The 110,409-nt window shown below is 62.8% G+C and carries 117 protein-coding genes (1 of these 117 running past the window's edge); 50 read left to right on the top strand and 67 right to left on the bottom strand.

From position 1 onward, the window contains the following. Nucleotides 1-171, top strand: the final stretch of a protein-coding gene (locus tag NKK50_RS13605) for an MDR family MFS transporter (RefSeq protein WP_023834144.1). The gene continues 1,314 nt to the left of window position 1, outside the view; the window shows 171 of its 1,485 coding nt (coding positions 1,315-1,485); its start codon lies off the left edge, out of view; the stop codon is at nt 169-171. A 20-nt stretch (nt 172-191) separates the two neighbouring features. Here the strand turns inward: NKK50_RS13605 and NKK50_RS13600 are convergent, their stop codons facing one another. The 3 genes from NKK50_RS13600 to NKK50_RS13590 all read right to left on the bottom strand — a co-directional run bounded on the left by NKK50_RS13600 (nt 192) and on the right by NKK50_RS13590 (nt 2,144). Beyond that, nucleotides 192-1,223, bottom strand: coding sequence for an NAD(P)/FAD-dependent oxidoreductase (locus tag NKK50_RS13600; RefSeq protein WP_023673506.1), 1,032 nt, complete (start codon nt 1,221-1,223; stop codon nt 192-194). Nucleotides 1,224-1,327: 104 nt separating this feature from the next. Further along, nucleotides 1,328-1,648 (bottom strand): 2Fe-2S iron-sulfur cluster-binding protein, encoded by a 321-nt coding sequence (locus tag NKK50_RS13595; RefSeq protein WP_023673507.1) that lies wholly within the window; start codon nt 1,646-1,648, stop codon nt 1,328-1,330. A 157-nt stretch (nt 1,649-1,805) separates the two neighbouring features. Continuing rightward, the gene (locus NKK50_RS13590; protein ID WP_023688665.1) at nt 1,806-2,144 is read right to left on the bottom strand and encodes an Hpt domain-containing protein; all 339 of its coding nucleotides are present in this window, start codon (nt 2,142-2,144) and stop codon (nt 1,806-1,808) included. A gap of 313 nt (nt 2,145-2,457) precedes the next feature. Here NKK50_RS13590 and NKK50_RS13585 point away from each other — a divergent pair, with 313 nt between their 5' ends. Both NKK50_RS13585 and NKK50_RS13580 read left to right on the top strand, forming a co-directional pair. After that, nucleotides 2,458-8,667, top strand: coding sequence for a kinesin (locus NKK50_RS13585; protein ID WP_352543546.1), 6,210 nt, complete (start codon nt 2,458-2,460; stop codon nt 8,665-8,667). Nucleotides 8,668-8,673: 6 nt separating this feature from the next. Next, nucleotides 8,674-9,426, top strand: a complete 753-nt coding sequence (locus NKK50_RS13580; RefSeq protein WP_245265713.1) for an RNA ligase family protein — start codon at nt 8,674-8,676, stop codon at nt 9,424-9,426. 34 nt (nt 9,427-9,460) lie between these two features. On the opposite strand, the gene NKK50_RS13575 is transcribed toward NKK50_RS13580, so the two are convergent. The 4 genes from NKK50_RS13575 to NKK50_RS13560 are packed head-to-tail and all read right to left on the bottom strand — an operon-like array spanning nt 9,461 to nt 13,535. Next, a complete protein-coding gene (locus NKK50_RS13575) occupies nt 9,461-10,102 on the bottom strand; it encodes an ABC-type transport auxiliary lipoprotein family protein (protein ID WP_444849013.1) in 642 nt (213 codons plus the stop codon). Nucleotides 10,103-10,139: 37 nt separating this feature from the next. Then, entirely contained in the window at nt 10,140-11,513 is a 1,374-nt protein-coding gene (locus tag NKK50_RS13570; protein ID WP_023699351.1) for an MlaD family protein, read from the bottom strand. A 14-nt stretch (nt 11,514-11,527) separates the two neighbouring features. After that, complete coding sequence (locus NKK50_RS13565; RefSeq protein WP_023684944.1) at nt 11,528-12,346, bottom strand: ABC transporter ATP-binding protein; 819 nt, start codon at nt 12,344-12,346, stop codon at nt 11,528-11,530. A gap of 1 nt (nt 12,347) precedes the next feature. Then, on the bottom strand, nt 12,348-13,535 hold the full coding sequence (locus tag NKK50_RS13560; RefSeq protein ID WP_023708615.1) for an MlaE family ABC transporter permease: 1,188 nt from the start codon (nt 13,533-13,535) through the stop codon (nt 12,348-12,350). A gap of 77 nt (nt 13,536-13,612) precedes the next feature. Between NKK50_RS13560 and dgcA the strand changes: the two genes are divergently transcribed. Beyond that, on the top strand, nt 13,613-14,596 hold the full coding sequence (gene dgcA, locus NKK50_RS13555; RefSeq protein ID WP_023711447.1) for an N-acetyl-D-Glu racemase DgcA: 984 nt from the start codon (nt 13,613-13,615) through the stop codon (nt 14,594-14,596). Here dgcA and NKK50_RS13550 read toward each other — a convergent pair. Together NKK50_RS13550 and NKK50_RS13545 are read right to left on the bottom strand one after the other, a co-directional pair. Further along, nucleotides 14,567-15,781 carry an MFS transporter gene (locus NKK50_RS13550; protein ID WP_023711448.1) on the bottom strand — a complete coding sequence of 405 codons (1,215 nt, stop codon included), beginning with the start codon at nt 15,779-15,781 and terminating at the stop codon, nt 14,567-14,569. The two genes, dgcA and NKK50_RS13550, sit on opposite strands and share 30 nt — an antisense overlap. Nucleotides 15,782-15,885: 104 nt before the next feature. Beyond that, the gene (locus NKK50_RS13545; RefSeq protein WP_023694171.1) at nt 15,886-16,701 is read right to left on the bottom strand and encodes a UDP-2,3-diacylglucosamine diphosphatase; all 816 of its coding nucleotides are present in this window, start codon (nt 16,699-16,701) and stop codon (nt 15,886-15,888) included. A 120-nt stretch (nt 16,702-16,821) separates the two neighbouring features. Here NKK50_RS13545 and NKK50_RS13540 point away from each other — a divergent pair, with 120 nt between their 5' ends. Together NKK50_RS13540 and NKK50_RS13535 are read left to right on the top strand one after the other, a co-directional pair. Further along, on the top strand, nt 16,822-17,601 hold the full coding sequence (locus NKK50_RS13540) for an SDR family oxidoreductase (RefSeq protein WP_023694170.1): 780 nt from the start codon (nt 16,822-16,824) through the stop codon (nt 17,599-17,601). A 159-nt stretch (nt 17,602-17,760) separates the two neighbouring features. Further along, nucleotides 17,761-20,085, top strand: coding sequence for an NADP-dependent malic enzyme (locus tag NKK50_RS13535; protein ID WP_023684938.1), 2,325 nt, complete (start codon nt 17,761-17,763; stop codon nt 20,083-20,085). A 5-nt stretch (nt 20,086-20,090) separates the two neighbouring features. On the opposite strand, the gene NKK50_RS13530 is transcribed toward NKK50_RS13535, so the two are convergent. Further along, nucleotides 20,091-20,711 (bottom strand): DUF1287 domain-containing protein, encoded by a 621-nt coding sequence (locus NKK50_RS13530; RefSeq protein WP_352543545.1) that lies wholly within the window; start codon nt 20,709-20,711, stop codon nt 20,091-20,093. 204 nt (nt 20,712-20,915) lie between these two features. Between NKK50_RS13530 and NKK50_RS13525 the strand changes: the two genes are divergently transcribed. Further along, on the top strand, nt 20,916-22,112 hold the full coding sequence (locus NKK50_RS13525) for a DUF2865 domain-containing protein (protein WP_023694166.1): 1,197 nt from the start codon (nt 20,916-20,918) through the stop codon (nt 22,110-22,112). Here the strand turns inward: NKK50_RS13525 and gltX are convergent. Next, a complete protein-coding gene (gene gltX / locus NKK50_RS13520; RefSeq protein ID WP_023715973.1) occupies nt 22,030-23,403 on the bottom strand; it encodes a glutamate--tRNA ligase in 1,374 nt (457 codons plus the stop codon). The genes NKK50_RS13525 and gltX overlap by 83 nt on opposite strands. A gap of 732 nt (nt 23,404-24,135) precedes the next feature. Here gltX and NKK50_RS13515 point away from each other — a divergent pair. The 4 genes from NKK50_RS13515 (at nt 24,136) to NKK50_RS13500 (ending at nt 29,104) form a co-directional block, all read left to right on the top strand. Continuing rightward, nucleotides 24,136-27,900 (top strand): vitamin B12-dependent ribonucleotide reductase, encoded by a 3,765-nt coding sequence (locus NKK50_RS13515; RefSeq protein WP_352543544.1) that lies wholly within the window; start codon nt 24,136-24,138, stop codon nt 27,898-27,900. Between the two features lie 38 nt (nt 27,901-27,938). After that, a complete protein-coding gene (locus NKK50_RS13510) occupies nt 27,939-28,202 on the top strand; it encodes a helix-turn-helix domain-containing protein (RefSeq protein WP_023684932.1) in 264 nt (87 codons plus the stop codon). A gap of 26 nt (nt 28,203-28,228) precedes the next feature. Next, nucleotides 28,229-28,819 (top strand): ImmA/IrrE family metallo-endopeptidase, encoded by a 591-nt coding sequence (locus NKK50_RS13505; protein ID WP_023684931.1) that lies wholly within the window; start codon nt 28,229-28,231, stop codon nt 28,817-28,819. A gap of 78 nt (nt 28,820-28,897) precedes the next feature. Next, nucleotides 28,898-29,104, top strand: coding sequence for a type II toxin-antitoxin system HicB family antitoxin (locus NKK50_RS13500; protein ID WP_023684930.1), 207 nt, complete (start codon nt 28,898-28,900; stop codon nt 29,102-29,104). A gap of 33 nt (nt 29,105-29,137) precedes the next feature. Here the strand turns inward: NKK50_RS13500 and NKK50_RS13495 are convergent, their stop codons facing one another. Together NKK50_RS13495 and NKK50_RS13490 are read right to left on the bottom strand one after the other, a co-directional pair. Continuing rightward, complete coding sequence (locus NKK50_RS13495) at nt 29,138-29,743, bottom strand: hypothetical protein (protein WP_245263141.1); 606 nt, start codon at nt 29,741-29,743, stop codon at nt 29,138-29,140. 4 nt (nt 29,744-29,747) lie between these two features. Beyond that, nucleotides 29,748-31,268: a DUF3592 domain-containing protein gene (locus NKK50_RS13490; RefSeq protein ID WP_352543543.1), complete on the bottom strand. Its 1,521-nt coding sequence runs from the start codon at nt 31,266-31,268 to the stop codon at nt 29,748-29,750. Nucleotides 31,269-31,431: 163 nt separating this feature from the next. Between NKK50_RS13490 and NKK50_RS13485 the strand changes: the two genes are divergently transcribed. Next, nucleotides 31,432-32,373, top strand: a complete 942-nt coding sequence (locus NKK50_RS13485; protein ID WP_023669051.1) for a phosphoribosylaminoimidazolesuccinocarboxamide synthase — start codon at nt 31,432-31,434, stop codon at nt 32,371-32,373. A gap of 20 nt (nt 32,374-32,393) precedes the next feature. On the opposite strand, the gene NKK50_RS13480 is transcribed toward NKK50_RS13485, so the two are convergent. Genes NKK50_RS13480 through NKK50_RS13470 form a run of 3 tightly spaced genes read right to left on the bottom strand, consistent with a single transcriptional unit; the run spans nt 32,394 to nt 34,085 of the window. Continuing rightward, a complete protein-coding gene (locus NKK50_RS13480) occupies nt 32,394-33,278 on the bottom strand; it encodes a DMT family transporter (RefSeq protein ID WP_023669052.1) in 885 nt (294 codons plus the stop codon). Beyond that, complete coding sequence (locus tag NKK50_RS13475; protein ID WP_023669053.1) at nt 33,275-33,883, bottom strand: class I SAM-dependent DNA methyltransferase; 609 nt, start codon at nt 33,881-33,883, stop codon at nt 33,275-33,277. Before NKK50_RS13475 ends, NKK50_RS13480 begins: the two co-directional genes overlap by 4 nt. Before the next feature lie 28 nt (nt 33,884-33,911). Next, nucleotides 33,912-34,085, bottom strand: coding sequence for a hypothetical protein (locus NKK50_RS13470; protein ID WP_023669054.1), 174 nt, complete (start codon nt 34,083-34,085; stop codon nt 33,912-33,914). A gap of 103 nt (nt 34,086-34,188) precedes the next feature. Between NKK50_RS13470 and NKK50_RS13465 the strand changes: the two genes are divergently transcribed. Further along, nucleotides 34,189-35,148, top strand: coding sequence for a LysR family transcriptional regulator (locus NKK50_RS13465; protein WP_023669055.1), 960 nt, complete (start codon nt 34,189-34,191; stop codon nt 35,146-35,148). Here NKK50_RS13465 and NKK50_RS13460 read toward each other — a convergent pair. The 6 genes from NKK50_RS13460 to NKK50_RS13435 all read right to left on the bottom strand — a co-directional run bounded on the left by NKK50_RS13460 (nt 35,138) and on the right by NKK50_RS13435 (nt 39,357). Next, nucleotides 35,138-35,644, bottom strand: coding sequence for a DUF2314 domain-containing protein (locus NKK50_RS13460; RefSeq protein WP_023684921.1), 507 nt, complete (start codon nt 35,642-35,644; stop codon nt 35,138-35,140). The two genes, NKK50_RS13465 and NKK50_RS13460, sit on opposite strands and share 11 nt — an antisense overlap. 152 nt (nt 35,645-35,796) lie before the next feature. Beyond that, nucleotides 35,797-36,861 (bottom strand): glycoside hydrolase family 25 protein, encoded by a 1,065-nt coding sequence (locus tag NKK50_RS13455; RefSeq protein WP_023690159.1) that lies wholly within the window; start codon nt 36,859-36,861, stop codon nt 35,797-35,799. 281 nt (nt 36,862-37,142) lie between these two features. Next, nucleotides 37,143-37,334 (bottom strand): hypothetical protein, encoded by a 192-nt coding sequence (locus NKK50_RS13450; RefSeq protein ID WP_023669058.1) that lies wholly within the window; start codon nt 37,332-37,334, stop codon nt 37,143-37,145. Nucleotides 37,335-37,450: 116 nt separating this feature from the next. After that, nucleotides 37,451-37,849, bottom strand: a complete 399-nt coding sequence (locus NKK50_RS13445; protein WP_023697596.1) for a GFA family protein — start codon at nt 37,847-37,849, stop codon at nt 37,451-37,453. Between the two features lie 187 nt (nt 37,850-38,036). Beyond that, nucleotides 38,037-38,993: an alpha/beta fold hydrolase gene (locus tag NKK50_RS13440; RefSeq protein WP_023834154.1), complete on the bottom strand. Its 957-nt coding sequence runs from the start codon at nt 38,991-38,993 to the stop codon at nt 38,037-38,039. A 115-nt stretch (nt 38,994-39,108) separates the two neighbouring features. Further along, nucleotides 39,109-39,357 carry a ParB N-terminal domain-containing protein gene (locus NKK50_RS13435; RefSeq protein WP_008875526.1) on the bottom strand — a complete coding sequence of 83 codons (249 nt, stop codon included), beginning with the start codon at nt 39,355-39,357 and terminating at the stop codon, nt 39,109-39,111. Nucleotides 39,358-39,526: 169 nt separating this feature from the next. On the opposite strand from NKK50_RS13435, the gene NKK50_RS13430 reads away from it, so the two are divergent. From NKK50_RS13430 to NKK50_RS13410, 5 genes are all read left to right on the top strand, one after another. Next, nucleotides 39,527-41,158, top strand: a complete 1,632-nt coding sequence (locus NKK50_RS13430; protein WP_023834155.1) for a N,N-dimethylformamidase beta subunit family domain-containing protein — start codon at nt 39,527-39,529, stop codon at nt 41,156-41,158. A 1-nt stretch (nt 41,159) separates the two neighbouring features. Continuing rightward, complete coding sequence (locus NKK50_RS13425; RefSeq protein WP_023834156.1) at nt 41,160-42,533, top strand: aminotransferase family protein; 1,374 nt, start codon at nt 41,160-41,162, stop codon at nt 42,531-42,533. Between the two features lie 10 nt (nt 42,534-42,543). After that, nucleotides 42,544-43,473: a 3,5-dioxohexanoate:acetyl-CoA acetone transferase gene (kce, locus tag NKK50_RS13420; protein WP_023739367.1), complete on the top strand. Its 930-nt coding sequence runs from the start codon at nt 42,544-42,546 to the stop codon at nt 43,471-43,473. Nucleotides 43,474-43,677: 204 nt separating this feature from the next. After that, a complete protein-coding gene (locus tag NKK50_RS13415) occupies nt 43,678-44,190 on the top strand; it encodes a GNAT family N-acetyltransferase (RefSeq protein ID WP_023834157.1) in 513 nt (170 codons plus the stop codon). After that, entirely contained in the window at nt 44,187-45,215 is a 1,029-nt protein-coding gene (locus NKK50_RS13410; protein ID WP_023739369.1) for a histone deacetylase family protein, read from the top strand. The genes NKK50_RS13415 and NKK50_RS13410 overlap by 4 nt, the downstream gene beginning before the upstream one ends. Nucleotides 45,216-45,219: 4 nt before the next feature. On the opposite strand, the gene NKK50_RS13405 is transcribed toward NKK50_RS13410, so the two are convergent. The 3 genes from NKK50_RS13405 to NKK50_RS13395 all read right to left on the bottom strand — a co-directional run bounded on the left by NKK50_RS13405 (nt 45,220) and on the right by NKK50_RS13395 (nt 48,564). Continuing rightward, entirely contained in the window at nt 45,220-46,482 is a 1,263-nt protein-coding gene (locus NKK50_RS13405; RefSeq protein ID WP_023834158.1) for a cysteine desulfurase-like protein, read from the bottom strand. A 51-nt stretch (nt 46,483-46,533) separates the two neighbouring features. After that, nucleotides 46,534-47,601, bottom strand: coding sequence for an aldo/keto reductase (locus tag NKK50_RS13400; RefSeq protein WP_023834159.1), 1,068 nt, complete (start codon nt 47,599-47,601; stop codon nt 46,534-46,536). A gap of 495 nt (nt 47,602-48,096) precedes the next feature. Continuing rightward, nucleotides 48,097-48,564: a hypothetical protein gene (locus tag NKK50_RS13395; protein ID WP_023745985.1), complete on the bottom strand. Its 468-nt coding sequence runs from the start codon at nt 48,562-48,564 to the stop codon at nt 48,097-48,099. 400 nt (nt 48,565-48,964) lie between these two features. Here NKK50_RS13395 and NKK50_RS13390 point away from each other — a divergent pair, with 400 nt between their 5' ends. Next, nucleotides 48,965-49,129, top strand: coding sequence for a hypothetical protein (locus NKK50_RS13390; protein ID WP_023706483.1), 165 nt, complete (start codon nt 48,965-48,967; stop codon nt 49,127-49,129). 58 nt (nt 49,130-49,187) lie between these two features. Here the strand turns inward: NKK50_RS13390 and NKK50_RS13385 are convergent, their stop codons facing one another. After that, nucleotides 49,188-49,694 (bottom strand): DUF1993 domain-containing protein, encoded by a 507-nt coding sequence (locus NKK50_RS13385; RefSeq protein WP_023690171.1) that lies wholly within the window; start codon nt 49,692-49,694, stop codon nt 49,188-49,190. 125 nt (nt 49,695-49,819) lie between these two features. On the opposite strand from NKK50_RS13385, the gene NKK50_RS13380 reads away from it, so the two are divergent. Continuing rightward, nucleotides 49,820-50,878, top strand: a complete 1,059-nt coding sequence (locus NKK50_RS13380) for a DUF1176 domain-containing protein (RefSeq protein WP_023690172.1) — start codon at nt 49,820-49,822, stop codon at nt 50,876-50,878. Nucleotides 50,879-50,914: 36 nt separating this feature from the next. On the opposite strand, the gene NKK50_RS13375 is transcribed toward NKK50_RS13380, so the two are convergent. The 9 genes from NKK50_RS13375 to NKK50_RS13335 form a co-directional block, all read right to left on the bottom strand. Then, entirely contained in the window at nt 50,915-51,466 is a 552-nt protein-coding gene (locus NKK50_RS13375; protein WP_245274158.1) for a hypothetical protein, read from the bottom strand. A gap of 123 nt (nt 51,467-51,589) precedes the next feature. Then, nucleotides 51,590-52,120 (bottom strand): epoxide hydrolase family protein, encoded by a 531-nt coding sequence (locus tag NKK50_RS13370; RefSeq protein WP_245265829.1) that lies wholly within the window; start codon nt 52,118-52,120, stop codon nt 51,590-51,592. Nucleotides 52,121-52,194: 74 nt separating this feature from the next. Continuing rightward, on the bottom strand, nt 52,195-53,106 hold the full coding sequence (locus NKK50_RS13365; protein ID WP_352543542.1) for an alpha/beta hydrolase family protein: 912 nt from the start codon (nt 53,104-53,106) through the stop codon (nt 52,195-52,197). A 185-nt stretch (nt 53,107-53,291) separates the two neighbouring features. Beyond that, nucleotides 53,292-54,902: an NTP transferase domain-containing protein gene (locus NKK50_RS13360; RefSeq protein WP_023736529.1), complete on the bottom strand. Its 1,611-nt coding sequence runs from the start codon at nt 54,900-54,902 to the stop codon at nt 53,292-53,294. After that, nucleotides 54,899-55,603, bottom strand: coding sequence for an XdhC family protein (locus NKK50_RS13355; RefSeq protein ID WP_023745984.1), 705 nt, complete (start codon nt 55,601-55,603; stop codon nt 54,899-54,901). The genes NKK50_RS13360 and NKK50_RS13355 overlap by 4 nt, the downstream gene beginning before the upstream one ends. A 2-nt stretch (nt 55,604-55,605) precedes the next feature. Beyond that, nucleotides 55,606-55,944 (bottom strand): XdhC family protein, encoded by a 339-nt coding sequence (locus NKK50_RS13350; protein WP_023734542.1) that lies wholly within the window; start codon nt 55,942-55,944, stop codon nt 55,606-55,608. 58 nt (nt 55,945-56,002) lie between these two features. After that, on the bottom strand, nt 56,003-57,268 hold the full coding sequence (locus NKK50_RS13345) for a vWA domain-containing protein (protein WP_023834160.1): 1,266 nt from the start codon (nt 57,266-57,268) through the stop codon (nt 56,003-56,005). Nucleotides 57,269-57,272: 4 nt separating this feature from the next. Beyond that, a complete protein-coding gene (locus tag NKK50_RS13340; protein WP_023711480.1) occupies nt 57,273-58,202 on the bottom strand; it encodes an AAA family ATPase in 930 nt (309 codons plus the stop codon). Beyond that, entirely contained in the window at nt 58,199-58,726 is a 528-nt protein-coding gene (locus NKK50_RS13335) for a flavin reductase (RefSeq protein WP_023834161.1), read from the bottom strand. The genes NKK50_RS13340 and NKK50_RS13335 overlap by 4 nt, the downstream gene beginning before the upstream one ends. A gap of 180 nt (nt 58,727-58,906) precedes the next feature. Between NKK50_RS13335 and NKK50_RS13330 the strand changes: the two genes are divergently transcribed. Beyond that, the gene (locus NKK50_RS13330) at nt 58,907-59,977 is read left to right on the top strand and encodes a branched-chain amino acid ABC transporter substrate-binding protein (protein ID WP_023745982.1); all 1,071 of its coding nucleotides are present in this window, start codon (nt 58,907-58,909) and stop codon (nt 59,975-59,977) included. Further along, nucleotides 59,977-60,996 carry a P1 family peptidase gene (locus NKK50_RS13325; protein ID WP_023745981.1) on the top strand — a complete coding sequence of 340 codons (1,020 nt, stop codon included), beginning with the start codon at nt 59,977-59,979 and terminating at the stop codon, nt 60,994-60,996. Before NKK50_RS13330 ends, NKK50_RS13325 begins: the two co-directional genes overlap by 1 nt. 7 nt (nt 60,997-61,003) lie before the next feature. Here the strand turns inward: NKK50_RS13325 and NKK50_RS13320 are convergent, their stop codons facing one another. Next, entirely contained in the window at nt 61,004-61,258 is a 255-nt protein-coding gene (locus tag NKK50_RS13320; RefSeq protein WP_023669083.1) for a DUF2171 domain-containing protein, read from the bottom strand. Nucleotides 61,259-61,394: 136 nt separating this feature from the next. On the opposite strand from NKK50_RS13320, the gene NKK50_RS13315 reads away from it, so the two are divergent. The 4 genes from NKK50_RS13315 (at nt 61,395) to NKK50_RS13300 (ending at nt 64,739) form a co-directional block, all read left to right on the top strand. Next, nucleotides 61,395-62,120, top strand: coding sequence for a DUF2259 domain-containing protein (locus NKK50_RS13315; RefSeq protein ID WP_023745980.1), 726 nt, complete (start codon nt 61,395-61,397; stop codon nt 62,118-62,120). Nucleotides 62,121-62,221: 101 nt separating this feature from the next. Next, nucleotides 62,222-62,641, top strand: coding sequence for a hypothetical protein (locus NKK50_RS13310; protein ID WP_245261990.1), 420 nt, complete (start codon nt 62,222-62,224; stop codon nt 62,639-62,641). A gap of 59 nt (nt 62,642-62,700) precedes the next feature. Next, entirely contained in the window at nt 62,701-64,002 is a 1,302-nt protein-coding gene (gene purB / locus NKK50_RS13305) for an adenylosuccinate lyase (protein ID WP_023834162.1), read from the top strand. 8 nt (nt 64,003-64,010) lie between these two features. After that, nucleotides 64,011-64,739, top strand: coding sequence for a metallophosphoesterase family protein (locus tag NKK50_RS13300; RefSeq protein WP_023834163.1), 729 nt, complete (start codon nt 64,011-64,013; stop codon nt 64,737-64,739). A gap of 15 nt (nt 64,740-64,754) precedes the next feature. Here the strand turns inward: NKK50_RS13300 and NKK50_RS13295 are convergent, their stop codons facing one another. Next, on the bottom strand, nt 64,755-65,567 hold the full coding sequence (locus NKK50_RS13295; RefSeq protein ID WP_352543541.1) for a VOC family protein: 813 nt from the start codon (nt 65,565-65,567) through the stop codon (nt 64,755-64,757). Nucleotides 65,568-65,761: 194 nt separating this feature from the next. Between NKK50_RS13295 and NKK50_RS13290 the strand changes: the two genes are divergently transcribed. Then, nucleotides 65,762-66,316, top strand: coding sequence for an RBBP9/YdeN family alpha/beta hydrolase (locus NKK50_RS13290; protein ID WP_023694132.1), 555 nt, complete (start codon nt 65,762-65,764; stop codon nt 66,314-66,316). A gap of 19 nt (nt 66,317-66,335) precedes the next feature. Here NKK50_RS13290 and NKK50_RS13285 read toward each other — a convergent pair whose 3' ends face one another. Both NKK50_RS13285 and NKK50_RS13280 read right to left on the bottom strand, forming a co-directional pair. Beyond that, nucleotides 66,336-67,109: an HpcH/HpaI aldolase family protein gene (locus NKK50_RS13285; RefSeq protein ID WP_023669090.1), complete on the bottom strand. Its 774-nt coding sequence runs from the start codon at nt 67,107-67,109 to the stop codon at nt 66,336-66,338. Between the two features lie 127 nt (nt 67,110-67,236). After that, nucleotides 67,237-67,557, bottom strand: coding sequence for a DUF1476 domain-containing protein (locus tag NKK50_RS13280; protein ID WP_023669091.1), 321 nt, complete (start codon nt 67,555-67,557; stop codon nt 67,237-67,239). 47 nt (nt 67,558-67,604) lie between these two features. Here NKK50_RS13280 and NKK50_RS13275 point away from each other — a divergent pair, with 47 nt between their 5' ends. From NKK50_RS13275 to NKK50_RS13250, 6 genes are all read left to right on the top strand, one after another. After that, entirely contained in the window at nt 67,605-67,727 is a 123-nt protein-coding gene (locus tag NKK50_RS13275; protein ID WP_280790911.1) for a hypothetical protein, read from the top strand. Between the two features lie 105 nt (nt 67,728-67,832). Beyond that, on the top strand, nt 67,833-68,627 hold the full coding sequence (gene purC / locus NKK50_RS13270) for a phosphoribosylaminoimidazolesuccinocarboxamide synthase (protein WP_013532127.1): 795 nt from the start codon (nt 67,833-67,835) through the stop codon (nt 68,625-68,627). 88 nt (nt 68,628-68,715) lie between these two features. Further along, nucleotides 68,716-68,958 carry a phosphoribosylformylglycinamidine synthase subunit PurS gene (gene purS, locus NKK50_RS13265; RefSeq protein WP_023669092.1) on the top strand — a complete coding sequence of 81 codons (243 nt, stop codon included), beginning with the start codon at nt 68,716-68,718 and terminating at the stop codon, nt 68,956-68,958. Nucleotide 68,959: 1 nt separating this feature from the next. Next, nucleotides 68,960-69,628: a phosphoribosylformylglycinamidine synthase subunit PurQ gene (gene purQ / locus NKK50_RS13260; RefSeq protein ID WP_352543540.1), complete on the top strand. Its 669-nt coding sequence runs from the start codon at nt 68,960-68,962 to the stop codon at nt 69,626-69,628. A gap of 41 nt (nt 69,629-69,669) precedes the next feature. Continuing rightward, complete coding sequence (locus NKK50_RS13255) at nt 69,670-70,080, top strand: hypothetical protein (protein ID WP_023669094.1); 411 nt, start codon at nt 69,670-69,672, stop codon at nt 70,078-70,080. 4 nt (nt 70,081-70,084) lie between these two features. Beyond that, a complete protein-coding gene (locus tag NKK50_RS13250) occupies nt 70,085-70,729 on the top strand; it encodes a Pr6Pr family membrane protein (protein WP_023684887.1) in 645 nt (214 codons plus the stop codon). Between the two features lie 12 nt (nt 70,730-70,741). Here NKK50_RS13250 and NKK50_RS13245 read toward each other — a convergent pair whose 3' ends face one another. Further along, on the bottom strand, nt 70,742-70,987 hold the full coding sequence (locus NKK50_RS13245) for a DUF1127 domain-containing protein (RefSeq protein WP_023739389.1): 246 nt from the start codon (nt 70,985-70,987) through the stop codon (nt 70,742-70,744). A gap of 93 nt (nt 70,988-71,080) precedes the next feature. Here NKK50_RS13245 and NKK50_RS13240 point away from each other — a divergent pair, with 93 nt between their 5' ends. Further along, nucleotides 71,081-72,490, top strand: coding sequence for an aminotransferase-like domain-containing protein (locus tag NKK50_RS13240; RefSeq protein ID WP_023736517.1), 1,410 nt, complete (start codon nt 71,081-71,083; stop codon nt 72,488-72,490). 30 nt (nt 72,491-72,520) lie between these two features. Here the strand turns inward: NKK50_RS13240 and NKK50_RS13235 are convergent, their stop codons facing one another. Then, the gene (locus NKK50_RS13235; protein ID WP_023669098.1) at nt 72,521-72,685 is read right to left on the bottom strand and encodes a hypothetical protein; all 165 of its coding nucleotides are present in this window, start codon (nt 72,683-72,685) and stop codon (nt 72,521-72,523) included. 188 nt (nt 72,686-72,873) lie between these two features. On the opposite strand from NKK50_RS13235, the gene purL reads away from it, so the two are divergent. The 3 genes from purL (at nt 72,874) to NKK50_RS13220 (ending at nt 75,958) form a co-directional block, all read left to right on the top strand. Continuing rightward, on the top strand, nt 72,874-75,105 hold the full coding sequence (gene purL, locus NKK50_RS13230; protein ID WP_352543539.1) for a phosphoribosylformylglycinamidine synthase subunit PurL: 2,232 nt from the start codon (nt 72,874-72,876) through the stop codon (nt 75,103-75,105). Next, complete coding sequence (locus NKK50_RS13225; protein ID WP_352543538.1) at nt 75,102-75,626, top strand: hypothetical protein; 525 nt, start codon at nt 75,102-75,104, stop codon at nt 75,624-75,626. The genes purL and NKK50_RS13225 overlap by 4 nt, the downstream gene beginning before the upstream one ends. 98 nt (nt 75,627-75,724) lie before the next feature. Then, nucleotides 75,725-75,958, top strand: coding sequence for a BolA/IbaG family iron-sulfur metabolism protein (locus tag NKK50_RS13220; RefSeq protein WP_010909092.1), 234 nt, complete (start codon nt 75,725-75,727; stop codon nt 75,956-75,958). Nucleotides 75,959-75,970: 12 nt separating this feature from the next. Here NKK50_RS13220 and NKK50_RS13215 read toward each other — a convergent pair whose 3' ends face one another. Next, complete coding sequence (locus NKK50_RS13215; protein WP_352543537.1) at nt 75,971-76,330, bottom strand: phosphodiester glycosidase family protein; 360 nt, start codon at nt 76,328-76,330, stop codon at nt 75,971-75,973. 47 nt (nt 76,331-76,377) lie between these two features. Continuing rightward, nucleotides 76,378-76,779: a hypothetical protein gene (locus NKK50_RS13210; RefSeq protein ID WP_352543536.1), complete on the bottom strand. Its 402-nt coding sequence runs from the start codon at nt 76,777-76,779 to the stop codon at nt 76,378-76,380. A 160-nt stretch (nt 76,780-76,939) separates the two neighbouring features. On the opposite strand from NKK50_RS13210, the gene grxD reads away from it, so the two are divergent. Together grxD and NKK50_RS13200 are read left to right on the top strand one after the other, a co-directional pair. Continuing rightward, the gene (gene grxD / locus NKK50_RS13205; RefSeq protein ID WP_023669102.1) at nt 76,940-77,275 is read left to right on the top strand and encodes a Grx4 family monothiol glutaredoxin; all 336 of its coding nucleotides are present in this window, start codon (nt 76,940-76,942) and stop codon (nt 77,273-77,275) included. Between the two features lie 118 nt (nt 77,276-77,393). Continuing rightward, nucleotides 77,394-78,662, top strand: a complete 1,269-nt coding sequence (locus NKK50_RS13200; RefSeq protein WP_023684881.1) for a multidrug effflux MFS transporter — start codon at nt 77,394-77,396, stop codon at nt 78,660-78,662. A 63-nt stretch (nt 78,663-78,725) separates the two neighbouring features. Here NKK50_RS13200 and NKK50_RS13195 read toward each other — a convergent pair whose 3' ends face one another. From NKK50_RS13195 to rpsD, 4 genes are all read right to left on the bottom strand, one after another. Continuing rightward, nucleotides 78,726-79,136 carry a UCP034077 family protein gene (locus NKK50_RS13195; RefSeq protein ID WP_352543535.1) on the bottom strand — a complete coding sequence of 137 codons (411 nt, stop codon included), beginning with the start codon at nt 79,134-79,136 and terminating at the stop codon, nt 78,726-78,728. 85 nt (nt 79,137-79,221) lie between these two features. Next, a complete protein-coding gene (locus NKK50_RS13190; RefSeq protein ID WP_023726924.1) occupies nt 79,222-80,049 on the bottom strand; it encodes an inositol monophosphatase family protein in 828 nt (275 codons plus the stop codon). After that, complete coding sequence (ttcA, locus tag NKK50_RS13185; protein WP_023739392.1) at nt 80,039-80,926, bottom strand: tRNA 2-thiocytidine(32) synthetase TtcA; 888 nt, start codon at nt 80,924-80,926, stop codon at nt 80,039-80,041. The genes NKK50_RS13190 and ttcA overlap by 11 nt, the downstream gene beginning before the upstream one ends. Nucleotides 80,927-81,033: 107 nt before the next feature. Next, on the bottom strand, nt 81,034-81,651 hold the full coding sequence (gene rpsD, locus NKK50_RS13180) for a 30S ribosomal protein S4 (protein ID WP_023669107.1): 618 nt from the start codon (nt 81,649-81,651) through the stop codon (nt 81,034-81,036). A 387-nt stretch (nt 81,652-82,038) separates the two neighbouring features. Between rpsD and NKK50_RS13175 the strand changes: the two genes are divergently transcribed. Then, complete coding sequence (locus NKK50_RS13175) at nt 82,039-82,239, top strand: hypothetical protein (protein WP_023684877.1); 201 nt, start codon at nt 82,039-82,041, stop codon at nt 82,237-82,239. An 83-nt stretch (nt 82,240-82,322) separates the two neighbouring features. On the opposite strand, the gene NKK50_RS13170 is transcribed toward NKK50_RS13175, so the two are convergent. Then, on the bottom strand, nt 82,323-82,511 hold the full coding sequence (locus NKK50_RS13170; RefSeq protein ID WP_023684876.1) for a DUF3008 family protein: 189 nt from the start codon (nt 82,509-82,511) through the stop codon (nt 82,323-82,325). Nucleotides 82,512-82,670: 159 nt separating this feature from the next. Here NKK50_RS13170 and NKK50_RS13165 point away from each other — a divergent pair, with 159 nt between their 5' ends. Then, on the top strand, nt 82,671-84,053 hold the full coding sequence (locus tag NKK50_RS13165) for an RNB domain-containing ribonuclease (RefSeq protein ID WP_023834171.1): 1,383 nt from the start codon (nt 82,671-82,673) through the stop codon (nt 84,051-84,053). An 82-nt stretch (nt 84,054-84,135) separates the two neighbouring features. On the opposite strand, the gene murI is transcribed toward NKK50_RS13165, so the two are convergent. From murI to NKK50_RS13150, 3 genes are all read right to left on the bottom strand, one after another. Beyond that, nucleotides 84,136-84,924, bottom strand: a complete 789-nt coding sequence (gene murI / locus NKK50_RS13160; RefSeq protein WP_352500032.1) for a glutamate racemase — start codon at nt 84,922-84,924, stop codon at nt 84,136-84,138. A 145-nt stretch (nt 84,925-85,069) separates the two neighbouring features. Beyond that, entirely contained in the window at nt 85,070-85,678 is a 609-nt protein-coding gene (locus tag NKK50_RS13155) for a DUF805 domain-containing protein (protein WP_023834172.1), read from the bottom strand. Nucleotides 85,679-85,759: 81 nt separating this feature from the next. Then, nucleotides 85,760-86,608 (bottom strand): RNA methyltransferase, encoded by an 849-nt coding sequence (locus NKK50_RS13150; protein ID WP_023716001.1) that lies wholly within the window; start codon nt 86,606-86,608, stop codon nt 85,760-85,762. Between NKK50_RS13150 and NKK50_RS13145 the strand changes: the two genes are divergently transcribed. The 4 genes from NKK50_RS13145 (at nt 86,591) to NKK50_RS13130 (ending at nt 89,278) form a co-directional block, all read left to right on the top strand. Next, complete coding sequence (locus tag NKK50_RS13145; RefSeq protein ID WP_023756448.1) at nt 86,591-86,743, top strand: hypothetical protein; 153 nt, start codon at nt 86,591-86,593, stop codon at nt 86,741-86,743. The genes NKK50_RS13150 and NKK50_RS13145 overlap by 18 nt on opposite strands. An 81-nt stretch (nt 86,744-86,824) precedes the next feature. Continuing rightward, complete coding sequence (locus NKK50_RS13140; RefSeq protein ID WP_023669114.1) at nt 86,825-88,036, top strand: NADP-dependent isocitrate dehydrogenase; 1,212 nt, start codon at nt 86,825-86,827, stop codon at nt 88,034-88,036. Between the two features lie 10 nt (nt 88,037-88,046). Beyond that, the gene (locus tag NKK50_RS13135) at nt 88,047-88,661 is read left to right on the top strand and encodes a glutathione S-transferase family protein (RefSeq protein WP_023684871.1); all 615 of its coding nucleotides are present in this window, start codon (nt 88,047-88,049) and stop codon (nt 88,659-88,661) included. Nucleotides 88,662-88,675: 14 nt separating this feature from the next. Then, nucleotides 88,676-89,278, top strand: coding sequence for a demethoxyubiquinone hydroxylase family protein (locus NKK50_RS13130; RefSeq protein ID WP_023684870.1), 603 nt, complete (start codon nt 88,676-88,678; stop codon nt 89,276-89,278). Nucleotides 89,279-89,377: 99 nt separating this feature from the next. Here NKK50_RS13130 and alaS read toward each other — a convergent pair whose 3' ends face one another. Continuing rightward, the gene (gene alaS, locus NKK50_RS13125) at nt 89,378-92,044 is read right to left on the bottom strand and encodes an alanine--tRNA ligase (protein ID WP_286461055.1); all 2,667 of its coding nucleotides are present in this window, start codon (nt 92,042-92,044) and stop codon (nt 89,378-89,380) included. Between the two features lie 271 nt (nt 92,045-92,315). After that, the gene (recA, locus tag NKK50_RS13120) at nt 92,316-93,419 is read right to left on the bottom strand and encodes a recombinase RecA (protein ID WP_023684868.1); all 1,104 of its coding nucleotides are present in this window, start codon (nt 93,417-93,419) and stop codon (nt 92,316-92,318) included. A 283-nt stretch (nt 93,420-93,702) separates the two neighbouring features. Between recA and NKK50_RS13115 the strand changes: the two genes are divergently transcribed. Then, entirely contained in the window at nt 93,703-94,647 is a 945-nt protein-coding gene (locus NKK50_RS13115) for a carbohydrate kinase family protein (protein ID WP_023834173.1), read from the top strand. Nucleotides 94,648-94,717: 70 nt separating this feature from the next. Further along, nucleotides 94,718-95,635 carry a pseudouridine-5'-phosphate glycosidase gene (locus NKK50_RS13110; protein WP_023834174.1) on the top strand — a complete coding sequence of 306 codons (918 nt, stop codon included), beginning with the start codon at nt 94,718-94,720 and terminating at the stop codon, nt 95,633-95,635. A 202-nt stretch (nt 95,636-95,837) separates the two neighbouring features. On the opposite strand, the gene NKK50_RS13105 is transcribed toward NKK50_RS13110, so the two are convergent. After that, nucleotides 95,838-96,161 carry a TfoX/Sxy family protein gene (locus NKK50_RS13105; protein WP_023669120.1) on the bottom strand — a complete coding sequence of 108 codons (324 nt, stop codon included), beginning with the start codon at nt 96,159-96,161 and terminating at the stop codon, nt 95,838-95,840. Nucleotides 96,162-96,244: 83 nt separating this feature from the next. Here NKK50_RS13105 and NKK50_RS13100 point away from each other — a divergent pair, with 83 nt between their 5' ends. Further along, nucleotides 96,245-96,742, top strand: coding sequence for a GFA family protein (locus tag NKK50_RS13100; protein WP_352543534.1), 498 nt, complete (start codon nt 96,245-96,247; stop codon nt 96,740-96,742). 148 nt (nt 96,743-96,890) lie between these two features. Here the strand turns inward: NKK50_RS13100 and sufA are convergent, their stop codons facing one another. From sufA to NKK50_RS13055, 9 genes are all read right to left on the bottom strand, one after another. Next, nucleotides 96,891-97,271: a Fe-S cluster assembly scaffold SufA gene (sufA, locus tag NKK50_RS13095; protein ID WP_013532156.1), complete on the bottom strand. Its 381-nt coding sequence runs from the start codon at nt 97,269-97,271 to the stop codon at nt 96,891-96,893. A gap of 105 nt (nt 97,272-97,376) precedes the next feature. Continuing rightward, a complete protein-coding gene (locus tag NKK50_RS13090; protein ID WP_023669122.1) occupies nt 97,377-97,763 on the bottom strand; it encodes an SUF system Fe-S cluster assembly protein in 387 nt (128 codons plus the stop codon). 21 nt (nt 97,764-97,784) lie between these two features. Beyond that, on the bottom strand, nt 97,785-99,026 hold the full coding sequence (locus NKK50_RS13085; RefSeq protein WP_023748560.1) for a cysteine desulfurase: 1,242 nt from the start codon (nt 99,024-99,026) through the stop codon (nt 97,785-97,787). 137 nt (nt 99,027-99,163) lie between these two features. After that, on the bottom strand, nt 99,164-100,432 hold the full coding sequence (gene sufD, locus NKK50_RS13080; protein ID WP_023700862.1) for a Fe-S cluster assembly protein SufD: 1,269 nt from the start codon (nt 100,430-100,432) through the stop codon (nt 99,164-99,166). 43 nt (nt 100,433-100,475) lie between these two features. After that, complete coding sequence (gene sufC / locus NKK50_RS13075) at nt 100,476-101,231, bottom strand: Fe-S cluster assembly ATPase SufC (RefSeq protein ID WP_023684862.1); 756 nt, start codon at nt 101,229-101,231, stop codon at nt 100,476-100,478. Continuing rightward, on the bottom strand, nt 101,224-101,511 hold the full coding sequence (locus NKK50_RS13070; RefSeq protein WP_155923560.1) for a hypothetical protein: 288 nt from the start codon (nt 101,509-101,511) through the stop codon (nt 101,224-101,226). Before NKK50_RS13070 ends, sufC begins: the two co-directional genes overlap by 8 nt. Before the next feature lie 4 nt (nt 101,512-101,515). After that, nucleotides 101,516-101,680, bottom strand: a complete 165-nt coding sequence (locus NKK50_RS13065) for a hypothetical protein (protein ID WP_156033695.1) — start codon at nt 101,678-101,680, stop codon at nt 101,516-101,518. A gap of 306 nt (nt 101,681-101,986) precedes the next feature. Continuing rightward, a complete protein-coding gene (gene sufB, locus NKK50_RS13060; RefSeq protein ID WP_023706434.1) occupies nt 101,987-103,504 on the bottom strand; it encodes a Fe-S cluster assembly protein SufB in 1,518 nt (505 codons plus the stop codon). Nucleotides 103,505-103,691: 187 nt separating this feature from the next. Then, entirely contained in the window at nt 103,692-104,855 is a 1,164-nt protein-coding gene (locus tag NKK50_RS13055; RefSeq protein ID WP_023745964.1) for a cysteine desulfurase family protein, read from the bottom strand. Nucleotides 104,856-105,110: 255 nt separating this feature from the next. Here NKK50_RS13055 and NKK50_RS13050 point away from each other — a divergent pair, with 255 nt between their 5' ends. Then, nucleotides 105,111-105,785: an alpha/beta hydrolase gene (locus NKK50_RS13050; protein ID WP_023669128.1), complete on the top strand. Its 675-nt coding sequence runs from the start codon at nt 105,111-105,113 to the stop codon at nt 105,783-105,785. Between the two features lie 212 nt (nt 105,786-105,997). Continuing rightward, the gene (locus tag NKK50_RS13045; RefSeq protein ID WP_352543533.1) at nt 105,998-106,645 is read left to right on the top strand and encodes an FMN-binding negative transcriptional regulator; all 648 of its coding nucleotides are present in this window, start codon (nt 105,998-106,000) and stop codon (nt 106,643-106,645) included. A gap of 30 nt (nt 106,646-106,675) precedes the next feature. Here the strand turns inward: NKK50_RS13045 and NKK50_RS13040 are convergent, their stop codons facing one another. Genes NKK50_RS13040 through NKK50_RS13025 form a run of 4 tightly spaced genes read right to left on the bottom strand, consistent with a single transcriptional unit; the run spans nt 106,676 to nt 110,354 of the window. Then, nucleotides 106,676-107,581: a phosphatase PAP2 family protein gene (locus NKK50_RS13040; RefSeq protein WP_352543532.1), complete on the bottom strand. Its 906-nt coding sequence runs from the start codon at nt 107,579-107,581 to the stop codon at nt 106,676-106,678. 30 nt (nt 107,582-107,611) lie between these two features. Continuing rightward, nucleotides 107,612-109,255 (bottom strand): ArnT family glycosyltransferase, encoded by a 1,644-nt coding sequence (locus NKK50_RS13035; protein ID WP_352543531.1) that lies wholly within the window; start codon nt 109,253-109,255, stop codon nt 107,612-107,614. Between the two features lie 39 nt (nt 109,256-109,294). Beyond that, on the bottom strand, nt 109,295-109,627 hold the full coding sequence (locus NKK50_RS13030) for a lipid-A-disaccharide synthase N-terminal domain-containing protein (RefSeq protein WP_023669132.1): 333 nt from the start codon (nt 109,625-109,627) through the stop codon (nt 109,295-109,297). Next, a complete protein-coding gene (locus tag NKK50_RS13025; protein WP_023694104.1) occupies nt 109,620-110,354 on the bottom strand; it encodes a glycosyltransferase family 2 protein in 735 nt (244 codons plus the stop codon). The genes NKK50_RS13030 and NKK50_RS13025 overlap by 8 nt, the downstream gene beginning before the upstream one ends. Nucleotides 110,355-110,409 lie beyond the last annotated feature (55 nt).

Here is a 110,409-nt window from a genome sequence, read left to right as displayed (position 1 = left end):
GGCGAAGGCGCGCCGGCTGCCGGACAGATCGTCTCGGCGACGCCCTTCATGATGATCTTCCTTGCCGCGGCCGTCACGCTCGTGCTGGCGCTGATGACGCTGGCGCTGATGCCGGAGAAGTCACTGCGCGGCCGCGACGAGGCCGAGGCGCCGGTCGTTCTGGTGGAGTGATCCGGAAAGCGCTGTAGGACCTACTCCACGACGCCGAGCTTCTTCTGCAGGCTGGTCGACGACGTCGTGTACTGGAAGACGATGCGCTCACCGGGGCTGATGATGCGCTTGGCGGCCTGCGCCATCAGCGCCACCTCGTGAAAACCCGACAGGATCAGCTTCAGCTTGCCTGGGTACCAGTTGATGTCGCCGACGGCAAAGATGCCTGGCACCGAAGTCTGGAATTTCTCGGTATCGACCGGGATGAGGTTCTCATGAAGGTTGAGCCCCCATTCGGCGATCGGGCCGAGCTTCATGGTCAGGCCGAAGAACGGCAGCATGCGCGTGCACGGCACCTCGATGTCGCCGTCAGGCCCGCCCTTGATGGTAGCAGAGGCCAGCTCGCCGTCGGCGCCGGTCAGGCCGCTCACCTGGCCGACCCGGAACTCCAGCTGCTTCATCTCCTGCATGGCATACATCTTGTTGACGCTGTCGGGCGCCGCCCTGAATTCCGCGCGCCGGTGGACCAGTGTCACGCTTTTTGCCACCGGCTGCAGGTTCAGCGTCCAGTCGAGTGCGGAATCGCCGCCGCCGACGATGACGAGGTCGTGGCCGCGGAATTCCTCCATACGGCGCACCGAATAGAAGACGCTCCTGCCCTCATAGGCCTCGATGCCGGGAATGGGCGGCCGTTTGGGCTGGAACGAGCCGCCACCGGCGGCGATCACCACCACCTTGGCTTCGAACACCTCGTTCTCGTCGGTGGTGACCCGAAATGAGCCGTCGTCAAGCTTTTCCAGGCTGGAGACCATGCGGTTGAAGGTAAAATCCGGCTTGAACGGGTGAATCTGCTCGAGCAGTCTGTCGACCAGGCCTTGCGCCGAGATCGATGGCCAGCCTGGAATGTCGTAGATCGGCTTTTCCGGATAGAGTTCGGCGCATTGGCCGCCCGGTCGGTCGAGGATGTCGATCAGATGGCACTTCATGTCGAAGAGGCCAAGTTCGAACACGGCGAACAGGCCGACCGGACCCGCCCCGACGATGAGTGCGTCCGTCTTGATTACATCGGTCATGCCAGGCGAGCCTCATTGTCAGACTGGGGCGAAACTGGCGCGAGACTGCATGAGCATTGGCCCGCTGCCAAGCGGCGGCGGGAAAAATCAGATGGTACGGGAGATCAACCCTGGCGAGCCGGCACGCGCACGACCAGGCCGTCAAGCGCGTCGCGCACCTTGATCTGGCAGGACAGCCGCGAGTTCGGCTGGACGTCATAGGCGAAGTCCAGCATGTCCTCTTCCATCGCCTCCGGCTCGCCGACCTCGGCCGTCCAGGCTTCGTCGACATAGACATGGCAGGTCGCGCAGGCGCAGGCGCCGCCGCATTCTGCCTCGATGCCCGGCACCGCGCTACGGATCGCATTCTCCATGACGGTCGAGCCGTTTTCGGCCTCGACATCGAAAGGAGTGCCGTCATGGGCAATGAAGGTCAGCTTGGTCATTTATCACCTGAAGGGAGTCCCAGCCGAGATAATCACTCCACCGGACAAGTCAACTGCGGCGCGAAAGCGCCGCTTTGTGACGTTTTTTCGGAAAGCTGGCCAAAGCACGCCCTGGCCCCGTCGATTCATCCCGGTGGCCGCTGCCGAGCGGCAGCCATTACCGGCTGATGGCGGCGATGAAATCGCGCACTTCCTCGATCAGGGTGCCGAGGCGCTTGAGGATGCGCGCATCTTCCGGCTGCTGTTCGATCGAGGTGGCGCAGTCGGCGATGGCAAAGGCGCCGACCCCGCGCGCCGAACCTTTCAGCCCATGCGCCAGAAGCAGTCGCTCCCTGACGTCGGCATCGACAATTCTGTCGCGGACGGAAAGCGCCTGCTGTACGAACAGTGCCAATACCTCCTGTTCGAGGGCGCGATCGCCCATTGTCTGACGGGCCAGATGGGCCAGATCCACTGGGCGCGAACGGGCCGGTCCCGACGCATCGCCGCCCGGCATTGAGAAGGCAATGCCGCTTTCACCGCGTACCAATTTGAAACTCCTTGTGCCGATCGCCGAAAAAACTAGGCGATTTCCGTCGCCAACGCGTTAATGAATGGGCTGGAAAATTGTTGCCGTTGAGGCGGTTAGATCACGTTGTCGTTAACCTTATATTTAAAGTTTTACGTATCTCGCGGAATGCATGTTTTCTTTACCCCTGTGTGTCATTACGATACGAAGGTCCATTTTCAGCCTCCTGCGTGGGATAAGACGAGCCAGAATCAGGCAAAAATAAGAAGTCCCTCGGCAGCTAGTACAGGGTAGCGAAGGCATGGCGAAGAAACCAACGACGACCAGAACTCTCGACAGCGACGTAGCCAGGGAACTCGAAAAGGCACTAGACCTCGATCTCAGCGGAGACGGCAGCGGCGATCTCGATATCGCGGCGTCGATGGAAGATCTGGAAGCGCAGATATCGCAGGCCGCGGACGAACTGGCGCGCGAAGGCCGCCCCCAGAAGCCCGCCCCCGCTCAAAACGCGCCCGTCCAACAAAACCAGAGTGCGAAGCCGGCAGCCAAGCCCGCCGAGTTGCGCCCGGTCGAATCGCGCAACAGCGCGCAGCCAGCCGGCTTCAAGCCGGCAAACGATGACCGCCAGAAAGATTACAAGACGCTGCTACACAGCCTCAACCGGCGCGCGTCTAGCACGATCTATTGGGTCGTGGCGTTCGTGTCGCTGGCCTGGATCGCCGGCGCCGGCGGCCTCGCCAATCTGCTGTTTGGCCCCAGCATCTGGAAAATTCGTACGTTCGATCAAATCCTGGCCCGCCCTGAACTGATCGGCCTAGCGATCGCGGCAATCATACCGGTCGTCCTGTTTTGGGCCTTCGCGGCGATGATCCGCCGCGCGCAGGAAATGCGCATTGCCGCGCAATCGATGACGGAGGTGGCTTTCCGCTTGGCGGAGCCGGAAAACCTCGCCCAAGACCGCGTGATGATGATCGGCCAGGCCGTTCGCCGTGAAGTGGCGGCGATGGGCGAAGGCATTGAGCGCACGCTGGCGCGCGCCGTCGAGCTCGAAACTCTGGTCCACAGCGAGGTCAACCAGATCGAACGCTCCTATTCGGAGAATGAATCGCGCATCCGGTCGCTGGTCGACGGGCTGGGCAGCGAGCGCGAAGCCGTCGTCACTCATGCCGAGCGTGTGCGCGCCTCGATCACCGGCGCGCATGAAACGCTGAAGGACGAGATCGGCGCCGCCTCCGACATTATTCGCGACTCTATCCTCAACGCGTCGACCAAGCTGTCGATGACGATCACGAATTCCGGCGACACACTGATCGACCGCATCAATGAAAGCTCGATGTCGATCTTCGATTCCGTCGAAACCCGGCTGGATTCAATCACCGACAGGCTGTCGACGTCGGGCGAAGCCTTTGCTTCGCTGCTCGACACCCGCATCGCCAAGCTGACGGACACCACAGACGGCCTGACCCGGTCGCTGACCGACCTGCTCGACGACCGCACCACCGGTATGGTGTCGCTGCTCGGCGGCGCCGCCCGCACCCTGAGCTCGGAATTCGAGTCCAGCCTGAACGGCATCGAGCGGACGCTGGCCGAGCGCGGCCAGGCGCTGATCAGCGAATTTCAGACCCGCGCCGAAGCACTCGATACCGGCACGCAGAAGCTCAACGCCGCGCTCGAGGCGCGCGCCCGCCAGATCAACGAAACGCTGGTCGAGCGCGCCCGCGAGATCGCCCACACCTTTGCCGAGAGCAAGGATCATTTGTCGGCCATGATCGATCAGGGCAAGACCCAGATCGGCGCCGACATGGCCGACATCGTCTCGTCGACCTCGTCGATGCTCGAAGCCCGCGCCAGCGATTTCGCCGGCCGGATGGAAGCCGCCCGCCATGTCGTGTCGCGCTCATTCGACACCGACATCCAGCGTCTTGCCGATGCCCGTGTCGGCATCGAGGACGCCGTCGAAAACCACAGCCGCAAGCTGTCCGAAAGCCGCGAACGCATGGCGGCTGCCATGCAGGCGGACCTGGCGAAGTTCGCCGAGGGCCGCGCCGGCATCGATGCGGCCGTAACGAACCAGGTGCAGAAGCTGGCCGAAGGCCGCAACCTGATCTCGCGCGCCCTGGAAGAGGATCTGCGCAAGGTCAACGAGTCGCGCGCCGCCATCGACGCGTCGCTGGGCAGCCATCTCGAGCGGCTTGAAGAAGGCCGCAACCGGCTCAACCAGGCTTTGCATGAAGACTCCGGAAAACTTGTGCAAGCCCGTACGATCATTGACGAAATGGTCGCCGGGCATGTCGGTAAGCTGGCCGAAGGCCGCAACATTCTGTCGCGCGCCCTGGAAGCCGATCTCGGCAAGCTCGCCGACAGCCGCGCCTCGATTGACGGGCTGGTCGCCGGCCAGGTTGAAAAGATCGCCGAAGGCCGCGCCATCCTGACCAAGGCGCTCGAAAACGACATTATCGGCATCAAGGGCGTGATCGAGAACCACTCGGCGAAACTGGCCGAGGACCGAACCGAACTCAGCAAGGCGCTGGAGAACGACCTATCCGGCATCAGAGGCCTGCTCTCCGACCATTCGAGCCGGCTTGCCGACGATCGTGGCCTGTTGTCACAGACGCTCGAGGCCGACCTCGCCAAGCTCGCCGAGAGCCGGTCGAGCATCGACGGGCTGGTCGCCGGCCAGGTCGAGAAGCTGGCCGAGGGGCGCGATATCCTCAAGCGCGCGCTCGAAGCCGACCTCAACACCATCAAGGGTGCCATCGCGGGTCATTCCGACAAGGTGGCGGAAGAGCGCGGTCAGCTTTCCAAGGCATTGGAGGCCGACCTGCAAAATGTGAACAGCCTGATCGCCGACCACTCGAACCGGCTTGTCCAGGATCGTTCGACGCTATCCCGGGCGCTTAAGGATGACCTTCAGAATGTTAACAGCCTGATCACCGACCACTCGAGCCGGCTTGTCCAGGATCGTTCGACGCTATCCCAGGCGCTTCAGGACGATTTGCACAATGTCAGCGGCATCATGGCCGATCATCAAAACAGGCTCGTCCAGGACCGTTCGGCGCTCTCAAAGGCACTGGAAGACGACATCGCCAAGCTGGCGGAGAGCCGCTCCAACATCGATGGGCTGGTCGCCGGGCAGGTCGAGAAGCTCGCCGAGGGCCGCGACATCCTCACACGGGCGCTCGAAGCCGATCTCAATGCGATCAGGAGCGCCATTGCCGACCAGTCGCAGAAGCTGAGCGAAAACCGTGGCGAGTTCGCACGGGTGCTGGAAGCGGATTTGGAAAATGTCAACAGCCTGATCGAGGGTCACAGCGACAAGCTCGTCCGGGATCGCGCGACGCTGTCGAAGGCTCTCGAGGACGACCTCGCCAAGCTGGCCGAGAGCCGGTCGAGCATCGACGGACTGGTCGCAGGCCAGGTCGAGAAGCTGGCCGAGGGCCGAGACATCTTGAAGCGTGCGCTGGAAGCCGACCTGCAGAAGCTGTCGGCAAGCCGCGGTGAGGTTGACGACATCATCGCCGGCCATGTCGGCAAGCTGGCCGAAGGCCGCAACATGTTGACCCAGGCGCTGGAAGACGATCTGGCAAAGCTCGCCGACATACGTAAGGATGTCGACCGCTCGCTGTCGGGCCATATCGACCAGATTGCCGGCAGAAGCACCGATATCTCGGCGGCAATCGCTGCCGATGTCGAGAAGATCGAGCAGGCCTTCAGCAAGCAGACCGGCATCATCGAAGAGCGCGCCGGAACCATGGAGCGCGCGTTGTCGGTGGGTGTCGACAATGTCCGCAGCGTGCTCGAAAAGAGCGCCGTCTTCGTTGCCGGCGCGCTGCGCGAGAAGGTGATGGAAGTCACCAGCGCGCTGCACGAACAGGCCGGTGCTGCCTTCAGTGACGCCGACCGCAAGATCGCCGAGCGTGCCGAGCAGACTTCGGCCGCCCTTTTGGCCCGGGCCGAGGACATCGCCCGCACCTTCGAGGACGCGGATCGCCGTCTGCACGCACGTGCCGAGGACACATCGAGCGCCCTGCTTGCTCGCGCCGAGGATACGACGAATGCCTTGCTTGCTCGCGCCGAAGACACAACGAGCGTGCTGCTTGCCCGGCATGACGAGACGTCGAACTCGCTGCTCGCCCGCGCCGAAGAAACGGCCGGACGGCTGGCTGCCCGCGCCGGCGAGATCGCCGGCACGTTCGACGCCGCCGACCAGAAGCTGGTCGCCCGCGCGGTCGAGACGGCGCAGTCGCTGGCCGACCGCGCCGGCGACATCCTGCGTAACTTCGAGGGCGCCGACCAGCGGCTGAGCATGCGCATCGGCGAATCCGCCGAAGCGCTGGCCGCCCGCGCCTCGGACCTTGGCCGCATCTTCGACGCCGCCGACCAGCAACTGATCTCGCGCATTGCCGAGGGTTCGGACGCGCTGTCGGCACGCGCCACCGAGATCAGCCGCATCTTCGACGAGGCCGATCACCGCCTGGTGTCGCGCATCGCCGACTCCACGTCGACAATCGGCGAGCATGCCGACAACATCGTCGGTGCCTTCGCCAGCACCGAGCAGCGTGTTGCCGAACGCGCACGCCAGACCGGCCAGGAACTTGCCGTCCACGCCCGCGAGATGGAGCAGGCTCTTGCCGGCGCCGACGAGCGGCTGGCCGCGAGCGTTGCGTCCGCAGCTTCGCGCGTCGAGGAACAGGTCGCCAGCGTCGAGAACCGCCTTCTTTATACGACGGAGACGATGGGCCAGAAGCTCAACGAGCAGGTTTCCAGCGCAGAAGCTCAGCTGATCTCGCGCGCCAACACGATTGCGGAGACTTTTACCGCGGTCGGCCAGCACATCGGCCAAAGCACCAACGACGCTGCCAAGACAATCGGCACCAATACCCGCGAGCTCAACACGATGCTGGCGGCGCGTTCGGCCGAGATGGCGAAGATCCTGGACGAAACCGCGCGGCCGCTGGTCGAGCGCTTCGCCCAGGGCGGCTCGGAACTGCAAAAGAGCATGGAAGAGGTCACCGAACGCGCGACCGAGAAGCTGCGCAGCGAAAATGCCGCCCTCGTCAACGCGCTCGCCAGCCGCACCGCCGAAACGCTGTCGGCCGTCGAAGGCGCACGCTCGTCGCTCGCCGATAGCGTCGCCGACCTCATCGGCCGCATGAGCGTCTCCAGCTCGCAGCTTGGTGAGCTGATCGAACAGGCGGCGATCAACCTCGGCCAGGTTGACGAACGTCTGAGCGGCAGCACGCAAAGCTTCGCGGCAACCACCGAAAAGGCCGCGCAGACCTTCGCCAGCTCGGCACGCCTGGTCGATTCGAACACGACGCGGCTTACCGAACTGTCGTCGTCGACCCTGCGCGAAGTGGCCTCGATCGCCACCAAGTTCGACGAGCACAGCCGCTTGCTGTCCTCGGCTTCGGATCTGTTGAGCTCGGCGCAGAGCAATCTGGAGCACACGCTTGAGCGGCAATCGTCGCTCGAAGATCTCGCCGTCGGCCTGGTCAAGAAGTCGGAAGACCTCGAGAAGGTGATGCGTTCGTTCGAAAACCTTGTCGGCCAGACGATGCAGAATGCCGAAGGCAAGACGCTGGCATCAGCCGACAAGATCCGCATCGCCATAACGGAAGTGGTCGATTCGGCAACCAGCCGGTTCGCCGATGCGACCGAGGAGATGCGGCGCACCGCAAGCTCGATCAAGACCGAGCTCGACCTCACCCGCGCCGAGCTCAAGAAGGGCGTCATCGAGATGCCGGAAGAGGCCAAGGAATCGACCTCGGCGATCCGCCGTGCCGTTGCCGAGCAGATCAACGCGCTCAAGGAACTTTCGGATATCGTTGCGAAATCGGGACGCGGCGGCGACAATGCCGAACCGCGCGCCCTGCGCCCGGCGCCGCAGGCGCCAGTGCAGCGCCCGGCCGAGCCGGTACGCCGCCCGCCGCCGGCGCCACAGCCGGAGCGCCCTGCTCCGCAGGCGCCGCTCGGCGGCCTGCGTGGCACGCTCGATATCGAACGCCCTGCCGAAGCACCGCGCCAGCGCGACGCCAACGCCCGCACGCCGCAAGGCGGCTGGGTGCGCGATCTCCTGACCGGGGCATCGCGCGAGGAGGAAGTCGCCAGGCCGGCAGCGCCCGCGGAAGCACCGCGTGCAACTCCCGCCCAGCGCTCGCCGCTGCATGTCATGGAGTCGCTCAACTCGCTCTCGGTCGATATTGCCCGGGCGATCGACCACGACGCCTCGATCGAGCTGTGGAACCGCTACCGGCGCGGCGAGCGTGACGTGTTCACGCGCCGCCTCTACACGCTCAAGGGCCAGCAGACCTTTGACGAAATCCGCCGCAAATATCAGGCTGAGGCGGAGTTCCGCGCCGCCGTCGACCGCTACTGCGACGATTTCGAGAAGCTGCTCAAGGACGTCTCGCGCAACGACCGCGACAACATCATGGCGCAGACCTACCTGACGTCGGACACCGGCAAGGTCTACACCATGCTGGCCCATGCGAGCGGCCGTTTGCACTAGCTACGATTGCTGCATCAAAATGAAAAAGGCGGGAAATTTCCCGCCTTTTTCGTTTGTCATGGATCGAACAATGACGAGCGCAAAGAACTCAGGCTGCCCTTGCTGGCGCGATGGACTGCAAGCTATGCCTCCAGCATGAGGAAATACGGTCGCACCTTTCATCTGCCGATATCGGTCGGAGCCACCAGCGACGACAAGGTCATGGCGTCGCTTGAAGGACTAAGGGTGGCTGATCTTGTGGTCACCGAGAAGATGGATGGAGAGAACACAACCCTTCATCGCGATGGCTCTCACGCGCGCAGTCCCGATAGCCGTTATCATCCATCCCGAGACTGGCTGAAGGCATTTGCAGCAAATGTTTCACCGCAACTTGCTGACGATGAACGGATTGTCGGCGAGAACCTCTATGCCCGACATTCGGTTGCGTATGATGCGCTGCCGTCATTTTTTCTTGGCTTTGCATGGATCATCGGGACCGAGATTCAACCGTGGGATTTGACCCTGGCCCGGTTTGAGGAACTGGGCATCACTCCTGTTCCCACGCTCTATCGTGGGCCTTTCAGCCCCAACCTCTTCGATGATCTGGCTGCGTCCCTGGATAAGGCCAAGCAAGAAGGCTTTGTGGCTAGGGTTGCCAAAGCATTTGCTGAGGCAGACATGCCCATTCGCATGGGCAAATATGTACGGGCAGGACATGTCCAGAGTGAAACCCACTGGATGAAGGCAGAACTGGTCACCAACCGTCTGGCAGGCGGCTAAGATTCCTGGGTCTCAAGCGCCTCGCCGGGTTCGGTCAGATCACCGAATCCGTCCAGCCCACAACATCCTTCGCCGCCTCGCCGAAGGCGCTGTCGAGCGCGTTGACATAGGCCGGATTGCCGCTGCCCGAGACGGGAGCGGATGCGGTGAAGCTCTTCGAGGCGCGCACCTCGCCGTTGCGGTCGTTCAGGATGCGCACGAAGAGATTGACCTCGGCATGCTCGCCACCATTGACGCGGACTTCGAAGGAGCGGATCTCGACGATCACCTGGTAGTCGATCGCCAGCCCCTCGCCCGGCTTGCCGACGCCGGCAAAGCTTCCGGAGCGCTGGAAGGTTTCGGCGAGCCTCGCCTGCACGATCAGCGGCAGCCGGTCGGCCCATTGCGCGCCCTTAAGATACTGGATCGAGCGATCTGACGGCTTGATGACGATGTTCTGGCTGTCCAGCGCCTTGAGCGCGGATGGCTGGGCGATCAGGATCTGGCGGCGGCTGTGGCCATGCGCGTCGATCGACGGGGCGGACAGCTCGAACGTATCGAGTGGCGCCGGCTTGCCTCCCAATGCCGCGCAACCAGCCAGCGTCAGGCCAAGCAAAACGACTGCCGATCTATACCCACCCAACCCGAACGTCACGCGTGATCCCCACTGTCCCCGGATCGTATGATGAATCCGCATCCGCGGTCCATGTAATTGCTGCGGGCGGGCACGGAAGTCAACGCCGTGCCCTGCCATCGAACTGCCGGACCTCGCCGTCGCCGCCCGACAGGATGCGCTGCGGGTTGCGGCTGAGATCGGTCACCGCCTCTTCGATGCGGCTGATCGAACGCCGGCTGTCCTGGACCAGCGCCTCGACATTCGACAGGCCCTGGCCCGAGAAGCGCGCAATATTGTCGGTGATCGTGCCAAGCCGGGCGTTCAGCGTGTCGGCGACCTGCTTGAACGACTTCAGCGTGTCCCTGGCATCGGCCATGACGCCGTCGGCTTGGCCCGAACCGAGCAGCGTATCGACCCTTTTCAGGATGCCGTCGACGCGCACCGAGGCATCGTTGAGGCGCGACGCAAGCTGTTTGGCGTCCTTGATCGTCTCGTCGATGTCGTCGGCCCGGTCGGCGAACTTGTCGGTCACCTTGGCGATGTCGGCGGCGGCCTTGTTGGCATTTTCGCTGGCCTTCTGAATGTTGGCGAGCGCCACGCGCACCTGCGCCGGATCGATGCCGTCGAGCACATTGTCGACCTTGGCCAGCGTGCCTTGCGTGCGCGTGGCGAAATCGTTGACCGAGCCGACCGCGGTATCGACGTTCTTGATCACGCCGTCGAGCTGTTCGCTGGTCTCCTTCAGATTGGCGGTGACGGCGTCCACATTGGCGACGATGCTCTTGATCTTGTCCTTGTCGACGGCATTGAGCAGGCTTTCGGCAGCCTTCAGCGTGCCGTCGAGCTTGCCGGAAACACCCTTCAGCTCATCCGACAGCGCGCTGACGGCGGTCAGGAACTTGTCGATGCCGTCGGCATTCCTGGCCAGCGCATCGGAAAATGTCTGGGCGTTCTTGACGGTCTGGGTCAGCGGCCCGCGCACATCCCTGGTGAAACCTTCGAGTTCGGAAAGCACCTTGTCGGCACGGGTGAAGATATTCTGCGCCGTCTGCAGCAGGTTGGTGACCGCCGATGGATTGGCGACGATCTCGGCGGTCCTGCCTTCCTTTGCCGCCTCTTCCAGGAGATTTGGTTCCTTTGGATCGGCGCCCTTCAATTCGATGTTGACCTGGCCGGCAAGGCTGGCGATGCCGATATCGGCCTGCGTCGATTTGGTGAGCGGCGTTGTCTGGTCGATCTCGGTCGTAGCAATGGCGGCATTGGGGTCATTGCGGTCGAAATAGACGCGCTTGACCACCCCGACCTTGACGCCGTTGAACAGCACCAGACTGCCGGGGCCGAGGCCGGAGGCCGAACCCTGAATGCGCACGCGCAGCTCCGCCGTCTCGCCGCGATCACCGATCTGGGCGGTCCAATAGACGAACCCGAACGCCGCCAGGATTGCAGCCAGGGTGAAAATGCCGACAATTACGTAGTTGGCTCTGGTTTCCATTGCCCCACTTATGTCTATGCGCGCGCGGCAAGATCAAGTTGCCGAGCGCGTTTTCCGCGGAAATAGGATTTGACCCACGGTTCTTCGCTTTTCAGCATGTCGTCGATCGTGCCTTCGACCAGGATTTTCTTGTTGCCGAGCACCGCCACGCGGTCGCAAGCGGTAAACAGCGTGTCGAGATCGTGCGTCACCATATAGACCGTCAGATCCATCGTATCGCGCAGCTTGACCACTAGTTCGTCGAATTCGGACGCGCTGATCGGGTCGAGGCCGGAAGTCGGCTCGTCGAGGAAGACGATGTCGGGGTCGAGCGCCAGCGCCCGCGCCAGGGCGGCGCGCTTGATCATGCCGCCCGAAAGCTCCGAGGGAAATTTTTGCGCGGCGTCCGGCGGCAGGCCGACCAGTTCGATCTTGAGCAAGGCCAGCTCGTCCATCAGTTTCTTCGGCAGATCGAGATATTCGCGCATCGGCACCTGCACGTTTTCCTGCACGGTCAACGCCGAAAACAGGGCGCCGTGCTGGAAAAGCACGCCAAGCCGCATATCGATGCGCAACCGTTCGATGTCGCTGGCCTTTTCGAGGTCGAGGCCAAACAGCTTGATCGTGCCGGACTGCTTGTGCAGCAGGCCGAGAATCGTGCGCAGCAGCACCGATTTGCCGGCGCCCGAGGCGCCGACGAAACCGAGGATTTCGCCGCGCTTGATGTCGAGCGCCAGTTTGTCGAGGATCAGCTTGTCGTCCAGGGCAACGGTGATGTCGCGCACCGACAGCACGATATCGTCTTCTTCCATTCCCTGCACAGCCTTGGTCGCCTTTGAGTTTCTGCGCATCATGTCAGAACTCGATCGATGCGTAGAAGATGGCAAAAAGGCCATCGAGGATGATGACAACGAAGATCGATTTCACAACCGAGGCGGTGACGTGCAGACCCAGCGATTCGGCGCTGCCGCCGACCTTCATGCCTTCTACGGAAGCAATGGTGCCGATGATCATGGCCATGAACGGCGCCTTGATCAGCCCGGCGAAGATGGTGCTGATATCGATCGCGCCGCGCAGCCGGTCGATGAAGGCCGTCGGCGCAATACCGGAATAAAGCCAGGCGGCTAGGATGCCGCCGCCAAGAGCGGCAAAATTGGCGACGATGGTGAGACAGGGCAGCGCGATCACCAGCGCCACCAGGCGCGGAAACACCAGCACGCCGATCGGGTTGAGGCCGATGACCTTCAGCGCGTCGACCTCCTCGCGCATCTTCATCGAGCCGATCTCGGCGGTGATGGCGCTGCCGGAACGGCCGGCGATCATGATGGCGGTCATCAGCACGCCGAGCTCGCGCAGGATCAGCACGCCGACCAGATCGACAACGAAAATGTTGGCGCCGAAATAGTTGAGCTGGTAGGCGCCCTGCTGGGCGACGATGGCGCCGACGATCGCCGACATCAGCACCACCACGGGGATGGCGCCGACACCCATGCGATCGATCTGGTTGAAGATCGCCGCCGGATTGATGGCATGGCCGCGCCCGAGCTTCATCTGGGCGCCGCCGATGGTGGCGCCGAGGATGTTCATCGAGGCGAGGAAATCGTCGCGCATCTCATAGATGCGGCGGCCGACCGCCTCCAGCCCGCGGAGGATGATGTTGGGGCGCCGGACGCCGCGCGATTCGGGCTCGCGCCGGACAGCTTCGCCAACGGCGCCGAGCAGGATCGAGGCGACATCGCTTTGCCCCTGCATCTTGATCTCGACACCCTTCTTTTCGAAGACACTGACCAGGCGATCGATCAGCCAGGCTCCGGCGGTGTCCATCTTCTCGATGTGGGAAAGATCCAAAGCGAGCGTCTGGAAGCCTTTGCGCTGCTCGATCTTGCGCATCTCGGCGTCGATCAGCGCCACTGTCGTCGTCGTCCAGATGCCGGAGAAAGCGCAGCCGAGGACGCCGCCCTCCTCGCCGACCGCAACGCGGGGCTGGTGGTCGGCCTCCTTGGCGGCGTTGCCGCTTGCGTCGCGTTTGCCGATGGTCAACATGGCGTCCTGTTTAGCCTGACGGGTCGTACCTGTCGATTTGCCGACGACGCGTTGTCGCATAGCCGGAGCAGAAAATTATGGCGCGTGTCATTTCGGTTGAGGCCGAGCGTTTTCCCATTGCCGGCACCTTCACCATCTCGCGCGGGTCGAAGACCGAAGCCGAAGTCATTAGCTGCACGATCAGTGATGGGGACAATCGCGGATGGGGCGAATGCGTCCCCTACAAGCGCTATGGCGAGACCATGGAGGGGGTGCGCGACGCCATCGAGGCCATGCGCCGGCAGATAGAAGGCGGCATCAGCCACAAGGACCTGCTCGATGCGATGCCGGCGGGTGCTGCCCGCAACGCCATCGATTGCGCCTTGTGGGACCTGGAGGCGAAGATCAGCGGCGTTGCGGTCGCGGACGCCATCCACGCTGTGCCCTTGTCGGCGCTGGAGACGGCCTACACGCTGTCGCTAGGCGAGCCGGAGGCAATGGCGGCGCAAGCCCGCGCCAATGCCGGGCGGCCGCTGCTCAAGGTCAAGATCGGCGGCGACAACGACATGGCCCGCATCCGCGCCGTGACCGAAGCGGCGCCCGACAGCCGCATCATCCTCGACGCCAATGAAGGCTGGACCGATGCCAACATCATCGAGAATCTCGCTTTCGCCGCCGAACATGGCATAGCCCTGATCGAACAGCCGCTTCCCGCCGGCCATGATGCCATCCTGCGCCACATCGCGCATCCGGTGCCGATCTGCGCAGACGAAAGCGTCCACGAGGCGAAGGACCTCGAAGCGCTTGTCGGCCTCTATGACGCCGTCAACATCAAGCTCGACAAATCCGGCGGCCTGACCGCCGCCCTTACCCTTCGCAACCGCGCCCGGGAGCTGGGATTCGGCGTGATGGTCGGCTGCATGGTTGGCACGTCGCTGGCGATGGCGCCGGCAGTGCTTTTGGCGCAAGGCGCCGACTTCGTCGACCTCGACGGTCCGCTGCTGCTTGCCCGCGACCGCCAGCCCGGCCTCGTGTACCAGGGGTCGCTGGTGTCACCGCCTGACAGGATGCTGTGGGGCTGAACGCGCGGCGAGCCCGATCAGCGCCAGGCCGACGATGGCGATCGGGATCATCGCCAGGAAGCCGTCGACGCCGTAGCGCTCATAAAGCGGGCCGGACGCCAGCGTCACCGCCGCCATGAAGAAGCCGTTGAAGAAATAAGCAATGCCTTGCGCGGCACCAGTGCGCTCTTCCGAAACCGTTTCGCCGATCATCTTCTGCAGGCCGATCAACACCATCGCCACCGACACCGAATGCAGGGTCTGGACGCCGAAGAAGCCGGCGACGCCAAGCCCGAGTGGCCAGATCAACGGAAAGGCGATCCAGCGCACGATGGAGCCGACGCCGGCGATCAGCATCACCTTGACGACTGAGACGGAGGCAAAAATACGGTTGAAAAACACGAACATGCAGACCTCGGCCACTACGCCCCAGGCCCACAGCAGGCCAACGACGGAATCGCTGATGCCGACCGATTTCCAGTAGATGGAGACAAAGCCGTAAAGGAAGGCATGGCTGGCGGTGATGATGCCGACGCCGAGGGTGAAATACAGGAAATACGGATTGAGAAGGCTCGGCGCCTGATGCTGGATATCGGCGGCAGATAGCGGCGAAGCGCGGCGCGGGCGGCCAAGCCGCGGCGCCAGCAATCCGGCGACGAGCGCGGCACACAATGCCGCAAAGATGATTACCGGCACGGCCTGCGGGCTCGTCCAGGCGAGGATAAAGCCGCCTGCGACATTGGCGCAGAGATAGGATATCGAGCCCCATTTGCGCATCGCGGTGTAGTTCGAGCCGAAGCGGCGCACACCCGACAGCGCGAGCGAATCGGCGATCGGCGAATGCGGCGTCCACACCACCGTCAGCGCCAGCGATACGGCAAGCACCATGGCGTAGGTCGGGTTGAGGAAATAGCCGGCGGAAAGCACCATCGTCGCGGCCACCAGCGCGATATAGACATCCGCCCTGTCCTTCGCCCGGTCGGCCAGCGCGGTCAGCAGGGGTGTTGTCACCACGCGCAGGAACATCGGCGCCGCCAGGATGATGGCGATCTGCTCGGCGTGGAAACCCTGGGCATGCAGCCACAGCGGGAAATAAGGCACATGCGTTCCCAGCGACACGAATAATGTCGCGAAGATCAGACTCATGCGCAGTTCGAAATGGCGCGGCTTGACGAGTTGTTCGGGCGAGAGCGGCGGCAGCGACATGAATCGATCCAATTACGCTGCACAAAGGGCTGCAACGCAGATCGATCCCTTAACATGCGCGAAAGCGGTCCGAAACTGCCTGGACCAGTCGATTAACAGGAGGGTTATGCCGCTTCGACGACCCTGTCTTCGATCAGCAAGGGGATGAACGGCTCGTCCGGTACTTCGGGCAGCACCAGCGCCCAGTGGATGATCTCCATCTTGCCGTCGAAATGTTCGACCACCGCCGTGCAGCTCTCTACCCAGTCGCCGGTGTTGATGTACTGCACATCCTCATAAGTCTCGATGGCGGCGTGATGGATGTGGCCGCAGATGACGCCGTCGACATGCGAGCGGCGGGCCTCCTCGGTCAGCACCGTCTGGAACGAGCCGATGAAGTTGACCGCGTTCTTGACCTTGACCTTGGCCCAGGACGAGAACGACCAGTAAGGGAGACCCAGCAAATGGCGGAGCTTCGTCACCACGCGGTTGACCATCATCGCGGCGTCATAGGCGTAGTCGCCGAGGTAGGCCAGCCAGCGTGCATTGTGGACGACGGTGTCGAACTGGTCGCCGTGGATGACCAGCAGGCGCCTGCCATCGGCGGTTTCGTGGATGGCGCGGTCGGCAACGACGATGCCGCCGAAATGCACGCCTTGGAACTGGCGCGCGAATTCGTCGTGATTACCGGCGATATAGGTGATCGAGGTGCCCTTTCGCGCCTTGCGCAGCAGTTTCTGGACGACGTCATTGTGGCTCTGCGGCCAATGCCAGCTGCGCCGCAGCCGCCAGCCGTCGACGATGTCTCCGACGAGATAGATGATATCGGCGTCGTGATACCGCAGGAAATCGATCAGGAACTCGGCCTTGGCCGCCTTCGATCCGAGATGCAGGTCGGATATGAACATGCTGCGGAAAGTGCGGGTTTCTGTACCGGACATCAGATCGTCACCGTTGCTTTCGCGCAGGCTATGCCCCGATTCATGCAACAACCGTATGACGGTTGCGATTGGGCCAGCCAAAGGGCTAGCGTGCCGCGCCATTCACAGGAGAAAATCGTCATGGATCTTGGCATCAAGGGCAAGAAGGCCATCGTCTGCGCATCGAGCAAAGGGCTTGGCCGCGGCTGCGCCACGGCGCTGGCCGAGGCCGGTTGCGATCTCGTTGTCAACGGCCGCAATGCCGAGCTGCTGGCAAAAACCGCAGCCGAACTGCGCGAACGCTACGGCGTGAAGGTGACCGAGATCGTCGGCGACGTCTCGAAACCCGACGTGCAGCACGCGCTCCTTGCCGCCTGCCCCGACCCGGATATCCTGGTCAACAACAATGGCGGCCCGCCCTTGCGCGATTTCCGCGAGCTCGACCGCGCAAAGATCCTCGAAGGCGTGACGCAGAACATGGTGACGCCGATCGAACTGGTGCAGGCCGTGATCGACGGCATGGCCAAGCGCGGCTTCGGCCGCATCGTCAACATCACCTCGCTGTCGGTCTACGTCCCGATTCCCGGCCTCGATCTGTCGTCCGGCGCGCGAGCCGGGCTGACTTCGTTCCTCGCCGGCGTGGCACGAACGGTGATCGACCGCAACGTCACCATCAACAGCCTGCTGCCGGGCAAGCTCGACACCGACCGGCTGCGCGGCCCGCATGAGGCCGGCACGATGGAAGACCCGGCAGCGGCCGCAGCGCGCAAGACCCGCATCAGCGCCGACGTTCCGGCCAAGCGGCTCGGCACGCCGGAAGAGTTCGGCCAGATCTGCGCCTTTCTGTGCTCGGTCCATGCCGGTTATCTCACCGGCCAGAACATCCCGGTCGATGGCGGCCTCTATGTCAGCGCGTTCTGAAGGGCTCGATGGATAATCGGCAGGATTTCAGCGCAATCATCTGAAATAGTTCGATCTTTCCGGACCGGGTTGTTTTAGCCGCCCTTGCGTCATTTGGCGTCGCGAAAAACCATTTTTGCGTGCTAAAAGGCTGCAAAGCAGGTTTGAGGGAGCGGCCGCATGGAAGGCGAGAACAAGAAAACGGCACGTTCGGACCTCGACGAAGCCGCCCTCTACTTCCACAAGCATCCAAGGCCGGGAAAGCTCGAGATTCAGGCAACCAAGCCGCTCGGCAACCAGCGCGATCTGGCGCTGGCCTATTCGCCGGGTGTTGCCGCGCCCTGCCTCGAAATCCGCGACAATCCGGCAACCGCGGCCGATTATACAGCGCGCGCCAATCTGGTCGGCGTCGTCTCCAACGGCTCGGCCGTGCTCGGGCTCGGCAATATCGGCCCGCTCGCCTCCAAGCCGGTGATGGAAGGCAAGGCGGTGCTGTTCAAGAAATTCGCCGGCATCGACGTCTTCGACATCGAGATCGACGCGCCGGGCATAGAGCGCATGGTCGAGACGATCTCGGCGCTGGAGCCGACTTTCGGCGGCATCAATCTCGAGGACATCAAGGCGCCCGAATGCTTCGAGGTCGAGGCGCAGTTGAAGGCCCGCATGGGCATTCCCGTCTTCCATGACGACCAGCATGGCACCGCCATCATCGTCGCCGCCGCCGTGCTCAACGGGCTGGAATTCGCCGGCAAGACCATTTCCGACATCAAGATCGTCACCTCAGGCGCCGGTGCGGCAGCGCTCGCCTGCCTCAACCTGTTGGTCTCGCTTGGCGCCAAGGTAGAGAACATCTGGGTCACCGACCGCTTCGGCGTCGCCTACAAGGGCCGCACCGACGAGATGGATCGCTGGAAAGACCCCTATGTGAAGGACACCGAGGCGCGCACGCTGGCCGATGTGATCCCTGGCGCCGACGTTTTTCTCGGCCTGTCGGCCGCCGGCGTGCTGAAGCCGGAATTGCTTGATCATATGGCGCCTAAGCCGTTGATCCTGGCGCTGGCCAACCCCAATCCCGAAATCATGCCGGAGGTCGCGCGCGCCGCTCGTCCGGACGCGATGATCTGCACCGGCCGTTCCGATTTTCCCAATCAGGTCAACAACGTGCTTTGTTTTCCTTACATCTTCCGCGGTGCGCTGGACTGCGGCGCCAGCGCCATCAACGAGGAGATGAAGATGGCCGCGGTCCGGGCGATCGCCGCGCTTGCCCGCGAAGAACCGTCCGACGTCGCCGCCCGCGCCTATTCCGGCGAGACGCCGATCTTCGGACCCGACTTCCTTATCCCCTCGCCCTTCGATCCCCGCCTGATCCTGCGCATCGCGCCGGCGGTGGCCAAGGCTGCCTGCGACACCGGCGTCGCGACCCGGCCGATCACCGACTTCGCCGCCTATATCGACCAGCTCAACCGCTTCGTCTTCCGCTCCGGCCTAGTGATGAAGCCGGTGTTTTCCTCGGCCAAGGCGTCGACCGCCAAGCGCGTCATCTATGCCGACGGCGAGGATGAGCGCGTGTTGCGCGCAGCCCAGGTGGTGCTGGAGGAAGGCATTGCCGAGCCGATCCTGATCGGCCGCCCGCACGTCATCGAGGTCAGGCTGAAGCGCTACGGCCTGCGTATCAAGCCGGGCGTCGATTTCGGCCTGATCAACCCGGAAGACGATCCGCGCTACCGCCATTATGTCGACCTGTTGATCGAGCTTGCCGGCCGGCGCGGCGTGACGACGGAGGCCGCGCGCACCATGGTGCGCACCGACAATACGGTGATTGCGGCACTGGCCCTCAAACGCGGCGACGCCGACGCCATGATCTGCGGCCTCGAGGGCCGTTTCGAGCGGCATCTGCGCAATGTGACGCTGGTCATCGGACCACGCGCGGGCGTCAAGGACCGCGACCTGTCGACGCTGTCGATGCTAATCTCGCAGCGCGGCATCATCTTCCTCACCGACACCCATGTCTCGGTCGACCCGACGGCCGAGGAAATCGCCGAAATGACCATATTGGCGGCGGAGGAAATCCAGCGCTTCGGCATCGAGCCGAAGGCGGCGCTGCTGTCGCATTCGGATTTCGGCTCGCGCGATTCTCCCAGCGCGCTGAAGATGCGGCAGGCAGCGGCGATCCTGGCGCGCGTTGCGCCCGACCTGCAATGCGACGGCGAGATGCATGCCGATTCAGCCCTGTCGGAGCATCTGCGCCAGCGCGTCTATCCGCATTCGCGGCTGAAGGGCGAAGCCAATCTCCTGGTGTTCCCCAACCTCGACTCCGCCAACATCACGCTGACCGCGCTGCGCACGATGATGGATGCGCTGCATGTCGGTCCGATCCTGCTTGGCACCGACAAGCCGGCGCATATTTTGACGCCGTCGGTGACGTCGCGCGGCGTCGTCAATATGACGGCGCTGGCGGTGGTCGAGGCGGCGCACAAGGCGCAGGCGGTGGTTCATTTCGGCTGAGTTTCTCACGCAGGCGCGAAGCGGTAATGCCCGGTCTGCTTGAAGGCGAACAGCGTGTCCTCCTCGCGGGCGCCCGACCCGATATTGTGGATGACCAGCGCTCGTTCCGGCACGTCCGCCGTGCGTTCGGATGAGACGATGACGATGTGCGGCAGGTTGCCGGGCAGCATCTGGGTGACGATATCGCCCGGCTGAAAGTCGGGAGGATACTCGCTGGCGGGCAAGGAAACTCCCTTGCGCCCGAAAAATGCGGCAAGATTCCCGACCCGTCGGTGGTCGATGTTGCGGTCGGTCGCTTTCAGACCCCAGGTCTTGGGATAGGCGGCGAAATTGGCGGCCATATCCTCATGCACCAGTTTCTGCAGGTCGAGATTGAAGGCGCGGCGATAGGCGCGCACGATGACATCCGTGCACACGCCCCTATCCGGCGCGACGTCGCCGCCGGGATAGCCGAGGCGGACATAGGCCGGGTCGTAGAAGGTGGTGACGCCGATCTGCTCACGCCCGGCTTCGACCAATTTGCTGCGCCAGTCCGGAGCGGCTGGATTTTCCTGCGCCCGGACGGCGGGCGCCGCCAGGCACAACAGACCGAACTGCAGCGCGGTTCGACGGGTAATCGCGATCATGCCAGGTCCCCGGGGCATTGCTGGATCGTGGGATAATTCCGGGGCGATTGCGCCTTTTTTCATGCAGCGGTGAGATCGCACAGTTGCCGCCCTATCCAAACGCCTCCTGCAACGCGTCTATGGGCTAAGACCATCTTTGGTTGTAGATTGAGGGAACGGTTAACGGCGAATCCGGTAGACAGGCAGGCAAGCGGGGTTCGGGCAATGACGGGCGGACGATGGAGGCTGAAGCACCTGGCTGCGCTGCTCGGAGCGCTTGTGCTTTCGGCCGTCGCCACCACTGAACCGCAGGCCGCCTCCCGCGTTTGCCGTCAACTGGAAGCCGAGCTTGCTTCTTCATCGAATGGCGGCGGCAATTCCAGCATGGTGCGGAAGTATGACAAGGCCATCTCCCGCCAGTTCGAACAGCTATCAAAGGTGCGCGGTCGTGCGAGCGATGCGAATTGCGGGTTTTCGCTGTTTTCGCGCAATGTCAGCCAATGTGCTGCGCTGAACAGCAGCATCGATCGCATGAACGCCAATCTCGATGCGTTGCAAGCCAAGCGCGCGCAGCTTGCCGGCGGCGGCTCGCGGCGCGACCGCGGCCGCATCCTGGCCGCGCTCGACGCCAATGGCTGCCGTGACGAGCCCGCGCCGCGCCGGGAGCCGCTGCAGGAAGCCAGCCGCGAACCCGACGACGGCAATCTGTTCGACCAGCTTTTCGGCGGCAACCGGCAGATCGACACGCTCGATCAGCCCGATGATCCCGGCGAGGAGCGCAATGTGCGCCGGGTGCTCAATCAGCCCGGCGTGCCGGATTTCCCGACGGTCGGCGGCGAGTTCCATACGAGCTGCGTGCGCACCTGCGACGGCTATTTCTTCCCGATGTCGAACTCGGCTTCGCTCGGCGATTTCGAGCGCGACCAGAAGAATTGCGAATCGAGCTGCCCCGGCACCGAAATGCAGGTGTTCTATTCGCGCGGCATGGAAGACGATTCGGCCAACATGACGTCGTCGGTGACCGGCAGGCCCTACAGCGAGTTGCCGACCGCCTATCTCTACAAACAGCCCAACATGTCGCGGCCGCTGGCTTGTGGCTGCAATGCGCAGGCCGGAAATTTCGAGATCATCGGCGGCAACCCGCCACCGCCCGAGCAATCGCAGCCTGATACCGAGACAACGCCATTCATTCCGGTGCCGGCGGCCAAACCCGATCCGGGCGCGGATCCGGAGACGCTGGCGAACGTACAAGGCGGGCTCGACCGCGCCGCCATCAAGCGCCTTGCCGTCAAGCCGGTGGTGTCGCCGGTGTCGCTGATCCCGCCGGACCAGCGCAAGGTCAGGGTCGTCGGGCCAGCGTTCCTTCCCGACCCAGCAGCGGCAATAGATCTGCAAGCTCCGGCCCGGAAGCAAGTCCGGTAAGGGCCAACCTGAGCGGCATGAACAGCGCCTTGCCCTTGCGGCCGCTGGCTTCCCTGATCCTGGCCGTCCAGTCTTTCCAGACCGTGCCGGTCCACGGCTCTTCCGGCAGCAGGTCGAAGGCCTGCTGCAGGAAGTCGCGATCCTCGTCGGAAAATTCCGGCGCCGGCTGCGGGCCGTCGGCAAAGATACGCCACCAGCCGACCGCGTCGCTCAGCCGGTCGAGATTGCCGCGCACCGCCAGCCAGAACGGCTCGGCCTTGTCGCCGGAGATGCCGAGCACGATCAGCCGGTCCCGCGCCTCGGAAAAAGGCATGTGGTGCATGAGCGCACGATTGAGCACGAACAGCTCGTCCGGGTCGAATTTGGCCGCCGATTTCGACGTGGCGGCGGGATCGAAGCGCGCGGCCAGTGTCGGCATGTCATGCACCGCCGCGACATTTTCCGAGGTGCCGACAAGGACGGCCAGCGAGGCAACCGCCATCGGCTCGATGCCCTCCTCGCGCAAGCTCTCGATCGACAGCGCACCGCTGCGCTTCGACAGACCCTCGCCCGAGGCCGTAGTCAAGAGATTGTGGTGGCCGAAGACAGGCGGCTCGGCGCCTAGCGCCTTGAACAACGCGATCTGCACGCCGGTGTTGGTGACGTGGTCGTCGCCGCGGATGACATGGCTGACGCCCATCTCGATGTCGTCGACGACCGAAGGCAGCGTGTAGAGATGAGTGCCGTCCTCGCGCCGCAGCACCGGATCGGACAGTGAGGCCAGATCGACGGTTTCCTCGCCGCGCACCAGATCGTTCCAGTGCACTTCGGTGCGCTCGGGCTGCAGCGGATCGCTGGTGAAGTTCGGCAGCAGGAAGCGCCAGTGCGGCCGGCGCCCGTCCGACCGGTATTCGGCGATCTGCTGCTGCGAAAGCGCCAGCGCCTCGCGGCCATAGACCGGCGGCAGGCCGCGCGTGCGGCGCACCTTGCGGCGCAGGTCGAGTTCTTCGGGGGTTTCGTAGCAGGGATAGACAACGCCGGCCCTTTGCAGCCGCTCCACTGCCGCGTCGTAAGTTTCGAAGCGCCGCGACTGGTATTCGGTGGCATCGGGGAAAATCCCCAGCCAGTGCAGGTCGTAGAGGATGGCGTCGGAAAATTCCTGCCTTGAGCGGGCAATGTCTGTGTCGTCGAAGCGCTGGATGAAACGGCCCTTGTTGTTCATGGCGAACAGCCAGTTGAACAAGGCGGTGCGGGCATTGCCGATATGAATGCGGCCGGTTGGTGAGGGGGCAAAACGGACGGTAACTGTCATGGGCGGGGCGTAACGGATGCTCTTGGAATTGACAAGACGCGCCCCCGCGCGACGCCAAAGACATAATGCACGCCAGCTAAAATGAAAAGGCTGTGAGCCAGAATCCGGCCGGGCCTGTCTCGGGTGAACCGCTCACCAGCGGTCCACGCCGGCAGAATCGGGCTTCCCTCAGCCGCTTTTTGTCCCCGTTATCCACATATGTGACACACAAGATGTTGGGGTCACAAAAGCTACGCAAACGAATCCTTGACGACGCAAACCGAGTCGCCTTTTATGTGCCATGTGCTCTTGTTGAGGGCGCGACCGGAGAGTTTCGAGCCCGGTCATTTTTCCCGGATTTTGTGCGTTTTGGCCATGATTTCCGCCTGTTTACGAGGCTGGCGGAAGCGTTGGATCGTGGGGGCTTCGGGAGCGAAAAGGGAGATTTGTCGGACTGGAATAAATTGTCTGTTAACACTATATTTAGTGTTTGCAGGCAGGTTCGACGCTAGATAATGTGAATTTCCCTCGGTCGAGGGAATCGAGGAAAAATTCAGTTTTGAGGGACCCGCAGGGTTCGGCGCAGAGTTGGAACAGCGGCTTCGTAAGAAGCTCGACCGGCAAGGCGACGAAGACTGCCACAAGGAGAGCCGGTGTTTTCGAACGCCGGCAGACGGCGGACATGCGCGTTTCGCATTGGGGGCAGAAATCCCCGGGGAAAAGCGCTATATATAGACAAAAGGGACCGGACCAATGCGCATCGAGCGTCGTTTCACCAAGCCAGGCCAATCAGCTTACGCGGAGATCGAATTCCGCAAGGCGCTTTCGGAGATCAAGAATCCGGACGGCTCGGTGGTGTTCCGCTTGGACAATATCGATGTGCCAGCGCAGTTCTCGCAGGTTGCCGCCGACATCCTGGCGCAGAAGTATTTCCGCAAGGCCGGCGTGCCCGCGCGCCTGAAGAAGGTCGAGGAGAACGACGTCCCCTCCTTCCTGTGGCGCTCCGTCGCCGACGAGGCCGAGCTTGCCAAGCTGCCGGAAGCCGAGCGCTACGGTTCCGAAATCGACGCCCGCCAGGTCTTCGACCGGCTGGCCGGCACCTGGACCTATTGGGGCTACAAGGGCGGCTACTTCAAGTCGGAAGAAGACGCGAGCGCCTTCCGCGACGAACTCGCCTATATGCTCGCCACCCAGCGCGTTGCGCCGAACTCGCCGCAATGGTTCAACACCGGCCTGCACTGGGCCTACGGCATCGATGGTCCGAGCCAGGGCCACTATTATGTCGACCCGTTTACCGGCAAGCTGACCAAGTCGAAGTCCTCCTACGAGCATCCGCAGCCGCATGCCTGTTTCATCCAGGGCGTGCAGGACGATCTCGTCAACGAAGGCGGCATCATGGACCTGTGGGTGCGTGAAGCGCGTCTGTTCAAATATGGCTCGGGCACCGGCTCCAATTTCTCGATGCTGCGCGGCGAAGGCGAAAAGCTGTCGGGCGGCGGCCGTTCGTCCGGCCTGATGAGCTTCCTCAAGATCGGCGACCGCGCGGCGGGCGCCATCAAGTCGGGCGGCACCACGCGTCGTGCGGCCAAGATGGTCATTGTCGACGCCGACCATCCCGATATCGAGGAATTCATCGACTGGAAGGTCAATGAAGAGCAGAAGGTGGCGTCGCTGGTCACCGGCTCCAAGATCGTGAAAAAACATCTCGAAGCGATCATGAAGGCCTGCATCAACTGCGAAGGCCATGATGACGACTGCTTCGACCCGTCGATCAACACCGCGCTGAAGCGCGAGATCAAGGCGGCCAAGAAGTCGGCCGTGCCGGAGAACTACATCTACCGTGTCATCCAGTTCGCCAAGCAGGGCTACACCTCGATGTCGTTCAAGACCTACGACACCGACTGGGATTCCGACGCCTACCTCACAGTTTCCGGCCAGAACTCCAATAATTCGGTGTCGCTGAAGGACAATTTCCTGCGCGCCGTCGAGGACGATGCCGACTGGCACCTCACCGCCCGCAAGGACGGCAAGGTGCTGAAGACGCTGAAGGCGCGCGACCTGTGGGAGAAGATCGGCTACGCCGCCTGGGCGTCGGCCGACCCGGGCCTGCATTTCAACACGACGATGAACGACTGGCATACCTGCGCTTCGGCCGGTGCGATCCGGGCCTCCAACCCGTGCTCGGAATACATGTTCCTCGACGACACGGCCTGCAACCTCGCCTCGATCAACCTTTTGCCCTACCGCAATGCCGATGGCACGATCGACATCGCCGCCTATGAGCACACGGTGCGGCTGTGGACCGTCGTCCTCGAAATCTCGGTGATGATGGCGCAGTTCCCGTCGAAGGAGATCGCCAAGCAGTCCTACGAGTACCGCACGCTCGGCCTCGGCTATGCCAACATTGGAGGCCTGCTGATGACGTCTGGCATTCCCTATGATTCCGACGAGGGCCGCGCCATCTGCGCCGCACTCACCGCCATCATGACCGGCATTGCCTATGCCACTTCGGCCGAGATGGCCGGCGAGCTCGGCGCCTTCGCCGATTACGACCGCAATGCCCAGAACATGCTGCGCGTCATGCGCAACCATCGCCGTGCCGCCTATGGCGAGAAACAGGGCTACGAGAAGCTCGCCGTCAATCCGGTGCCGCTGGTCGCGTCCGACCTGAAGCAGCAGGAATTGGCCACGCACGCCAAGGCTGCCTGGGACCGCGCCATCGAACTCGGCGAGGAGCATGGCTACCGCAACGCGCAGGCGACCGTGATTGCGCCGACCGGCACGATCGGTCTCGTCATGGATTGCGATACCACCGGCATCGAGCCCGACTTCGCCTTGGTGAAGTTCAAGAAGCTCGCCGGCGGCGGCTATTTCAAGATCATCAACCGCGCCGTGCCGGAAGCGCTGCGCACGCTGGGCTATTCAGAAAGCCAGATCGCCGAGATCGAGGCTTACGCTGTCGGCCACGGCAACATGAACCAGGCGCCGGCGGTCAACCCCGGCTCGCTCAAGGCGAAGGGTTTTACCGACGACAAGATCGCGGCGCTTAACGCAGCACTGAAGTCGGCCTTCGACATCAAGTTCGTCTTCAACCAGTGGACGCTCGGCGCCGACTGGGTGAAGGAGACGTTCGGCTTCACCGACGAGCAGCTCAACGATTTCTCGTTCGAGATGCTGCCGGCGCTGGGCTTCTCCAAAAAGGACATCGAGGCCGCCAACATCCATGTCTGCGGTGCGATGACGCTGGAAGGCGCGCCCTTCCTCAAGGCCGAGCATCTCGCGGTGTTCGACTGCGCCAGCCCGTGCGGCAAGATCGGCAAGCGCTCGCTGTCCATCAACAGCCACATCCAGATGATGGCGGCGGCACAGCCCTTCATCTCCGGCGCCATCTCCAAGACCATCAACATGCCCAACGATGCGACGGTGGAAGACGCCAAGGGCGCCTACATGCTGTCGTGGAAGCTGGCGCTGAAGGCCAACGCGCTCTATCGCGACGGCTCGAAGCTGTCGCAGCCGCTCAATTCGTCGCTGCTCGCCGACAGCGAGGACGACGAGGACGACGCGGTCGAGCAGTTGATCGCGGCGCCCGCTTCACAGCGTGCCGTGCAGGTCACCGAGAAGATCGTCGAGCGCGTCATCGAACGCCTCTACCGCGATCGTGAAAAACTGCCGAATCGCCGCAAGGGCTACACCCAGAAGGCAGTCGTCGGCGGCCACAAGGTCTACCTGCGCACGGGCGAATTCGACGACGGCCGCATCGGCGAGATCTTCATCGACATGCACAAAGAAGGCGCCGCTTTCCGGGCGATGATGAACAACTTCGCCATCGCCATCTCGCTTGGCTTGCAATATGGCGTGCCGCTCGAGGAATTTGTCGAGGCCTTCACCTTCACCAAATTCGAGCCGGCCGGCATGGTGCAGGGCAACGACGCGATCAAGAATGCGACGTCGATCCTCGACTACGTGTTCCGCGAACTCGCCGTGTCCTACCTCGGCCGCCACGACCTCGCCCATGTCGACCAGTCGGATTTCGACAAGACGGCGCTCGGACGCGGCATCAACGAAGGCAAGGCGACGCCGTTCTCGAAGGGCCTTACCCGCGGCGCCTCGCCGGTCAAGTTGGTGTCTGGCCTAGGTGGCGAACCCAAGGGGTTTGCCGGATCACCTGCCGCGGCCCCTGCCCGGGTCACCCCAACTGCGTTCTCAGGCTCCAATGTGCTGGCGCTTAAACCAGCAAGCGACGAAGCCATCGCCTACAAGCGCGACTATGAGGAGCGAGCCAAGGAATTGGTCGAAGATATTGTTTCCGAGGAGGCAGCCGATCCCACCGGGTTGTTCACCGACGAAGCAGCGAAAGAAGCGGCCGAGGCAAAGGCGCTTGCCTCCACGCGGCGTCAGCAATCCTTGATGCAAGGCTACACCGGCAACGAATGCTCGGAATGCCACAACTTCACCATGGTGCGGAACGGCACCTGCGAGAAGTGCGATACCTGCGGCTCGACGAGCGGGTGCAGCTGAGAAATCGAGGGTCGGACGAAGATTCCTAGGAGATTTTCATGAGCAATGGCAGTCCGGAAAAATTTGGCGCATTTGTTGAGCGCACACGCCGTGAGAAGAGATGGTCACAGAACCAGCTCGGAAAGTTGATCGGTGCAGGCAGCGCATACATCACGAGTGTGGAAAACGGGGAAATCTGGCCGACCGATTACATCCTAGACCAACTTGCGGCGCTTTTTGGGGTGCCTCATGAGTATCTGATCGTTATGCTCGGACCGAAGCCGCAATCGGCCGTCGAAGCTCAACCTCGACCTAAGGCCTGAAACGCCCATGCGGCCAGGAGGATACCATGAAATCCCTGGATCGCTTCAACTCCGAAAAGCTAAGTGAACTTGAGATCGCCGATCGTGCCCGCAACTTCAGAGGTACCTTCGGCGTCTCAGACAAACTTTATATAAATATCATAGAAATTCTTGAATTCAGATTGAAGGAGATACTTCCCGATTTCAAATTGATGGTTCGGCGTGACATCGAACTGGACAAAACTGCACAGGCTATGAATGATCCACCGAGGATTTTGGTTAGAGAGTCGATCTATGACGGAGCTTGCGACGGAGATCAGGAATGCCGCAGAATACTGGCCCACGAATTGGGTCATCTACTCTTACATGCGCACATAGGCGGCACAAAACAGCAAGATATTCTTGGCTACTCTCCTCAATTTGAGAATATGAATGCGCTGGATAGCATAGAAGATCAGGCAGATATATTTGCACGGAATTTCTTAGTTCCGCCATTCATTGCATTCGAGCATAGACACGATATAGAAAAGCTCTCAAAAATTACCGGCGCTCCCATCAATATTGCGTCAGCCGCTGCATTGATTTCTAAGCGCACTGAGATGCTGAAGGTCAGGCAGCCACCGAAAAGACAACAGTAAATTTGTTTCGCGCCAGCATCAAGTTGTGGCAGAGCGCGCCGAAGCCTTCTGAAGTGGTCGGCCTAACGGACTGATGACATGCGTTATGCAGTCGTAATCGAAAAAGCCGGAGAAAATTTTTCCGCCTATGTGCCGGATCTACCGGGCTGCATCGCGACTGGTGCGACAGTGCCGGAGGTGGAAATCGAAATTCGCGACGCAATACGGTTCCATATCGAGGGCTTGCGTGCTGATGGGCTGGATATACCGAAAGGCCTCAGTCTCACAAAATACGTCGAAGCATAGAGACAGACCCCGACCAGGATTTTCTGCGCCTACCTACTCCACCACCCTCAGCGTCTGCTCGTCAAACAACGGTTCGTCCTGCCCCGCTCGCACAAACAGCACCTTGTGCCCGTCGCCCGCCGGTACCTCGAAATACTGGATGCCATCCGGCATTTCGCCCCAGTCGCCGCAGGGCGGTTCGGGAACTTCATCACTGGCGAGCGCCTGCAGCTCCTTGGCGTAGGCGGCGTCGGGGTTGAATGTGTAGCGCTTGACGCCGGCGGGCACGGTGCCCTGCGTATAAGGCGCCAGTACGCAGCGGGCGCTGACTGATTTGTCGGTCTTTTCCAGCAACAGGCGCAGCACTGCGGCCTCGGCGGTTTCGCCTGCCTTGATGTCGAACACCTCGACCAGAGGATCGGGCGCGCCGCCGTCGCTGTATTTGATCGCGAGCGCGTTGCCCACAAATTCGAAATGGATCTGGCGGAAGCCGTAATCGCAGCGCTGCACCCAGGCGGCCAGCCCAACCCTCTTGTCGGCCAGCTTTTCCCAGACGCATTTGTCGATCGGCGGGCGCGACGGCGACGGCTCGTCCGCATATGCAGCGGCTGATATCGCCGCGGCGGCAAACAGCACGCAAATCCAGACAATCGATCTCATGGCGCTATTCATCGCTGCATCCTGTCAATGTGAAGGCGTCCCACGCCGAGCCGTCCGGATTGGCATTGGCGAAATCGGCAAATTCGGTGAAGCCCGCGCCGAAATCGGGCAGCAACAGCCCTTTCGGCGCCGGTGTCGCTTCGCGCGAATTCAGCTGCTCGGCGCCGCCTCCGGTCAAGGCATAGACCTGGCCCATCCATATCCGGCACATCCCGCTGCCGTCCTCCAGCCCCGCTTCGCGGTCGTCGTCGGTGCAGGCATGGCGGATGGTGCCGAGCGGAAACGAATTTTTGCCATTGGTCCAGGTGATGTCGGCCGGCAAGCGCGTGTCGGTGTTGGGGACGGTCACCGAAAACACTTCGGCCGTCAGTGCCGCCGGCTCATTGTCGAACGGCCGGAATTGCATCACCGCGCCCGAACGAGGCTCGCGGTAGGTGGCATGGCTGAGCAGACATTCTTTTGCGCTCGCTGCCTGCACGGCGCCGAGCAGAGCCAGGGAAACGACAGCCAGCCTGCGGACGATCATTGGATGTCTTGTCATGAAAGTGGGCGCCTCAGATAAACCGACCAGCCACGCCGCGCCGCCCAGAAACGCGGCCGAACAGACCCACAGCAGCCAAAGCCCGCGCACCCTGCATTCGAGCACTGCCGAGGCGGGGTTGGCTGGGTCGTAATGCACGTCGACCTTGCCGCCCTCGGCATAGCTGCGCCCTTGGCCGCTGACGAGGCCGGGCATTGAAGCGGTGACCGTGGCGCCGAAGGTGACGCGGTCTGAGGTGTAGCGCTGGCCGGCGACGCCGTAGCTGTAGACGATGCGGGATTTGAAGACGGTGCTCCAGCGTCGATGGCCGCTGTAGTTTCGCAGCGCCTGCAGACCGGAGGAGTCAATGCGGCCGGGGGCGACCGGCCATTTTGCCGCCTGCTCGGCAAGCGACTTCTGGACGAAGGCCATGCGCAGGATCATCAGGCCCATGAACAGCAGCAGCGCTCCGGCGCCGAGGTTCTGCGGCTTGGGCAAATGCGGCCGGATCGCCTCCAGCACGCCACCGAGCGAAAACACCAGCACCACCGTGCCGATCACCAGCCCGGCCGAGAGCTTGACCATGAACTTGAAGGCGCCGTCCGGCAGGGTGCGTTCGATCACGGCCTTGCCCGGATCGGCCGGATTGTAGAAGACGGTCACTTCAGCGCCGGTGGGAAACTGCGCCAAGGTTTCGGTGACTTCGAAATTCCCCAGATTCTCCTTCACGCTGTAGCGCGAGCTTTGAAATTTCTTTTTACCGACCTTGTATTCGAAGGTGACCGCCGGAAAATTGCGCAGCTCGGTGGTGTCGCTGCTGTCCGAGCCGACGCCCGACCTTCTGACTTCGCGCGCCTCGACGCGCGACGAGATGATCTTGCCCGGCGCCGGCAGCCAGTGGCTCATCGCCTGCACCTCGCGCCATTTGACGAAGGTGATGAACGACAGACCGCCCGCGATCGCGCAGGCAAATCCGACAATCAGAAATTTGAGCTCTACGTCCACCGCGATCCCCAGGAGTGCCGGAAGCTGCAAATAGATAGCACGGCGAAGGCGATGTCTTGGTTATTCGCAAAGGACGAACCGCCCTTCCTCGGGTATCGAAGCCCCCTCAACTTTGTTAAGAGTCGCCCAAACTGTTAGGAGCCATGAGACCAGGATGACAGCACTGCGCGTTCTCTCGGATGCCTTCATTCCGGAACTCCCGAACCACTACAAAGGCAAGGTCCGCGAGAATTACGATCTGCCGGATGGCCGCCGCATCATCATCGCCACCGACCGGCTGAGCGCCTTCGATGTGATCCTGACCGCAATACCGCTCAAGGGAGAGCTGCTGACGCAGACGGCGCGCTACTGGTTCGAGGAAACGGCGGACATCTGCCAAAACCATGTGCTCGATTATCCCGACCCCAATGTCGTTGTCGGCACCAGGCTCGACATTCTGCCGGTGGAAATCGTTGTTCGCGACTATCTCGCCGGCACCACCAGCACTTCGGTGCTGACGAAATACAAGAACGGCGAACGCGATATGTACGGCATCCGCCTGCCGGACGGACTGCGCGACAATGAGAAGCTGCCGCAGGCCATCATCACACCGACCAGCAAGGCGCTCGATGGCGGTCATGACGAGCCCTTGACGCGCGACGAGATTTTGACGCGCGGCCTGTTGTCGGAAGAGCAATGGGACACAGTCTCGCGCTATGCGCTGGCGCTGTTTGCGCGCGGCAAGGCGCTGGCCGCCAAGCGCGGCCTGATCCTGGTCGACACCAAATATGAGTTCGGCACGAACAAGGATGGCACCATCATCCTTGCCGATGAAATCCATACGCCCGACTCAAGCCGCTACTGGCTTGCGGCAACCTATGAAGAGCGTTTCAAGGCAGGCGAGCGGCCGCAAAGTTTCGACAAGGACTTTATTCGCGCCTGGGTGACCGCGCGCTGCGATCCCTACAAGGATCGTATTCCGAAAATCCCCGCCGAGCTCATCGAGCAGACATCGCGGGTTTACACGCAGGCCTTTGAGACCATCACCGGCAAGACCTTCACCGCCGATATCTCGGGAAAGACGGTGCTGGACCGCATTCGCGAGAACCTGCGACCTTATTTCTGACGGCGGCTGGCGGCCGCCGGTCAACTTGCCGAGGTCGCGGACACGGACGGTTCTGGCGGAGCGCGCCACGTGCCGAGATATGATCCGCACAGGATGAGCGCGAAAGCCGCTACAATGCCGATATCGAGCGGCTCTGAAAGGACGAGCACGCCGGCTGCCACGGAGACGGCGGGCGCCACATAGGTTATGACGACCGCCCGTTCGGGGCCGATCTCCCGCACCAGCAGAAAATAGGTGGCGAAGGCGATCGCCGTGCAAAACACGCCAAGACCGAGGATTGCGCCAACCACCGTTGTCGACGGCATGGCCGCCGGCCAGGCCAACGCCGCCGGCACGGCGTAGATCAGCGCGGCCCCTGCCAGACAGACTGCCGTCAGCGAGGTTGCCGGCACATCGTTCAGCCAGCGCGACGCGATGATCGAACCCGAGGCATAGCAGGCCGCGGCCATGAGAATCTCGACGACCGCGAGAAATCCGCCACCCAAGGTCGGCAGCGCCAGCACGAAGACACCGGCAAAACCGAGGAAAAGACCGGTCCAGCGGCGTATCCCCAGCCGCTCATCCGAGCCCATCAGCTTTGAGAGCGCGACGGTTACCGCCGGCGTCATGGCAATCAGCAGTCCGGCGGTGGAACTGTCGATGCTGACTTCGCCATGGGTGATCAGCCCCCATGGCAGGATCATCTCGACCAGACAGAATGCGGCGACCGCCGGCCAATGTGTCTTCAGCCATCCGAAACTGCGCTGGACAAGGACGAAGGGCAGCAGCGCCAGGGCGCCGACGGCTGTTCGGGCAAAGACCAGGAAGGGCACCGACACCTCGGCAACCGCCAGCTTGATCAACAAATAGGGAATGCCCCACAGGAGGCTGAGCAGCACGAACAAAAACAGTCCGCGGCGCGTCATGACGGCCTCACAGCCAGAAAGGTGGTCCACTCTTCGCGATCGCGGCCGACGTTGAATTCGTCTCCGACAAGAACCAGCCCGGCGTTTTCAAGGCGGGCCGCGAAGTCGTCCCTGCGCCAGTAGACCGTATGATATTCGCCGCTCTTCTCGCCATCGCCAATGCGCATCGAGACGAGGAAGGCGCCGCCCGGCCGCAACGACCCGGCAATCTTGGCAAGCACCTGGTCGGCCTGCTCGCGCGGCACGTGGATCAGGACGCACAATGCGAGCACCGCGTCGTAGGGGCCGCCGAGATCGTCGGTGATGAGATCGAGAAACTCACCATGCTTGCCGCGTGCGGCCTGCAACTCGAGAAACCGCTTCGTTGCGTCTGTGCGCCGAACCTGGACACCGAGCCCTTCGACGAAGTCCGCATCGTATCCGGGCCCCGAACCGACTTCCAGAATCCGGCCACCTTTGCCGGCGATCTTCACCAGGCGCTTCAGCCATTTCTGTTCTCTTTGGTTCGGAACGTGCCGCACCAGAGCGTCGTAGCGTTCGGCATAGTCCTCATAGGCGTTGATCGTTTGGCGGCTCTTCGCCAGATCCTCGGATGGCACAGTCATCTTTCCCTCCCCTGGTCAAAGAGCTTGCTTAGCCAATGGTGCCGGGAGGCACGCGTCCGTCAAGCATACCGATATCCCTGAGGAAATGATCCGACAGCGAGCGGCGGTCGAGCAAGCCGCGCTTGCGAGGCCTGAACGGCGCGGTGAAGAGGTCGAGCACCGGGCGGCGAAGCGTGTTGTAGAGAGCGATGGTGGTGGTCATTGCCGTATCCTCAGGGTTTGATCCGATGAATGCAGCATGCCGTTTTCCGGGCTTGGTTTCCAATCGAACGTCGCGTAGTATGCATCAGCGGGATTGATGCGTCATGAGCTGGGAACTACCACCATTAGGAGCCATCAGGGTCTTTGAAGCCGCGGCCCGGCTGGGCAGTTTCACCAAGGCAGCCGAAGAACTCGGCATGACCCAATCAGCTGCCAGCTATCAGATAAAGGTGCTGGAAGAACGTGCCGGAACGCCGCTTTTCATAAGAAAAACAAGGCAGATCGCGCTGACCGAGGCCGGACAGCAGCTGGCGCCGCACGCAACAGGCGCGTTCTCGACCCTGGCCGACGCATGGGTCGCCACCAAGGGTGGAGCGACCGGCGTGCTGTCGGTGACGACCATGGAAACCTTCGCATCGAACTGGCTGGCCGTATGGCTTGGAACATTCCAGCTGATGCATCCCGATCTTGCCGTGAAGGTGAATACATCGCACGGGCTGGTCGATTTCACGCGCGGCGACATGGATGTCGGCATTCGCACCGGCAGTGGAAAATGGCCGGGCCTGACGGCTCACTATCTGTTCAAGGCGGACTATACGCCGATGCTCAGCCCGAGACTCGCCGAAAGCGTCGGCGGCATCCACCGCCCCGAGGATCTCTACCAAGTGCCGCTATGCTGTGCCGACGATCCCTGGTGGGAAATCTGGTTCAAGGCTGCCGGCGTGCCGTTCGAGCCCGATCGCGTCATCGCTGGCCCGAAGCTGGGTACGCAGGCCTATGATGCGATGGCGGCGCTGACCGACAAGGGCGCCGCGATCCTCACCAGAAACCTTTACAGCGCCCTGTTGGAAAAGGGCCAGTTGATACAGCCATTCGGCGTGCTTGGATCGGACGGCGACGGCTATTGGCTGGTGCATCTGGAGAGCCGCCGCAACGCGCCCAAAATCAAGGTGTTTCGCGACTGGGTGCTGGCGCAGACGGCAGAGATACGCGAACGCGAAAAGCGCGACAGCCCTCTAGGCACCGCGATAAAACTCGCCCCCGCCTCAACCCTCAGTCCTTGAAGGTCAACCCGTATCTTGCAACCTGTTCCTTCGGCATATCCGCAAGCGCCTGGCGCGTGGTGTAGCCGCCATAGATCACCTTGCCGTTCTTGATCATCCAGTCCTCGACGTCGGCCTCGGTCACCGTCATCCTGTCGCCCATCTTGTACTTGTTGCCATTGACCGGGACGTCGGCGAGCAGGCCGATATAGGAGCCGTCGCTGTAGCCGACCAGCTGCAGCCAGATATGCTCGGTGGCGCCGTTCTGGGTCAGCGGGAATTTTACCGTGTAGGTGCCGGGTGTGCCGGCGTCCATCAATTCGTGGAAGCGCTTGAGGGTCGAGCGGCCGCTGTCCTTGGCGGCCTGCATCGCCTTGTCCTCGGTGGAATAGGACACGACGTTCTGCTTCGACTCCGCCAGCGAAGCGCCACTTCCGCCCGGCATGTGGCCGAGCGAACTGAAAAACCCGTAGCCGACGGCGGCGGCAAGTGCGACAGCCACAACTGGATTGCGCATGGATCCCTCCGAAACCCGATCACGGGCACGTTACCGGAAGGCTGTTGCGATACCGCTAAAGGACACAGTGAGCGGATCGTTAGCGAGACGCTGAAAATTCAACCCAAGGCGCAGCGGCAGGCAGCGCAGGCGCACCGGCACCTGCCTGACGTTCAGTCGGCGTCGGCGACGGTCGTCTGCCCGCCTGCCCATGCCCGCCAGGCGCGCTCGTCGCCATGGAAGACGTTGAGGTCGATGCGGCCGGTCACGCCGTGCGACAGGCCGGAGCCGGAATACTGCCAGAACAGCCATTTGCGGCCGGGATAGACTTTTGAGGGATGCCGCGCGACGGCGCGCAGCCAGAACGGATAATCGAGAAACGCACCCTTGAGATTGTCGCGATAGAAATCCGGCGCGGTGTAGATGATGGGCCGCTGGCCGTAATGGCGCTCCAGCTTGTCCATGAACACCTTCATCTTTTCCAGCACGGTGGCCCGCGACGGCCGCCGCTTGCAGGAAGATTCGCCGTTCCACTCGACATCGATTACCGGTGGCAGCGCGCCTTCGACCCTCGGCACATTGCGGATGAACCAGTCGGCCTGCTCGCCCGCAGTGCGGCACCAGTAGAAGAAATGATAGGCGCCGCGCTTCAGCCCGGCGGCGTCGGCATTGCGCCAGTTCTTCATGAACATCGGGTCGAGATGGTCGCCGCCATCGGTCGCCTTGATGTAGGCGAAGTTGGCGCCCTGGGCACGCAGCTTGCGCCAGTTGACATTGCCCTGCCAGCGCGAGACGTCGACGCCGTGGACGGCAAGGTAGCGTGGCGAAGCCTTGCCGAAATTGATCGGCTTGGCGTCGCGGAAACCGTAGCGGGTGACCGGCGAGGCCAGCATGGCCGGCGCCGCGCGCGTCAACCGCTTCGGCGCAGACATCAGAGCGGCGGGCTCGAGCTGTGGTCTGGTGCTCCCCTGCGGCGTGCCCGCGACGATGGCCTCTTCTTCCTCGACCATGGAAAAGGGCGGCGCATTGTCGGCCACAGCGTTGTCGGCCACCATGTCGGACCGCATCGGCGCGAGGTCGGCGGTCTCCGCCGGAGCCGCTGTGACCGGCGCGCTCGGACGCACGACCGAACTGGTCGTCTCGTTCGACGGCTGCAAGCCATCGACGCCCGCTGTGGACGAACAGCCGGCAAGCCACAGCGATGCCAACATGAAACTGACGACGCCTGAAATCCGCATCTGGACCTGTACGCAAAACACAACAGACCGAAGGCAAACAGACGCCGCCGGACAAACCGGCCTCGATTACTAACGAGAAATTACCAACAAAGTTTGAATCAAGTTATTAGGAATTGGCCCTCTTGTCTTCTCCCCCTGTGGGAGAAGGTGGATCGGCGCGTAGCGCCGAGACGGATGAGGGGTGTTCCAGCGGAGTGAGGCGTTGGCGTTCCCTGGAACACCCCTCATCCGACCGAGCTTCGCTCGGCCACCTTCTCCCACAAGGGGAGAAGGGGAAGCCCTTACCTTCCCAGCCATTGCTGCATGCAGCTTTTCGCCACCACATGCGCCGGTGGCACGGCGTCGGCGGCCGGGCGGCGGGCACGTTCGAGCAGCAGGCGAACCTGTTCGGGGCGCACGCGGTCACGCTCCATCACGAGGAGGACCATCGGATCGCTCAAAAGCTCGTCCAGGGTGCTGATTCTGTCGCTCATCGGTCGTCTCCTCGATACCGGCCCGCAGACGACAGATAGGCAGGCAATCATGGCCCGCCAATGACGCTTTGCCGGCTATGTCGTGGTTTCGGGATTAATTTCCGGTAAGGCCGGCGTCAGTTCGGAGGCGGCGCGCCTTCATGGTGCGGCAGGCCGTCTTCGAGCTGCAGCCAAGGCTGCTTCGAGGCGGTCCACATATGCATCTCCGGCTTGAAAAGTGAGGGATCGTCGAGCGAGCCGGTGGTGATGCCGACGATGCCGGCGGAGTCGCGTCGGGAAAACAGCGTGGTGCCGCAAGCGGCGCAAAAGCCGCGCTTTAGGTCCGGAGAGGTGTTGACCGTCGCCACCTCTCCCTCGATGGTGACATCGTCGATGCGAAACAAAAGGCGGGCGTTGAAGGCCGCGCCGATCACCTTCTGGCAGCGCCGGCAGTGGCAGACGCGCTGGTTGAGCGGCGCCGCCTCGGTGCCGTAGCGCACTGCCCCGCAATGGCATCCGCCCTGGTATTTCGTCATCATTCGAACCCATCACACTGAAGGTCTCTTGATGATATCGATAGGTACCTTTCGGTCAATTGAAAAGCCCTGATGGCGCCATCGATTGCGCCGATAGGATCAATGGCTGCGCCAAGGCTCCGTAGCTTCGCAGGCACAAAAAAGCCGACCGCCTCTTCGAGACGGCCGGCATGTATTTTCAGGCAAGCTATTTCGTTTCGCTGAGGACTTCGTCCCAGGTCTTCACCTTGGTTTCGCCATTGAGGAAGGGCAGTGCCGCGGCCGTCAGCTCCGGTGCGAAGAAGACGTCGTAGTGGGTGCGATTGGGAATGATGGCCAGCCGGTTCTGCGACAGGTTCTCACGCATCCAGCCGGCATCCTTCAGCCCGCCGCCGAGCATCTGGTAGAACTTGATCTCGTGCTCGGGCTTGTACATGTCGCTGTCGCCATAGGCCAGCATGACTGGCATCTTCAGCTTCGCCACATCGGCGGAATAGTCGTAATCCTTGCGCATGAAATTGCCCAGCGCATCGAGCAGTTTGGGGAAATCGTCGGGACGTGGGGCGACGGCGACGTAGGATTTGTACATCGGCGTGTCCTTCATGAAATCGGCGGCGGCCGCGCTCACCTGCGCCTGCTGGCCGCGCATCTCGTCATAGAAGCCATTGGCGGCGAAGCCGGTCGAGACCAGGACCAGACGTCTCACCGTCTCGGGATGCTGAACGGCCATGCGGAAGGCGACGCCGCCGCCCAGCGAATAGCCAAGCACGTCGACCTTGTCATAGCCGAGCGCCTTGACGATACCAGCCATGTCGTCGCCCATCCCCTCCAGGCTGAAGGGTCGCTCGCCGAGCGCGGTGCGGCCATGGCCCTGCAGGTCGACGGCAATGATGGTGCGGTTTTCCGCCAGTCTAGGCAGCAACGGCGCGAACATGTCGGACGTGCCAAGGCCGCCATGCAGCAGAAGCAGCGGTTCGCCCTTGCCGTAGACGGCATAGTAGTAATTCAGGCCGTCGATCGGCAGCAGGCCGGACTTTTCCGGCTTCGGCATGGCTGTTGCTTCGGTGGTCATGGCGGGCTTGGTCTCCTCTGCATTGGCTGGGCCGGGCGCTGCAAACAAGGCAGCGACCGAGGCAAGAATGGCGAAATAGATTCGTCTGGACATGTCGGTCTCCTCAGGTTCCCCCCAAGGACGAGCGAGCACGCCGCGTGCCGACATGCCCTGCGAAAAAATCCGCGGAAGAATGATCGGTTTGGCTGTTGTCGATCGGTCGCGCGCCTCAGTGGCGCTTGGCTTGCACCAGATAGGCGTCGATCTCGGTCTCGCCGAGCCATTTGGCGGCTTCCAGCCGGTGCAGGCCCTCGACCAGGATGTGGCGCTTGCCGTCATGGCGAACCTGGATCGGCGTCTTCATGCCGTTTTCCAGTATGTCTTCGGCCAGATGCCGGACCGTTTCGGGATGCAGCGTCTTCTTGCGCGCCGTCGGCACGTAGATGTCGTCGACCTTGACCTTCTGCACTCTCAGCATGCCGGCTCCCGAGGCGGAACATACCGCCTCGCCTGAGATAGTCGGTTTGCCGGGTGCGGCCAAGAGCGGCCAAGCAATTGTGTCGTATGCAATTGCTGGCCCGATCGTTTCCATTTGACGCTTGGCCGGCAGATGGCCGAAATGGCGGCCTGTCACTTTTTCGGTGTTCATGACCCATCTGCCAACCGAATTTCCCGATTTCGGACTGACGCCCGAGCAGCGCCGCGAGGCAGTGCGCGGCCATTACTATGAATGGCCGGGAATGGACGGCGAGCGCGGCGAGATCTGGTGCTATTCTGATCGATTTTCCTACCGCGCCGGCGATACCGTGACGCTGCATGTCAGTTCGACAGTGCCGCGCTTCAGCATTGTCATTGTCCGCGACGGCGGCAGCGAGACAAAAGTCTTCGAGCAAACGGGGCTTTCGGCGCGCTGGCAGGATACGCCCGACCAGTGCTCGGTCGAAGGCTGCGGCTGGGAGGCGTCTTTCGAATTTCGCATCGGCAACGATTGGCCATCCGGCGCCTATCGGCTGACGCTGACGGCGGACGGGCGCGAGCCCATCCATTGCCATCACCTCATCATCGTCGCGCCCCTGCCCGGCAAAAAGCCCGGTCGCGTGCTGCAGGTGGCGGCGACGGGCACCTGGCTGTCCTACAACACCTGGGGCGGCTCCAACGCCTATCAGGGTATCACCGGACCTGGCCGCGACCAATATGCGCGCATGGTGTCGACGCAGCGGCCGTGGTGCCGCGGCTTTGTCGTGCTGCCCAAGGACGCGCCGCGCGTGCCCTTGGAGGTCGCGGTGCCGCCGAAAACCGTGCCGCGCTATCCGCACATGGAATGGGCGTACGCCACCGGACATTCGAAGAAATACACCTCCTCCGGCTGGGCGGGCTATGACTGCCACTTCTTCCGCTTTGCCGAGCGCGCCGGCTACGGCGTCGATCTCGCCAGCCAGCACGATTTGCACTTCTCGCCCGAAATCCTCGATGGCTATGACTGCGTGGTCTTCGTCGGCCATGACGAGTACTGGACCTGGGAAATGCGGGACGCCGTCGACAGCTACGTCGAGCGCGGCGGTCATGCGGCTCGCTTTGCCGGCAATTTCATGTGGCAGACAAGGCTCGAGGACGAAGGCCGCCGGCAGGTCTGCTACAAATACCGGGCGCGGGCCGAAGACCCGGCCTATAGCGGCGACGTCACCCGCGCCACCAATTCCTGGGAAGCGCCTGAGATCGGTCGTCCCGGTGCAATGACCTTCGGCCTCAACGCCACGCGCGGCGTCTATGCCGGTTGGGGCGGGTGCGCACCGCGCGGCGTGCGCGGCTTTCCGGTCTATCGGCCCGAGCATTGGGCCTTTGCCGGCACCGGCATCTATTATGGCGACCTGCTTGGCGCCGACAGCCATGTCTATGGCTATGAGGTCGACGGGCTCGATTTCGAGATCCGCGGCGGCCTGCCCTATCCGACACCGGACAGCGGTGCGCCTGACGGGCTGCAGGTGCTGGCCGTCGGCATGGCGAGCCAGGTCGAGGAAAGCGCCGACATCCCGATCGAGGACCAGTTTCTCACCGACGAGGATGGCCGCTTTACGGCCGAAACGCTGTTTGGCGAGGCGACCGACGCCAATCTGGAAAAGGTCAAACGCGGCAACGGCATGATCGTCAATTTCCCGCGCGGCAAGGGCGAGGTTTTCCACGCCGGAAGCTGCGAATGGGTGGCCGGCCTGCTCAGGCAGGATCCGATGGTCGAGCGCGTGACCAGGAATGTAATCGATCGCTACCTCGGAAAGTCCTGACATGCAGAAGCCCTCATCAACTGGTTCAGAAACGCGCGCGCCATCGCACCTGTTCTACCTCTCCAGCCTGCGCCGGCCGCTGATCGACCGCGCCGAAGGCATCTATATGTGGACGCAGGACGGCCGCCGCTTCATCGACGGATCGAGCGGGCCGATGGTCGCCAATATCGGCCATTCCAACCGCAACGTGCTCGACGCCATGAAGCGGCAGATGGACCGCGCCACCTTCGCCTACCGGCTGCATTTCGAGAACGAACCGGCGGAAGAACTGGCGCGGGAACTCGCCGGCAAACTGCCGGAGGGCATGGACCGAATCTTCTTCGTCTCCGGCGGTTCGGAGGCGACGGAATCCTGCATCAAGCTGGCGCGGCAATGGGCGGTCGCGACCGGCCAGCCGAAGCGCTGGAAGGTTATCACGCGTTTTCCCTCCTATCATGGCGGCACGCTGGGTTCGCTTTCGATAACCGGCGACGATGCGCTGGCCGAAACGTTCACACCGATGATGCGGGTGATGCCGACCGTGCCGGCGCCGACGGCATGGCGCGACCGCGACAATCTTTCGATGGAGCAGCGCGGCGTCCGCTATGCCGACATGCTGGAGGAGAAGATCCAGGCCGAGGGTCCGGACAGCGTGCTCGCCTTCATCATGGAGCCGATCGGCGGTGCGGCGACTTCGGCCCTCGTCGCACCGGACAGCTATTATCCGCGTATAGGCGAGATCTGCGACCGCTACGGCATCCTGCTCATCCATGATGAAGTGATGAGCGGCGCCGGCCGCACCGGAAAATTCCTTGGCGGCGACCATTGGAACTGCAAGCCCGACATCGTCGCGCTGTCGAAGGGGCTTGGCTCCGGCTATGCGCCGCTCGGCGCGCTGGCCGCCCCGATGCGGCTGGTCGAGCCGCTGCTGGCGTCGGGCGGCTTCCAGCATGGCCACACCTATGCTGGCAATCCGCTCGCCTGCGCGGCCGGGCTCGCCGTGCTCGGCGAGATGGACCGCCTCGACCTGATCGCCAATGCCGCCGCGATGGGCGACGTGCTGATGGACGGGCTGAAAGGGCTGGCGAAGCGTTTTCCGTTCATCGCCGATGTCCGAGGCAAAGGCCTGCTCACCGGCGCCGAGATGGTTGCCGATCCCGAAACTCTACGGCCGATCGAACAGGGCAAGAAAGCCACGCAGCGCCTGCTCGACCTCGCCTACGAGCGCGGGCTGATCATCTACGGCCGCAGGGTCAAGGGCGGTGTCGACGGCGACAATTTCATGGTGGCGCCGCCGATGATCGTCACGGCTGAAGAGGTCGGCGAGATCATTTCCATCATCGGCGATTCGCTGGAAGTTCTGGCCGCCGAACTCGACCTGCCGGTCGAAGGCTGAGGGCTAAAGAATGGCGCCGAGGAAAGTCATCATCACCTGCGCGGTCACTGGCTCGGTGCACACCCCGTCCATGTCGCCCTATCTGCCGGTGACGCCGGACCAGATCGCGACCGACGCCATCGCGGCGGCCGAGGCTGGCGCCTCAATCCTGCATCTCCACGCCCGCGATCCCAAAGACGGCCGGCCGACCGCCGATCCTGAGGTGTTCATGCAGTTCCTGCCGCGCATCAAGCAAGCGACCGATGCGGTGATCAACATCACCACCGGCGGTTCGTCGCTGATGACGCTCGACCAGCGGCTGGCGGCACCACTGCGGGCCGAGCCGGAAATGTGCTCGCTCAACATGGGCTCGATGAATTTCGCGCTGTTCCCGATGCTCGACAAGCCAAGGGAGTGGCAGCACGAGTGGGAACCAAAGCTGCTCGAAGCCACGCGCGACACCATCTTCAAGAACACCTTTGCCGATATGGAAGGCGTGCTCGAAAAGCTCGGCAAGGGCTGCGGCACGCGCTTTGAGTTCGAATGCTACGATGTCGGCCATCTCTATTCGCTGGCGCATTTTCGCGACCGCGGGCTGGTGTCGGGGCCGCTGTTCATCCAGTTCGTGATCGGCATTCTCGGCGGCATCGGCGCCGATCCCGACAATCTCATCCATATGAAGCGCATCGCCGACAAGCTGTTCGGCGACAGCTACCAGTTCTCGGTCCTGGCAGCAGGCCGCAACCAGATGCCATTGATCTCGATCGCGGCGGCGATGGGCGGCAATGTCCGCGTCGGGCTGGAGGACAGTCTCTATGATGGCCGCCAGCTGGCGAAATCCAATGCCGATCAGGTGCGCAGGATACGTGGCATTCTCGATGGCCTGTCGCTGGAGGTGGCCACACCGGCGGAGGCGCGGGAGATGCTGGCGCTGAAGGGTGGGGACCGGGTGGCGTTTTGAGATGATTGAGATGGCGGCGCCCAGTCGCACCCCCCTCTGTCCTGCCGGACATCTCCCCCTCAAGGGGGGAGATTGGATGTCGCCACGGCCTTCGCAAACTTCCAAAGTTGCAGGATGGACGGCAGCGCAGAAACTGCTGATCTCCCCCCTTGAGGGGGAGATGGCCGGCAGGCCGGAGGGGGGTGCCTTGGCATCATACCTCCAGTGACTGCCTCGCCTAAAGTCACCCTCCGCTCCGGCACCATCGACGACGTCGACACCATCCACGCCGCGTTGCTCAAGCTTGGCACCCATATCGGCGCGCATCAGGAGATCACGTCCACCGCAGGCGATCTCCGCCGCTACGGCTTTGGCGACAAACCCGCCTTCTCCACCCTGATCGCCGAGATCGGCGGCGATTTTGCGGGGCTCTGCCTGCATTTCCCGATCTTCTCGACATGGATGGGGCGGCCCGGCGTCTATATCCAGGACCTCTATGTCGAGGACCGGTTTCGCGGCCGCAAGATTGGCGAAAGACTGCTGCGCCGGGTCGCGCGCGACTGCCGCCGGGATGGCGGCGCCTATCTCAGGCTGTCCGTCGACACCGACAATGACGGCGCCAAGGCTTTTTATGAGCGGCTGGGCATCGCCTGGTCGAGCTACGAGCAGACGCAGAAGATTGTTGGCGATGCCTTTTTCGCCTTTGCCGATGCAGCGCAGGATGGGGACGCGGAATGAAAGCCTTCTTTGCCGAGGAGCAGAAACGCCACGACCCGAAGGCCTTTCTGTCCAGCGGTGCGCCGCAGCCCAATCCCGAACAGCCGGAGCGGGTAGAGCGATTGTTAGCCGGCGCGAAATCCGCCGGATTGATGATCGAGCGGCCCAGGGAACATGGCCTAGGCCCGGTGGCGGCCGTGCATACGCCGGAGTATCTCGCCTTCCTCGAACACATTTTTGCGCGCTGGCAGCGCATCGAGGGCGCATCCGCGGAAGTCATGCCCAACATCCATCCACTGGCCCGCACAGGGTCCTATCCGGCCTCGGCGGTCGGCCAGGCCGGCTACCACATGGCCGACACCGCTTGCCCGATCTCCGCCGAAACCTGGCAAAGCGCGCTGTGGAGCGCCTGGAGTGCAGTCGAGGCAGCCGAAGCGGTGATATCGGGCGCGCCTGCCGCTTATGCGCTCTGCCGGCCGCCCGGCCACCACGCCTTTGCCGATGTCGCCGGTGGCTTCTGCTTCATCAACAATTCGGCGGTCGCAGCCCAGGTGTTGCGCAAGCAGGCGGCGCGGGTGGCGATCCTCGATGTCGACCTGCATCACGGCAACGGCACGCAAGGCATCTTTTATACGCGTTCCGACGTCCTGACGGTGTCGCTGCACGCCGATCCGGTGCGCTTCTATCCGTTCTTCTGGGGCCATGCCGATGAGCGCGGCGAAGGTCCGGGCCTCGGCTATAATTTCAACCTGCCATTGCCGCGCAAATCAGCCGACGCGGCGTTTCTGGAGGCCCTCGAAGTGGCGTTCCAGCGTATCCGCGCCTTTTCGCCGGACGCGCTGGTCGTGGCGCTCGGTCTCGATCCGTTCGAGGGCGATCCGTTCGGCGGGCTTTCGGTGACCACGCCCGGTTTCTCGCGGATCGGCGAGGCAATTGCCAAGCTTGGCCTGCCGACGGTTATCGTCCAGGAAGGCGGCTATCTCTGCGACGCGCTCGGCGACAATCTCACGGCGTTCCTCACCGGTTTCGGCGGCAAACAGCGATAGCTGACTAGCGCTGCTGCCTCAGCATGGCGATCACCCGGTGCACGCTTTCCAACGTCTCGTCGATCTCTGCCGCCGTGTTGTAGTGCGCAATACCGATGCGCACGACTCCCTGCTCGGCCGGAATGCCGAGATGGTGGACGATCTCCCAGGCGTAGTTGTGACCCGACCATAGAAAAATGTTCTCGGCATTCATCTGCCGCACGATCGTCTCTGGCACGATGCCGTCGACGGTGAAGGACACGGTCGGCACGCGCTCAATGACACGCTTCTGATCTGTGATGCCGCGGATGGTCAGGCCCTCAATGGCGGACAGCCCATCGATCAGCCTCAGCGCCAGCGGGTTTTCGTAGGCGATCGACACTTCGTATGCCTTTGCGATCTTTTGCCTTCGCGAACCGCCCTCGCCGGCCGCAGCACCGAGTTCGGCGAAGTAATCGACCGCTGCGGTAAGTCCGGCCATCAGTTCGATCTGCGGCGTGCCGAGTTCGAAGCGCTCCGGCAGGCCATTGGAAGAGCAACGGCATTTGTAGGGTTGCAGCGCATCGATGATGTCGCGGCGTCCCCACAATATGCCCATATGCGGGCCGAAAAATTTGTAGGCCGAGCAGATCAGGAAGTCGCAGCCGAGATCCTGCACGTCGACCAGCCCGTGCGGCGCGAACTGGACGGCATCGACATAGACCAGCGCCCCGGCCTGTTTGGCAATTCGCGTCAGCGCCTTGACCCGGTTGATCGAGCCGGTGAGGTTCGAGGCATAGTTCAGCGCCACGAGCCGAGTCTTGTCGGTGAGCAGAGCGCTGAGCGCCGCCTCCTCGACCTGCCAGCTCTTTTCGTCGAAGGGCAGGAAGCGCACGACGAGGCCAAGATCTTCGGCCAGCTGCAGCCAGGGCGAGACGTTGCCCTCATGATCCATGCGGGTGACGATGATCTCGTCGCCCGGCTTGAAGCCGCGGCCGAGCGTGCGCGACATGTGATAGGTCAGCGTCGTCATGTTGGCGCCGATGATTATTTCCTCCGCGCTCGCTGCACCCAGGAAATCGGCCATCGCCGCATGGGCGTCGTCGAACACCTTTTGCGCGGCAAGCGTGGTTTCGAAATAGCCGCCGAGATTGGCGTTGGTGGTGAGGAGACAGCGCGCCACCGCGTCGGCAACCGCTTGCGGCACCTGCGTGCCGGCCGGATTGTCGAGATAGATGCGCCGGCGGCCCTTGTCGGTCAGGTCCAGCGCCGGAAATTTTCCCCTGACGGTCTCGATCGGAAAATCCATGGCTGTCCCTTCCCCTTGTCTTTGCTCGGCAATTCCGGCCAAATGGTCTGCTTATGGGCACGGATTGCCGACGCGCTGGTGGATCGCATCCACGCCCTTCTGCATCTCGTCGGTCCAGGTCACGTCGGCTGACGACAGCGCCATCTCAAGCTGGGCAATCGTCGTCGCGCCGATGATGCTGGAAGTGACGAAAGGCCGGCTGGCGACATAGGCGTTGGCAAACAGCGCCGGTTCAAGGCCGAAGGAACGCGCCAGTTTATTGTATGCGAGCTGCGCCTCCGCCGCATTTGGCGTCTCGTAGCGCTGGCCGCGGTTGAACAGCTGCGAGCGCGAACCCTGCGGCCGTGCGCCATGGTCGTATTTGCCGGTGAGATAGCCCTGCGCCAGCGGCGAATACGCGAGAAAGCCGACATCCTCGCGTTCGCAGGCCTCGGCGAGGTTCACCTCGAACGTGCGGTTGACCAGATTGTAGGCGTTCTGCAGCGAAACGACGCGCGGGCCGACGCCCTTGTCGGCCTCGGCGATGAAGCGCATGACGCCCCAGGAGCTTTCGTTCGACAGGCCGAGATGGCGGATCTTTCCCGCCTTCACGAGCTCCTCGAAGACGGCGAGTGTCTCGGCGATCGGCGTCTCGCCGGGCGGCGCGCCAACGGCATCGGCACGGCGCGGCACAGCACCCACGCGGGTCGGGTTGGCGCCCCAGGGGATGTCGCGCTCCGGCCAGTGGATCTGGTAGAGGTCGAGATAGTCGGTGCCGAGCTTGGCCAGCGATTTGTCGATGGCGTCAAAGATGTCGGCGCGCACCAGTTTTGACGGCCGGTCGCCACGAAACCAGCGGTTGGCGGTGCGGCCGACCACTTTCGAGGCCAGGATGACCTTGTCGCGATTGCCCTTGGCCTTCATCCAGCTGCCGATGAACTTCTCCGTCCGCCCCTGCGTCTCCTCCTTGGGCGGTATCGGGTAGAGCTCGGCCGTGTCGATGAAATTGACCCCGCGCTCAAAGGCCAGATCCATCTGCGCATGGCCTTCGGCCTCGGTGTTCTGCTCGCCCCAGGTCATCGACCCCAGGCAGATCTGGGTAACAAGAAGATCGGTCCGACCGAGACGGCGTTTGTGCATGGGGTTTCTCCGGCGGGAGGTTTGCGCGGACGGCGCGGGGAGGAGATTCCAGCATAAAGCAAAGGCTGCGGCTTCTCCAACCCCCTGCCGGCTCCGGGTGGTGCCTCAGTTTGAATTCCTGAGCCACGGGATAGTCGCACGGCATTCACTCTCAGCCGCCTCAGCGGTCTCGTAAAATCCTCCTCCGAAGCTGTTTTCGGAGGGTGCCCAGTAAGCATATCTCTCGTCGAGACCGTGTTCGCCTTCGTACCAAGCGTCCTCACGGAACGTGTAATAAGAAGCTTCACCTACTTCAAATCTGACGATATTGGCCCGTGCAAGCCGATCATCTCGATAGATCGTTTTGAGTACAGTGCTCATCCCAGTCGCTTTTTTTGCAAGGTCCGCGCTTTTCCGGCTTTGGCGCAACGCGCGTCCATCTTCTCGCAACGCTCTTTCATCGACCAGGCTGATACACTACTCGGCTCCAACCTTTGCGTGAATTGTGAGAGTGCTCTAACGGCGTGCCCCAGCCAAAGCCCGCCGCTTGGCTTCGTCGATCAACATGTTGGCCACCTGCATGCGGATCATGGCGCGCTGGCGCAGATGCGGCGCGACACGGTCGGGATGGTTGGCGAAAGCGAAGCTGCGGCGCATGCGGCCGAGATCGGCGTTCTTGACGGGATGATCGAGGCCGAGTTCGACCGCGATTGCGTCAGGATCGATCGGTGGCAGCTTCTCCTCGGGCTTTGCTTCCTCGCCGGCCAGTGCCAGCTTGGCCTGGTCGAGAAGGGCTGCGAATTCGGCGGCAAGATCGGACCCCGCTTCGCGATACTCGGCCGTGAAGGTTTCGCCGGAGACCTTGATGCGGCCGGAATGAAGCTCGTCGGCCACGGAGAGATAGTCGAACGGGATCGACGGCCGCGCGCCTGTCTCCCCGCCAGCCTCGTCCTTGTCGGAGGCGACGAACAGATCGTCGAGCAAGGAAGCGAAATCCCGCTTGGCGCCGATGTCAGCCTCCCCCTCGTTTTGCGCATGCGAACAGAGCCGGTCGCACCATAGAACCGGCTCGTTAAAAATGAATGCCACTGATCTTAACCAGTTTAGGCGTTCGCCGGGCTTGCGCGACCGGTTGATGGTGCAGCTCAACAAAAAGCCGGACTGCATTTGCATGCAGTCCGGAAATTCGCCAGGAGTGGCGAGGAAAAGCCGGCCATGTGCCAGCGTCTATGCATACGGTGGGGATGCGCCACAAGTTTCAGCGCACGCGGCAATTGTGCCGAAAAAAATTCGCTTGGAATGGCTGCCATGCAAATGCTGCACTGCACAATCTTCACAATTTTCCTATACTCGGCGCCGTGGAGGATCAACAAGGGGCCGAATCATGGGGTTCTTCACTGAAATGTTTGCCCGTCCGCGTCCGCAGGAGCATCTGCGTTATCGTTCCGCACTGGCGTTGCTGCATTCGATGAGCAATGCCGACCGCGCCGACATCGGCATCAAGCCGGCCGACTTCCCGCGCATAGCCCGCGAAATGTCCGTGCGCTGAACCAGCGCGAGACGAGGTTTCCCGGCAGCGACCGGGAAACCTCGGAATGCCGAATTCGTCAACGATTCCCGAGATAGGCACCCTTGGTCAGCGGCACGCCATTGTGGCGCAGGATGTCGTAAGCCGTGGTCACGTGGAAATAGAAGTTGGGCATGGCGACATGCAGCAGATACTGCATGCCTGGCATCGAGGCTTCGCGCTGGCCAAACTTCAGTTCGACCACCCTTTCATCCGAACCCTCGAATTCGGCGGCTGAGAATGACGCCAGCAGATCGAGCGTCTTGGTCAGGCGCGCCTGCAACTCGGCGAAGGTCGCTTCATTGTCTTCGTATTTCGGCACCTCGCGACGGGCCAGCCGTGATGGCGCGCCCTTGGCGTGGTCGGTGGCGACCTGCACCTGCCTGACCAGCGCGTACATGTCGGGCGCCAACCTCGCGGTCAAAAACACCTGCGGGTCGATCTTGCGCTCGGTTGCATTCTGTTCGGCCGCCGACAGCACGCCGGACAGCGCCTTCAGCCTGGCCGAAAACACCGGCACCGAGGCTTCATACATCGATAGTGTCACGTTCAAATCTCCATTGCGGCTGAAGCGCCGACGGCGGGACGTAGCGCCTTCCCGGAGGATTTTTCAAGCGTCACCACGTCGCCGCAATCTCTATGATAGACTCCTTTCGTGGTGGAGATTCTCCGATGAGACGCGTCTTTCTGGCAGCGGCCGCCTTTTGCTCCCTTGCCGCATCCGGCCAGGCTGTGTTCGCCGACGATGAACCGGCAGCCGATGACCAAGCCCCTTACGTCGATGACAGGTCGGACGCCGCAGCCGTCATCCGCTCGCTCTACAGCGCCATCAACCGGCACGAATTCGCCCGCGCCTGGGCTTACTACGGCGATACCAAGCCGGCAAAGGATTTTGATACCTTCGTCAAGGGCTATGACGGCACCGACAAGGTCGACGTCGAAACCGGCGCCATTTCCGATGAAGGTGCGGCCGGCAGCATCTATTACAGCGTTCCGGTCGCCATCCGCGCCACCGACAAGGACGGCAAGGAAGCAGTTTTCGCCGGCTGCTACACGCTGCGCCAGGTCAGCGCTCAGATCCAGGCCCCGCCGTTCCGACCGATCTTTATCGACAAGGGCGCGCTGAAGCCATCCAAGGCCGATTTCGAGGGGGCGCTGCCGCCAAGCTGTGGTGACGGGCCGCCGCCGCCGAAGAAGGACACCGCACTCGAGCACGTGAAGAAACTGTTCGCCGCTGATTATGGCGATCAGTGTGACAAGCAATTTCTCGGCGAGGAGCCGAACATCTTTTCGATCAAATACAAGGCAAAGGACGCGGCTGCCAGCGATCCCGACAAGGAAACGCGGCTTTTCGAGTTCTACTGCCAAGCGGCAGCCTATAACGCAAGTTCGGTCTACTACATGACCGACGAAGTATCGGGCGTGCGGCAGTTGCAGTTCACCGAGCCCGAAATGGATATCCGTTACGAGAACAATGACAGCGACGGCAAACTGCTGGGCATGGATATCATCGGCTTCCGCACAACCGGCTGGGCGGCCAATTCCGAATATGACGAAGAAGCCAAGACGCTGACCACGTTCAACAAATGGCGCGGCATCGGCGACGCCTCGGACAAGGGGATATACCTGTTCCGTAACGGCGATTTCTCCCTCGTCCAATATGATGTGGACGCGTCTTACGATGGCGAGGAGAACCCGCAGACGGTGGTCGACTACAACACCGCGCCGTAGGGGTCTTAGCAGGAACCGCCGCGCTCAAGCAGTCCTTCACATTCGCCTTCTCGTTTCAGGCCGGGAACGCATCGGCCGGAAGAAGGCGCGAATGTCTTCGACCAGAAGACTCGGTTCCTCCAGCGCAGCGAAATGGCCGCCTCGCGGCATCGATGTCCATCGCTGAACGTCAAAGACCCGCGCCACCCAGGATCGAGGCGGCATCGGCAACTCGCGAGGGAAAAGCGCTACCCCAAATGGCGGCGAAACGCGTTCCAGCGTCTCGAACGCAAGAGGGAACAGTCGATTCTCCTTGTAGAGCCGCAAGGACGAGGTGAGCGCGTTGCTGAACCAATAGAGCGAAACATCCGTAAGGAGCGTGTCCATGCCGAAGGTGCGCTCCACGTCACCGTCGCAATCGCTCCAGCTACGGAACTTCTCGATCATCCAGGCTGCGAGACCGATCGGCGAGTCTGTCAGAGCATAAGCAAGCGTCTGAGGCTTCGTGCCCTGCAGATGGGCATAGGCGCCCTCCGTTGCCGTCCAGGCCGCGGCGTTGTCCAGAAAGGCCTGCTCCTCAACGGTGACGGGTGGCAGACCTGCACCCAAGGGTGGCCGATAGCTCCCGGGAATGTAATTGACGTGGACGCCAAGCACGCTTTCGGAATGGAGCCGTGCCATCCAGGCGGAAACGCCCGCCCCGATGTCGCCTCCTTGGGAAGCGAAGCGGTCTTAGCCGAGCCCCCGCATCAACTGTACCCATAACTCCGCGATGCGGCCGGAATGGAAGCCTGGTTCCGTCGGCGCCTGGGAAAAGCCGTATCCGGGCAAGGAGGGAACTACCACGTGGAAAGCGTCGGCCGGGTCACCACCATGGGCAGCTGGGTCTGCCAGCAATGGAATGACGTGTTCCATTTCGATGAACGAGCCGGGCCAGCCATGCGTTATGATCAGCGGCAGCGGCGCCGGTCCGTTGCCTGGCTGGTGGACAAAGTGGACATCTAGGTTGTTCAGCCTCGTCAGATATTGCGGCAGCCGGTTCAGCCGCGCCTCTTGCACTCTCCAGTCGAAGCGGTCTCGCCAGTAATCCGCAAGGCGCTTGATGAACGGCAGGTCGGCCCCATCACTCCAGCCCGCTTCGCTTAGCGGAATTGGCCATCGTGTTGCGCTAAGCCGGCGCTGGAGATCTTCAAGTTGTTCGTTCGGAATTTGGATCTTGAAGGGGTGAGCGTCCATCGCTGTGCTTCCGATCTGTTGGATCATATCAGCCTACCCCAGTAAGGATATCGGCCGAACCATGATCGCCAAAACCAACGGGCACCTCTGGGCCATATGCCTCAGGGCGCTTTTGACAGCATCCAGTTCAACGTTTGGCGCCAGTCCACCATGCGGATCGGCGTGCCGTGGGTGCCCGTTTCAAAACGGACGAACCGGGTCGGATAGGCTTTCGAGTTCGCAATGATGGAGCGGAAGAAGGCTTCCTGTTTCTCCACGGGAAAGACCGGGTCCTTGCTGCCCTGGCCGAAAAACACCGGCACGTGACGCCTGTAAGCCGGGCTCGAAAGGAAGCTGTCATCCCATAGCGAGCCGAGCAGCAGCAGCCCGCTGATGCGCCGTCCGGTATCGTCGCGGCCGGCAAGTTTCCAGCACAGCGCACCACCCATCGAGCCGCAGGCGACGAAAATCTTCGCGTCCGGCGAGGCCTCGGCATAGTGGCCGATCATGGCTGCGATCTGCGCCGCGCCCTTGTCGCCGAAATCGGTGAAATCGGGTGAGAGATAAAGGCCGCCATTGCCGGCCATCAGGTTCTTGATGCGGTTGAAATTGCCGCCGAAGGTGAAGTCGTCGACACCCTGCTTGCGGCTGCCGCCCTGCCCGTGCAGGTAAAGCACGATGATGCCGGCGCCATCGGTCTTGCCGACAGCGACATGCCTGACATCCCCGGCATCGGTTTTCAGCATCAAATCCTGCTGCACCTTGCGCACGCCGGTGTCGGTATACTGCGCATGCACGCGCTTTTCCGGCACTTCGTCGCGGTCGTTGATGTCGCGCATCTCGCGATAGTCGATGACGGTGTAGGCGCCTTTGTCCGTGGACGAGAGCGTCGCCGGATAGGCGAAGAGGTCATCCTTGTAGGGTTTTAGTTCGAGCGCGTCGGCGTGGGCGGCAGAGAACAGGAAAAAGAGCGAAATCAGAAGGCTATGGAGCGCGGCCGCCCCCCTCTGGGCTGCCGGCCATCTCCCCCTCAAGGGGGGAGATTGGATATCACGCCGCCTTCCGCCAATCTTCAAAGCTGCAGGATAGACGCCGCCATCGAGGCTGCTGATCTCCCCCCTTGAGGGGGAGATGGCCGGCAGGCCAGAGGGGGGTAGAAGCGCTGAGGCAAGTAAAGAGAGAGCCATGCTAAAGGCATGCGTTTTTCGGCTTCGCTTTGTCAATCCTGCAGCACGCCGCCGGCGTCTTCCAGCGCCTCACGGGTGTCGACATCGATCGACGCGCCGTCGCCGATCTCGACGTCGATGACATCCAGTCCCTCGGCCTCGACCAGATGGCGGGCGCCGGTGTCGCCCTCGAGGTGAGCGATGCCTCCAAACAGCGCGCGTGGCAGCAGCACCGGATTGCCGCGGCGGCCGTCATGGGCGGCACGCACCACTGAGCGGCCGCCGTCCCTACGGAAGGCCTCGATCAACCGGTCGAGATCGGCCGATGAGATACCCGGCATGTCGCCGAGGACGATCATGGCGCCGGCCGCCTCGGCTCCAACGCGGGCAATGCCGGCTTTTAGAGACGAGGAAAGGCCGTCGGCAAAATCCGGATTGTCGGCGAAGATCACGTCGAGGCCGGTCAAGGCTTGGTGCACCCGCTCACGCTGGTGGCCGGTGACGACAACGGTGCTGGTTGCCTTCGAGGCCAGTGCGCGCTCGACTGTCCGGCGCACCAGCGGTTTGCCGTCGAACAGCGCCAGAAGCTTGTTCGGCCCGCCCATGCGGCTGGAGCGACCGGCGGCCAGAAGCACGATCTCGACCTTCAGCCCGGCTCTCGCCGGCAGCGGCTCGCGCGGCTGCGGCCGGGTCGGGATTTCCATCAAGAGGCCGCCAACGCCCATGCCGGCGATGTCCTTGGCGGTGACGTCGAGACCGGCGATCAGCCTGTCGAGCACCCAATCGAAACCGTTCTCCTTGGGGCTGCGGGCGCAACCGGGCGCGCCGATGACGCGCTTGCCGTCGAGCGTGCCCAGCACCAGCAGATTGCCGGGATCGACGGGCATGCCCGCGCGGATCACCGTGCCACCTGCTGCCTCGATCGCCGCCGGAACGACATCGTTGAAATCGCTCATCGCCGAGGCGCCGAAGATCACCACCATGTCGTTGTCGCGCGCCAGCGCGGCGGCGGCCTCGGCGACGGGCGCAATTTCGTGCGGCGTGCGGCGCTCCGTCGTCAGCCGGCCGCCGGAGCGTGCCAGCCGCGCTTCGGTGACGCGTAGCGTCTTGTCGAGCACGCTCGCCTTGATGCCGGGCAGCACCGTCTGGATGACGCCGATGCGCACCGGATGGTAGGCGTTGACGGCGAAGATCTCGCCGCCGGCGCAGATCTTTGTCACCGCATCGACAAGGGCCGAGGCAACGGCGAACGGGATGATCTTGACCGTCGCCACCATCTGGCCCTGCTCAACCGGCGCGTGCTGCGCCAGCGTGGCGATGGTGATGGTCGGGTCGACCGCATTGATGGCGTCGATCATGGCGGCATCGACGGTGAAGAGACCGGCGGCCTTGGCATGGAGGTTGACGCGGCCGGTCGCGGCCGGTTTTGCCTCTATGTTGCGGTGGGCCATGCTGGCAGCAATCTTTTCGGCCGCCGCATCCTCGCTGAGGTCATCGGCGGCAAGCACCGCCACGACGATCTCGGTAATGCCGGCCGCCTTCAGCACCGCCACGTCCTGCGTGCTCAGCCTGTGCGCCTTGCGGAAACGCCGCTCGCCCGCCGTCGTGGCATGCGCCAGCACCGCGCCTTGCGCCTTGTCGATTGGAACCGGACCGAATCTCACGCCGCAGCGCCTTTCGATTCCAGCCCGCGCGAGCGAAAGGCGTGGATCGTCTGCGCCAGGATGGCGACGGCGATCTCGGCCGGGCTCGCCGCGCCAATGTCGATACCGATCGGTGCGTGGATGCGGGCGATCTGGTCGGCGCTGGCGCCGAGCGCCAGCAGGCGCTCGACGCGCCTGGCGTGTGTTTTGCGGCTGCCGAGTGCGCCGACATAGAAACAGTTGGCGTCGAGCGCGGCCTTCAGTGCGAAATCGTCGATCTTCGGATCATGGGTTACGGCGGCGAGCGCCGTATAGCTGTCGAGCGGCTGGCGTTTCAGCACATCCTCCGGCCATTCGGCATGGAGTGCTACATCGGGAAAACGGTCCGGGGTGGCGAAGGCGGTGCGCGGATCGACGATCTCCAGGGGATAGCCGGCGATCCTGGCCATCGGCGCCAGCGCCTGACTGATATGGACGGCGCCGACTACCACCAGGCGCGGCTGCGGCAAATGCGCGTTGAGGAAGAAGGTGCGCCCTTCAGCCTCGACCGAACCGGAATTGCCGGTGCGAAATGCCTTGGCGATCGCTTGCCCGAGATCGCCGGCAACCTGGTCGCCTTCGCGCACGATGCGGTCGCGGCCGTCGCCGAGATCGGTGACCAGGATCGCGGCGCGGCGGGCCCGGCGTTCGGCATTGAGCGTTTTGAGAGCGTAGGGATCCATGCCTAACCAAGCCGCTCCACATAGACCTTGATGCGGCCGCCGCAGGACAGGCCGACCTGCCAGGCGGTTTCGTCGGCAACGCCGAACTCCAGCATTTTGGCCTTGCCGCTATCGATGACGTCGATCGCCTCGCTTACCACGGCGCCCTCGACGCAGCCGCCCGAGACCGAGCCGTGGAAATTGCCTTCGGCGTCGATGACCAGATGACTGCCAACCGGCCTCGGCGCCGAACCCCAGGTCTCGACCACAGTGGCGATGGCGACATCCTTGCCGTCCTTCATCCAGCCTTCCGCGATGATCAAGGGGTCGCGGGCCTCATCGAGATAGATGCTGTTGTCCATGATCGCTTGCCTCAAAGTCTGTTTTTCTCTGGGAGCCTGTTTTCGGAATCCAATATGGCTATGCGGCGCGCCTGACACCAGCGTCCAGCCAGCGACGCGGATCGACCGAAGCGGCGGATTTCTTGTCCAGCGAGGCGCAGAGGTCGGCCAGCGCATCGAGATTGTGTACCGAGCGGAACTCGTCGACATGAGGCAGCATCGCTCTGACGCCGCGGGCGCGGGCCTCGAAACCGTCGAAGCGCAATAGGGGATTCAGCCAGATCAGCCGCCGGCAGGATTTGTGCAGGCGATCCATCTCCTCCGACAGGCCGGCGACATCGTCGCGCTCCAGCCCGTCGGTGATCAGCAGCACCACCGCACCCTGCCCGAGCACGCGGCGTGACCAGTGCTTGTTGAACTCCGCCAGCGTATCGCCGATGCGGGTGCCGCCCGACCAGTCCTTCACCGCCGCCGAGCAGTCGGCAAGGGCGGCATCGGGGTCGCGATGGCGCATCTGCCGCGTGAGATTGGTCAGCCGCGTGCCGAAGACGAAGGTGTGCACGCGCCGCCGTTTTTCGGTCAGCGCATGCAGAAAGTGCAGGAAGATGCGCGTGTACTGGCTCATCGAACCGGAGATATCGGCGAGAACCACCAGCGGCGGATGCACTTCGCGGGCTGAGCGGAATTTCGGCAGGATCAGTTCGCCGCCGGTGCGCGCGGCCGAGCGCATCATGGCGCGTGGATCGATACGGCGGCCATGCAGGTCTGCCTTGAAGCGTCGGGTACGGACCATGTCGAACGGCAGCCGCAGCCGGGCAATCGCCTTCTTGGCGTCTGCCATCTCGTCGGCATTCATCTGGGCAAAGTCCTTGCCGCGCAGCACTTCATTCCCGGAGAAGGTTAGCCGGGCGTCGACTTCGATCTCCGGGATTTCCCTGACCGGCCGATTCTTCTCGTGGCCTTCGAACATGGCCTGGCTGACGCGGTTTTCTGCCGCGCGCGGCTTTTGCTTCTCCCTGGTGTCGGGCGCCACCGGCGAGAACATCACCAGAAGTTTCTCGATCAGCTCGCGCGATTTCCAGAACAGCCGGAAGGCTTCGTCGAAAACAGGGTGATCCTCGTGCCGCGACACCAGCACGGCATGCAGCGTCCAGTAGAAATCGTCGCGCGAACCGATGCCGGCTGCCAGCACCGCCTCGATCCCATCCTTGACCGAAGCCGGCCCGACCCGCATGCCGGATTTGCGCAAGGTGCGGGCGAAATAGACGATGTTGTCGGCGATGCGCCCGTCTTCCGTCGCCTCTCTGGGTTCGGTCTCTTTGGGGTAAGCACCCGGCGCCTTCACTGCCCTACTCCGCCGCCGCCAGTTCGGCCTTGACCTCATCGAGGATGCGCCGGCCCTCGCCCGCGCCGATGCGGGCAATGTCGTCCTGGTATTTCAGCAAAACGCCGATCGTGTCGGAGACGGTTTCGGGATCGAGCGCCACCTTGTCGAGTTCGGTCAGCGCGCCGGCCCAGTCGATGGTCTCGGCAACGCCCGGCGCCTTGAATAGTTCGACTTGGCGCAGCTTCTGGATGAACGACACCACTTCGGCCGAAAGCCGGCTGTTGGCCTGCGGCACCTTGCGCCGCACGATCTCCAGCTCGCGCTCGGCATTGGGATAATCGACCCAGTGATAGAGGCAGCGCCGCTTCAGCGCGTCGTGGATTTCGCGGGTGCGGTTGGTGGTGATGATGACGATCGGCGGCTCCTCCGCCTTGATCGTGCCAAGCTCGGGCACCGTCACCTGGAAATCGGACAGGATTTCGAGCAGGAACGCCTCGAAGGCTTCGTCGGTGCGGTCGAGCTCGTCGATCAGGAACACCGGGGCCGCACCCGCCTTGCCGGTCAGCGCATCGAGCACCGGCCGGCGGATCAGGTATTTTTCGGAAAAGACATTGCGCTCCATGTCGGAGCGGTCGACCGAGCCTGCCGCCTCCTCCATGCGGATCTCTATCATCTGCGCGGCGTAATTCCACTCATAGACAGCGGACGAGACGTCGAGCCCTTCATAGCATTGCAGGCGGATCAGCCGGCGGCCGAGTGCCTGCGCCAGCACCTTGGCGATCTCGGTCTTGCCGACGCCGGCCTCGCCCTCGAGGAAGAGCGGCCGCTGCATGCGCAGCGACAGGAACAGCACCGTTGCGAGCGAGCGGTCCGCGACATAGTCCGCGCCGGTCAGGAGATCGAGCGTTTCGTCGATCGTCCGCGGCGCGGGGCGCGGTTTCAGCTCGGTCATTCTTTCTCCGTTGCCGCCTCTGCTCCGCTCTGCAGCACGTGGTAGTCGCGGGCGTGGTAGATCAGCGGCCGCAAATTATCGCCCATGCGCAGGCCTGTCACCTTGCCAAAAAGCACACGATGGGTGGCGAGATCCTTGGTGTCCATCAATTCGCAGTCGAAAACCGCAAGAGCGCCCTTCAGGGTAGGCGCGCCCGTCGATATGACATCCCACTCGCCAAGCCCGAAACGCTCATCGGCAGACAGCCCGGTCAGGCCTGAAAACGCCACCGATAGGGGCTGCTGGTGCGAAGCCAGCGTGTTCAGCGCAAACCGGCCGTTTTGCACGAAGAGCTCGTTCTTGGCATTCTCGCGGTTGAGACAGACGAGAACCGTCGGCGGCGTGTCCGACACCGAACAGGCCGCAATCACCGTCGTGCCGCGTTTGCCGGCGGGCCCGTCGGTGGTCACCACATGGACGTGGCCGGCAAAATGCGCCATCGCGTCGCGATAGGCCTGAGGCCCTATGTCGTTCAACTTCAACACCGATGATTTTCCATAAGCGGGAATCCAAGCGTTATATATGGCGGCACACAATAGGCCACAAGCGAAGTGGTTGACGCCAATCCGCAAATTCCCGTGTTGCGCCTGGGACGGGCAGCCTTTAGGTCTTGGCGGAAGAGACGCTGGAAGCATGCGACCGGCACGGAGGAATTCGTCGTCAGAATGCGACCCCCAACAGCTGTAATAGCGGCACTGCTCTGGCTGCTGCCGGCAAGCGCCGGCGCGCAGACGCTGCTTGTCGGCGTCGCCGCGCCCCTGTCCGGTCCGTCGGCGATCCTGGGCAAGCAGATCGAGGCGGGTGCTGCCCTGGCAGCAGAAGCCAACAGCGCCGAGATCAAGACGGTCGACGATGCCTGCACCGCCGATGGCGGGGCTGCCGCCGCCAGGGAATTCGCCGCTGCGAAGGTCGATATCGTCGTCGGCTTCCTCTGCACCGAGGCGATCCAGGCGGCGCTGCCGATCCTCAAGGACGCTGACATACCGGTCATCACCGTTGGCGTGCGCACCGAAAGCCTGACCGACCGCCGCGCCAAAACCGGCTGGCCGGTCTACCGGCTGGGGCCACGCGGCGACGACGAGCGCAATGCGGTGGCCGCCATCCTGACCCGGCTGTGGCAGAGCGAATTGTTCGCCATCGTCGATGACGGCACCATCTATGGCCGCGAAATCGCCGAGACGCTGCGCGCAGCGGCCGAACAGGCGGCGCTGAAGCCGGTCTTCACAGACACGTTCCGGCCCCAGCTCGACAACCAGATCGGGCTGATCGGCCGGCTGAAGAAATCAGGCGCGACGCATGTCTTTGCCGGTGGCGACGGCGACGACATCGCCATTATGGGCCGCGACGCCGGCCAGCTCGAGGCCGGCATCGTCTTTGCCGGCGGCGAGAATTTGCGCACGCCACCCGGCGATGTGCCTTACGCCATCGGCACGCTGATGATCGCGCCGCCGGAATGGGCCGATGTCGCCGATCCCAAGGTGCTGGCGGCGTTTACGGCCAAAAACATCGCGCCGGATGGCTATGCCTTGCCGGCCTACGCGGCGGTGGAGATTGCCAAGGCGGCCTCGGCCGCGCCCGAGACCTCGGGCAAGGGGCTGGCCGACGCGCTAACCGGGCATGATTTCACCACCGCGATCGGCCCGCTGCGGTTCGACGACAAAGGCGATCTGAGCCAAAACCTCTATCGCGCCTTCCGCTTCGACGGGACGCATTTCGTGCCGGCGGAGAAGAATTGATGTTTCGCACCGGGCCGCGCAATCTGATCACCGATGTCGCCGGCCTGCGCGTCGGCAACGCGTCGGACGCAAGGTTGAAATCGGGCGTCACGACCGTGCTGTGCGATGAACCGGCGGTCGGTGGCGTGCAGATCCTCGGCGGCGCGCCGGGCACGCGCGAGACCGACCTGCTCGAACCGCACAATTCCATCGAGGCGGTTCATGCCGTCGTGCTGTCGGGCGGCTCGGCCTTCGGCCTCGACGCCGCATCGGGGGTGCAGGCGGCGTTGCGTGAAAACGGCATAGGCATCGATGTCGGCGGCTTTCGCGTGCCGATCGTGCCGGCGGCGATCCTGTTCGACCTGCGCAATGGCGGCGACAAGGATTGGGGCCGTTATCCTCCCTACCGCGACCTCGGCTACCAAGCCGCCCAGGCGGCAACAGTCGACTTTCCGCTCGGCACAATCGGCGCCGGCACCGGGGCGCTGAGTTCCGGGCTGAAGGGCGGCCTTGGCTCTGCCTCGACTGTGCTCGACAGCGGCGTCACCATCGGCGCGCTCGCCGCCGCCAACCCGACCGGCTCGGTGACGATTGCCCGTACACGCTATTTCTGGGCGGCGCCCTTCGAGATCGGCGATGAGTTCGGCGGGCTCGGCTATCCCTCGCCAATGCCGGACGATGCCAGGCGGATCCTGTTGAAATACCGCGACAAGCGTGTCGGTGGACAAGCCGAGGCCGGTGGCAACACCACCATCGCCGTCATCGCCACCGACGCCGTGCTGACCAAGGCGGCAGCCAAGCGGCTGGCCATTTCAGCGCATGACGGCTTCGTGCGCGCCATCTGGCCCGTGCACACGCCGGCTGACGGCGATCTGGTGTTCGCGCTGGCGACGGGGAAGAGCGGCATAGAACTCAGCGCCGACGATGCCGTCGATTTCTTTGCCGCCGCCGGCGCCACCATGGCGCGCGCCATCAGCCGCGGCATCCATGCCGCGACGCCGGCCGATGGCGATCTGTTTCCGGTGTGGTCGTCGCGCTGACTTTCAGTCAGGTCGGGTCGGACTCCTCTTCCTCGAAGCTGACCGCGACATCCGAATTCGCCGACAGCCAGACTTTCTGGCCCTCGACCTCGGCAAGCAGGCTCAAGGGAATGTAGTGGTGATGCCCCTGATGGGCGCCCTCGCCGCTGTCGGCCTTGGTCAACTTGATCCGCTCGCCATCGACCCTGTCGACGGTGCCGATGTGAACGCCGTCGGCGCCGACCACTTCCATATGCTCGCGAATCTTGCTGGCCTCAGTCATGGGGTGTTCTCCTTTTGAAAACGATCGACGATAACAAACAGAGGCGAAATTGGATGCATCGCCTTTCGAATAGCACGATGTTTTGACTGTCTCGTGATAGGGAACGATCGAACCAGGCAGGCGGAGCGGAACCCCGATGCGAAATCTCGTCCTGATTGGCGTTTGCCTGCTGGTCCATCTGGCATCCGCCATGGCCGCCCGAGCGGGCGATGTCGCCGAGCTTGAAATCCTCGGCTTCAGCAAGGATGGCAGCGTCTTCACCTTCGAGGAATATGGTGTGGCAGACGGTTCGGGCTTTCCCTATGCCAATCGCTACTACATCAACACCGCCGACGACACGTTCCTGAAGGGCACGCCAATCCGGGTCCGGCTGAAGGATGAGACCGCCTCGCTCGAGACGGCCCGTCAGCAAGCCAGGCAAAAAGGCGAAGCAATCATTGCCCAGGCCGAGCTTACCGCCAACCGCGGCATCACCGCCGGCTTCAACCCGGTGACCGAATTGTCGGCCGACCCGTTCCGCATGGTGGTCAACCCACGGCCGATCTTTTCGCCGGTCGACCCGCCGCTGGAATTCCGGCTCGACGAGATCGGCATGAACGACACCGAAAGCTGCCAGAGCCAGGGCGAGATCAACGGTTTTCGCTTGCTGCGGATCGAGGCCAGGGATGGCGGCCAGACCCATCTGCTGCATGAGGATAAATCGATCCCGAAAAGCCGTGGCTGCCCGAACGGCTACAGGATCGGCGCGGTGCAGACGTTCTCGATGGACAGCATCAGCGCCTATGCGGTGCTGATCGCGGTGCGCCAATACGGCTTCGAAGGGCCGGATTTTCGCTGGATCGCCGTGACCGGACGCCTGTGACTGCGCTCGATCAATCCAGCTGGCGCAAGCGCGCCGGAAAACGCGTCAGCCGCGCCGTACCAGCGACGGGCACGGCGCTTGTCGGCGCCTTGCTGTGGGCGATGGCCATGGGCGCCAGCGCGCTGACCGGTCTTTGGCTCGACAATTGGGAGACCCCGGAAAAGATCCGCTTCGTCGCCCTGCTGTTTGCGACCGGCGCGGCATTGGCCTTTCCCGTCGGGTTGTTCGCGGCGCGGCTGGTCTCGCTCGACCGGCATTGGGAGGTGGCGTTCGCCGCCGCCTTCGTCTGCCTGCTTGCCACGACGCTCGCCTTCACCGGCGGGTTGTTTGCGCTGCAATACCGCTCCTACTATGCCGAATGGCACGCGGAGGCCTTCACCGCCCGGTGGGCGTTCGAACTGGTCTTCACCTCGCTGACGGCGCTCTACCAGTTCGTGGTGCTGGGTATCAGGCTCTATTTTCCGCTCGGATTCATCGCGCTTGCCGCCGCCAGCGTGTGGTTTGCACGCCGGCAGCGTTGAGCATTCGGTCCGCCTCTGATAGGAGGCGCACTTAACCACCGACATATCAGGACTGACGGATGATCCCTCGCTATTCCCGGCCGGAAATGGTCGCCATCTGGTCGCCGGAAACCCGCTTCCGCATCTGGTTCGAAATCGAGGCCCATGCCTGCGATGCGTTGGCTGAGCTCGGCGTCATCCCCAGGGAAGCCGCCAAGACCATCTGGGAAAGGGGCAATGCGGCAAAATTTGACGTCGGCAAGATCGACGAGATCGAGGCCGTGACCAAGCACGACGTAATCGCCTTCCTCACCCATCTCGCCGAATTCGTCGGGCCGGATGCGCGTTTCATCCACCAGGGCATGACCTCATCGGATGTTCTCGACACCTGCCTTGCGGTGCAGCTCAGCCGCGCCAGCGATATTTTGCTGGCCGACCTCGACGGCCTGCTCGCCGCGCTGAAGCGCCGGGCCTTCGAGCACAAGGACACCGTCACCATCGGCCGCAGCCACGGCATCCACGCCGAGCCGACCACGTTCGGCGTCAAGCTGGCGCAGGCCTATGCCGAGTTCTCACGCTGCCGCGAGCGGCTGGTGCACGCGCGAGAGGATATTGCCACCTGCGCCATATCGGGCGCGATCGGCACCTTCGCCAACATCGATCCCTATGTCGAAGAACATGTGGCGAAAAAGCTTGGGCTGAAGCCGGAGCCGGTGTCGACGCAGGTCATCCCTCGCGACCGCCATGCCATGTTCTTTGCCACGCTCGGCGTCATCGCCTCGTCGGTCGAGCGGCTGGCGACCGAGATCCGCCATCTGCAGCGCACCGAGGTGCTGGAAGCGGAAGAGTATTTTTCGCCGGGCCAGAAGGGCTCGTCGGCAATGCCGCACAAGCGCAACCCGGTGCTGACCGAAAACCTCACCGGCCTTGCCCGCATGGTGCGGTCCATGGCCTTGCCGGCGATGGAGAATGTCGCGCTCTGGCACGAGCGCGACATTTCGCATTCCTCGGTCGAGCGAATGATCGGCCCGGACGCCACGGTAACACTCGATTTCGCGCTGTCGCGGTTGACCGGCGTCATCGACAAATTGCTGGTCTATCCCGACAACATGCTGAAGAACATGAACAAGTTCCGTGGCCTTGTGCATTCGCAGCGCGTGCTTTTGGCGCTGACGCAAGCCGGCGTCAGCCGCGAGGATGCCTACCGCCTGGTGCAGCGCAACGCCATGAAGGTATGGGAACATGGCGCTGATTTCCTTGAGGAATTGTTGGCCGACAAGGAAGTCACCGCAGCGCTGCCCGAAGCCGAGATCCGCGAGAAATTCGACCTGGGCTATCACACCAAGCATGTCGATACGATCTTCAAGCGGGTTTTCGGATAGGATCTTCCATGCGGCTGGCTGCCCTTTCCGACATCCATGGGAATCTGCGCGCGCTTGAGGCGGTTCATGCGCAGATCAAAGACGCTTCTCCCGACATAATCGTCAATCTGGGCGATTGTCTTTCCGGGCCGCTATGGCCTGAAGAAACCGCGCAATATCTGATGGCGCAGAATTGGCCGACCGTGCGCGGCAATCACGACCGTGTGCTGGTCGAGCCGCCTGCTTCCGGGTTGGAAGACGTCGATGCTTTCACCCACCAACGCCTCTCTGAGACATCCCTGACCTGGCTCTCGGCCTTGCCGGTCACCCTGTCGCCTGCCCCGGACATCCTGCTTTGCCATGGCAGCCCCAGTGACGACGACGTGTTCCTGCTCGAGGAAGACGGAGGCAGCCACTTCCACCCCTCCAATGAAAAGCAGATCAGGCACAAGCTGGGCAGCGCCGGCGCCGGGCTGATCTTGTGCGGCCATACACATACGCCGCGCGTTGTGCGCTTGTCGGACAACCGGACAATCCTCAACCCGGGCAGCGTCGGCGTCCAGGCATTCCCCGGCCTGACCGTGACCGGCAGTCCGCATGCCCGCTACGCCCTCGCTACGCGCAAGGACGGACAATGGTCGTTCAGCCATCACGTGGTCAATTATGACTGGACCGAGGCGTCCACCCGCGCGACAGCCACCGGCTTCGACAGCTGGGCGCATGGGCTGCTGACGGGCTACGCCGCCAATTCCTTGTAAGAACCGAGCGGGCGCTCAGCCGGCGCCCGGCACGGTGCGGATAACCGTGCCCCACGGATCTTCCCGAGTGGTTTCAGCGGTTGTCTTGTCCGAGCGCATCTCGACCCAGGTCAGACCCGAGCGGGACGGATCGCGGCGGCCGGCACCGGCGCTGTGCCACGAATTGCCACCGATATGATGGTGGTAGCCTCCCGACGACAGGAACACCGCCTGCCCTCCATACTTAGCGACCGTGTCGAAGCCAAATTCGTCGTGCCACCAGGCCTCGGCATCTTCCGGCCGGCCGACGCGCAGATGGACATGGCCGATAATGCTGTTTTGCGGCGCGCCCTGCCAGCCGGCGTCACCGGCCGGCACGCTGCCAACCACGGCGGCCAGATTCAGCCGCTCGGTCGCCATGGCGATCTTGTCGCCGTTCCACTTCCACTCCTGCGGCAGACGGTCCCTATAGACTTCAATGCCGTTGCCTTCGGGGTCGGTCAGGTACAAAGCCTCGCTGACCAGATGGTCGGAGGCGCCCTCGATGCGGATCTTGTTGGCGGCGGCATGGTTTATCCAACGGCCGAGATCGGCGCGGCTGGGCAGAAGGAAAGCGGTGTGGAAAAGGCCGGCGCTGCGCGGATCGTCGGGCTTGGCCGCTGCGTCAGGCTCGATGACCAGCAGCGGGCGCTCGGCAGCGCCCAGCGTGATGGCGCCATCGGCGCGGCTCAATTCCTGCAGGCCGACAACAGCCCGGTAGTAATCGGCAAGTCCTTCGGCGTCGCGCGCCTTCAGGCCCACGCGTGACACGCTGACGGGGGTCGTCGCGGCAAAAGGCAGTTCGCTCATAAAACTCTCCGTTCAGCGCGTTATCCCAGGCCGCGCCACCAGTCTATTCTGTTGTCCATCTCTTCCTGCCTCAAATCGTCGATCCTGATCGTTCACACAAGATGGAAAGAATCGAACAGGTTGTTCACGATTGTGATGCACCGCATGCGTCAGCGCGGGTTGCACGAGACACGGCCGCTCGCTATCTCAGCGCCATGAAAGTCAAAGACGCAGATATTCTGATCGTGCCGGGCTACACCAATTCCGGCCCCCAACACTGGCAGACACGCTGGCAGTCGAAACTGTCGACGGCGCGCCGGGTCGAGCAGGCGGAGTGGTCGAAGCCGGTGCGCGAGGACTGGACGGCGAGCGTGGCGAACGCTGTCAACGAGGCCGAGCGGCCGGTGGTGATCGTTGCCCATTCCCTGGGCGTGGCGGCCGCGGTGCAGGCCATTCCGCAGTTCAGGAAGCCGGTCGCCGGTGCGTTCTTTGTCGCGCCGCCCGACGTCGCCAACCCGGAGATAAGGCCGCGTCACCTGATGACCTTTGGCCCCTATGCACGCGAACCGCTGCCCTTCCCGTCCATCGTCATCGCCAGCCGCAACGATCCGTTCTGCGCCTTCGAGGTTGCCGAGGACATTGCCGGCGCCTGGGGTTCGCTGTTCATCGATGCCGGCGAAACCGGTCACCTCAATGAGGATGCCGGCTTCGGCCCGTGGCCGGAAGGGTCGATGACCTTCGCCAAGTTCCTGACCGACCTCAAGGCCTGACCGGGCAAGGCACCACGCCTCAGCCCTTGATCGAATCGTTCATGCTTTTGATGAGTATCTTTGCGCCGAGCGAAATCAGCGCATGGTCCGAGCCCATCGCCAGCAGCCGGTAGCCCATCGCCACGACGCGGCCGGCAATCGCCGGCTCAACGACGTAGATTGCCGCATGCTTGCCCGCCTTGCGCGTCCGCTCGGCGATGGAGGCGACGGTTTCCATCATGCTTTCCAGCGTCGAATTGACGGTGGCGCCATTCGACCAGGCGATGGAGAAATCCGATGGGCCGAGGAAGATGCCGTCAATGCCCGGCGTGTCGAGGATGCCGTCCAGCGCATCGAGTGCGGCGCGCGTTTCGACCATGGCAAAGGCCATGGTGCGTTGATTGGTGTCGCGCAGCCATTCGGCGTGGTCGCCTTTGCCATGGCGCGGAAAAGCATAGGTCGGGCCCCAGGAGCGCTCGCCCATCGGCGGATATTTCATCGCCGCGGCAAAGAGTTTTGCATCGGCCACCGAATTCACCATCGGTGCAATCACCGCCTCGGCACCGAAATCGAGGGCGCGGCTGGCCATGTCGAAGCGGCCGACCGGAATGCGCACCAGCGCCGGCTTGTTGGCGGCCAGCACCGGCACCAGGCCGCGCAAGACCGAGTCTTCGTGGTGTCCGCCATGCTGCATATCGAGGGTGACGGCGTCAAAACCCTGCTTGGCGATGATTTCGACCGTCAAAGCGTCCGGAACGCCGGACCAGGCGGTGAACAGCGTTTCATCCGCCGCCAGGCGTGACTTCAGGGACATGGGTGCTTTCCTCGTTGGGTAGAGCCTTGTAACAGGCCTACGCACAGTTTCAGCCGGAAAAGGCTGAAAAGGCAAAGAAAAACCGCCCGGCTGGACCGGGCGGTCGATTGGTCCAGCGCTACTCGCTCTAGGTGTTCTTGATCTGCTCGATCGCCTGCGCCATCAGTTCGTCCATGGTGCGGCGGATCTGGTGATCCGACTGGTCGACGCCGGCGGCGTCGAAATCCTTGCGGATCTTGCGGAATACGTCGTGATCGCCGGCTTCCTCGATATCGGAAACCACAACTTCCTTGGCATAGGCGTCGGCGTCAGTGCCGGATTTGCCCAGCTTTTCGGCGGCCCACAGACCGAGCGCCTTGTTGCGGCGTGCGGAAGCCTTGAAGCGAAGTTCTTCGTCGAAGGCGAATTTGCGCTCAAAACCCTCTTCGCGGTCTTTCATGCTGCTCATGGCTTCCCTCCGATGAAATCGATTCGCGTTGGCGATGGATATGTGTGTTGCCGCAGCACAAACCAAAAGGGCGCGGGCCGGTCAATATGCTACATCACTTGCTGCGCTGCGGCATTTCATTCCTGAAAGCGGTCGATGGAAAGGATTTGCCGATTGAGCAAACGCTGTGATTGGGATAGACCCGGCATTGAACCCCACCCGTCGCCGCACCAATTTAGGCAGACGGACAGGAACTGGTCGCTTGCCGCCTGCCCGCAAATCCAGAGAAAAATCAGATGAAAAATCGCCGCCGCATTTATGAAGGCAAGGCCAAGATCCTCTATGAGGGACCGGAACCGGGCACGCTTATCCAGTTCTTCAAAGATGATGCGACCGCATTCAACAAGAAGAAACATGAGGTCATCGACGGCAAGGGTGTGCTCAACAACCGCATTTCCGAGTACATCTTCAACCATCTGAACCGCATGGGCATTCCGACCCACTTCATCCGCCGGCTCAACATGCGCGAGCAGCTGATCAAGGAAGTCGAGATCATTCCGCTCGAAGTGGTGGTGCGCAATGTCGCCGCCGGCTCGCTGTCCAAGCGCCTCGGCATCGAGGAAGGCACCGTTCTGCCGCGTTCGATCATCGAATTCTATTACAAGGCCGATGCGCTCGACGATCCGATGGTGTCGGAAGAGCACATCACCGCTTTCGGCTGGGCAAGCCCGCAGGAGATCGACGACGTCATGGCGCTGGCCATCCGCGTCAACGACTTCCTCTCCGGCCTGTTCATGGGTGTCGGCATCCAGCTCGTGGATTTCAAGATCGAATGCGGCCGCCTGTTCGAGGGCGACATGATGCGCATCGTCGTTGCCGACGAGATCTCGCCGGATTCGTGCCGGCTGTGGGACGTGGCAACGCAGGACAAGCTCGACAAGGACCGTTTCCGCCGCGATATGGGCGGCCTCGTCGAAGCCTATCAGGAAGTTGCCCGCCGCCTTGGCATCATGAACGAGAACGAGCCGCCGCGCCCGACCGGCCCGGTGCTCGTCGCCTCGACCGATGGCCTCAAAGGCAAGCCGCATTAAGTCTTCATTTCTTGACGCAATTCCGGACGGAAAACCGCTTCACACTTTTCCTGGAATTGCTAAGTCTTCGAACAGGAACCTGTCCAGCATGATCAAGGCCCGCATCACCGTCACCCTCAAGAACGGCGTGCTCGACCCGCAGGGAAAAGCCATAGAGCACGCTCTGTCCGGACTGGGGTTCGGCGGCGTCGGCCAGGTGCGGCAGGGCAAGGTCTTCGACCTCGAGCTCTCGGAGACCGACAAGGCCAAGGCTGAAGCCGATCTGAAAGCCATGTGCGACAAGCTGCTGGCGAATACGGTGATCGAGAATTACGCGGTGGAGATCGCTTGATATGAAATCAGCTGTCGTTCTTCTCCCCGGCCTCAACCGCGACCGCGACATGATTGCGGCGCTGACCAAGATTTCCGGGCAGGCGCCGGCGACCGTCTGGCAGACCGACACTGAAATCCCCGATGTCGACCTGATCGCCATTCCCGGCGGCTTCTCCTTCGGCGATTATCTGCGCTGCGGCGCCATTGCCGCGCAGATGCCGGTGATGCGGGCAGTCGCTGAAAAGGCCGCCAAGGGCGTCATGGTCATTGGCGTCTGCAACGGGTTCCAGATTCTGGTCGAGGCCGGCCTGCTGCCCGGCGCGCTGATGCGCAATGCTTCGCTGAAATTCGTTTGCCGTGAGGTGAAGCTGCAGATCGCCAACGCCAACACCATGTTCACCCGCCGCTATCAGCCGGGCCAAATCATCCGCACGCCGGTTGCGCATCATGACGGCAATTATTTCGCCGATGCCGACACGCTTGCGCGCCTCGAGGGCGAAGGACAGGTTGTGTTCCGCTATGCCGAAGGCACCAATCCCAATGGCTCGATCAACGACATTGCCGGCATCATCAGCGAGAAGGGCAATGTGCTCGGCCTGATGCCGCATCCGGAAAACCTGATCGAGGCCGCGCATGGCGGCAGTGACGGCCGGGCGCTGTTCGAAGGCGCACTCGGCATCGCCGCCTGATATCTCTTCGAATTCCTTTCAAAACGCGGGGGCGGTTGACCATGAGACTGACGATTGTTCGCCTAGGTCCCCTGGCTGCTGCCGGCTTGGCGTTGGCGTCCTGCCAGTCCAGCCCGAAGAGCGCGCCGGTCCCCACGGGCAAGAGCGCTTCGCTGCTGGCCATGGAACAGGTAGCGATATCGGCCCACAAATGCTGGATCGCCAGCAAGGATCCCGCCTTCAAATCCTATCAGATGGCCAATGAGCTGAATTCGTTCAGCGGCACGCCCCGCTTCCTGCTGGTGCCGGCCAAGCATTATGGCGGCAAGCCGCTGCTGGTCGTCCAGGCGCAAGGCAATTCCAGCCGCGTCGACGTGTTCGGTCCGCTGATGGACGATCCGCTCGGCGCGCGCATCGGATCCGACATTGCGCGCTGGCAAACGGGCAACCCCTCCTGCAACGCGGCCGCCTGACGCCATGGGCCGCTTCCTGCAGTTTGCGGGATTGATCATCGGTCTGGCCGGGCTTGTCCTGCAAGCGTGCATCACCATCCCGGCATCGATGGAAGCCGGCCGCAGTTTTCTCGGCTCCATCGTCTTTCTGTTCAGCTTCTTCACCATCCTGACCAACATCGGTGCAGTGCTGGTCCATGTCTCGCTGCTGTCGCCTTCGGGCTACGCCTGGCTGCCGGCCTTTGCCGGGCCGCGGATGCGGGCGGGCGTGGCGGCTTCCATCGCCCTGGTCTTCATCGTCTACGCGACAGTTCTGGCGCAGCTCTGGCAGCCGCAGGGGCTGTTCCTGCTCTGTGACGTGCTGCTGCACTATGTGACGCCGGTGCTGTTCGTGCTGTGGTGGCTTGTTGCAGGCGCTGACGGCAGGACACGCTGGAGCGACATTTCGTGGTGGATGGCCTATCCGATCGCCTATCTCGCCTATGCGCTGGCGCGCGCACCGATCGCAGGCGAAGTGCCCTACCCGTTCCTCGACGTTGCGAAAAACGGCGCGGCCAACGTCGCCCTTGCGGCGCTGGCCGTCACCGGTGTTTTCCTGGTGCTGTGCATCCTCGCCGTGCTTGCCGATAAGGGCGTCTCACGCCTCAGGGCTCCGGGCACACGCCGCTGACCAGACTACAAGTTAGTCCCAGATTCGCCTGATGCCTTCGCGGTGAGCGTCGTCACGCGACACACCGATGTCCCTGAGCTGCTCGTCGGTCATTTCGAGCAAAGCCAGGCGGCCGCGACGGCGCTCGATCAGCACGTCGATCCATCGCGCCAGCGATCTGACTACATGCACGATCCGGCCGACAAAGCCTCGCCGGCTGGACGGGCGCGGCCCGACCAATTCAATGCCCGCGCAGCGGATTGTCTCGATTGTATCCATTGTCTTTCTGCCAACCTTGCAAATTGTACCCATCTTAGTACGGTTCTGATATGCATTGACACCCGATCTGGTGCAATATACAGAATTGTCACCATGACAAATTGGCTCCCTGACCTCACCATCGGTTCCGGCCCGCTTTACCAGCGCCTTGCCGACAGCATCGAGTCGGACATCGACAAGGGCGTCATCGATGCCGGGGCAAAATTGCCGCCGCAGCGCGATCTCGCCTATGATATCGGCACGACGGTCGGCACGATCGGCCGAGCCTATCAGCTGCTGCGCGAACGCGGGCTGGTGAGCGGCGAAGTCGGACGCGGGACCTATGTGCTGGCGCAGCAATCGGAAGCGTCACCCGAATTCGCCGAGCCTGCCGTGCAAGGCACGCGCTATGTCGATGCGCCGCCCGGCAAGCTGCGTTTCGACAGCACTGCCGCGCCCGACATCGGCCAGGGCGCCATTGTCGCTGACATGCTCTCGCGCACGGTGCAGGATCACCCGCACGAGATTTCGAGCTACACCAGGGATTTTCCGGAGCGCTGGTTCGAGGCCGGCGCCCGCTGGCTGTCGCGCAATTCGTTCCGTCCGGCGGCCGACACCATCGTTCCCACGCTTGGCACACATGCCGCGGTGATGGCGGCGATTGCGGCACTGACCACACCGGGCGACTATGTCGCCTTCGAGCACCTCACCTATTCGCAGATCGCCCGCAGCGCCGGGCTGATCGGGCGGCGCATAGCACTGGTGGCATCGGACGAAGAAGGCCTCGATCCCGAGGATTTCGAACGCGTCTGCGCGCAAAAGCACCCGAAGATGATCTTCCTGATGCCGACGGTGCAGAACCCGACGCTGGCGATCCTGTCGGTTTCGCGCCGCGAGGCGATCGCTCGTGTCGCGCGCGCGTACAATGTCATCGTCATCGAGGACGATCTCTATGGCGGCCTGACCGAAGATCCGACGCCGCTCATCGCCGAATATGCACCCGAGCGCACCATTGTCGCCGGCGGTCTGTCGAAATCGGTCGCGGCAGGTGTTCGCGGCGGCTGGCTCTCCTGCCCGCCCGCCTATCGCCATCGCATCCGCGTCGCCCACAAGATGATGACCGGCGGGATGCCGTTCCTGCTGGCGGAGGTGAATGCGCGGCTGGTGCTGTCAGGGCAGGCTGGCGATATCCGCAAACGCAGCATTGCCGAAATTGCCGCCCGCATCGCCATCGTGCGCGAGACACTGGCGGGTTTCGCCTTCAAGTCACACGGCAGCGTGCCCTTCGTCTGGCTGACGCTGCCCGATCCCTGGCTGTCCGGCACGTTCAGGAGCGCATGCCTCGAAAATGGCGTGCTCCTCGACGACGAGGACGAGTTCAAGGCGGGGCGTTCCGAGCAGGTTTTTCACGGCGTGCGTTTCGGCGTCTCGCAGCCAAGGCGGCGCGAGGACATCACCGGCGGCGTCGCGGTGATCCGGCGGCTGCTGGAGGAAGGCCGCGCCGGCTACGACAGTTCGTCCTGACTCGGTCCTCCTGTATCCCGATCTTCAGGTTCAGCCCTCTGCCTTGAAGTTTTTGGCTTCCTTCGCGCCCTTGTCCTTGCCGTGCTTCTCGGCCAGGTCCTTGGCCTGCTTGGGCGAAACGTCGGTGGTCTCGGCAATATGCATGGCCTCCTTGTCGGAGAGGCGATTGTCTTTCTTGCCTTGCTTGGTGGCCATGTCGAAATCTCCTGATTGGTTTGAGGCCTAACGGCCGGGATGCCATAGCGTTCCCCAGCGGCTCCCCGCTACCATCGTCGCCCTGTGGTTTTCCGGCGTTTTTCGTCATCCAATGGGGTGTATCACGCCGAAGCTTGCGATATGAGGGGACTCAAATTCCCCTCTCCCATGGACATCAATCGCCGCCCATGACCATTTCCAATTCCGTGCCGATCACCCCGGAACTCATCGCCGCGCATGGGCTGAAGCCCGACGAATACCAGCGCATCCTCGACCTGGTCGGGCGCGAACCGAGCTTTACCGAACTCGGCATCTTCTCGGCGATGTGGAATGAGCACTGCTCTTACAAATCCTCGAAGAAATGGTTGCGCACGCTGCCGACCACAGGGCCGCAGGTCATCCAGGGTCCGGGCGAGAATGCCGGCGTGGTCGACATCGGCGACGGCGACTGCGTCGTCTTCAAGATGGAGAGCCACAACCATCCCTCCTACATCGAGCCTTACCAGGGTGCGGCGACCGGCGTCGGCGGCATATTGCGCGATGTCTTCACCATGGGCGCGCGGCCGATTGCGGCGATGAACGCGCTGCGCTTCGGCGCACCGGACCATCCCAAGACCAGGCACCTTGTCAGCGGCGTGGTTTCCGGCGTCGGCGGCTACGGCAATGCGTTCGGCGTGCCGACGGTCGGCGGCGAGGTCAATTTCGACGCCCGCTACAATGGCAACATCCTGGTCAACGCCTTTGCCGCGGGCCTCGCCAAGACCGATGCGATCTTCCTGTCGGAAGCCAAGGGCGTCGGCCTGCCGGTCGTCTATCTCGGCGCCAAGACCGGCCGCGACGGCGTCGGCGGCGCCACGATGGCCTCGGCCGAGTTCGACGACAAGATCGACGAGAAGCGCCCGACCGTGCAGGTCGGCGATCCCTTCACCGAAAAATGCCTGCTCGAAGCCTGCCTTGAGCTGATGGCGTCCGGCGCCGTCATCGCCATCCAGGACATGGGTGCGGCCGGCCTCACCTGTTCGGCGGTCGAGATGGGTGCCAAGGGCGACCTCGGCATCGAGCTTCACCTCGACCAGGTGCCGGTGCGCGAAGAGCGCATGAGCGCCTATGAGATGATGCTGTCGGAGAGCCAGGAGCGCATGCTGATGGTGCTGCGCCCCGAGAAGGAAAAGGAAGCCGAGGCGATCTTCCACAAATGGGGCCTCGACTTCGCCATTGTCGGCAAGACCACCGACGATCTGCGCTTCCGCGTCATTCACCAGGGTGACGAGGTCGCCAACCTGCCGATCAAGGACCTTGGCGACAAGGCGCCGGAATATGACCGCCCCTGGGTCGAGCCGAAGAAACCTGCGGCGCTTGCCGCCGGCGATGCGCCGAAGGCCGATGTCGCCGACGCGCTGCTGAAACTGCTCGGCGGGCCGGACCTGTCGTCGCGGCGATGGGTATGGGAGCAATACGACACGCTGATCCAGGGCAATTCGCTGCAGCTTCCCGGCGGCGACGCCGGCGTGGTGCGCGTCGAAGGCCATCCGACCAAGGCGCTCGCCTTCTCCTCCGACGTGACGCCGCGCTATTGCGAGGCCGACCCGTACGAAGGCGGCAAGCAGGCGGTGGCCGAATGCTGGCGCAACCTGACCGCCACCGGCGCGCTGCCGCTGGCGGCCACCGACAACCTCAATTTCGGCAATCCGGAACGGCCCGAGATCATGGGCCAACTGGTCGGCGCGGTGAAAGGCATTGGCGATGCCTGCCGCGCGCTCGGCTTCCCGATCGTGTCGGGCAATGTCTCGCTCTACAATGAAACCAATGGCCAAGGCATCCTGCCGACGCCGACCATCGGCGGCGTCGGGCTGATCGCCGACTGGTCGAAGATGACCCGTATCGGCTTCGCCACCGAGGGCCAGATGATCCTGCTGGTCGGCGCACCCGCAAGCTGGGGCAGCCATCTTGGCCAGTCCGCCTATTTCAGAGACATTCACGGTCGGACCGACGGGCCGCCGCCACACGTCGACCTCGCGCACGAAAAGCGCGTCGGCGACCATGTGCGCGCGCTGATCGCGTCGGGCGTCGTGACCGCGGCCCATGACCTTTCCGATGGCGGCTTGGCGATAGCCCTGGCCGAAATGGCGATCGCGTCCGGCATCGGCGCCACAATTCCGGGGCTCGCCGGCACCGACCCGATCCCGGTCTGGTTCGGCGAAGACCAGGGCCGCTACCTCCTGACGCTGTCCGTCGATCCGCAGAGCAAGAAATGGGACGCCATCCGCGAGGAACAGAGCAAGCTCGGCATCTTTGCGCCATGGATCGGCTCGACCGGTGGAAACGAACTGAAGCTCGGCGATGCCAGGGCGATCCCGGTCAGCGAATTGACCGCCGCCCACGAAGGCTGGTTCCCGAACTTCATGGACAAGTCCATTTGACCAGCCTGGCAGCCCGGACGCTGATCGCAGTCGTCTTCTGGCCGTCGCTGTTCTTCTTCTGGTTCCTCGGGCCGTTCGTCTTTTTCCTGCTGTCGACGACCTCGAGCGAGGTCTGTCCGCTGCTGGAAAGGCGTGACCAGTTCATTGAGGCGGCCAATGGCACACTGCAGATGCTGGCCTTGCAAAGTCTGATCTATGCGATCCCCATCGTCTGCCTGGTGCTGTGGAGCCGCCTTTTGCCGAACCCGGCGCGCGCAAGGCATGTCGCCACCTGCATCAAGCTCTTTGCCATTGCGGTCATTACCGGCGCGCTGTGGGAATACGGGTCATCGCTGATCTGCGACGGCTATGGCCAACCATTCTTTTCGCCCTTGTGGCAGATGACCAGCTATCTCCCGATTATCACCCTGGCTCTCAACATCCCGCTCTATGTCCTGGTGTTCAGCCTTGGCCGGGGGTTCTCGACCCGCGACGACATTACAGAAGATGGTGTGGTTCACCCGCGGCAGGATGGCCCTTAGACACTGCGTCCCGACAGAACGGCTTCAACCCGGACCAGAAAGGCTTTAGGCTGCCGTCCGAGTCACTCGTGCCTAGCCGCCCAGAACAGGATTTTGCCATGGCAATGGATGCCCACGACATCGAAAAACTGATCAAGGACGGCATTCCGGACGCCAAGGTGACGATCCGCGACCTCGCCGGTGACGGCGATCACTATGCAGCCGAAGTGGTGGCCGAAAGCTTCCGCGGAAAGAGCCGCGTCCAGCAGCACCAGATGGTCTATGATGCGCTGAAGGGCAATATGGGCGGCGTGCTGCACGCGCTGGCGTTGCAGACCAGTGTGCCGGACTGACGCCAGGCTGGCCTAGCGCGTCGGCGGCTGGCTTGCCAACACGGCAATGATCGGCCCTGCCGGATATCTTCCGCCGACAATCATCCTGTCGCCATCCGACAGCGCGGAGACCGCGCCGTCGAGGAACAGCGCGTTGCGGCATTGTAGCGCGTCGCGAAACAGCCGCGCAAAGCTGCCGAAACTTACCTCAGACCGCGAGATCGCCAGCAAAACGGTGTTTTCATCGCGCACGCCGACGCCGTTGCGGACGTAGCGCGAGGTTCCGTTCGGCTCGAAGCGTGGATGAATCTGGCCATCGATCACCAGCATCGGGCCCGACTGCGTGGCGAAGGCGACATCGGGTTTGGCGGCGGCATAGGCGTTGCTTTCCATGACAGCCGCCTTGCCGTCCTTGCCGACCAGAAAGACGCCGTTCGGCTTCAGGAAGAATTGCCTTCGCTATCGGCAAGGTTGAGCGGCGACTTTTCGCTGCCGTTCTCGACCAGCAGGCCGACCGGCGACAAATCCTCGTGATACATGCCGCCATTCATGGCGAGCAGCACCGGCCTCCCCTCGCCCGCAACCGCCTTGTCGAAGGCTTCGAGCGAACCAAAAGGCTTGCCATCGGCGCCGGCGTGGAAAACACCGATGCTGTCGGCGCGAAGATCGATCTCGCAGACGACATAGGTCACCGCCTCGAAGGCGACATTCCGGCAAGGCGCGGGCAGGTCACCGCCAATGACCAGCGGCGGCGGCTCCGGGCGTCTCGGCCACCACACAACGGCAATCGCCGCCAGCAGGATGGCGATCGGAAGGGCGGCGCCATATCGTCTTCTCATCATGTTCCGAAGGCTGCAATCGGGTCGGATGCTTGGCCCAAGACAGGCGATCCTTTGCGCCATTTCCGCGACGGCGGCGCAAACATCTTGTTTCGGCCCATCTATGGGTTTATTTGATGGCTATGCTTCGAGCCTGACTCCCACAGGCGTGAAAGGATATCTCATGAGCGGCATCAACGACTACATCGACAGCGAAGTGAAGGGCAACGACGTCGTCCTTTTCATGAAGGGCACGCCCGGTTTTCCGCAGTGCGGCTTTTCCGGCCAGGTCGTCCAGATCCTCGATTACATCGGAGCCGACTATAAGGGCGTCGACGTGCTGACCTCGGCCGAACTGCGCCAAGGCATCAAGGAATATTCGAACTGGCCGACGATCCCGCAGCTTTACGTCAAGGGCGAATTCGTCGGCGGCTGCGACATCATCCGCGAAATGTTCCAGGCGGGCGAGCTGCAGACGTTGCTCGTCGACAAGGGCGTCAGCGTCAAAGCGACAGCCTGATTCTGAGTTGAGACGGGGCAGCCCCGCCCCGGCAAAATGTTACCTCCCCCTATCGGAGTGAGGACGAAGTTATGCGCCGGCATGCCGGCGCATATTCGTTTTGAAGATCGGACCCGCCGTGGACCAGCCAGCAAAAGCGCCGCAACAGGCACGCAAATTGCCTATTCCGCGCTGGGAATTCATCGCGCTGTGCGCGGCACTGATGGCGTTGAACTCGCTGGCCATCGACATCATGCTGCCGGCACTGCAGCAAATCGGCGCCACGCTTGGCGTTGAGAATGAAAACCACCGCCAGTATGTGATCACCGCCTATATATTGGGCTTCGGTGGCGGACAGCTTTTCTTCGGACCGATCTCGGACCGGTTCGGGCGCCGCGCGCCGCTCGTTGCCGGGCTGGCGATTTATGTCGTGGCGGCGGCAGCTGCCGCCATCGCCCCGTCATTCGCCGTCCTACTGCTGTGCCGGCTGGTGCAAGGCATCGGTGCGGCGGCGACCCGCGTCATCGCCGTCTCGATCGTGCGCGACACGTTCGACGGTCGGCGCATGGCCGAGGTGATGTCTCTGATCTTCATGGTGTTCATGGCCATCCCGGTGATCGCGCCTGGGATCGGCCAGTTCATCATGCTGTTCGCAACATGGCACTGGATCTTCGTCACCATGGCCGTCGGAGCGCTGATCGTGTCGGCGTGGTCGCTGCTGCGGCTGCCGGAGACGCTGCATCCGGAGTACCGCCGGCCGCTGACAGTCTCATCCGTCGTCGGTGGTTTCCGCATCGTGCTCACCAACCGCATGGCGCTTTGCTACGCCTTTGCCAGCACCTTCATTTTCGCCGCCATGTTCGGCTTCATCGCCTCCGCACAGCAGATCTATGTCGACATTTTTCATGTCGGCGAATTGTTTCCTGTCATCTTCGCGGGTGTCGCCGGCGTTCTCGCTTTTTCGAACTACCTCAACTCGCGCCTGGTCGGCCGCATCGGCATGCGCCGCCTGTCGCAGAGCGCACTGCTGTTGTTCCTGGTGATCAGCCTTGCCTGGCTCACCGTTTCGCTTCAAATGAAGATGCCACTCTGGCTGTTCATCACCTTCTTCGCCAGCGCGATGCTCCCGTTCGGCGCGCTCGGCGCCAATTTCAACGCGCTCGCGATGGAGCCGCTCGGCCAACTGGCGGGCACCGCGTCGTCCATCCTGGGCTTCATGCAGACTTTTCTCGGCGGCATCCTCGGCACGCTGATCGGCCAGGCCTTCAACGGCACGGTGACGCCGCTTGCCGCCGGCTTCTGCAGCGTCTCGGTCGCGGCCCTGCTGATGATCCTGATCGCCGAGCGCGGCAAGATGTTCCAGCCGCACAACCCACCCATTTCAGGGCACGTCACCGACCTGCATTGAGCAACTGTTCTGCGCTACGAGTTTTATTTGTCTCAGACCGCAGCCACCTTCAAGCGACGCGTTTCAGGATGCGCCGCCAATCACTGCCGTGAAACGAGGGAACAGCGGGCGCCCTGCGATGGCGCCACCCATGCTGTCCGAAAGAGGCATCGGCAGAGCCTTGTCGAGAGCTTCGAGCACGGATGACACAAAGACCCGGTTGAGCGAGGCATCATCTCCCATATGGGAGAAAGTGGCGCGCGGTTTGCCCACCAGCGTGCCGTTTTTGCGAATTGAGAAACTCAGCGTCAGGGTCATGCCAGCACTTCCAGGCGGCGGCTGCCAACAGGCAAAGATCGCGGAAAACATCTCGTCTATGGTATCGACGGGATCGCGACTGCCGCACGCGCGTTCCTGCGATCTTGCCTCAGTGGCGCCAGCGGCGGCCAAGGCAAGTGCAAGCGCCGTTGCAACAATTGCGGACCGATGTTTCATTTCGCAGCTTCCGACTTCGCGAGAGATTGGACACTATAACAGAGCCAATATACTTGACGAAAGCCTCTACCAGCAGTTGGACCGATTATTGCGCCCAGAGTTCCCTGCGCAACTCCTGCCAGCTTTCCTTGTCCGGGGCGACAAGAATGCCGCCGTCGATATGCGAGGGCAGATAGGCGCTGCCGTCGATCCGCGCGGTGTAGCCGCCGGCCTCGGCGTGGATCAGCACACCGACCAGATGGTCCCACGGCATCAGTTTGTTGTAGACGACGAAATGGGCATGGCCGCTGGCCAGAAGACGGTATTCATGTGCCGCGCAGCGATAGCCGAACTGCGATAGGGTCTTGGTCTGGTTGCGCGCCAAGAGCGAGCGTTGCGGTTCCGCCAGATATTGCCAGGAGACGGAGCCGGTCATCTGCGAGATCGGCACGGCATCGGCGACATGCACCGTCTCCAGCGCGCCATGCGCATGGCGGATATGGCTGCCGGCGCCCTTGGCGCCGATCAGCCAGTCCCGGCCTACGGGGTCATGGATGATACCGGCGACGGTTTCGCCCTTGACGACGACGCTCAGCATGACGCCGAAGAGCGGCACGCCGGAGGCGAAGTTGAAGGTGCCGTCGACCGGGTCGACGACGAAGGCGAGGTCGGCATCACCGAGCCCCTGAAGCAGCGCCGGATTGTCGGAACAGGCTTCCTCGCCGACGATCATCGCCGTGGGATAGCGCTCGCGCAGCCTGGCCGTGATCAGCCGCTCGGCGTTGATGTCGGCCTCGGTCACCAGGTCGGCAGCCGAGGTCTTCTGTCTGATGTCGCCCTCGCCCAGCCGGCGAAAGCGTGGCATGATTTCGGCCTTGGCTGCATCGGCGAGAAGCTCGGCCAGCCAGTCGATCGCTTGGTCGTCAAATATCATCGGAAATGTCTTGTCCTGTGCTGAGGCTGCCATTGAGGGCGGCAAAGTCGAACAGCTTTCTGTCGAGCAGATGCGACGGCCTGGTGTTGGACAGCGCGCGCAGCATCGTATCCTTGCGGCCCGGCATGCGCTTTTCCATATCGTCCAGCATCGCCTTCATGGCGTTGCGCTGCAGGCCTTCCTGGCTGCCGCAGAGATCGCAGGGAATGATCGGGAATTTCATCGCGGCGGCGAATTTTTCCAGATCGACCTCGGCGCAGTAGCTCAGCGGCCGCAGCACCATGACGTCGCCGTCGTCGTTGAGCAGCTTTGGCGGCATGGCGGCAAGGCGGCCGCCATGGATTAGATTCATGAAGAAGGTTTCGAGAATGTCCTCGCGGTGGTGGCCGAGCACCAGCGCCGAACAGCCCTCCTCGCGCGCGATGCGATAGAGATGGCCGCGCCGCAGCCGCGAGCACAGCGAACAATAGGTGCTGCCCTGAGGCAGCTTGTCGGTGACCACCGAATAGGTGTCCTGATACTCGATGCGATGGGCAATGCCATGCGCATCGAGGTAGTCGGGCAAAATGTGCTTCGGAAAGTTCGGCTGGCCCTGGTCGAGATTGCAGGCCAGCAGCTCGACCGGCAGCAGCCCGCGCCATTTGAGATCGAGCAGCACGGCCAGCAGCCCGTAGGAATCCTTGCCGCCGGACAAGGCCACCAGCCAGCGGTCGCCGGGCCTCGCCATGGCGAAATCCTCGACCGCCTGACGGGTCAACCGCAACAGCCGCTTGCGCAGTTTGTTGAACTCGACGGAAGACGGCACGTCGGCAAACAGCGGATGGAAGCCGCCTTCAGCAATCGGTTCAACTGTTTCGATGTCTGCCAGCATGTTCATGGCTTGTCGCTTTCCATAGCCGAGAGTGCCGGATTAGCGGACATGGCCGACAAAGAAAAGGCCGCCTCGACGGGCGGCCCTTTCCAGTATCGCAGAAAAGCGATCGCTTAGCGCGAATAGAATTCGACGACCAGGTTCGGCTCCATCTGCACGGCGAACGGAACATCGGCCAGGCCGGGGATGCGCGAGAAGGTCGCGACCATCTTGTTGTGATCGACTTCGATATAGTCCGGCACGTCGCGCTCGGCGAGGCCGACCGCTTCCAGCACGATGACCAGCTGCTTCGACTTTTCCCGCACTTCGACGACATCGCCCGGCTTGCAACGGTACGACCCGATGTTGACGCGCTTGCCGTTGACGTTGACGTGGCCGTGGTTGACGAACTGGCGAGCCGCGAAAATGGTCGGCACGAACTTGGAGCGGTAGACGACCGCGTCGAGACGCGACTCGAGCAGGCCGATCAGGTTCTCGGAGGTGTCGCCCTTGCGGCGATCAGCCTCTTCATAGACTTTGCGGAACTGCTTTTCGGAGACATCACCATAGTGACCCTTCAGCTTCTGCTTGGCGCGCAGCTGCAGGCCGAAATCGGAAAGCTTGCCCTTGCGGCGCTGGCCGTGCTGGCCGGGGCCGTATTCACGCTTGTTGACCGGGGACTTCGGGCGGCCCCAGATGTTTTCGCCGAGACGGCGGTCGATCTTGTACTTCGCGGATTCGCGCTTGCTCATCGCATTCCCTTTCAAAACAAACCACCCGGAGCCTCATGGTCCGGGTGAAGGAAACGCGCCCTCCTCTGGCCTCCGTTTTCGAGGCCTGACAGGGTTTTCCCACGCAACGCGGCGGAAAACCCACGGGACACGTCAGTCTAGACAAAACCCAGGAAACGATAAACCTGCTTTCCCGGGCTTGCCATGCAAAAGAAACAACCGGGCATTGCGGCCCGGTGTTGGTGCGCTCGATAAACGGAGATTTGAGCAGAGTCAAGCGCGTCGCTGGCGCTGGGCCCGGCAACCATATCACGTCTTTTGGCGTTGAGTGCCGTGCCGGATGCGGCGGGAGGTTGTTGCGCCGACGGCATTTAGGAAGGGACTGGAGCCAAAGGAGCCCGAAGTCGCATGAAGAAGTTTTTCCTCTCGTTGGTCGGTGCAGCCGTCATGGCCGGGACGATGTCGATCGCCGTGCCCGAGCCAGCGATGGCCAAGCACTGGCAGGGCCACAAGCATCGTCAGACCTGCCATGTCGTGGTGAAGAAGAAGGTCATCTGGCGGCATGGCCACAAGAAGGTCATCCGCTACAAGGTGAAGCGCTGCTGGTGACGCCAGGAGTTTCGGGCTTGGCCTGAATCGAAGAAGCCCGTGGTTTCGGCCACGGGCTTTGTTTATCGACTCGGTTCAATGTTTCAGTCTGCCGATTTCTTCTCCGGCAGGCCTTTGCGCTTGGTCTCTGCGAATTCCTCGAGCTGCTTTTCGCTCATCGAATTGTACATCGACTTCGACGCGCCTTGAAGTTCGCTCTTCCTGGTCTCGCCGCGCTTGGCCGACAGGGCTGCGCCAGCGGCCTTTTGCTGTGCTTTTGAGGTTGCAGGCATATCGGCTCCTCCTTTGCCAGAGGAGGAAACGTTGCGCTCCGGCGACGGTTCCAGCGCTGGCGGTCAACTTCCGTTCCGCGCTCATGCCTGCCCATGGTCGGCCGGCACTGCCGGCAAAACCACCTTCCCGTGCCCGCAACGCCGGTGTAGGACGGCGCCATGAAATCGTTGAACGATCCCTCGCAGGCACTCGCCACCGGCCTCGCGAAAATCCGCACCGAGTTCCATGTGCCGGAGGGATTTCCCCCTGATGTAGTGGTCATGGCACAGACGGCGGCCAGGTGCGTGCCCGACCAGCATGCCGACCGCACGGCGATGCCCTTCGTGACGCTCGATCCCGCGGCTTCCACCGATCTTGACCAAGCGTTTTCGATCGAAGCGAGCGGTAGCGACCTTCTGTTGCACTATGCCATCGCCGACGTAGCCTGGTTCGTCGCAGACGGCGACGCGGTGGATCGCGAAGCCTGGGCGCGGGGCGAAACCCTGTATTTGCCGGACGGCAAGGCCGGGCTCTATCCCCGGGTCATTGCCGAGGGCGCCGCGAGCTTGCTGCCCGGCGGTCCGCGTCCGGCTGTCATCTTCACGGTCCGGATCGCCGACGACGGAGCGGTAAGGCTGGATGGCGCGGAGCGGGCAATCATTCAAAGCCGCGCCAAGCTCGCCTATGACAGCGTGCAGGCCGCCGACGTCCCAGTCGGCTTCGCCGAAATCGCGCGGCGCATGGCGGCGGCCGAAGACCGTCGCGGCGCTTCGCGCGTCGACCCGCCCGAGCAGGAGGTGGAACAGCTTGCCGATGGCACATTCCAGCTTGCGTTCAGACCGCTGCTGCAATCCGAGCAAGACAACGCAGCACTTTCGCTGGCCGCCAACATGGCGATTGCCGACGCCATGCTGGCACACCGGACCGGCTTGTTTCGGGTGATGGCGCCGCCCGATGCTTCCAAAGTGCAAAGACTGCGCAGCGCGGCACGGGCCTTAGGCCTGTCCTGGCCTCCTTCGACCAGCCTGCCCGACTATCAGCGAACCCTCGATCCTGCCAACATGCAACAGGCAGCGCTGATGCTGGAAATCCGCCGCGCCGGCTCCGGTGCGTCCTACCAGCCCTATGAAGAAGGCGTTGTCCCCTGGCACGAGGCGATGGCCGCGACCTATGCCCACGCCACCGCACCCCTGAGGCGGCTGGCCGATCGCTATGTCGTGCGATGCGTGCTGGCCATCGTCAACGGCCAGCCGGTGCCGCAAGCCGTTACCGAGGCGTTTTCCAGACTGCCGAAGGTGATGGGCCGCGCAGGCGCCCGCGCCTCGCAGATCAACCACGCGGCCATCGACCTTGCCGAGGCGGTGATGCTGAGGGGGCGCATGGGTGAAACATTCAAGGCCGTCGTCACCGACGTCGGTGATCGGCGTGTGCGCGTTCAGCTCTCGGACATGCCTGTCGTTGCGAATGTGAAGGCCTCAGGGTTCAGGCAGGGCGATGGCCTGACGCTAAGGCTTGTTTCGGCCGATCCGGATCGACGCGTCATTGTCTTCGAGCCTGCCTAAAGCGCGTCGGCGACGCGCTTTAGTTTTTCGTTTTATGCATGTCGTTGTCCCAAAACCGCTGCGCACTTTTGGGCGACATGCATTAGCGCGCGCTCAATCCAAAACCCTGCATCAGCCGGCTGATGGCGAAATCCGCCTTTCCCGAGGTAAAGACGGCGATGTCGGGCTCGCTTTGCGGCAATGGTCCGTCGACAGCCGGAAGCAGCGACAGAGCACGCCGCGCAATCGCTTCGGCCGGGTCGATCCAGTCGACCGGCCAGGGCGCGGTCTTGCGCATGCGATTGGCCAGAAACGGATAGTGCGTGCAGGCGAGCACGACGATGTCCGTGCGCAAATCGTCATGCTGGACGAAACACGGTGCGATCTCGGCACGCACGGCCTCCTCGTCGACAAAGCCCTCGCGCATGTAGGCCTCGGCCAGTCCGGCGAGATTGTTGCTGCCGACCAGCCGGACATGGCATTTCTGCGCCCATTTGCCGATCAGGTCGCGCGTGTACTGGCGCTTCACCGTGCCCGGCGTCGCCAGCACCGAGACCAGCCCGGACCGGGTGCGCTCGGCCGCCGGCTTGATTGCCGGCACCGTGCCGACAAAGGGATGGTCAGGGAATTTTTCCCGCAACGCATCGATCACCAGCGTCGAAGCGGTATTGCAGGCGACGACCGAAATTTCCGGATCAAAACGGTCGAGCAGCTTGGCGAAGAGCTCGACTATATGGGCCTGCAGCGCCGGCTCTTCCCACGCGCCGTAGGGAAAGGCCTTGTCATCGGCGACGTAGACGAAGCGCCGGTCGGGCATCAGCACGCGCGCTTCGCGCAGCACGGTCAATCCGCCAACGCCGGAATCGAACATCAGGATCGGACGGTGGCTCATTGATATCGGACCATGAAAGAGGCTGGATCAGAAGGCTTGGCGGTCATTGGCCAATGCCGTTCTTCTATCTGCAACCATCATGGTCTTGAAGTGGCGAATGTCAGCAAGTTCTATGCAAAGCCGGCGAAGACGACCTTGCCTCGGCCTAGAGCCCGCGCTTGCCGAAGCCGGCGGGCCGCGGGCGGCCCATAGGCTGGGCGGACGGCACCGAGCGCGTGGCCGGTGTGGCGTTGCGCATGGAAGACTGTGCCGTGCTGCTGGCCATCCGGCCGGATCCCCCAGGCATGGGCGTATCGCCATCGAAATCGAAAACCGATGTCAGTTCGTCGATATTGATGCCCGCCACCGGCTTAGCCACCAGGATCGTGCACCAAAGGCCAAAGATCGACAGCGCAAGCAGGTTCAAACCGCTGGACGTGCTTTCCGGATTGTTGAAATCGATGACCAGCAGCGTGCCTGCCTGCAGAAAGGCGTAGATGGCGCAGAACACGATGTAGGACCACAGGATCCAGGCTTTGCCGTTGGCGTCGCGGCTGCGTCGCCAGGCGATGTTGGCACGCATGACCACAGCCAGGAGGGAAACTATCAGAACCGCGCCTGCCATGCCTTGCCGCGATGGACCGGGCGCCGAGTTGACCAGCCCCTCAAAGCCGATCGTGCCAACGATGTACAGCACAGCAAGAATGGCCTCGAGCAGGGCTACGCCGAGCGAATAGAAGAAGAAGCGCATACGGCCGATTTTGGACGTGAACATTTGCCACCACACCGTTTTGACAACAATGGACGAGAGGCAAATAAAATTCGGTTACTTCAGCCGTTCGAAGCTTAGCGATTTCTAATCTTCTTTGTCTGCCTGGCGTTTTCGCGCAGCGGCCGGCAAACGCCTTGGATCGTCTCCCGGCGAGCCGTCACCGCGCGGCATGGCCGGCGAAAACCGGTCGAGCGACGAGATGATGCCACGCAGCACTTTCAGTTCCGGCTCGGCGAAACCGGCGCGCGTCAAGACGGCGCGCAGATTGTCGACCATCTTGGGTTTCTTGGGCGCCGGGCGGAAATAACCGCGCGCTTCGAGCGCGCCTTCGAGATAGGCAAACAGGCCGTGCAACTCTTCCTTGCTCGCCGGCTTCATTTCAGGACTGGAGAAATTAGTCGCCGTCTCGTCCTCCAGGCCGGATTTCATCCATTCATAGGACATCAACAGCACGGCCTGGGCGATGTTGAGCGACGAAAAGCCGGGATCGACCGGGAAGGTGACGATCTCGTCGGCCAGCCCGACCTCGTCATTGTAGAGCCCAAAACGCTCGCGGCCGAACAAGATGCCGGTGCGCAGGCCGGCTATCTGACGCGCCCTGAGCGCCCTGCCCGCCTCGACCGGACCACGCACGGGTTTGAAGCCGTCGCGCTCGCGCGCCGTGGTGGCGAAGACGAAGTTGAGGTCGGCGACGGCGGACGCCAGGTCGCCGAACACTGTTACGGCATCGATGACATGGTCGGCGCGGCTGGCGGCGGCGCGCGCCTTCTCGCTCGGCCAGCCGTCACGCGGATTGACGAGACGCAACTCGGCAAGGCCGAAATTGGCCATGGCGCGCGCAACCATGCCGATATTCTCGCCGAGCTGCGGCTCGACCAGGATGATCGCCGGCGCGGCGGCGGATGCGTTTTCAGGATGATCGACGGCGGACATGATCTCAATGAACTGCTGTTTGCGGCATTTCAGCGTTCCCTGCCACATCCGCTCGGCAAAATGAAGCTTTTGCAAACACCGGTCGCGGCACAGACGACCCATTCTGCACGGATGGTCGTTTGCGCGGCCAAATAGGCTTTGATATACGCTCCGCATACCCGGCCGAAGCCATGCGGGCGAGGCCGTTTTGTTCCCCAAAAGCGAGGCATTCTTTTCATGGCGAAGATCAAGGTGGCGAACCCGGTCGTCGAGCTCGACGGCGACGAGATGACCCGCATCATCTGGCAGTTCATCAAGGACAAGCTGATCCACCCTTATCTCGACCTGAAGCTCGAATATTACGACCTCGGCGTCGAGCACCGCGACGCCACCAACGACCAGGTGACCATCGATTCGGCCAATGCCATCAAGAAATGGGGCGTCGGCGTGAAATGCGCGACGATCACGCCCGACGAGCAGCGCGTAGAGGAATTCAAGCTGAAGAAGATGTGGAAGTCGCCGAACGGCACCATCCGTAACATTCTCGGCGGCACCATTTTCCGCGAACCGATCATCATGAAGAACGTGCCGCGTCTGGTGCCGGGATGGACCAAGCCGATCATCGTCGGCCGTCATGCTTTCGGCGACCAGTATCGCGCCACCGACTTCCGCTTCCCCGGCAAGGGCAAGCTGACCATCAAGTTCGTCGGCGAGGACGGCAAGGTGATCGAGCACGACGTATACGACGCACCCGGCGCCGGTGTTGCCATGGCGATGTACAATCTCGACGACTCCATCCGCGAATTCGCCCGCGCCTCGTTGAATTACGGCCTGCTGCGCAATTATCCGGTTTATCTCTCGACCAAGAACACCATCCTCAAAGCCTATGACGGCCGCTTCAAGGACATTTTCCAGGAGGTCTACGAGGCTGAATTCGAGGCCGAGTTCAAGGCGAAGAAGCTGTGGTACGAGCACCGGCTGATCGACGACATGGTGGCCTCCGCCCTGAAATGGTCTGGCGGCTATGTCTGGGCCTGCAAGAATTATGACGGCGACGTCCAGTCCGACACGGTGGCGCAAGGTTTTGGCTCGCTCGGCCTGATGACCTCCGTGCTGATGACGCCGGACGGCAAGACGGTGGAAGCGGAGGCCGCGCACGGCACAGTGACGCGCCACTATCGCCAGCACCAGAAGGGCGAGGAAACCTCGACCAATTCGATCGCCTCGATCTTCGCCTGGACGCGTGGCCTCGCCCACCGCGCCAAGCTCGACGACAATGCCGAGTTGAAGCGGTTTGCCGACACGCTGGAGAAGGTCTGCATCCAGACGGTTGAGAGCGGCTTCATGACCAAGGACCTGTCGCTCTTGATCGGTCCCGACCAACCATGGCTGTCGACCACCGGCTTCCTCGACAAGATCGACGAGAATTTGCAGAAGGCGATGGCGTAAGCCGGCAGCCATGGCCAAGCCGGTCGTCTACGGGGCGGACTACAGCGTCTATGTGCGCATCGTCCGCCTCGTGCTGGCGGAAAAAGGCATCGACTACGACCTTGTGCCGGTCGATGTCTTTGCCGCCGAGGGCACTCCCGCCTGGTACTTCGAGCATCACCCTTTCGGCCGCATTCCGGCCGTCGAGCATGACGGGTTTCGCCTGTTCGAAACCAGCGCAATCGCCCGCTATGTCGACGAGGCGTTCGACGGCCCGGCACTGCAGCCAAAAGACGCCCGCACCCGCGCAACGATGAACCAGATCATCGGCATGCTCGACGCCTATGCCTACAGATCGATGGTCTGGGACGTCGCCGTCGAGCGGCTTGAGAAGGAAGCGCCAGACGAGGCACTGGTCGCCAACGGGCTGCGCCAGGCGGAAACGGTGCTGCGGGTGCTCACCGCACTCAAGCCTCCCGGGCCGTGGCTGCTCGGCGACCAGCTGACGCTGGCCGACCTGCATGCGGCATCCATCATCGCCTATTTCGTCAAGGTCGCCGACGGGCAAAAGCTGCTTGCGGCGTTCGCCGACATCCAGGCCTGGTGGGACGGCATCGCAAAACGTCCGAGCCTGGCGGCGGGCTGATATGGGTTCGGGCCATGGCTGACCCATCTCGCCAGGACGCGCTCACCATCGCCAGAATTGTCAGGGTCAACCACGCCGGTGAGTTCGGTGCGATCAGGATCTATTCGGCGCAGATTCTTGTCGCCAGGCGCTTCTGGCCGGATTGCGTGCCATCCTTGTCGGAGATGCTCGGGCACGAGCGCACGCATTGCGCCGCCTTCCGTGCCGCCATGCCGGCGCGGAAGGCGCGACCGTGCCGGGTGATGCAATTCTGGAGCTGGGGTGGCTGGCTGCTGGGTTCTGTCACCGCCCTGCTCGGTCCGCAAGGCATCTGGGCCTGCACGGCGGCGGTTGAAGCGGCGGTGCATCGCCATCTGGACGATCAGCTGTTTTTCCTCGCCAATCGCGACCACGACTTGCAAGGCATCATCCTGGCGATCCGCGAGGAAGAGCTCGCCCATCTCCATCACGCCGAAGAGCAGCTGAAATCGCCCGGCCCGGCGCTGAACTTTTTACGGTCGCTGATTTCGATCGCCACGGACGTGCTGATCTGGCTGTCCACCTGGGGCGATTCCAGCAGAATGACGCGCGCCCTGAAGGCGGCGAAAAGAACTAGACTAGCTAGACGGACCGTCTAAGAGCTGATTGCCGGCTTGCCACTATCAGCCACAGAATGGCAAGCACGGCGGCGAAGGCCGGAAAGCCGCACACGAACCAGATACGACATAGGGTGGCTTTCAGGCTGCCTCCAGCGCCGCCCTCACCGCGGCGATCGCATCATTGGCCTTCGAGGCGTCCGGACCGCCGGCTTGCGCCATGTCGGGCCGTCCGCCGCCGCCCTGCCCGCCCAATGCGGCCGAGGCAACGCGCACCAGATCGACAGCGCTGAAGCGGCCGACGAGATCGTCCGTCACGGCGACCACGACGCTTGCCTTGTTGTCTTCGCCCGCACCGACGAAGACGACGACGCCGGAGCCGAGCGATGTCTTGCCGGCATCGGCCAGCGGCTTCAAATCCTTCGGCGACACGCCGGAAACCGCTTTGCCGAGGAAGCCGATACCGGCGACGGTTTCGGTGGTGGCCGGAGCATCGGCCGCGGCACCACCGCCCAGCGCGAGTTTCTTGCGCGCTTCGCTCAGCTCCTTCTCGAGCTTCTTGCGCTCCTCGAGCAGCGTCTCGACACGCGCCGGCACGTCGGCCGGCGAGATCTTCAGCACGGCCGCAGTTGCCTTCAGGCGCCTGTCCTGCTCATCGAGATGTTTGCGCGCGGCTTCGCCGGTCAGCGCCTCGATGCGGCGCACGCCGGCGGCGACCGCGCTGTCGGAGACGACACGGACCAGGCCGATATCGCCGGTCGCCCGGACATGGGTGCCGCCACAAAGTTCGACGGAATAGGGTCTATTGGCCTTGGCGCCATGCACGCCGGTGCCCATCGAGACGACACGCACCTCGTCACCATATTTCTCGCCGAACAGCGCCATGGCGCCCTCGGCAATGGCGTCATCGACCGACATCAGGCGCGTCGTCACCGGGCTGTTCTGGACGACGATTTCGTTGGCCATGCGCTCGACCTCTTCGAGATCTTCGGCCGAGATCGGCTTGTTGTGCGAGATGTCGAAGCGCAGGCGCTCGGGCGCGACCAGCGAACCTTTCTGCGCGACATGGGTGCCCAGCACCTCGCGCAGCGCCTCATGGATCAGATGCGTTGCCGAATGGTTGGCACGCAGCCGGGTGCGGCGCGCATGGTCAACCTTCAGCTCGACGGCTGCACCTGGCTTGACCGTGCCGTTCGTCACCTTGCCCAGATGCACGAACAGGCCGTCGGCCTTTTTCTGCGTGTCGGAAACCTCGATCGAGAAACCTTCGCCGGAGATGATGCCGGTGTCGCCCATCTGGCCGCCCGACTCGCCATAGAACGGCGTCTGGTTGACGACCACCGCCACCGCGTCGCCCTTGCCGGCGCTATCGACTGTCTTGCCGTCCTTGACCAGGGCCTGGATGAGGCCTTCCGCCTGTTCGGTCTCGTAGCCGAGGAATTCGGTGGCGCCGGCCTTCTCGCGTACAGAAAACCAGATGGTCTCGGTGGCCGCGTCGCCGGAGCCAGCCCAATGCTTGCGCGCTTCGGCCTTCTGCTGCTCCATCGCATGGGTGAAGCCGGCAAGGTCGACCGAGATGTTGCGCTGGCGCAGTGCGTCCTGCGTCAGATCGAGCGGGAAGCCGTACGTGTCATAGAGCTTGAACGCCGTCTCGCCATCCAGCATATCGCCGGCGTGCAGCGTATCTGTCGCCTCCGAGAGCAGGCCGAGGCCGCGCACCAGCGTCTTGCGGAACCTGGTCTCCTCGAGCTTCAGCGTCTCGGTAATCAGCTGTTCGCCGCGCAGCAGTTCGGGATAGGCCTGGCCCATCTCACGCACTAGCGCCGGCACCAGCTTCCACATCAACGGCTCCTTGGCGCCGAGCAACTGCGCATGGCGCATGGCGCGGCGCATGATGCGGCGCAGCACATAGCCGCGGCCTTCGTTCGACGGCAGCACGCCGTCGGCAACCAGGAAGGAGGACGAGCGCAGATGATCGGCAATGACGCGGAAGGAGGCGACCGTCTCCTTGTCCGGGCCCTGCCCGAGCGCTGACGAGGCCGCATCGATCAGATGACGGAACAGGTCGGTCTCGAAGACGCTCTCCACCCCTTGCAGGATGGAGGCCATGCGCTCCAGGCCCATGCCGGTGTCGATCGACGGCCGCGGCAGGTCGATGCGCTCATCCTTGGTGACCTGCTCATATTGCATGAACACCAGGTTCCAGAATTCAAGGAAGCGGTCGCCATCCTCCTCCGGGCTGCCGGGAGGGCCGCCCCAGATGTGCTCGCCACGGTCGATGAAGATTTCCGAGCACGGCCCGCACGGTCCGGTGTCGCCCATAGCCCAGAAATTGTCGGAGGTCGGGATGCGGATGATGCGGTCATCGGAGAAACCGGCGATCTTCTTCCAGAAGCCGGCCGCCTCGTCATCGGTGTGATAGACGGTGACCAGCAGCTTGTCCTTGTTCAGCCCGAACTCCTTGGTGATCAGGTTCCAGGCCAGTTCGATGGCGCGCTCCTTGAAATAGTCGCCGAAGGAGAAATTGCCGAGCATTTCGAAGAAGGTCAGATGGCGCGCGGTGTAGCCGACATTGTCGAGGTCGTTGTGCTTGCCGCCGGCGCGCACGCTTTTCTGCGCGGTGGTGGCGCGCGAATAGGACCGCTTCTCCAGGCCGGTGAAGACGTTCTTGAACTGCACCATGCCGGCATTGGTGAACATCAGCGTCGGGTCGTTGCGCGGCACCAGCGGGCTCGAGGCCACGACCTCGTGGCCCTCCTTGCGGAAATAGTCGAGGAATGTCGACCGGATCTCGTTCACGCCACTCATGACTGCTGCCTTTTCGCGAAAACCGCCGGCACGGCCGGCGGACACTGGTCTCTGCTTTTTAGAAGATTGACTTGGCCTTTTAGCGGGCACGCCCCACCCTGTCCAGAAACACGGAATTGGGCCAATCCGGCAACTGCCAAGCCGGCTTCACGCTGCCCAAAAACGAAAACCGCCGGCGCGAAGGCCGGCGGTTTGAAACGCAATACTAAAGAACTCGGTTACTTAAGCATCGGGTAATAGACCGGATTTATGGCCGAACTCTGGCCGTACCCTACATGGCACCGGATTCTTCCTCGAAGCCGTCGTCGCTTTCGCCGCGCTCGGGGCCGCCATTCTCGAGAAACTTCTCGGCAATCAGCCCGGCATTCTGCCGCAGTGCCAGTTCGATCTCGCGCGCCGTGTCGGGATTGTCGCGCAGGAACAGTTTGGCGTTTTCACGACCTTGGCCGAGACGCTGCGAATTGTAGGAGAACCACGCGCCCGACTTCTCGACCACGCCGGCCTTGACGCCGAGGTCGACCAGCTCGCCGGTCTTGGACACGCCCTCGCCATACATGATGTCGAACTCGACCACCTTGAAGGGCGGCGCCAGCTTGTTCTTGACGACCTTGACGCGGGTCTGGTTGCCGACGACCTCGTCGCGGTCCTTGACCGAGCCGATGCGGCGGATGTCGAGGCGCACCGAAGCGTAGAATTTCAGCGCGTTGCCGCCGGTCGTGGTTTCCGGCGAACCGAACATGACGCCGATCTTCATGCGGATCTGGTTGATGAAGATGACCATGGTGTTGGAGCGCGAGATCGAGGCGGTCAGCTTGCGCAGCGCCTGGCTCATCAGACGAGCCTGGAGACCGGGCAGCGAATCGCCCATCTCGCCCTCGATTTCAGCGCGCGGCGTCAGGGCGGCCACCGAATCGACCACCAGAACGTCGATGGCGCCGGAACGCACCAGCGTGTCGCAAATTTCCAGCGCCTGCTCGCCGGTGTCGGGCTGCGAGATCAGCAGGTTTTCGAGGTCCACGCCGAGCTTGCGGGCATAGACCGGGTCGAGCGCATGCTCGGCATCGACGAAGGCGCAGATACCGCCCTTCTTCTGGGCTTCGGCAACTGTGTGCAGCGCCAGTGTCGTCTTGCCCGAGCTTTCCGGCCCGTAGATCTCGACAATGCGGCCGCGCGGCAGGCCACCGACGCCAAGCGCGATGTCGAGGCCAAGCGATCCGGTCGGCACGGTTTCAATCTCGACGACCTGCTCGTTGGCGCCCAGCCGCATGATCGAGCCCTTGCCGAAGGCGCGCTCGATTTGCGACAGCGCCGCGTCCAGAGCCTTTGATTTGTCCACCGCTTTGTCCTCTACAAGCCGCAAAGTATTCTGAGCCATGATACATCACCCCTTGGTCGTCAATGAAGGCCGGACAATCCGTAATCCCTGCCCTATTTGTACCTTTTTTGTTCTCGTTTGGCAAGAGGGGTCAAATATCTGAAAAGCAATCTTTATCCGGATTTGTTCTTTTTTTGTCTCATGGTTTCGTTTCCGGATGTATCCACCATTGGGCCAGGCGCTCCGGCGGTTTGGCTCCGCCCGAATCGCTGGCTTGCTTGCGAAGCTCCGTCGCACAGCCTAGCGCTTGTCTGGTTCGAATAACAAAGGTCATATCGCCTACATGGTGAAATCAGCAAAAATACTGGCGGTGGGCGGCGCCCATATCGACCGGCGCGGTCAGGTGTCCGGTGCTTACGTGCCGGCGGCGTCCAACCCCGGCACGATGCGCGAGGATGTCGGCGGCGGCGTCTTCAACGCGCTGCGCAGCCTCGTGCGGCGCGGCGTCTCGGCCTCGCTTTTGTCGGTGCGCGGCGGCGATGCCTCGGCCGAGACGGTTGCGCGCGCCATCACTGAGGCCGGCATTGCCGATCTGTCGGCGGTGTTCCTCGACCGCACCACGCCGAGCTACACGGCGCTGATCGATCGCGACGGCGAGCTGATCACCGGCTTTGCCGATATGGCGCTCTACGATTTGGCGTTCCCCAAGCAGATCCGCCGCTCCAAGGTGCGCGAGGTGGTCGCCGAGGTCGATGCGGTGCTCTGCGACGCCAATCTGCCATCAACGGCGCTGGAGCGGCTGGTGGGGGTCGCCGCCGGCAAGCCGGTGTTCGCCATCGCCATTTCGCCGGCCAAGGTGGTGCGGCTGATACCGGTGCTGAAGGAACTCGCGCAGGTCTTCATGAACCGGCGCGAGGCCATGGTGCTGGCCGGCGTCGATGCCAATGCCACCGAGCGCGAGACCGTCGACGGACTGCGCTGCAGCGGCCTCACCAGTGGCGTGGTGACGGCGGGCGACGGCCTGGTGCTGGGATTCGACGAAGCCGGCGCCTTCTCTATCCTGCCGCCGGCGCCGAGAAAAGTCGCCGACGTCACCGGCGCCGGCGACGCGCTGGCCGGCGCCACCATCGCTGCCCTGCTGCGCGGCCTGGCATTGCGCCAGGCCCTCCGCGAAGGCGTTGCCGCGGCGACGCTCGCCATCGAAAGTTCGGATGCCGTGCCGGCCTTCACCGCCGCGACCTTCACCGAGGCACTGGCTCTTGTACCCGACGCACAGGAAATGGCATGAGGGCGGCCAATTGCCATTGCCGGAGCGCGACGTCCAAGCGGACGCGCGGATCTCCGGATCGGAGACCATCATGACACCGCAAAGCGCCCGCCCCTTCATCGACATCCACGCGCCCGTGGCCGAGGCGCTCGCCGCTGGCCGCCCCGTCGTGGCGCTGGAAAGCACCATCATCACCCATGGCATGCCTTACCCCGACAATGGCGCCATGGCCGCCAATGTCGAAAAGATCATCCTGGACAATGGCGCGGTGCCGGCGACGATCGCCGTGGTTGCCGGCCGCATCAAGATCGGGCTGTCCGACGGCGAGCGCGAGTCGCTGGCGATGACCGGCGACGCCATGAAGCTGTCGCGCGCCGATCTCGGCTTTGCGGTGGCGCAAGGCCGCACCGGCGGCACCACGGTCGCCGCCACCATGATCGCGGCCGACATGGTCGGGATCAAGGTGTTCGCCACCGGCGGCATTGGCGGCGTCCACAAGGGCGCGGAAAAGAGCTTCGACATCTCGGCCGATCTCGACGAGTTGGCGCGCACGCCGGTCATCGTCGTCTCGGCCGGCGCCAAGGCGATCCTCGACATCGAAAAGACGCTGGAAGTGCTGGAGACGCGCGGCGTGCCGGTGATTGGCCATGGCTGCGAGACGATGCCGGCCTTCTGGTCGCGGCATTCCCCGTTCCGCGCGCCGCTGACCCTGCACAGACCGGAAGAGATCGCGCATTTCTACAAGACCAGGGCGGCACTTGGCCTGGTCGGCGGCATGCTGATCGCCAACCCGGTGCCGCAGGACGATGAAATCCCGGCCGACGAGATGGCCGGCTATATCGAGGCCGCGCAGAAGGCGGCCGAGGCGCAGAATGTGACCGGTAAGGCGGTGACGCCGTTCCTGCTGGGCAAAATCCTCGACCTGACCGGCGGCCGGAGCTTGAAGACCAACATCGCGCTGGTCGAGAACAATGCGCGGTTGGCGGCGAGGATTGCGAAGGCGCTGTAGGATCGCCTACGTCGGCGGGACAGCACCCCCCTCTGGCCTGCCGGCCATCTCCCCCGCAAGGAGGGAGATTAACAGCTTAGCCGCAGGCTCCCATTTTCAACGTTGGTGATTGGCGAAGGCCAATGTGACAACTGATCTCCCCCCTTGCGGGGGAGATGTCCGGCAGGACAGAGGGGGTGGGAAGAAACGCGGCGGTCCCGGTTCACTTCCCCGCCCTTCGTCCCGCCTCATACGCCCGGCGCGCCCACACCCTCATCTCGTCAGGATCATCAAACGCGTCGTCGGGAATGCTCCAGTACGGCATCGCGACCAGCTTGCCGTGGCGGGTGCCGGTATAGGTCCATTGCTTGCAGCCGGCGGCTTCGAAGTCGGGCGCGCTTTGCTCGTCAGCCTTGAGCAGCAATTCGCCGCGCAGCACGATGGCGACGATGACGCCGTCGAAATAGATACCCTTGCCGCCGAACAGTTTTCGGATACTGACCGGGCCGAGGCCTTCGAACAGTTCTTCGATGCGTTCATTGTCCATGCCGCAATCATGTCACCGGGCTTGCCATGGCTGCAACCAAAAACCATGCTGGCAAGTTGAGAGCCATCCGTCGGAGTTCTGTCATGCCGCTGCTGCTCAAGGGATCCTGCCGCTGCGATGCCGTCCATTTCGAGGTGGAGAGCAACACGCCGGTGCCGTTCATGCTGTGCTACTGCTCGATCTGCCGCAAGCAGCAGGGCGGCGGCGGCTTCGCCATCAATCTCGGCGCCGATTACAAGACGCTGAAAATCAAGGGCAAGCGCAATCTCGGCGTCTACCAGGCCGAGATCGCGGACGACGAGCATCCAAAGTGCGAGATTTCGACGGGCGAGCGCGATTTCTGCAAGAAGTGCGGTTCGGCGCTCTGGCTCTACGATCCGACATGGCCGGACCTGGTCCACCCCTTCGCCTCGGCAATCGACAGCGAGTTGCCGAAACCGCCGGAGAAGGTGCATCTGATGTTGAAATACAAGGCGAGTTGGGTCGAGCCGGTGATCGGCAAAAAGGACAAGGTCTTCGACGTCTATCCCGAGGAATCGATCGCCGACTGGCACAAGCGGACGAAGATGTGGGTGAAGTAAGCAGGGAGGCGCGGAGCGCGACTTCCGATGGTCAGCGCTGCCCCTCATCCGGCCCTTCGGCCGTTCGTCATTCGAAAAGCCAAGCAATTGGCTTTTCGCCCGCTGCGCGGACCATTCCTCACCTCCCCGTGAACGGGGAGAAGGAAGATCAGGCCGAAGCGCGCGCCTCAGCCAGCGCCTTCAGGTCGGCGGGCTTCAGTTCGACGGATTCGCCGCAGCCGCAGGCCGAACTCTGGTTCGGGTTGTGGAAGGTGAAGCCGGTGCGCAGCGTGGTCTGCTCGAAATCCATCTCGGTGCCGAACAGGAAAAGGGCAGCCTCGGGCGCGACATAGACATGCGCGCCGTCGCGTTCGATATGGTCGTCCTTGGTATTGGGCTCGGTCACCAGGTCGACCGTGTATTCCATGCCGGCGCAGCCGCCCTTCTTGATGCCGAGGCGAATGCCATGCGCATTGTCGCGCGTGGCGACGATCTCGCGCACCCGGTCGGCGGCCTTTTCGGTCATCGTGATGACGGCGAAGCGTCCCATTCTTTTTCCTCTTCCATTCCATGCAGGTTCAAGGCCTGCCGAATGATTCCTCACCTAAAATGGTGAAGTTTTACCACTGGTGCAAGTGCACCAACCTCAGTCAACCTAGTACCAGCCCACCGCCACCTGCGCCTCTTCCGACATGCGGTCGGGCGACCAGGGCGGGTCGAAGGTCATGTTGACCTCGACGCCGGAGACGCCTTCGACGGCGCCGACGGCGTTTTCCACCCAGCCGGGCATTTCGCCGGCCACCGGACAGCCGGGCGCGGTCAGCGTCATGTCGATCTTGACCGCGCGGTTGTCCTCGATGTCGATCTTGTAGATGAGGCCGAGCTCATAGATGTCGGCCGGTATTTCCGGGTCATAGACCGTCTTCAGCGCCGAGACGATGTCGTCGGTCAGCCGCGCCAACTCGTCGGCGGGAATGGCCGAGGCGGAAACCAGCGGATTGACGGCCGCTTCCGGCGCGGTGGTGTGGCTCGCATCATCCATGGTCGTCATCCAAAGAACCTGTCACCCGAAGAACTTGCGCGCTTTTTCCAGCGCATCGGCCAAAGCGTCGACTTCGGCCCTGGTATTATACATGCCGAACGATGCCCTGCATGTGGAGGTTACGCCAAAGCGTTTCAACAGCGGCTGGGCGCAATGGGTGCCCGCGCGGACGGCAACACCTTGCCTGTCTATCACCATCGACACGTCATGGGCATGAATGCCCTGCAATTCGAAGGAAATGATGGCGCCCTTGTCCGGCGCGTCGCCGAAGATGCGCAGCGAGTTGATGGCGCGCAGCCGCTCGTGCGCGTAGGTCTTGAGGTCGGCCTCGTGCGCGGCGATGCGCTCGCGGCCGATCTTTTCCATGTATTCCAATGCTGCACCCAGCCCGATCGCCTGGACGATCGGCGGCGTGCCGGCCTCGAAGCGGTGCGGCGGCTCGTTGTAGGTGACGACGTCTTCCGTCACTTCCTCGATCATCTCGCCGCCGCCCATGAAAGGGCGCATGGCCGAGAGAATATCCTTCTTGCCGTAGAGCACGCCGATGCCGGAGGGCCCGTAGACCTTGTGGCCGGTGAAGACGAAGAAATCGCAATCGAGGTCCTGGACGTCGATCGGCATGTGCACGGCGCTCTGGCTGCCGTCGACAAGTACGGGAATTCCACGCGAATGCGCGATGCGCACGATCTCCTTGATCGGCGTCACCGTGCCCAGCGCGTTCGACATATGCGTGATGGCGACGAGCTTGGTCTTGTCGGTCAGGCGCTTTTCGAATTCCTCGATGCGGAAGATGCCGAGATCGTCGACCGGCACCCAGACCAGCTTGGCGCCCTGCCGCTCCCGGATGAAATGCCACGGCACGATGTTGGAGTGGTGCTCCATGATCGACAGAACGATCTCGTCGCCCGCGCCGATATTGGGCATGCCATAGCCGTAAGCGACGGTGTTGATCGCCGCGGTCGTGTTCGAGGTGAATACGATGTTGTCGGTGCTTGGCGCGTTGAGGAAGCGGCGCACCGTCTCGCGCGCCTTCTCGTAGGCGTCGGTCGCGGCATTGGACAGGAAATGCAGGCCGCGATGGACGTTGGCGTATTCCTGGGAATAGGCGTGCTGGATCGTATCCAGCACCACCTGCGGCTTCTGTGCCGAGGCGCCATTGTCGAGATAGACCAGCGGTTTGCCGTAGACTTCGCGCGACAGGATCGGGAAGTCGCGGCGGATCGCCTCGACGTCGTAGGGGGTGGTTTCGAGTTTCTGGTCCATTACAAGCTCTCTTGAGGCAACGCCTCACTCCGTCACTCGCCCCTCATCCGACCGAGCTTCGCTCGGCCACCGCCCGGGGCGAGTCACTTGCCTCGCCCGTCCTTCGGACCCCACAAGGGGAGAAGGGAAAGAGGTGCTTACCCATGGGCCACGAACCAGTCGTCCAGCCTTGTTTCCAGGGCCTCGACGATGGTTTCGTCGTCCAGTTCCTCGATCACTTCGGCGACGAACGCCTTGACCAGCAGGCCACGGGCGCTCTTCTCGTCGATGCCGCGCGCCATCAGGTAGAACAGATGGTTGTGGTCGATCTCGGTAACGGTCGCGCCGTGGCCGCAGATGACGTCGTCGGCGAAGATTTCCAGCTCCGGCTTGGTCGAGAACTCGCCATCATCCGACAAAAGCAGCGTGTTGCAGGCCATCTTAGCGTTGGTCTTCTGCGCGTATTGGTGGACGTTGATGCGGCCCTGGAAGACGCCGCGCGCCTTGCCGGTCACCACATTGCGGATCACTTCCGTCGATGTCGTATGCGGCACGGCATGGTCGAGCACCATGGTCACGTCGGTGTGGGTGTCGCCGGCCAGAAGGTTGATGCCGCGCAATTTGAAATCGGCGCCTTCGCCCGTGGTCTTCACCACGATCTCCTGGCGCACAAGCTTGCCGCCGGCATTCATGAAGAACAGCGTCAGCTTCGAATTCTTGCCGAGATGCGCCTTGAACTGCGCCAGATGGGTGGCCGTTTCCGGCTGTTCCTGGATGATCAGCCAGGTCACCTCGGCGCCCTCGCCCAACACCAGCTGGCTGACGGAGCTGGCCAGAGCCGCGCCCTCGCCCGCCTGACGCTCGACGATCGCAGCCTTGGCGCCGGCGCCGACACGCACGGGAAAGCGCACATGGGTCTGTCCGCCGGCTTGCAGGTTCTGCAATTCGATCGGCTTTTCCAGTGCTGCGCCATCGGCGATGTCGACGAAATAGCCGTCGGCGACGAAAGCAGTGTTCAGCGCGCCGATGGCGTCATCGCTGCCATAGGGCTCGAGGCCGGGTGCAATCGAGCCGTCGGTCAGCTTTTCCGACAGGCGCTGGATCGTCACGCCCTCGATCGCGGGGAATTTCGCACTCGAGACGCCGTTCAGAACCGCCAGCACGGCGGAACCTTCGACGATGGGCGTTAGCGTTTTGGCGGCGGCCGTCGGATCGAATGCCGGCACCGCGGTCAACAGCCGGCGCAGGTCAGTGTAATGCCAGGATTCGATGCGCCGCGTCGGCAGCCCGTGCTTGATCGCCTCGATGGCGTCGTCGCGCTTCAGCATCACCGCGCCGTCACCCGGCAGCAACGACAGACGCTCGCCGAAAGCGTCGATCAACGCCGTTTCGGCCTGCGTGCGCTGGGGTTGTGTATGCATATTCATCAGTTTTGCCCCGCCTTTCAGCATAAAATGGCCTTCTGGCGTCTCACGCGGCTTCGCCGATCACGCCGGCATAGCCATTGGCTTCGAGATCGAGCGCCAGCGACTTGTCGCCGGACTTGATCACCTGGCCCTTGTATAGGACGTGCACGCTATCGGGCACGATGTGCTCGAGCAGGCGCTGGTAGTGGGTGATGACGATGATGGCACGGTCGGGCGAACGCAGCGCGTTGACGCCGTCCGAGACGATCTTCAGCGCATCGATGTCTAGGCCTGAATCGGTCTCGTCGAGCACGCAGAGCTTTGGCTCCAGCAGCTTCATCTGCAGGATCTCGGCCCGCTTCTTCTCGCCGCCGGAAAAGCCGACATTGAGCGGCCGCTTCAGCATCGCCATGTCCATCGAGAGCGAGGCTGCCGCCTCTTTCACCCGCTTCAAAAATTCCGGAATTTTTAGCGGCTCCTCGCCGCGCGCCTTGCGCTGCTCGTTCATCGCCACCTTCAGGAACTCCATGGTCGCGACGCCAGGTATCTCCATCGGATACTGGAAGGCGAGGAAGATGCCCGCGGTGGCGCGCTCGGCCGGATCCATTTCGAGGATCGACTGGCCGTTATAGAGGATGTCGCCTTCGGTGACCTCATAGTCCTCACGGCCGGCGAGGATGTAGGACAGCGTCGATTTGCCCGAGCCGTTCGGACCCATGATGGCAGCGACCTCGCCGTTTTTCACCGTCAGGTTCAGGCCGCGGATGATCTCGGTGCCGTCATCGACGATGCGGGCATGCAGGTTCTTGATCTCAAGCATTGTTCTTTTCTCTGAAATAATCGTCGTAGGTGACTGTGTAATCGGTGTGCCGGCGCTGCAGGGTTTTGAACCGCCAGAAGGACAGGCCGAACCCCACCGCGAAAACCGCAAGGCCGACCAGCGGATGGACGAACGCCGCCAAAACGGCGCCTACCAGGGCCGAGGCTACTGCGGCCGCGGCGTATTTCATCGTGGCGATGTTGCCCTCGCGACGAACCGCCCACAGCCGCCGCCAGCGAACCGCAAACCAGATCTCGTCGCGAGACAGCGTCATGGTCATCTCTTCAGCCATCAACCAAGTGGCGCAGAAACGGCAGTATAATTGCCGAGACCAGCCCGGTCACGGCGCCCGCCGCCATCCGGCGCGGCGTCGACTGGATGGAGGGCGCGACAGCGCAGAGCGCGCCGCACACCAAAGCGTAAAAAACGATCGGAACCGTATCCATCATTTCAACTTCCTTTCAAACGTTCAGTTTCAATCCCATGCCTTGTGCACGGTCCTGAACGCTTGGCGGGTCGCTATCCTTCCAGTGTCCATCGCATTGCCTATCCGAGCGCCTACGCCCGGTTATTCTACATCTGCGTCAGGGCTTGCCAAAGTCCTCGCCAAAAGCCATCCGGCGAGTAGGCCGCGCCGAGCAGCACTATCCCTATCGCGCAAAACCAGAACGCAACGCCCAGGCCCGCTTCCCAGTTATCCACTCGATCCCGCAGATAGACATGTTTTTCCACGGATTCGCGTTTGCGCGCCCTTGTCACCCCACGCTACCCTCAAGGCTGATGCCGATAAGCTTCTGCGCTTCGACCGCGAACTCCATCGGCAGCTGCTGGATGACATCCTTGACGAAGCCGTTGACGATCAGCGCGATCGCCTCCTCTTCCGGGATGCCGCGCTGCATGACGTAGAACTTCTGGTCCTCGGAAATCTTTGACGTCGTCGCCTCATGCTCGAACTGCGCCGTCGAGTTCTTGGCTTCCATGTAGGGCACGGTGTGCGCGCCGCACTGGTCGCCGATCAGGAGACTATCGCAATTGGTGAAGTTGCGGGCGTTGGTCGCCTTGCGGTGCGCCGAGACCTGGCCGCGATAGGTGTTCTGCGAGAAGCCGGCGGCAATGCCCTTGGAGATGATGCGGCTCGACGTGTTCTTGCCGAGATGGATCATCTTGGTGCCGCTATCGACCTGCTGGTAGCCGTTCGACACAGCGATCGAATAGAACTCGCCGGAGGAATCGTCGCCGCGCAGGATGCAGCTGGGATATTTCCAGGTGATCGCCGAACCGGTCTCGACCTGCGTCCACGAGATCTTCGAACGGTGGCCGCGGCAGTCGCCGCGCTTGGTGACGAAATTGTAGATGCCGCCCTTGCCCTCGGCATCGCCGGGGTACCAGTTCTGCACCGTCGAATATTTGATCTCGGCATCGTCGAGCGCCACCAGTTCGACGACGGCGGCATGCAGCTGGTTCTCGTCGCGCTGCGGCGCCGTGCAGCCTTCGAGATAGGAGACGTAAGCCCCCTCCTCGGCGATGATCAGCGTGCGCTCGAACTGGCCGGTGTTCTTCTCGTTCATGCGGAAATAGGTCGACAGCTCCATCGGGCAGCGCACGCCCTTGGGCACGAAGACGAACGAGCCGTCGGTGAAGACAGCCGAATTCAGCGTGGCGTAGAAATTGTCGGATGTCGGCACGACCGAGCCGAGATATTTCTGCACCAGCTCCGGATGCTCGCGGATGGCTTCCGAGATCGAGCAGAAGATGACGCCGGCCTGCGCCAGTTCCTTCTTGAACGTGGTGACGACGGAAACGGAATCAAACACCGCGTCGACCGCGACACGGCCCGATTTGTAGACGTTGTCGCTGGGCTCCTCGAGATCGGAGACGTCGGTTTTCTGCACGCCGGCGAGGATTTCTTGTTCCCGCAGCGGAATGCCGAGCTTCTCGTAGACCTTCAACAGCTCGGGATCGACGTCGCTCAGCGAGGTCGGGCCGGGCGTGCTCTTGGGCGCCGCGTAGTAATAGAGGTCCTGAAAGTCGATCTTCGGATAATGGACGCGCGCCCAGGTCGGCTCTTCCAGCGTCAGCCAGCGCCGATAGGCTTCCAGACGCCATTCCAGCATCCAGGACGGTTCATCCTTCTTGGCCGAGATGAAGCGAATAATGTCTTCGCTCAGGCCCTTGGGGGCCTTGTCCATCGCGATCTCTGTCTGGAATCCGTATTTGTACTGGTCGACGTCGATCTTTCGGACCCGATCGATCGTGTCCTGCACAGCAGGCATAAGCGTTCTCCATCCACGCCGGGGTCAAGGCCCGACAGTTTTCAAACTATGGCATCGCCGAGGGCTGCCCATGAGGCGCCGAAGGCGGCGTAAGTTTCATATAGTGCGTCTCGGCCGGGAATTCACCCGGCCACTTGCAAACGCACGGCTCTACCAGGCCGCGAGGCCTGAATTCTTTGTCGCCGCCTCAGGCGGCTTGTTCCCTGCCCGCCCGGCGCTGGGCAATACCGGCCAGCGCAGCACGGAACAGTTCGATATCCCCGGCACTCGTTGCGTGGCCGATGGACACGCGCAAAGCGCCCAGGCTGTCGCCGTAACCCATGGCTTTCAGCACATGGCTCGGCCCGACCTTGCCCGACGAACAGGCCGATCCCGCCGACAGCGCAACGCCGGCCAGATCGAACGCGATCTGCGCCGTCTCGGCCTTCACGCCGGGAATAGCGAAGAATGTCGTGTTGGCAAGCCTTGGCGCGCCGGATCCGAAGATTTCTGCGTCCGGCACCAGTGTTTTGATGATGGTTTCGACTTCGTCGCGGCGGTGCGCAAGCGTATCGACATGGTTCAGTCCGGCCAAAGCCTGCCGCGCCGCAGCGCCAAAGCCGGCGATGGCCGCCAAGTTTTCGGTGCCGCCGCGATGGCCCCTTTCCTGGCCGCCGCCATTGATCAGCGGCTTCGGCATCATCAGATCGGCTGCCGCAACGATGGCACCGACGCCCTTGGGGCCGCCGATCTTGTGCGAAGACAGAATCAAATAGTCGGCGTAAGCCGCTGACATGTCGATGGGAACGCGGCCCGCAGCCTGCACCGCGTCGACCACCAGAATGCCGCCCGCCGCCTTGACGATTGCAGCGATTGCCTCGATCGGCTGGATGACGCCGGTCTCGTTGTTGGCGGCATGGATCGCGACCAACGGCAGGCCTTCGGCCTTGTCATGCGCGGCCAGAGCGGCTGTCAGCTGAGCGAGGTCGGCAATGCCATCGGCGTCGACGCCGATCCGCGAAACCTGTGTTGCCGGGAAGCGGCCGCCGTTCAACAGGCAAGGGTGGTCGGCCTCGCAGACATAGAGCCGGCTCATGCGCACCGTGACACGGCCCATCCGCCAATCCGGCGTCAGCAGCGTTGATGCGGCTTCCGTCGCGCCCGAGGTGAAGACAACATGCTCGGCCTTGGCGCCGACAAGTGCTGCCACATCGCGCCGGGCAGTGTCGATCAGGCGCCGCGCCGCGCGCCCCTCGGCATGCACCGACGACGGATTGGCGACGAGATCGAGCGCGGCAATCATCGCCTCGCGCGCCTCGGTAATGAGCGGCGCGCTGGCATTGTAGTCGAGATAGGCGCGTGCTGCGGCCATTTTCACCCAATCGATCCCGTCAAGACCCTTTCCGCAAGGATAGCGCGTTATTTCCTTGAAATTGCAAGGCAAGACGTCCTATTTACGCGGCTTGCGGCGAGGATGGCCGGGCCGTCACGGCTGGCTATCCAGTTTTGAACAATTCTAAACTAGCTTCTAAGAAGACGCTTGCCCTGCGTCAAGGCCCGGAAGGGCTGGGGCTGGAGTAAGAATTGTTCCGGGCGCCGCGCATTCGTATGCCATTTGGAGTATTTCATGCCTGAGGTCATTTTCACCGGTCCGGCCGGCCGCCTGGAGGGCCGCTACCAGCCTTCCAAGGAGAAGAGCGCGCCGATTGCCATCGTGTTGCATCCGCATCCGCAATTCGGCGGCACGATGAACAACAAGATCGTCTATGACCTCTTCTACATGTTCCAGAAGCGCGATTTCACCACGCTTCGCTTCAACTTCCGCGGCATCGGCCGCAGCCAGGGCGAATTCGACCACGGCACCGGCGAATTGTCGGATGCCGCCGCAGCGCTCGACTGGGTGCAGTCGCTGCATCCGGATTCCAAGAGCTGCTGGGTGGCCGGTTATTCCTTCGGCTCCTGGATCGGCATGCAGCTTCTGATGCGCCGGCCCGAGATCGAGGGCTTCATCTCGATCGCGCCGCAGCCCAACACCTATGATTTCTCGTTCCTGGCGCCCTGCCCGTCATCGGGTCTGATCATCCATGGCGATGCCGACAAGGTGGCGCCGCCCAAGGATGTGCAGGGCCTGGTCGACAAGCTGCACACGCAAAAGGGCATCACCATCACGCAGAAGACCTTGCCAGGCGCCAACCACTTCTTCGCCAACGACGCCGATCTGCTGCTCGAGGAATGCGCCGACTATCTCGACCGACGGCTGGCCGGCGAATTGTCCGATCCGCGGCCGAAGCGGCTGCGCTAAGAGCAATTCCAGGAAAAGTGTAAACGGGTTTTCCGTCCGGAATTGCGTCAAAACAAAAACTCCCGGTCCGATGCCGTCACAGTCGTGCCCATCATGGGCGCGACAATGCCATTTCGGCTGATCCAAACGGTGAAGCCAGCCTGACATGTGGCGCGGCTCGGCTGAACGGTGCACAATGCCGGTTCAGCCAGCGCAAGAAGGCATGACCGATCATGTACCAGCCTCCCCATTTCCAGGAAACGCGGCCGGACGTCCTGCACGGGCTGATCCGGACGCATCCGCTGGGGTTGCTGATCTCCAACGGCGCCGATGGCCCGGTCGCCAATGCCATTCCCTTCCTGCTTGATGCAGAGGTTGGGCCGAATGGCCGGCTGCGCGCCCATCTGGCCAGGGCCAACCCGCAATGGCGTCAGCTGGCCGACAATCCGACATCGCCGGTGCTGGTCGTCTTCCAGGGCGCCGACGCCTATGTGACGCCGTCCTGGTACGAGACCAAGCGCGAGACCGGCAAGGTCGTGCCGACCTGGAACTACGCCATTGTCCAGGTGCGAGGAACGGTAAGAGTGATCGAGGATTCCGCCTGGATCGCACAGCAGATCACCGAGCTGACGCTGTCGCAGGAAGGCGCCCGCGAGGCACCCTGGGCGGTGACCGATGCGCCGCCGACCTTCATCCAGTCGCAGATCAAGGGCATCATCGGGCTTGAGATCGAGATCGCCGAAATCAGCGGCAAGTGGAAAGTCAGCCAGAACCGGCCTGTCGCCGACCGCGTCGGTGTCGCCGAAGGGCTGGAGAAGGACGCCGCCAGCGCGCCTGACATGGCTCGGCTGGTGCGGAGCTGGGGTGGCATCGACAGCTAGCTGGGGTGGTCTTAGATGGTTCCAAAGGCGTCAGCAATTCAGTTGCTTGCCGGCGCTGCTCCAATGCGGAAATTCGTCTTGTCTCGGCGCATCGTTTTGGTTTGGTTTGCGAGCCCGACGGAATAGGCGGAACGTAGTTTTTGCCACGGGCAACCCCGACGCCGTGTAGCGAAAGATACATCCCAGCCGGCCAAGCACCATCGCGCAGACGATGGCAACAGCACAGCCAAGGCCGAAGCCGGCGACAGTGTCGCTCGGATAGTGCGCGCCGATAAAGATCCGGGTCGATGCGACCGACAAGGTTGCAGCCAGCAGCACCCATCTGCGCTGGGGCAACAACAGCAGCGCAATGCCGAAAATGACACCCATGGTCGTGGCATGGCCGGATGGGAAGCTGGCAAAGCGCGCCTCCATGGAAAAAGGATGCAGCGACAGATCGCCGAGCTTGTCGAAATTCATTGGCCTGGCTCTGCCCACGCCATATTTCAGCACGTTGACGACCATGGCCGAGAGTGCGATCGAACCCAGCACCATGAAAGCAAAGCAGGTCCAGTTGTAGAAGGTCATCCGCGCGCGCCGGGAAAGGCTGCGCCAATCCGTCAGATTCGCGGCAATCAGCACCAGTACCGACGGGACAAGATACCAGCCGCCTAGGCCGAAGAAGGTAAAAAACGCGGCGATGCGAAAGACATTGGTCGAGCCTGAAGCCCACTGCCTCGCCATGGTGCCCGCAAGATGGTCGAAACGGAGCGACACCGCGACCGTCAGCAAAAGCCAGGCCACGACCCAGACCGACCACAGGATTTTCGGGTAGCGCGCCGGGCGCGTCGCCAGGCGATGCCGTACAATCCCGAAAGTATCGCGGAAATTATCGACAGACTGCCGGAGCATGGCAGGCATAGCGGCACGCGCCGGTGATGGCGACTTCATCAACATGCGGAGCTCGGCGCGATCATCGAAGAGCTATTAGTTCGCCACACGGTACAGGCCGAGCGACAATCTATCACCTGACGAATAGTTGATGCCGTCGATCTCGGCGACGCGGCTGGCCTTCTTGCCTTGCCCTGCCAGAAGGTCATCCAGCCGTTTTTGATCGCCGACCGGCGCCAGGCCCAGCGCGCAGGCCGGATCGCCAAGCAGATGTTGCGCAACCCCGTCGACATCGGTCAGTACCGTCTTTGTGCCCACCAGAAATACCAGGCTCGGTTCGTGATATTGCGCGGAGGCGAGCACGCTCATCTCACAGGGACGATCGGCGCGAACCGCCGCCTCGATTTCCCGGCTCATCCAAATCGGTTTCAGTGACGGCACGATGACACCGAACAGCAGGGCGTAGGTTATACCGGCGCAAACCGCAGCCCCGCCGATGCGGACCAGCGGCACCAGCGTCTGGCGCGAAACAGCGAGGTAGCCGGCGCCCAATGCTGCCGCGGCGGCCGGAACGCTCCACCATAAAAATGTCTTCATGAGATAGATCGGCGCACCGACGCAAAGCACGGCGAGACCGACTGTCACCAGAACGGTGCCGAATGCGGTCGCCCACCACAGCCATGTCTGCCAGCGCCTGAGCGGCGCATTTGCCTCTTGCGGCGTCAGCGTCAAAAGCCAGCCGATGAGCAGGGCCATGCCGGGATAGGCCGGCAGCACATAATGCGGCAGTTTCGTCGGGATCAATTCGAAGACGAGCCAGAACGGAACGTACCAGGCGAGGCAGAAACGCAGGCGCGGATCGTCGCGCAATCGGTTGAGCGCCTGCAGTCCAGCGCCGAGCGCCACAAGGCCGAACGGCCACATGAACAGGCAATAGGTCAGCACGTAGAAGCCCGGCGGAACGCCGTGCGACTCCTCGCCTTGCGCGACCTTGCCGAGCATATCCTTGCCGACGGCCTGCTGCAGGAAGGCGCCGTTGCTCTTCCAGGTGATGAGGGCGAGCCAAGGCAGCACGATGAGCAGAACCAGAGCCAGCCCTCGCGCCGCTTTCAGCTTTGTCAGCCAGCACCAATCGCGCTCGAAGGCAACCAGCGTGAGCACCGTCAGCGCCGACAGCAGCGGTGCAATCGGCCCCTTGATGAGGATCGCCGCCCCCTGCGCCGCCCAGAAAATCCACGGCAGATGGCCGGCGACCGGCTCGTCGCGGCGCGATGCCAGATAAATCTGCGCCAGCGCGCCTTGCGCCAGAACGCAGCAGGCAAGCAGCATCGCGTCGGTCTTGGCGTCGCGGCCTTCGAAGGCGGTGGCGAAAATCGCCGCCATGACCAGGCCGGCGGCAAGACCGGCATTGGCGCCGAACAGATTGGCCCCGGTCCAGGCGATTGCGACGACGGCGATGGCGATGCCCAGCGCCGAGATCAGCCGGTAGATCCAGATCGGCGCCTGTGCCCCCTCGCCGCTCAGCGTCACCGCCGCCGATTGCAGCCAGTAGATGCCGATCGGCTTCTGGTAGCGCGACGCGTCCTGGAAGCGGATGTCGACATAGTCGCCGGTCTCCCTCATCTGCTTGGTCGCCTGGACGAAGCGCGGCTCGTCGCGGTCGAGCGGCGGCAAAGAGGCCAGTCCCGACGCCGTCATCATCAGGCTGAACAGGAAGAGAAAGATGTAGTTCCTGCTCATTTCGACACCGGACAGACTGGATTTGGCGGGACTGGTGGCTCAGTCGACCTTGGTCATCGCCGCCTTGCGCTCATTGGCGATGAGCCATAAATTTCTGACATAGATCACCATGCCCATGGCCTGGCCGGCGATGAAAACCGGATCCTCACGCTGGATGGCGTAGACCAGCAGCAGCCCGCCGCCGAACAGCGAGAAGAACCAGAAAGCGATCGGCACGACGCTGCGCTTGGCCTTTTCCGAAGCGATCCACTGCACCAGGAAGCGCATGGTGAAGAAGAACTGGGCAACGAAGCCGAGCAGAACCCAGGCGTCGAACTGCTTGACGAAAACCTGGTGCAGCCAGGTCGCCAATTCCTGAAACACGTTAGCCATGCGTGATTTCCTCTACCTTTGGCATTCTGCGGCGCCGGCGCCGAAGCCACCAGACGCCGGCGAGATCGAGCGCGCCCTGCAGGCCGCGATCGAAGATGCCGTAATTCGACTTGCCGTGGCGGCGGGAGCGGTCGACGACGTCGCAATGGACGACGCGGTAGCCTTCCTGGATGACAAGCGCCGGAACGAAACGATGCGTACCGTCGAAAAACGGCAGTTTGCGCAAGATATCGGTGTGGATCGCCTTTAAGCCGCAGCCAGTGTCGCGGGTGTCGTCATGCAGGATCGCGCCGCGCAGCCAGTTGGCGAAACGCGATGCCAATTGCTTGATCTTGCTGTCGCGGCGCTTCAACCGCTGCCCCTGCGCGGCGCCGAAATCGGGCCCTGCCCGACGCAGCGCATCGACCAGCACGGGGATATATTGCGGGTCGTTCTGGCCGTCGCCGTCGATGGTGGCGATTATCGAGCCGCGCGCCGCCCAGGCGCCCGAGCGCACCGAAAGCGACTGGCCGGCGGATTTTTCGTGCCGAAGCTGCCGAAGCGGAAACGGACGTGTGGCGGCTTCAGCGGCAAGCACCGAAGCGGTGTCGTCAGTCGAACCGTCATTGACGACGATGATTTCGAAGTCGCGCCCGGTCATCGCCGCCTCGATCTCGTCGATCAGCAGCGGCAGGTTCGCCGCCTCGTTGCGGCAGGGAATGACGATGGATATCAATGCGTCCGGCATATCGCGTCGGGCTCTGTCACAAGATATGGCATTCGGTGGATGCCGTGCGGTGCCG

Source organism: Mesorhizobium sp. M0001, assembly GCF_040324255.1.
In the GTDB taxonomy this organism is placed as follows: Bacteria; Pseudomonadota; Alphaproteobacteria; order Rhizobiales; family Rhizobiaceae; genus Mesorhizobium.
This window is presented reverse-complemented; position numbering and strand designations above follow the sequence as displayed.

Bases quoted from the DNA above. Each gene is read 5' to 3' on its own strand.
- NKK50_RS13600 (WP_023673506.1), bottom strand. From the start codon at position 1,223: ATGACCGATGTAATCAAGACGGACGCACTCATCGTCGGGGCGGGTCCG.
- NKK50_RS13595 (WP_023673507.1), bottom strand. From the start codon at position 1,648: ATGACCAAGCTGACCTTCATTGCCCATGACGGCACTCCTTTCGATGTC.
- NKK50_RS13590 (WP_023688665.1), bottom strand. From the start codon at position 2,144: ATGCCGGGCGGCGATGCGTCGGGACCGGCCCGTTCGCGCCCAGTGGAT.
- NKK50_RS13585 (WP_352543546.1), top strand. From the start codon at position 2,458: ATGGCGAAGAAACCAACGACGACCAGAACTCTCGACAGCGACGTAGCC.
- NKK50_RS13575 (WP_444849013.1), bottom strand. From the start codon at position 10,102: ATGCGGATTCATCATACGATCCGGGGACAGTGGGGATCACGCGTGACG.
- NKK50_RS13570 (WP_023699351.1), bottom strand. From the start codon at position 11,513: ATGGAAACCAGAGCCAACTACGTAATTGTCGGCATTTTCACCCTGGCT.
- NKK50_RS13565 (WP_023684944.1), bottom strand. From the start codon at position 12,346: ATGATGCGCAGAAACTCAAAGGCGACCAAGGCTGTGCAGGGAATGGAA.
- NKK50_RS13560 (WP_023708615.1), bottom strand. From the start codon at position 13,535: ATGTTGACCATCGGCAAACGCGACGCAAGCGGCAACGCCGCCAAGGAG.
- dgcA (WP_023711447.1), top strand. From the start codon at position 13,613: ATGGCGCGTGTCATTTCGGTTGAGGCCGAGCGTTTTCCCATTGCCGGC.
- NKK50_RS13550 (WP_023711448.1), bottom strand. From the start codon at position 15,781: ATGTCGCTGCCGCCGCTCTCGCCCGAACAACTCGTCAAGCCGCGCCAT.
- NKK50_RS13545 (WP_023694171.1), bottom strand. From the start codon at position 16,701: ATGTCCGGTACAGAAACCCGCACTTTCCGCAGCATGTTCATATCCGAC.
- NKK50_RS13540 (WP_023694170.1), top strand. From the start codon at position 16,822: ATGGATCTTGGCATCAAGGGCAAGAAGGCCATCGTCTGCGCATCGAGC.
- NKK50_RS13535 (WP_023684938.1), top strand. From the start codon at position 17,761: ATGGAAGGCGAGAACAAGAAAACGGCACGTTCGGACCTCGACGAAGCC.
- NKK50_RS13530 (WP_352543545.1), bottom strand. From the start codon at position 20,711: ATGATCGCGATTACCCGTCGAACCGCGCTGCAGTTCGGTCTGTTGTGC.
- NKK50_RS13525 (WP_023694166.1), top strand. From the start codon at position 20,916: ATGACGGGCGGACGATGGAGGCTGAAGCACCTGGCTGCGCTGCTCGGA.
- gltX (WP_023715973.1), bottom strand. From the start codon at position 23,403: ATGACAGTTACCGTCCGTTTTGCCCCCTCACCAACCGGCCGCATTCAT.
- NKK50_RS13515 (WP_352543544.1), top strand. From the start codon at position 24,136: ATGCGCATCGAGCGTCGTTTCACCAAGCCAGGCCAATCAGCTTACGCG.
- NKK50_RS13510 (WP_023684932.1), top strand. From the start codon at position 27,939: ATGAGCAATGGCAGTCCGGAAAAATTTGGCGCATTTGTTGAGCGCACA.
- NKK50_RS13505 (WP_023684931.1), top strand. From the start codon at position 28,229: ATGAAATCCCTGGATCGCTTCAACTCCGAAAAGCTAAGTGAACTTGAG.
- NKK50_RS13500 (WP_023684930.1), top strand. From the start codon at position 28,898: ATGCGTTATGCAGTCGTAATCGAAAAAGCCGGAGAAAATTTTTCCGCC.
- NKK50_RS13495 (WP_245263141.1), bottom strand. From the start codon at position 29,743: ATGAGATCGATTGTCTGGATTTGCGTGCTGTTTGCCGCCGCGGCGATA.
- NKK50_RS13480 (WP_023669052.1), bottom strand. From the start codon at position 33,278: ATGACGCGCCGCGGACTGTTTTTGTTCGTGCTGCTCAGCCTCCTGTGG.
- NKK50_RS13475 (WP_023669053.1), bottom strand. From the start codon at position 33,883: ATGACTGTGCCATCCGAGGATCTGGCGAAGAGCCGCCAAACGATCAAC.
- NKK50_RS13470 (WP_023669054.1), bottom strand. From the start codon at position 34,085: ATGACCACCACCATCGCTCTCTACAACACGCTTCGCCGCCCGGTGCTC.
- NKK50_RS13465 (WP_023669055.1), top strand. From the start codon at position 34,189: ATGAGCTGGGAACTACCACCATTAGGAGCCATCAGGGTCTTTGAAGCC.
- NKK50_RS13460 (WP_023684921.1), bottom strand. From the start codon at position 35,644: ATGCGCAATCCAGTTGTGGCTGTCGCACTTGCCGCCGCCGTCGGCTAC.
- NKK50_RS13455 (WP_023690159.1), bottom strand. From the start codon at position 36,861: ATGCGGATTTCAGGCGTCGTCAGTTTCATGTTGGCATCGCTGTGGCTT.
- NKK50_RS13450 (WP_023669058.1), bottom strand. From the start codon at position 37,334: ATGAGCGACAGAATCAGCACCCTGGACGAGCTTTTGAGCGATCCGATG.
- NKK50_RS13445 (WP_023697596.1), bottom strand. From the start codon at position 37,849: ATGACGAAATACCAGGGCGGATGCCATTGCGGGGCAGTGCGCTACGGC.
- NKK50_RS13440 (WP_023834154.1), bottom strand. From the start codon at position 38,993: ATGTCCAGACGAATCTATTTCGCCATTCTTGCCTCGGTCGCTGCCTTG.
- NKK50_RS13435 (WP_008875526.1), bottom strand. From the start codon at position 39,357: ATGCTGAGAGTGCAGAAGGTCAAGGTCGACGACATCTACGTGCCGACG.
- NKK50_RS13430 (WP_023834155.1), top strand. From the start codon at position 39,527: ATGACCCATCTGCCAACCGAATTTCCCGATTTCGGACTGACGCCCGAG.
- NKK50_RS13425 (WP_023834156.1), top strand. From the start codon at position 41,160: ATGCAGAAGCCCTCATCAACTGGTTCAGAAACGCGCGCGCCATCGCAC.
- kce (WP_023739367.1), top strand. From the start codon at position 42,544: ATGGCGCCGAGGAAAGTCATCATCACCTGCGCGGTCACTGGCTCGGTG.
- NKK50_RS13410 (WP_023739369.1), top strand. From the start codon at position 44,187: ATGAAAGCCTTCTTTGCCGAGGAGCAGAAACGCCACGACCCGAAGGCC.
- NKK50_RS13405 (WP_023834158.1), bottom strand. From the start codon at position 46,482: ATGGATTTTCCGATCGAGACCGTCAGGGGAAAATTTCCGGCGCTGGAC.
- NKK50_RS13400 (WP_023834159.1), bottom strand. From the start codon at position 47,601: ATGCACAAACGCCGTCTCGGTCGGACCGATCTTCTTGTTACCCAGATC.
- NKK50_RS13390 (WP_023706483.1), top strand. From the start codon at position 48,965: ATGGGGTTCTTCACTGAAATGTTTGCCCGTCCGCGTCCGCAGGAGCAT.
- NKK50_RS13380 (WP_023690172.1), top strand. From the start codon at position 49,820: ATGAGACGCGTCTTTCTGGCAGCGGCCGCCTTTTGCTCCCTTGCCGCA.
- NKK50_RS13370 (WP_245265829.1), bottom strand. From the start codon at position 52,120: ATGATCCAACAGATCGGAAGCACAGCGATGGACGCTCACCCCTTCAAG.
- NKK50_RS13355 (WP_023745984.1), bottom strand. From the start codon at position 55,603: ATGGATCCCTACGCTCTCAAAACGCTCAATGCCGAACGCCGGGCCCGC.
- NKK50_RS13350 (WP_023734542.1), bottom strand. From the start codon at position 55,944: ATGGACAACAGCATCTATCTCGATGAGGCCCGCGACCCCTTGATCATC.
- NKK50_RS13340 (WP_023711480.1), bottom strand. From the start codon at position 58,202: ATGACCGAGCTGAAACCGCGCCCCGCGCCGCGGACGATCGACGAAACG.
- NKK50_RS13330 (WP_023745982.1), top strand. From the start codon at position 58,907: ATGCGACCCCCAACAGCTGTAATAGCGGCACTGCTCTGGCTGCTGCCG.
- NKK50_RS13325 (WP_023745981.1), top strand. From the start codon at position 59,977: ATGTTTCGCACCGGGCCGCGCAATCTGATCACCGATGTCGCCGGCCTG.
- NKK50_RS13320 (WP_023669083.1), bottom strand. From the start codon at position 61,258: ATGACTGAGGCCAGCAAGATTCGCGAGCATATGGAAGTGGTCGGCGCC.
- NKK50_RS13315 (WP_023745980.1), top strand. From the start codon at position 61,395: ATGCGAAATCTCGTCCTGATTGGCGTTTGCCTGCTGGTCCATCTGGCA.
- NKK50_RS13310 (WP_245261990.1), top strand. From the start codon at position 62,222: ATGGCCATGGGCGCCAGCGCGCTGACCGGTCTTTGGCTCGACAATTGG.
- purB (WP_023834162.1), top strand. From the start codon at position 62,701: ATGATCCCTCGCTATTCCCGGCCGGAAATGGTCGCCATCTGGTCGCCG.
- NKK50_RS13300 (WP_023834163.1), top strand. From the start codon at position 64,011: ATGCGGCTGGCTGCCCTTTCCGACATCCATGGGAATCTGCGCGCGCTT.
- NKK50_RS13295 (WP_352543541.1), bottom strand. From the start codon at position 65,567: ATGAGCGAACTGCCTTTTGCCGCGACGACCCCCGTCAGCGTGTCACGC.
- NKK50_RS13290 (WP_023694132.1), top strand. From the start codon at position 65,762: ATGAAAGTCAAAGACGCAGATATTCTGATCGTGCCGGGCTACACCAAT.
- NKK50_RS13285 (WP_023669090.1), bottom strand. From the start codon at position 67,109: ATGTCCCTGAAGTCACGCCTGGCGGCGGATGAAACGCTGTTCACCGCC.
- NKK50_RS13280 (WP_023669091.1), bottom strand. From the start codon at position 67,557: ATGAGCAGCATGAAAGACCGCGAAGAGGGTTTTGAGCGCAAATTCGCC.
- purC (WP_013532127.1), top strand. From the start codon at position 67,833: ATGAAAAATCGCCGCCGCATTTATGAAGGCAAGGCCAAGATCCTCTAT.
- purS (WP_023669092.1), top strand. From the start codon at position 68,716: ATGATCAAGGCCCGCATCACCGTCACCCTCAAGAACGGCGTGCTCGAC.
- purQ (WP_352543540.1), top strand. From the start codon at position 68,960: ATGAAATCAGCTGTCGTTCTTCTCCCCGGCCTCAACCGCGACCGCGAC.
- NKK50_RS13255 (WP_023669094.1), top strand. From the start codon at position 69,670: ATGAGACTGACGATTGTTCGCCTAGGTCCCCTGGCTGCTGCCGGCTTG.
- NKK50_RS13250 (WP_023684887.1), top strand. From the start codon at position 70,085: ATGGGCCGCTTCCTGCAGTTTGCGGGATTGATCATCGGTCTGGCCGGG.
- NKK50_RS13245 (WP_023739389.1), bottom strand. From the start codon at position 70,987: ATGGATACAATCGAGACAATCCGCTGCGCGGGCATTGAATTGGTCGGG.
- NKK50_RS13240 (WP_023736517.1), top strand. From the start codon at position 71,081: ATGACAAATTGGCTCCCTGACCTCACCATCGGTTCCGGCCCGCTTTAC.
- NKK50_RS13235 (WP_023669098.1), bottom strand. From the start codon at position 72,685: ATGGCCACCAAGCAAGGCAAGAAAGACAATCGCCTCTCCGACAAGGAG.
- purL (WP_352543539.1), top strand. From the start codon at position 72,874: ATGACCATTTCCAATTCCGTGCCGATCACCCCGGAACTCATCGCCGCG.
- NKK50_RS13220 (WP_010909092.1), top strand. From the start codon at position 75,725: ATGGCAATGGATGCCCACGACATCGAAAAACTGATCAAGGACGGCATT.
- NKK50_RS13215 (WP_352543537.1), bottom strand. From the start codon at position 76,330: ATGGAAAGCAACGCCTATGCCGCCGCCAAACCCGATGTCGCCTTCGCC.
- NKK50_RS13210 (WP_352543536.1), bottom strand. From the start codon at position 76,779: ATGATGAGAAGACGATATGGCGCCGCCCTTCCGATCGCCATCCTGCTG.
- grxD (WP_023669102.1), top strand. From the start codon at position 76,940: ATGAGCGGCATCAACGACTACATCGACAGCGAAGTGAAGGGCAACGAC.
- NKK50_RS13195 (WP_352543535.1), bottom strand. From the start codon at position 79,136: ATGAAACATCGGTCCGCAATTGTTGCAACGGCGCTTGCACTTGCCTTG.
- NKK50_RS13190 (WP_023726924.1), bottom strand. From the start codon at position 80,049: ATGATATTTGACGACCAAGCGATCGACTGGCTGGCCGAGCTTCTCGCC.
- ttcA (WP_023739392.1), bottom strand. From the start codon at position 80,926: ATGAACATGCTGGCAGACATCGAAACAGTTGAACCGATTGCTGAAGGC.
- rpsD (WP_023669107.1), bottom strand. From the start codon at position 81,651: ATGAGCAAGCGCGAATCCGCGAAGTACAAGATCGACCGCCGTCTCGGC.
- NKK50_RS13175 (WP_023684877.1), top strand. From the start codon at position 82,039: ATGAAGAAGTTTTTCCTCTCGTTGGTCGGTGCAGCCGTCATGGCCGGG.
- NKK50_RS13170 (WP_023684876.1), bottom strand. From the start codon at position 82,511: ATGCCTGCAACCTCAAAAGCACAGCAAAAGGCCGCTGGCGCAGCCCTG.
- NKK50_RS13165 (WP_023834171.1), top strand. From the start codon at position 82,671: ATGAAATCGTTGAACGATCCCTCGCAGGCACTCGCCACCGGCCTCGCG.
- murI (WP_352500032.1), bottom strand. From the start codon at position 84,924: ATGAGCCACCGTCCGATCCTGATGTTCGATTCCGGCGTTGGCGGATTG.
- NKK50_RS13155 (WP_023834172.1), bottom strand. From the start codon at position 85,678: ATGTTCACGTCCAAAATCGGCCGTATGCGCTTCTTCTTCTATTCGCTC.
- NKK50_RS13145 (WP_023756448.1), top strand. From the start codon at position 86,591: ATGATCGACGGCGGACATGATCTCAATGAACTGCTGTTTGCGGCATTT.
- NKK50_RS13150 (WP_023716001.1), bottom strand. From the start codon at position 86,608: ATGTCCGCCGTCGATCATCCTGAAAACGCATCCGCCGCCGCGCCGGCG.
- NKK50_RS13140 (WP_023669114.1), top strand. From the start codon at position 86,825: ATGGCGAAGATCAAGGTGGCGAACCCGGTCGTCGAGCTCGACGGCGAC.
- NKK50_RS13135 (WP_023684871.1), top strand. From the start codon at position 88,047: ATGGCCAAGCCGGTCGTCTACGGGGCGGACTACAGCGTCTATGTGCGC.
- NKK50_RS13130 (WP_023684870.1), top strand. From the start codon at position 88,676: ATGGCTGACCCATCTCGCCAGGACGCGCTCACCATCGCCAGAATTGTC.
- alaS (WP_286461055.1), bottom strand. From the start codon at position 92,044: ATGAGTGGCGTGAACGAGATCCGGTCGACATTCCTCGACTATTTCCGC.
- recA (WP_023684868.1), bottom strand. From the start codon at position 93,419: ATGGCTCAGAATACTTTGCGGCTTGTAGAGGACAAAGCGGTGGACAAA.
- NKK50_RS13115 (WP_023834173.1), top strand. From the start codon at position 93,703: ATGGTGAAATCAGCAAAAATACTGGCGGTGGGCGGCGCCCATATCGAC.
- NKK50_RS13110 (WP_023834174.1), top strand. From the start codon at position 94,718: ATGACACCGCAAAGCGCCCGCCCCTTCATCGACATCCACGCGCCCGTG.
- NKK50_RS13105 (WP_023669120.1), bottom strand. From the start codon at position 96,161: ATGGACAATGAACGCATCGAAGAACTGTTCGAAGGCCTCGGCCCGGTC.
- NKK50_RS13100 (WP_352543534.1), top strand. From the start codon at position 96,245: ATGCCGCTGCTGCTCAAGGGATCCTGCCGCTGCGATGCCGTCCATTTC.
- sufA (WP_013532156.1), bottom strand. From the start codon at position 97,271: ATGGGACGCTTCGCCGTCATCACGATGACCGAAAAGGCCGCCGACCGG.
- NKK50_RS13090 (WP_023669122.1), bottom strand. From the start codon at position 97,763: ATGGATGATGCGAGCCACACCACCGCGCCGGAAGCGGCCGTCAATCCG.
- NKK50_RS13085 (WP_023748560.1), bottom strand. From the start codon at position 99,026: ATGGACCAGAAACTCGAAACCACCCCCTACGACGTCGAGGCGATCCGC.
- sufD (WP_023700862.1), bottom strand. From the start codon at position 100,432: ATGAATATGCATACACAACCCCAGCGCACGCAGGCCGAAACGGCGTTG.
- sufC (WP_023684862.1), bottom strand. From the start codon at position 101,231: ATGCTTGAGATCAAGAACCTGCATGCCCGCATCGTCGATGACGGCACC.
- NKK50_RS13070 (WP_155923560.1), bottom strand. From the start codon at position 101,511: ATGACCATGACGCTGTCTCGCGACGAGATCTGGTTTGCGGTTCGCTGG.
- NKK50_RS13065 (WP_156033695.1), bottom strand. From the start codon at position 101,680: ATGATGGATACGGTTCCGATCGTTTTTTACGCTTTGGTGTGCGGCGCG.
- sufB (WP_023706434.1), bottom strand. From the start codon at position 103,504: ATGCCTGCTGTGCAGGACACGATCGATCGGGTCCGAAAGATCGACGTC.
- NKK50_RS13055 (WP_023745964.1), bottom strand. From the start codon at position 104,855: ATGGCCGCAGCACGCGCCTATCTCGACTACAATGCCAGCGCGCCGCTC.
- NKK50_RS13050 (WP_023669128.1), top strand. From the start codon at position 105,111: ATGCCTGAGGTCATTTTCACCGGTCCGGCCGGCCGCCTGGAGGGCCGC.
- NKK50_RS13045 (WP_352543533.1), top strand. From the start codon at position 105,998: ATGTACCAGCCTCCCCATTTCCAGGAAACGCGGCCGGACGTCCTGCAC.
- NKK50_RS13040 (WP_352543532.1), bottom strand. From the start codon at position 107,581: ATGTTGATGAAGTCGCCATCACCGGCGCGTGCCGCTATGCCTGCCATG.
- NKK50_RS13035 (WP_352543531.1), bottom strand. From the start codon at position 109,255: ATGAGCAGGAACTACATCTTTCTCTTCCTGTTCAGCCTGATGATGACG.
- NKK50_RS13030 (WP_023669132.1), bottom strand. From the start codon at position 109,627: ATGGCTAACGTGTTTCAGGAATTGGCGACCTGGCTGCACCAGGTTTTC.
- NKK50_RS13025 (WP_023694104.1), bottom strand. From the start codon at position 110,354: ATGCCGGACGCATTGATATCCATCGTCATTCCCTGCCGCAACGAGGCG.